Consider the following 115,343-nt stretch of genomic DNA (forward strand, 5'->3'; position numbering starts at 1 on the left):
TTCGCTATTGTAGTTTTCCAATAGTAACTAATAAGCTTTGCGTATTTAAAAGACTTTGTTGGCAAAGCTATTATTTCGTACTAGCATTTGTGAGTAGCTCAATTTATAGTTCATTTATTACTACCGTCTTTTACTTCTAACTTTTGTATTTAAGTTTAGGTTTATCAGGCATATAACAAGCAATTCAACGGGACTTTTACAGCTGGCTGTGCTCGTTCCTCGCAAATTTAGCCAGCAATAAAAGCCCATTAATTGGGCGTTGGCTATTTTAGTTTTATAACAAGGAGAAGTGTATGACCGAAGTAAAAAACACGTATCAACCAGTAACCGGTGAAGCATTGGATGCTCTCAATGCATATGTTTCATATACTAAAAATATGTTTGAAGAACAATATGACTTTGAACTTGGATATAACATCGAATCTATAGAGGTATTAGATAACTTTATTAATACTGTTCGTGATCAAGCGGATGATGATTCAAAAGATAAACTGGTAAGTCTTATTGGTACTTTTCTAGGAGAAGCACTCATATCAAACCTAGGTGGTAACTGGGCTTACTATCCTGAAGGGGATATGGGTATAAATTTAAAGGAAGGGGTAATGGCTTCCCCTCATGCTAAGGCAGAAAAGCACTTGTACAATGGTGACGGAGATTCAATTTTATTTTTTTATAAATTTATATCTAAGAAAATATCGGATGAATTATAATAAATAGCTAACAAGCCATTCAAGTAGGACTAAAACAGCAGGCTCTTCGCTTCGCTCGATTATAGCCTACTATTTTTAGCCTCTTAATGGGGCGTTATATGCACTCAAATAGTATGGTTGGTTTAGCTAAAAATGTTTTTATCAAAGGTGCTTTTGTAAACGCTGCTATGAGTTTCGCTATTGTCGTTTTTCACTAGTCACTAATAAGCTTTGTTGTTTTTATTACTGCGTAATGTAACAAAGCTATTATTTCGTTCTAGCATTTGTGGGTAGCTCAATTTATAGTGTGTTTATTACTACCGTCTTTTACTTCCGGCTTTTGTATTTTAGTTCAGGTTTATCAGGCATATAACAAGCAATTCAACGGGACTTTTACAGCTGGCTGTGCTCGTTCCTCGCAATTATAGCCAGCAATAAAAGCCCATTAATTGGGCGTTAGAGTTTCTTCATGTCATACGATAAAATCATCGTCAGTGAAAATGGCGAAGAGTTTCCATATTCAGAATCATTTGATGAGGACTCTTATTATTACGAAGTAAGTATCGTGCTTGATGATCGTGATGGTGAATTATTCATTTCAAAATGGGGTTCTCATATTGCATTTGACGACGACGGAAGTTGGTTGGATTTTAAAATCGCACCTAATGAATTTTTTCCAAATCAAAAAGAGTTAACTCACGAAAATATACTCTCTTACATGGAAACTTTGCTAGATAGAGAGTCTGAGGGTAAATTGTTATCCAAAGGTGACGTGGAAAATCACTACCAAAGATTTTTAAAATCAGAGCAATGAAACTCTAACAAGTCGTTTAAAAGGACAAAAAACAGTTGGCTTTTGCTCCTTCGTCGCTAATATTAGCCAACAATTTTTTGCCTCTTAACGAGGCGTTATATGCAATTCATGAAGTAGGGGGCTTTAGCTAAAAATTTGTTTGTTAACTCTTACTTTTTTATGTGCTATTACGAGTTTCGCTATTGTAGTTTTTCACTAGTCACTAATAAGCTTTGCCTTTTTAAAGAGACTTTTGTGGCAAAGCTATTATTTCGTTCTGGCATTTGTGGGTAGCTCAATTTATAGTGCGTTTATTACTACCGGTTTTTACTAGTTGCTTATGTATTTAAGTTCAGGTTTATCAGGCATATAACAAGCAATTCAACGGGACTTTTACAGCTGGCTGTGCTCGTTCCTCGCAATTTTAGCCAGCAATAAAAGCCCATTAATTGGGCGTTATATTTTTCTTGAGGTCGGCGTATGGAGTTTGATGGCGGAGTTGTAATCTCTGCTTTAATAAATATAGCGATTGCTATTTATTTACTGTTCTTGTTGTTTAGTTATCGATCTTATCTCTGGCATAAGACAGAAGCTGTAATCACTAAATCTGAATTAAAAGGAACTTATGATTCTGATGGAGACATGATGTACGGTCCTGAAATTGAGTATGAGTACTTCTATGATGGGAGGAAATATATTAACGATTATGTCGCTGTGGCGGTTGGGAGTAGTAATATAAAGTCGCAGGCAGAAGATATTTTAGGGGCGTACGGTAAAGGTTGGAAAGTCGACGTGTACGTTAACCCCAGAAAACCTTCTAAATCAATTTTAGCTCCAGGAATAAGAGTTCATCATTTATATTTGTTAGGCTTCTTAATTTTTGGATTTTATTTTTGGGTACCGGCGGGCTGGAATTTTTGGAGTTATGTATCATCTCAAAACTCAAATCTTTATGCAGAAGTAATGATCCCTATTGAATTAGATGCGCCTAAAATAGAAAAACTTAAAGTTGCAAACTCGATTAGAGCTAATTTATTAGGTAGTGATATAAAGGCAAAAATTCAGAAGGAATATAATTATATAACACCTATGGCAATGGATGAGGGGTTTCAGCTCACAGTTAAAGAGGATTTTTTTTCAAACAGTAAAAGTTCAAAGGCTGTACAGTTAGTATGTAGCTTCGAACATCCTAGTTCAAAAAACTATCCAAAAACAGTTACTAAAGCATGTCACATGCTAGTAGAGAAAGAGCTGAAAAAATATAACAAGTCACTCAAGCAGGACAAATAACAGTTGGTTTTTGCTCCTTCGTCGCTTATTTTAACCAACTATTATTTGCCTCTTAGTGAGGCGTTAGCCGTACAGGAGTTATCGTGAGAATCGTAGTACAAGGCCCAACGTTTTGGGAGCCAGTTGACGAAAATAAATTCTTTGAATGGATATACTCATTACCAGATTATCATAGCGTATCAGGCCAAGGTTTAGATTTGTTTATTGAGCTAAATGAACCTGTGAAACAGGACACAATTAATCAATTGTTTATTCTATTTAAACGCTGGGAATTAGATTTTAACTCTTTAATACCATTTAAAGCGGTTAATAAAAGTCATATTTCTTGGATAAATGATTTTTTAGAGTGAAGTACGGCTAACAAGTCATTTCAGCAGGACAAAAAACAGCTGGTTTTTGCTCGTGCCTCGCTAATTTTAACCAGCTATTTTATTGCCTCTGAATGAGGCGTTATATGCACTCAAATTGTATTGTTGGTTTAGCTAAAAATATTGTTATCAAACGTACTTTTGTAAACGTTGCTACGGGTTTCGCTATTATAGTTTTCCAATAGTCACTAATAAGCTTTGTTGTTTTTATTACTTCGTAATGTAACAAAGCTATTATTTCGTACTGGCATTTGTGGGTAGCTCAATTTATAGTGCGTTTATTACTACCATCTTTTACTAGTCGCTTGTGTATTTATGTTTAGGTTTGTCAGGCATATAACAAGCAATTCAACGGGACTTTTACAGCTGGCTGTGCTCGTTCCTCGCAATGTTAGCCAGCAATAAAAGCCCATTAATTGGGCGTTAGAACTACTTTGACATTCCCCTCCTACGTACATACAATGTACATATGATAAAATTCGAATGGAATGCAGCTAAAGCTGTAACAAATATCAAAAAACACGGTGTTTCTTTCGAAGAAGCTAAATCCGTATTTTTTGATGATTTTGCCGTACAATTCTTTGATCAAGAGAACTCCGATACGGAAGACCGATTTTTGATGCTTGGAATGAGCAATGAAACTAATTTATTACTTGTTTGTCACTGTGAACGTGACGATGGGAATACTATTAGAGTTATCTCTGCTCGAAAAGCAACGAAGAACGAAAGTAAAAATTACCAGCGAGGGCATTAATAATGAAAGATGAATATGATTTATCCGCAATGAAATCGCGTAAAAATCCTTACGCAAGTAAATTAAAAAAACCTGTAACTATGCGTCTTGGAGAAGATGTTATATCTTACTTTAAAGGCATGGCTGAGGAATCAGGTGTTCCTTACCAAAGCCTAATAAATTTATATCTTCGAGACTGTGTTGCGACACATAAAAAAATAGATATTAACTGGCATGCGTAGTCGTAGCTCTAACAAGTTGCTTAAACGGACACGTACAGTTTGCTCGCGCTTCGCGCATTATAGCAAATTGTACTTAGCCGCTTAGCAAGGCGTTAGTGAGCAAAAAAGTATTGAGAGTAAATTTAGCCTTTAGATTAAAATATGAATGAATTAGCTTCACTTATAAGAGAGATTAGAATTTTTTCTGCATGTTATGTGCGTTTCTCTACACAAATCACTGGAAGGTTTTCTTTTGGTGATATACCTGATGTTACGTTACATTCAAATGGTAATCGTATTTACTCAAATAAAAATGACTTATTATTTAGACGTAACACTGTTAAATTAAAATTAAAAATACTCAGACTTAAAAATTATCAATTTGAATTGTTAGGTGGGAACCAACTAGTTTTAGCTAAACAAAAACTATTTTCTGACACATGGACAATTCAATCTAGGAATAAAGATATAGGTACTTATGAGTTCAAGGTAAGTCTTTTCCCGTGGGAAGAAGTACATAAAATCTACTCAGACACCAATGATCAAAATATACAAGAAATACTATTGTTTGTGTTGTGCTATATGTATGAAATATCAAGAGACTGCACATAGGTGAAGTTGCTCACTAACAAGTTGCTTAAACGGACACAAACAGCTGGCTGTGCTTCGTTCCTCGCTATTATAGCCAGCCATTTTTAGCCGCTTAGCAAAGCGTTATATGCAATTCATGTAGTTGGGTGTTTTAGTTAAAATTGTTTTTACCAAAAGTACTTTTGTAAACGCTGCTACGGGTTTCGCTATTGTAGTTTTTCAATAGTCACTAATAAGCTTTGTTGTTTTTATTACTGCGTAATGTAACAAAGCTATTATTTCGTTCTGGTATTTGTGGGTAGCTCAATTTATAGTGCGTTTATTACTACCGTCTTTTACTTCTAACTTTTGTATTTAAGTTCAGTTTTATCAGGCATATAACAAGCAATTCAACGGGACTTTTACAGCTGGCTGTGCTCGTTCCTCGCAAATTATAGCCAGCAATAAAAGCCCATTAATTGGGCGTTATACGGTTCGAAAATTATGCATCATGCGTCGATAAAATCATCTTACAATGACTTATTAAAAGACTTAGCTGATATCAATTTAATTCAACAAGTTGCGAATGCTGCGTTTAAAAGAGAATTCGATATTCTTAATGAATTTGAAAAAAATAAATCACCTGATTCCGTTGTAGGTAATTATGCTTTTGGGTTTGACAATCCATTTTCAGGTAAAGTTGAAAAATATGAGTTTCGTAAAACCAGTATTTCTGACTTAAAAAGTTTAACTATGCAACAAAAAAACAATCAGTATTGTTGGTTGTTGGCGAATGCATTCGAAAAATTCGAAAGTTATGTAAATTATTCATATGAGGTGTTAACAACTAAAACAGCACCACGGAAATTAAATAAAGTATTAGCTTATTTTAGTGAAAATTATCCTCAGTTAAATGAAAGTGAAAAAAGAAATAAATTTAAGATTCACCTTAAAATCGCTGTTATATTAGTAGAGAAGCTAAGACATTCAATTGTTCATATGCAAGGCTGTATATTAGAACCTAATGCCTTTATTAATAAGGTTATCGAAGAGTCTGGCATCAATAATGATCGCCTTGAACACGAAGATTTTATTCAACAATTTATATTTAATGGAAAGGTCTATATCGTTGAACAACCGATAATTGATAACGATTTATTACCTCGTTACCATGACATATATCGGTATTTAGTTAGCTATCTACTAGCATATGCTTTTCTAATTAAAGAACACGCGGAATGTAATGTAAAAACCGTATAACAAGCAATTCAACGGGACTTTTACAGCTGGCTGTGCTCGTTCCTCGCAATTTTAGCCAGCAATAAAAGCCCATTAATTGGGCGTTATATGTATAGGGAAGTATGAATAACTTCAGAGTTTTTTTATCAACATCATTTTTTATAATGAGTTCATATTTTGTATTTGATCTTATATTTTATGGTTTTGATTGGTTGCTACTAATTGCTTCAATATTAGGCTATGTCTTAGCTCATTATATGTGGCCGCCTAAATTTGACGATGAAAGTCATTGGTACGATTTATTAGAGTATGTAGTTGATTTACCTTTTCGTATTCTAGTAACAAGCATCAGAGGGATAGGAAGTATTTTTAAAAACTCTGATTCAAGCTTTGATTTATAATACACATAACAAGAAAATCAACAGGACTAAAAACAGCTGGTTTTGCTCCTGCGTCGCTATTTTACCAGCTATTTTTAGCCCGTTATTTGGGCGTTATATGCACTCAAATAGTATGGTTTGTTTAGCTAAAAATGTTTTTATCAAAAATACTTTTGTACACGTTGCTTCGGTTTCGCTATTAAGGTTTTCCAATAGTCACTAATAAGCTTTGTTGTTTTTATTACTACGTAATGTAACAAAGCTATTATTTCGTACTGGCATTTGTGGGTAGCTCAATTTATAGTGCGTTTATTACTACCATCTTTTACTAGTCGCTTGTGTATTTATGTTTAGGTTTGTCAGGCATATAACAAGCAATTCAACGGGACTTTTACAGCTGGCTGTGCTCGTTCCTCGCAATTTTAGCCAGCAATAAAAGCCGATTAATTGGGCGTTATGCTGAATCAGGATATTCTCGCACTTGGATATATTACTTAAAGATATTATTAAGAACACTCCTATTGAAATGGATCTTCAACCTTCATTTCTCCTCAATTCAGGAAAGAGTTTATATTTTGCAATAAACCTTCAAGAACCTAGAACAAATGGTGGGAGAGGGATGTCTTGTTATATTTGCTCATTCGATTTAACACAACACTCCATATCGTGGGTTGTTGAGCTTAAAACTGAAGAACATTTCAATTCAATATTTACTTCGCCAGTCAGAATTAATAATACTTTGTATGCCAGCTCTTCGAATGAAATCCTTGCTATCAATAGCTCCAATGGCGAGATTTTATGGTCTAAAAAACCTAAATTTAAATACTCTTCAGGTGGAAGGTTATCGAGCGTATCAGAACGGCTTTTTTTAAGTAATGGAGGTGAGTTAATTGAGCTTGAAACATCATCAGGTAAAGTTAAACAAAGTATAAAACCGCGGGTTAAATGGTTTGATTCACCAGTTATATCTCATAAACGTAAGCTTTATGTGTCGACCAGTAATTCTAAAATATTGGAATTGGATTATGAAAGCTTAACTGTTCTTGGAGAGTTTAAATACAGTGGAGGCTGGGCTGTCGGAGCGACACCGCTGTTCCATAATGATAGGCTTGTTTGTGCTGGTTATGGGGGCAATATAACTATATTTGATATTGAATCTAGATTAGCCATTAAAAAGTTTAAAAAAAAGGCAGGACGAAAACCTAATCAACTACTAATTAATAATTACTTTATTATATTTGAATCCCTAGAAAATAATATTTTAACTTGTTTCGATCTATTAAAAGATAAGAAATGTTGGAAGCTTGAGTTAAAGGGAATCCAAAAAATTTGGAAAAAAGATGACGATACAATTTTTATCCTATATGAAAATGACTCTGGCTACATCGTTGATGTATTAAATATCCGTACAGGTAAATTAGAAACTACTATAGATAATTCACCTAAAGTCGATGAAACTCACTATGAGTTTGGGCTATGGGATGGTTCTGGTGGACTTTATACAGAGTCTAGGGAGCTATTTTTAAATTATAAACCTGGGATGATTAGTGTTCATTCAGCATAACAAGTCACTCAAGCAGGACAAATAACAGTTGGTTTTTGCTCCTTCGTCGCTTATTTTAACCAACTATTATTTGCCTCTTAGTGAGGCGTTAGGCAACAACAGGATAGTTCGCAGTATGGTCAGAATAATTGAGCCAAAAACAGAGCGACTTCAACTGCGCCAGTGGACTTCTAATGACTTAGAGCCATTTTTCGCAATGTCGTCAGATCCTCAAGTAATGAAGTTTTTCCCAAAGACTTTGAATCGAAATGAAAGCGATGCCATCGCCAAAAAATGTGAATCACTAATCGCACAAAACGGATGGGGTGTTTGGGCTGTAGAGCATATTGGCTCAAAAGAGTTCATAGGCATTGTGGGGCTATTTTCGTCTTCTTCAAAATTACCTTTCTCGCCATGTGTAGAAATTCTTTGGCGACTTGCGAGACCGCAATGGGGGCGAGGATACGCCACAGAAGCAGCGTTGGCAGCTCTTAAAGTTGGCTTTGAAGAGCTTGAGTTACAAGAAATTGTTTCTTTTGCTGTTCAGAATAACTATTCTTCGTTAGCAGTAATGGAGAGAATCAACATGTTAAACACTGGTGTTACATTCGAACATCCTGATGTCCCAGATGATAGTCGCTTTAAAGAGCACTGTTTGTTTAAAATTTTACGAGATAGTTGGGCGAAAAATGTTGCCTAACAAGTAATTGCAAAGGACTAAAAAAGCTGGCTATTGCTCGTGCCTCGCTATTTTAGCCAACAATTTTTAGCCTCTGAATGAGGCGTTATATGCACTCAAATAGTATGGTGGGTTTAGCTAAAAATATTGTGATCAAACGTATTTTTTAAGCGCTGCTACGGGTTTCGCTATTATAGTTTTCAATAGTCACTAATAAGCTTTGTTGTTTTTATTACTGCGTAATGTAACAAAGCTATTATTTCGTTCTGGCATTTGTGGGTAGCTCAATTTATAGTGCATTTATTACTACCGTCTTTTACTTTAAACTTCAGTCATTAAGTTTAAATTTATCAGGCATATAACAAGCAATTCAACGGGACTTTTACAGCTGGCTGTGCTCGTCCCTCGCAAATTTTAGCCAGCAATAAAAGCCCATTAATTGGGCGTTATATCCTAAGAGTATCTAATGAAGATTGCCGTATTATCAGACATTCATAGTAACGTTTTCGCCCTTGATGCTGTCATTAAGGATGTAAAAAGGCATTCCGTAGATTTAAAAGCAAATCTTGGTGATATTCTTTATGGCCCAGTTGCCCCTAAGGCTACTTTTGAACTTTTGATGGAACATGATTTTATTACAATTTCAGGTAATCAAGATCGTCAAATTTACGAATCTACGGAAGAAGAAATAGAATCAAACCCAACCATGCAATTTATTTTGGATGATTTAGGTTCTAAACCATTAGAGTGGATGAAATCACTACCTTTTGATAAGCAAGTTAATGAAGATGTATATTTTTGTCATGGCACACCAAAAAATGACTTGGTTTATTTATTGGAAGATGTGAGTAAAGGTTATGCTTTACTACGTTCAGATAACGTAATATTAGATTTACTTGCGGGTCAAAAATCTAAGCTAATATGCTGTGGTCACACACATACGCCTAGAGCTGTAAACTTGAGTAGTGGTCAACTTATTGTTAATCCTGGAAGTGTTGGTCTACAAGCATATACAGATGAAGAGCCTGTAGTACACTCTATGGAAAACTTTACGCATCACGCATCATATTCAATAGTTGAAAAGGTTGATTCTAAGTGGATCGTTCAAAACATCAAAGTTCCTTATGATTATCATCGTGCTGTAAATGAAAGTAAAAAAAGAAACCGTAGTGATTGGGTTCACTTTTTATCAACGGGAAGACGGATATAACAAGTTGCTTAAACGGACAAAAAACAGTTGGCTTTTGCTCGTTCCTCGCTATTTTAGCCAACAATTTTTAGCCGCTTAGCAAAGCGTTAGGCAACTATGGAGGGTTCAGTGTGCGTTTTACAACTCTATATGGAGAATTAATTACTGCAATTTTACGAATATTGACAGGACGATTGTTTTCCGAAGAACAAATAAAATCTATTACCTCTCATGCAACAGGCAAGTACCTTACAGAGTTTTTTCCTGATATAGGCGAAGAAGCTGAAGCAAGGGAAAGAGTTGATGAAGCAAAAGAACATATACTTGCTGCCAGCAGTATTATATCTAAAATGCAAAAAGACCTTGATTCTAAAACGGAAAATTTAGACGCGTTACTTGAAGAGATAGAACATAAAAAGTCACTGGCAGAAAGGTATCGTGAACTTGCAAATACAAACCAAGCTAAATTTAGCGCCATACGAGAAGAAATGGAAGATGCACTAAGGCAACAATTGGTGGAGCAATCAGAACAAGGTAAAGGAGTTCGTAGGTTTATATCATTTTTAATAGGTTTAGTAACTTTAATTGCAGGTGCAGCACTTGGAGCGTATTTTAAAGACATAGTTGCTTGGTTTAATACTCTGCAATTATTTGCCTAACAAGTTGCTTAAACGGACAAAAAACAGTTGGCTTTTGCTCGTTCCTCGCTTATTTTAGCCAACAATTTTTCGCCGCTTAGCAAGGCGTTATATGCACTCAAATAGTATGGTTGGTTTAGCTAAAAATATTGTTATCAATCTTACTTTTGTAAACGCTGCTACGAGTTTCGCTATTGTAGTTATTCAATAGTCACTAATAAGCTTTGTTGTTTTTATTACTACGTAATGTAACAAAGCTATTATTTCGTTCTGGCATTTGTGGGTAGCTCAATTTATAGTGCAGTTATTACTACCGTCTTTTACTTTAAACTTCAGTAATTAAGTTAAAGTTAATCAGGCATATAACAAGCAATTCAACGGGACTTTTACAGCTGGCTGCGCTCGTTCCTCGCAAATTATAGCCAGCGATAAAAGCCCATTAATTGGGCGTTATATGCAATTCATGTAGTATTGTTGGTTTAGCTAAAAATGTTGTTATCAAAGGTGCTTTTGTAAGCGCTGCTACGGGTTTCGCTATTGTAGTTTTTCAATAGCCACTAATAAGCTTTGCCTATTTAAAAGACTTTGTTGGCAAAGCTATTATTTCGTTCTGGCATTTGTGGGTAGCTCAATTTATAGTGCATTTATGACTACCGTCTTTTACTTCTGGCTTTTGTATTTAAGTTCAGGTTTATCAGGCATATAACAAGAAATTTAACGGGACTTTTACAGCTGGCTGTGCTCGTTCCTCGCAAATTATAGCCAGCAATAAAAGCCCATTAATTGGGCGTTATGTACAAATTGTGTAAATCTAACTATGGAGAGTAATATGGATATAAATTTAACAACGGGTTCGGTAGCTTTTTTATTTGGGATATTGAGTGCTAAATGGGCAATGGAATTAGGTTATTCACAATTCACCCAGATAATTATTTTCTGTTTAGGTTTAATAGCTGGACCGCTAGTATTATTTTTCTTATACATTCGTCTTTTATATCAGCGTAAAGAAAATAATCAATCAGGTACTAAGTTTTTTGGCCATCAAGAAAAAGAAGTTAATCAAAGCAGTAATTGTACATAACAAGTTGCTTAACAGGACAAAATACAGTTTGCTGTTGCTCGTGCCTCGCACATTTTAGCAAACTTTATTTTGCCCATTAGCAAAGCGTTAGCATTACATGGATGGTCTTGTGAAAATTTTAAATGTTTTATTATTCAGCATAGTTTCTTCTTTTGTTCATTCTCAAGAGCACTTATATCCAGAAACATCTATTTATGCACGAATGCAGGTAACACATAATTATCATTTATTTGTCACAAAAGCATTTGAAGCCGCATATGCTAACGATGTAATTTTAAAAGTAATTACGATTCCATCTTTTGATTCAGAGTCAGCCTTATTTATTAAAAAAATAGAAAATCAATATTCTCTAATACTTTTAGAAGCAGAAATACATTATTGGCAAATTTACAGTAACAATGTTCCTGTTAACCCGATAGAAAAGTGTAACATTTCAATCCCAAATCAATTAGCAATCCAATTAGAAAAAATTTGGGTATCCGAGTTATTAAAAACTAAGTATTCGTCGAATAACCGTTTAGGTATGGATGGTACTACTTATCACTTTTCTACCCCTAGAAAACATGATAATTCAATATTCTTGGCACCGATGGCAGGTAAAACATGGAGTCCTGATCAGGGCACGCGTATGGGCGAGTTAGTCAATTTAATACATGAGCTTAAACAAACGTGTATTGCCAATGGAAATACAAATAAAGTTAAACAAGTTGTCGATAAACTTGTGGTAAAGTAATGCTAACAAGCTGTTCAAGCGGGACAAATAACAGTTGGCTGGTTCCGCTCCGCTTCACATTTTAGCCAACTACAATTTGCCCCTTAACAGGGCGTTAGGCATCATGATTAAGTTCTGCTCATTTCTAATAATATTTTTATACTCGGCGCATAGCTTGGCATTAAGTATTGTTTGCTTACCTGTAAATACTGTAGAAGAAAAACTCCAGCGGTTAGATGAGCTATTTTCCAATGCCGATGTCGTTCTACTTCTTGGTAAACCTAAAGTCACTGATAGTTTTGCTACTAAGCACAAAGTATTAAAGGTTTGGAAAGGTGTGACTGGTGAATATGTCTACGTGAAAGGTGGTGTAAAATCGGGGGTGTTATTTGCAAAACGCTACGAAAAAAATGGGGCTTTAGTGTCAGGAAATTCATATTGTCATCATAATAAACTTTCAAATATTGATTTAATAAAACAAAATTATGGGAATGGGGATTTGCCAAACATTGAATATAGAGAGCAACAATATGGATGGAGCTACTTAAGCTGGCCTTTGATGTTTAGTTTTGTTTTCTTAATTATATTATGTATGCTTACTCAGGCTTTTGTAAATCACAAGCAAAAGGGCTAAGTGTATAAATGCCTAACAAGGCATTGCAGCAGGACTAAAAACAGCTGGCCGTTGCTCGTGCCTCGCTATTTTGGCCAACAATTTTTAGCCTCTGAATGAGGCGTTATATGCACTCAAATTGTATTGTTGGTTTAGCTAAAAATGTTGTTATCAAAAATACTTTTGTACACGTTGCTTCGGGTTTCGCTATTATAGTTTTTCACTAGTCACTAATAAGCTTTGCCTTTTTAAAGAGACTTTTGTGGCAAAGCTATTATTTCGCTCTGGCATTTGTGGGTAGCTCAATTTATAGTGCGTTTATTACTACCGTCTTTTACTTCTGGCTTTTGTATTTTAGTTCAGGTTTATCAGGCATATAACAAGCAATTCAACGGGACTTTTACAGCTGACTGTGCTCGTTCCTCGCAATGTTAGCCAGCAATAAAAGCCCATTAATTGGGCGTTATATACACTCAAATTGTATTGTTTGTTTAGCTAAAAATATTGTTATCAACCTTACTTTTGTAAACGCTGCTACGAGTTTCGCTATTATCGTTATTCAATAGTCACTAATAAGCTTTGCCTATTTAAAAGACTTTTGTGGCAAAGCTATTATTTCGTTCTGGCATTTGTGGGTAGCTCAATTTATAGTGCAGTTATGACTACCGTCTTTTACTTCTAACTTTTGTATTTAAGTTCTGATTTATCAGGCATATAACAAGCAATTCAACGGGACTTTTACAGCTGGCTGTGCTCGTTCCTCGCAAATTTTAGCCAGCAATAAAAGCCCATTAATTGGGCGTTATATGCAATTCTGAAGTAGGGTGCTTTAGCTAATAATTTAGTTGCTAACTTTTACTTTTGTAAGTGCTGCTACGAGTATCGCTATTGTAGTTTTCCAATAGTCACTAATAAGCTTTGTTGTTTTTATTACTACGTAATGTAACAAAGCTATTATTTCGTACTGGCATTTGTGGGTAGCTCAATTTATAGTGCGTTTATTACTACCGTCTTTTACTTCTAACTTTTGTATTTAAGTTCAGGTTTATCAGGCATATAACAAGCAATTCAACGGGACTTTTACAGCTGGCTGTGCTTGTTCCTCGCAATTATAGCCAGCAATAAAAGCCCATTAATTGGGCGTTAGGCGTTTATCGTTTGGTTCATTTTAATTTAATTAATAAAAGGAAGTCGTATGAATAAGGATGTAATTGTAAAATTTATTGAAAATGTTAAGTTGTTAATTCAAGAGAATGGAGAAAAAGAAGATGCTTTTTTAACAATTGAGATTGTGGAAAGTATTAATGATTTCATTAATAAAGACGACTTCTTTAATTCAAATATTATTGGAAAGTATTTAACGGAATACATATCTTCAATCATGAAAGTTAAAAGCCTAAAGTACGATGATGAAACCTTCGATGCAATATACTTTCTTTGGTCAGTTATAGATGCGTACTCTGATGAAGAGACTAGAGGTTTAGTAACATCATCGATTACAGATACTGATTCATTTTCTAACTTTAAAGTTTATATTCAAGGGATGAGGCATAATTCGTAAGCATATTTACATTATATTAATCACGCCTAACAAGCAATTTAACGGGACTTTTACAGCTGGCTGTGCTCGTCCCTCGCTATTTTAGCCAGCAATAAAAGCCCATTAATTGGGCGTTATAGGTACTACATGGTTCAGCACTGTTGTCAGAATATGGATGATTCATTAAAGTTTGAATGCACTGATCATGCTAATGAATTTGAGTGCCCTGATACTTTAATTACATATAACGCAAAATTTGACGAATATGGACTTATTATTCATGACGGTGGCAGTAGCTCTAAAGCCATTTATTTTTGTTCGTGGTGTGGTTCAAAGTTACCTGATTCAAAGCGAGACTTGTGGTTTAATACTTTAGAAAATTTAGGTTTTGACGAGCCGTCAGAGCAAAATATCCCAAAAGAATTTAAATCAGGCGCTTGGTACAAATACCTATAACAAGGCATTGCAGCAGGACTAAAAACAGCTGGCTATTGCTCGTGCCTCGCTTATTTTAGCCATCAATTTTTAGCCTCTGAATGAGGCGTTATATGCAATTAATGTAGTAGGGTGCTTTAGCTAATAATTTGGTTATTAACTTTTACTTTTGTAAGTTCTGCTACGGGTTTCGCTATTGTAGTTATTCAATAGTCACTAATAAGCTTTGTTGTTTTTATTACTTCGTAATGTAACAAAGCTATTATTTCGTTCTAGTATTTGTGGGTAGCTCAATTTATAGTGCGTTTATGACTACCGTCTTTTACTTTGAACTTCAGTAATTAAGTTCAATTTTATCAGGCATATAACAAGCAATTCAACGGGACTTTTACAGCTGGCTGTGCTCGTCCCTCGCAAATTATAGCCAGCAATAAAATGGGCGTTAGTTGCCCTTATAGCTCGAGTTAAATTAATCTTATGTATAAATATTTTACTATTCTTTCATTTGCTTTATTCACGGTTAATGCTTTTGCTGAAAGTGACTGTTTAAATAAATTGAAAGGGACTAACGTCAAAAGTATTGTTGATACTTGTTTTACCTTTGAAAAAGGTAAAAGGAATATGGCAATAATATTTGGAACAAATTTTAGTCATGAATTTGGTAGTATAAACAATCCTTCAATTGAAGCTATTTATTTAAAAAACATAGCAGATAAAGGAAACCCTCAAGCACAATTTGTATGGGGAAAATTTATATTAGGCCTTGCATACGATAAAATATCTGATTTAGACATTAAAAAGGAATCTCAAGATTGGGTAAACAAATCAGCGGCAAATGGTTACCCTTTAGCAATGTTCTCTATCGTTAACTCTTATGTAAATTCAATCACATTGAAAAGTGAAACTGAGAAGCAATATGCAATAGCTTTAGCAGAGTCATTAATTGATAACGGATTTCCAGAGGTAAAAGAGTTATTAAATAAAATTAAAGGCAGTATTAGTAAAGATGATTTCACCCTCACTCTTAATAAACTATATGAAGATCACGAAAAGTTGAAAGCGCAGCAAATCTTAGATTTAGCTAGTATTTATGTCAAAGGAAAGTATTCTTATTCTCGGTATAAATCTTTAAATTTAGGAAGAAAAAATTCCAAAGTAAGTAAAAATATTGAAAAAAGTATTTTATTATTAAAGTACTCAATTGAAGTATATAAGAGTCCTAAAGCAGGTTATCAATTAGGTAAAATTTTAGAAAAAACAAACTCTAGTGAGGCTGTAGAGTACTATTTATGGGCAGCAGAAAATGAACACTCAGAAGCTGCGGGTTGGATAGGCGAGTTTTATGCTTGTACAGGTGAAAAAGAAACCGGAATAAGCTGGTTACACAAAGCACAAGTATTAGGTTATGAGTATGCCGAAGACTCTTTAGGCGAAATAGAAGATCTAGGTGAACCAACAAATTGCCTTCCATTATGGAATAGCTGGGCTAAAGAATAGTTGAGGTTACTTGGCAGCTAACAAGCAATTCAACGGGACTTTTACAGCTGGCTGTGCTCGTCCCTCGCAAATTATAGCCAGCAATAAAAGCCCATTAATTGGGCGTTAGACTTTTAGGAGAAGTAATTGAGTAATTCAACATGGAATAATATAAGTAACGTTGCTGGATGGATTGGTGCTGTTGTTGCTTGTGTTGGTTTGTACTTCCAATTTTTTAATAAAAACCACGAAATGAGCTTATCTGTAACATCATTCGAAGTTGCTAAAGACGAGGTTATTTTAGGAGTGATTTATAAAAACTCTGGTGATTATCAAGAAGCCATTTTGAATGGCAACGTTACAATGGATAATTCAAATTCAAAAGGCGAGTTAGGTGGTGTAGGGTTTGGTTTTAATTTAGCAGACTGCTTTACCCCTATAGTTTTAGAGCCAAACGAAATCTCTCATAAGTATTATAAAATACCATTAAAAAGGTTAATTCTTGATAAGGATTATATTGTTGGAAATACCATCAGTAGTGTAGTTGGTGCTAGGTTCTATTTCTTGTTACCGGATAATCGAGTTGGTAGTGAAGGGTTTAATTTAGGTGAAGTTATACATAGAGTTAAAGAAGGTAATATTAAAAAATTTGAGGTTACAGAGAATAGTCATACATTTAACTTTGAATCCAAAGGTAATTTTGGATTAGGCAGCACGGGTTCTCATCCAGATCCTGAATATGATGTTAACCACTGTGACAAAAAAGTCTAACAAGTTACTCAAACGGACGCTAAACAGTTTGCTAGCGCTCGTTCCTCGCAATTTTAGCCAACTTATGTGGACTACCTCCTGTCAACAACAAAACTTAAAACAAAGAAATTAATGCATACTTATGTACGAGCTCTAAATGAGAAGCTATCTCAGGCTCTTTGATATTTACGCGAACTGGTTGTCAAATCTATAAAGCGAGCACTAGGCTCTTAGTTGGCTACTGACTAAACCAGTTGATTTTTATCTTCGTTAGTGCATTTTGTCGTTTGAACTCGTATTAAGCTGCGAGTAATTCAGCTTTGTATTCTGTACCTTGTGTTAACATCGCAAACGCTGTTCTTACTGTTTTATTTGCTAACGCTACTGCAGCACACTTTTTACCTCTACGTTCAACTAAGCCTTGGATCCAGGCATCTTTTTTTGTTTTAGCTTTTCGCTTCATTGCGTGCTGAACTGCTGCAGTTGCGCCACAGATTAGTTGACTTCTTAGCCGACTATTTTTGCAAAACTTCCCTATAGAGCCTAACTTAACTAAGCCGCCTGATGAATGCTGTATCGGCGTTAAGCCAATACAGGCCGAGGCGTCTTTTCCTTTACTGAAATACCCAATATCTAAACAGCCCAACGCAATATAAAGGTTAATTGCATTCATTGGACCAACACCTTCTAGCTTAGTGAGCTTTTTACATTCTGGGTGGGCAGAAACCGAACGTTCCATACAGTTATCATAATGCTTAATATCTTCAAACAGCCCTCTCAAGTGCTCTTTTGCTAAGAAAATAGCCCTGCGAAACTCTGTTGACAAGCAATTGCAGGCATCTTCTAACACACTTTCTATTGCTGAAATTATTCCTCCTCTACGGCTTGAAATTTTGATGTTTAATTCAAAAAGCAAAGCAATGAGTTGTTTTTGAGAGGCGTCGCGTTGTTTAACCGATAATTCTCTTAAGCGTTTAATGGACTGTAGTTGTTGTTGCTCAACCGTTTTTCCGCCAATATAAGTCACATCTGGCATGAAGGTGGTCTGAACAATAGCGAGGGCGTCGTTTTTATCTGTTTTTTGACTTTGTCTGACGACTGATACCAGTTTCGCTGAAACTAACCTGGCATCATGACCTGCTTCAATGGCTTTTTGTTTCCAGTAGTTAGACGTACTACAAGCTTCAAATATTATCGTAACGGGTTTATTGTTGATAAGCCAATAAAGGAATTCTTCCGGTGTCATTTCGATATTCGACTGCACTTTATTGTTTCTATAAATACAAACTTGAATAACTTTTTTTGCTAAATCAACGCCAACTCTAGTACGATACATATTAGGACTCTTTATAATATTTTGGTGTGGTAACTACAATATTACCTCACTCGTTAAGGGTGAGGGAGTCCAATTATCTATCATTTTGCCTCTTAGTGAGGCGTTATATGCCATCGAATCGGCGAGTATTCTGCATGAAAGTAAAAATTGACGATATTATTGACGCTGTAGATTTTGATAGTGATATGAGTGAATCATATTTAAACACAAAGACGGAACAAGTCTGTATGTTTACTGATGAGGAGCTCCGAGCAGCAGAAATAGACTTATCTGATTCTGCTGAGTGGTATCGTGAAGCTGTCGCTAGTGCCAAACATTATTTAGAAAATCAGGATGACTATTTGTCTTTGCCTGAAAAATACGATTTTAATGAGTACCGTATCATAGAGAAATTTATCGCTCGAGTGGTTATTCCTAAGCAGTCAGAAATGTTATCCCGTTCGATACATGGTAAAGGTGCATTCAGACGTTTTAAAACTGAGCTAGAAAAGCTTGGGTTGGTAGATGAATGGCATAAATATCGAGGTCAAAAGTTGCGAGAATTTGTTGAGTTTTGGTGCAAAGAAAATAAAATTGATTTTGAGTAGGTAAATTCTAACAAATCATTAAAGCAGGACAGGAAACAGCTGATTTTTGCTCGTGCCTCGCTAATTTTAGCCAGCAATAAAAGCCCATTAATTGGGCGTTAGCCGTATAGTTGTAACCTTGAAGTAATGTGATACTATTGTGATACATTATTTAAATGTTTATATAAGGTTTATTATGAGAGTTGAACTTGTAACAACACTTAAACGGCAAGCTACTAAAATTCTAGCTGAGCTACATACATCAAAAGAACCTGTACTAATAACTGAACATGGTCAACCATCTGCTTACTTAGTTGATGTGGAAGATTATGAGTTTATGCAACAGCGAATGGCTATCCTTGAAGGTGTTGCGCGCGGTGAGCAAGCAATTAAAAATGGTGAAACGTTCTCAAATCAAGAAGCAAAAGAGAAAATGAGTAAATGGCTGAAGTAATATGGACATCACCAGCCCTAGATGATTTAAACGAGATCGCTGAATACATTGCTTTAAGTAATCTTTCTGCTGCAAAGAAATTGACTCAGAAAATATTTGATAAAATCTCTAGATTAGAAAATCATCCGGAATCAGGTAAAAGACCACAGGAATTGGTGAACTTAAATTATCGTGAAGTCAATGTGAATCCTTGTCGTATTTTTTATAAAGTGGATAGAGACAAAGTTTATATTTTACATGTTATGCGGCAAGAACGAGATCTGCGTAGGTTTCTTTTACGGAGTTAAATACGGCTAACAAGTCATTGCAAAGGACCGCTAACAGTTTGCTCGGTTCCGCTTCGCTTCACATTTTAGCAAACAATTTTTAGCCTCTTATTGGGGCGTTAGTTTGTTTTCAAGCTAACGGGTAAATTTTGATATTTTATAAACACAATTTAAAAAGAACTTTAATGACAACAGTTACAAATGGGATAAGCGTATAACAGCCAAACGATACAACTCTATTGAGCATGGGAATATTAACAACGTAACATCTATAGTACTTCATAGAACTGCAGGTTCGAGTGCTACTTCATCTCTGAATGGTTATGTTGCGGGGCAAAAAACTGGAGCTCATTTTTTAATTGCTAATGATGGAACAATATCCCAAACAGCAAGTTTAGAAAAACTCTGTTGGCATGTTGGTATCTTATATTCTCGGTGTGTCGACGAAAAATCATGTGATCCTAAAGAATTAAAAACTGTTAATAGTTTGCTTCATCAAAAAGGATTTTCATTTTCAAAAAGAGTAAAAAATGCATCTAGACATGAGTTAGGAAAAGCTTATCCTCTTCGTTATCCTTCAAATAATGATTCATTAGGAATTGAGGTCGTAGGTCGCTTTAACAAAGCTACAAATATCTTTGAGCGACCAACAAATGAACAGTTTAAATCATTGAAGTTGTTAGTGGATATATTATTAAAGGAGTTCTCTTTAACCTTAAATAAAGATGTTTACGCACATGGTGTAATTGCTAGGAAAAAGAAAGCAGAAGGAATCCAGTTGCTTCAATATTTAAAAGTTGGGGTTGCTCCATGATAAAAAATATCATTTGTTTAGGCACTGCTTTTTTTATTACATCTTGTGCCTTTAATCATGAAAAAAAATTCAAATATTGACAACAAAAAAAGTTGTCGATATCACCAAACAGGGATCTAAGGTTTGTGATAACTTTATACTGACAGAAAGTGAAATTACTTTATATTTTCAAACTGCGGAGCAAGTCAGTAATGAAGAAGCTCACGGAGAGTCAATTATTATGCCTTGTAAATATTCAGGGGAATTGACAATGAATAAGGAGACCTATTCATATGAGGTATTTGCTGGGGGGGCTGGGTATATTTACGATGATAAAGGGTGGGTTCTAAAAAACTTCATTTGCAAAAATAATAATTGTTGTAGTAGCTTTTCAAACCTGTGCTGAAGCGTTTAGGTTGTAACAACAAACTAACAAGAAAATCAACAAGGACAAAAAACAGTTGGCTTTTGCTCCTTCGTCGCTAATTATAGCCAACAATTTTTTGCCCGTTAATTGGGGATTGGTATTTAACTGAGGTAATTTATTATGGGAATACTTTCTAACAAGATTGCTATCGTAACTGGTTCGTCACGAGGTATAGGTGAAGAAATAGCTAAGACACTTGCAAAAGCTGGTGCTAGTGTGGTGATTAATTACTCTGCAAGCAGAGATTCAGCTGAACGCGTGGTATCTGATATTACGGCATCGGGAGGTATAGCTATTGCTATAAAAGCTGATGTCAGCAAAGCTGAACAAGTTGCGTCGCTGTTCGACGCTGTTATTGGCCAATTCGGTAAAGTAGATATTCTTGTCAATAACGCAGGGACTATTCTGTACAAAACCATTGAAAATACAACGGATAATGATTTTGATCATATCTTATCTGTTAATATTAAAGGCACATTTAACACGCTCCGTGAAGCAGCTTCGCGTCTTGAAAATAACGGTCGAATCATTAATTTTTCAAGTTCAACAACAAGATTAATGCTTCCAACTTATGGCGCATACTGTGCGACAAAGGGAGCCGTAGAACAACTGACGAGAGTTTTTTCAAAAGAGGTGGGTTCAAGGGGAATTACAGTTAATGCAGTTTCTCCAGGGCCAACGAACACTGAACTTTTTACAGAAGGTAAGAGCCAAGAGGTTATAGATCGACTTGCAGGCATGGCTGCACTTGGCCGTATCGGTGAACCAATTGATATTGCGCGTATTGTACTTTTCCTTGTTAGTGATGAGGCATCTTGGGTTACGGGTCAGAATATCGGTGCAAACGGAGGATTCGCCTAAAAAATTGCTGCACACGGACACATACTGCTACGCTCCACTTTGCACAAAATGCTCTCCGCAGTTTGTGCCGTGAGCCAAGCGTTGGCTTCTCCCACAAAGGTATAGATAATGAGTAAACTGGAAAAGTTTTGGGATGGAGCATCTAAAAACTACGACAAGACTGAAGAACGATTTGAGTACATTCATAGTAAATCTAGAGAAAATGCCCAAAAATTCCTCAAAGGTAGCGATACCGTTCTCGATTACGGGTGTGGGACAGGAACTGCAACATGCCAATTTTCCTGTCAGGTCAAAAAGGTTTACGCTATTGATATATCATCGAAAATGATTGAAATAGCAAGGGGGAAAGCAGCGGTTGCGAAAGTTGAGAACGTAAACTTCGAGCAAGCTGATATTTTTGATAGCGAATTTGATAAAGGATCATATGATGTCATTCTAGCTTTTAATATGTTACATACCGTTTCTAGCCCACAGGATGTAGTACTGAGAATAAATGAATTGCTAAAGCCTGAAGGTTTGTTCATTTCTGTAACACCTTGCTTGCGTCAAAAGATGTCATTTTTAGTTAATCTTCAAATCCAGCTAGTGCGAGTCTTGTGTAAACTTGGACTCATTCCCATTCCTATAAGAAGAGTCATAAGCTCTGAGGTAGAAAACTTATTAGAGGCAGGCGGGTTTCAAGTGGTTGAATCTGAAGAGATATACAAAGACGCATCTAGCTATTTTGTTGTGGCTAAGAAGTTACAAAAAAAATAACAAGACTAAGTGGTGCACTTGGATGTGAATCGAGCTTGAATTAAGGGGGTTTATAGTATGAAATTGATTGTATCCACTCCACAATCACTGAAGTTCTAGATAATTTAGTATTTGCTAGTATGTGTTAGAAATATAAGGTATTTCAGAAGAACTAAAAATAGCAAGTTGTTGATTGAGTCTTATCTTAGTCAACCATTTTTAGTTTATTAATTAGGTGTCGATAAATCATTAAAGTAAGATAAAAAATGTTAATGGACCTTTATATAGTAGCGATTATCAATAATTATTTGGTTTGTTATATAGGTTGATGTAGTTGCGAGTTAATAGACGAATTTTAATGAAAGTAAAATATGAAACAGCTAGATTAATTATCAGATCGTTGAATATAGATGATGCTGATTTTATTCTTAGGTTGTTAAATGAAGAGTCTTTTATTCGCAACATAGCTGATAAGAATGTACGAACCAATGCTGACGCGATCAATTATCTTATTCATGGTCCTATGTTGAGTTATGAGGTAAATGGATTTGGTTTAAATTTAGTCGTGTTAAAATCTTCAGGAACTCCCATTGGGATGTGTGGTTTACTTAAGAGAGAAGAGCTGGAATATCCTGATTTAGGTTACGCACTTTTACCTGAGTTTTGTGGAAGAGGTTATGCAAGAGAAGCGGCTAGCTCTATTCTACAAGAAGAGGCTGTTTCATGTTGTTTAAATACTCTTTTGGCTATTACGTTTCCCGATAATTTAAGTTCGAATAAATTATTGAAAAAAATTGGCTTTACCTTAAAGGGAACTATGGAGCTTTACGGGTTACAAAATAATTTATATGAGTATAGAGCTTGAGTAAGATAACCATTTCATGAGTTACAGAATTTTTATTTCAATATTTAGCAATTTTTAGACTTTGATCGTTTAAGTAATGCAGCAACCCAAATGGATACAATTGACTGTATTTCGTTTTTTATTTTATATCAGACATTTCCTCTATTTAATTCATTATGTGTTTATATTAACCAAGCGTTTAAGATAAATATTTAGTGGTGCACCTCTTTATTTTTCTTGCCTTATTTTGTCTTTTTTTTAAGCGATATATTCATTTAACTTAATATTAATTATGTTATGTTATTTAAACTAGCTTTTATTTTAAGCGGCTTATTAAAATATGTATGATTCTGTTTTTTTGAAGTTAACCTACGTAACCTAGGCTAGTCGTGGGGAGTCATTATGTCTATGTACAATAAGTTTTGAGCGAGTTTAACTATTAATAAATAGAGGAGAAGTTTATGTTATTCGCCACAAACCGTACCCCTAAACAATCAGACAAGACTAAAAAGGGACGCAAAATCAGTTTTTCAATGCAGAATACCAGTGTTCGACAAGATATGTATTTTTGTCGAAGAAATGGTGTTGATGATTATACTGAAATTGGTAGCAAAGCATTTTTTCAAGCATTAAAATATTTAGGTAACAACACTCAAATTTTATTTTATATTCATGGTTTTAATAACATTGGTGAGTCAGATATATTTCCAAATGCTGCAGTTTTACAAGGGATGTTTGACGAATTAATGCCAGATCTTGTTCATGTTGTTCCTCTTATTTGGCCATGTGATGATGACTCTGTTGTGGCATTTATGGATGACTATTGGGACGACCAACGTGCTTCAAGATCGAGTGGCGATGCTTTTTCACGTATGTTTGGTATGTTTGATAACTGGCGTAAAGAAGAAGCTAAAAAAGTTGACCCTTGTACTCGCAGAATGAACGTATTAGCGCACTCTATGGGGAACCGTGTTTTAAGAAACGCAATAAGTAACTGGGTAACTTATGATATGGCAGGTAATATGCCACAGTTATTCCGTAATGTTTTTATGGTGGCTGCAGATGTTGTTAATCACACCTTAGAATATAAAGAAAAGGGCTGTTATATTCCTGATTCAGCAAGAAATGTAGTGGTGTATTATGCTAATGATGATCTGGCTATGCCGGCAAGTAAACTGGCAAACTTAAAGAATATGACTGCATCACGCCGGTTAGGTATGACGGGGCCAGAATCTATGTTGGAAGGGCGTTTAGCGCGTAATGTTTACGAAGTTGACTGTGATAATTTTAATAATAGCTGGGGTGATAAAAAAGGACATACTTATTTTTTAAGAAATAAAAGTGGAACCATTAGCCCCGTTATACATCATATGATTGCTGCAATTGACGGTGGTAGAGTTCAACCAGCAGATCGTCATCATGTACTTATAAAACCTGAATAGCCTGATTTATATCAATTTGCATTAAACAGGCTATTTTTATTTAATTGCCTGCTCTATCCATTTTTTGGGTTAGTATAAGAAAAGAGAAACTTAATGAATTTAATTAAACGCCCTGTAAACTCACATAATGCTTACCATGCACATATTTACTTTGAGCAAGAAACATTATCTTTCGCTACTGATTTATGTGAAAAAGCAGGTGAGTATTTTAATTTGAAAGTTGGCCGTATTCATCAGCAACCTGTTGGACCTCATCCTAAATGGAGTTGCCAAATATCATTTAGTAAAAAACATTTTGATGAATTTGTTGCTTGGCTTGAATTTAATCGTAAAGACTTAACCGTTTTTATCCATCCCTTGTCGGGTAACGATTTAGATGATCATACCCTCTATGCTTATTGGTTAGGGGATAGTGTTAAGCTAAATACATCAATGTTTGAAGGTTAAAAAACAAGCTTGTTACGTATTTGTTTTTTTTAAATGTTTATTTTCTTACTCACTTGATAATAAAATAGGTTGATAAAGTCTACTATGTTACGGTAAGGTTGTAATTGTCACGTCACTATAAAGGGTTACTCAATGAGTAATAAATACATTTCAGATGTAGTTTTCGATATTATTCATTCATACAGAAACGCAATGCGAACGGCTCTTAATGCTAATGAGTTAGGATTAAATTACATGCATATAAAGTGTTTAACTTTTATTAATAGTAATGAGGTTTGCACCGCAAATGATATTGTTACTTTTTTTGCTAGAGATAAAGCACAAATAGCGCGTTTAATAAAAGAAATGATTGATAAACAATGGTTAACCAAAACAGTAAACACTGAAGATAAAAGAAGTCAGCTCTTGTCTTTAACTAAAAAAGGTAAACAGATAGTCGCTTTTATTGTAGAAACACAGGCTAATGTACATAAACAAATGCAGAAAAATATTAGTTTAGAAGAATTAGAGAGTTTTCTAAAAATAGCTAATACTATGGCTAAAAACCTTACTGTGTTTAAACAATAATTAAGGTTAATTGTGTGCTCTTAAAGTGTTGAGGTTTAGGTGCCAAGTTTTAACTTGGCTTTATAAGAAATTAAATCAGTTATAGTTGAGTATAAAACCTTATTTGTATGGTTTTTATTCGTTGCTTTGGCGTTTTTTATACAACACGAATAAAAATACGCTTTTGATTTAAAAAACACTTTACAAAGCTAGCAAGTGCCTTTAATATTCGCTTCGCTTTAACGCTACCGCGTTATTTGCATTCAGGTGAGATGGCTGAGTGGTCGAAAGCACCGGTCTTGAAAACCGGCAAGGGTTTGTAGCCCTTCTAGAGTTCAAATCTCTATCTCACCGCCACATTCTAAAAAGCCGCTACTTGTAGCGGCTTTTTGCTATTTGGCGTTTAGTAAATCAAAAGGGGTTTGTAGCGCTAAACCTTTTTAGAGTTCAAATCTTTATCTCTCCGACACATTCTAAGAAACTGCTAGTTGTAGCGGCTTTTTGCTTGAAGTGGTCAAGTCATATTGGCCACGTATTTGTAGTTTAGCCAGTATCTTTTCTCTGACTCATTTGGACTTAAGCCAGCATTGTATCTATGTGGCCTAGTCTGATTGTAATAACCAATGATGTAATTGATTATTGCTTTTTTAGCTTCAGTAAAACTCTTAAAGCCTGTCGTTGGTATCCATTCTGTCTTTAAACTTCTAAAGAACCGCTCCATTGGGCTATTATCCCAACAATTTCCACGACGACTCATACTTTGTGTTATCTGGTATCGCCAAATTAATTGCCTGAATTTCATGCTGGAGTAATGCGAACCTTGATCTGAATGAAATATAACATTTTCTGGTTTGCCACGACTTTCATAGGCCATCGTTAACGCTTTCATGGTCAATAGGCTATCAGGTGAATAGGATAACGCCCATTTCGACCAAACAAGTCGAGGACAACTGCCAAGTATGCCCAGCGTGAGCCTGTCCAAATATAGGTGACATCACCACACCAGTAGCTATTGGGTTCGATCACATCAAATTGACGATTTAAAATATTCGGTATTTCAACATGCTCTTTATTCGCTTTTTTATAATTGTGCTGAGGTATTTGACAACTAACTAATTCAAGTTCAGTCATTAAATTACCCGCTCGATAACGGCTTAATGGGTAGCCTGCTGTTGTTAGCATATCTGCTAAGCTACGCGCACCAGCAGAACCGCCGCTCAACGCATGAAATCGCTTTATTTCAGCCCTAAGCTTTATTTGCTCAACGCTTAAGCTATTATCGCGAACAGCCCAGTATTTATAACTGCTACGATGCACACCAAACACGTCACATAGCAGGCTAATTCGGTATTTTCTTTTATGGCTCTGATTGAGTTTTTCGATTAATTCGAATTGTTCAGTGAGTCCGACATCAACAGAGCTGTAGCCTTTTTTAGAATTTCCTTTTCTAATTCAATACGTTCTATTCGTTTCTTTAATTCTCGAATCTCAATCTGCTCAGGTGTCATCGGGGTCGCTTTCGGTGATTTACCCTGGCGCTCTTCACGAAGCTGCTTGACCCACTTGCCGATGGTTGAATAACCAACATTCATCGCCTTAGCTGCTTCTTCGTGGGTATAGCCGTTATCAACAACAAGCTGTGCTGTTTCTAATCTAAATTCTGGACTGAAATTGGGTTTTCTTGGTTTAGTCATTGTGTCACCTAACGTTTAATGAGGTGCATGATAACACCTCTAAGTAGGTGGCCAAATTAACTATGCCACTTCAGCTATTTGGCGTTTAGTAAATCAAAAGGGGGTTGTAGCGCTAAACCTTTTTAGAGTTCAAATCTCTATCTCAGCGCTACATTCTAAAAAAACGATAATTAGTTAGTGATTTTTTATATTATTATATTCAACAGGAAGATATTGCCGCTCTGTAAAATACTAAATTGACTAGATACGTTATACTAGCTGAGTTTCAAAAAATCCTAAAATTTATATTGAACTCCGATGATTTACATAGCACAATATCCGCCATATTTTCGATGGTTTATAGAATAGACTCTATAAACTTAAACTTAGTAAAAGATAATACTTTATATGGATATAAACCAATCAGACTCATCGATTGCCGATGATAAAACTCTCGTCGCAGGGTTTAACTCAAAACAAAAATCAAATGAAATCAATCTAATAGGTAAATGCCTTAAAGACAGATACGTTATAGAGTCTCAGCTTGGTAGTGGCGGTATGAGTGATATATATCGTGCTAAAGACTTAAACCTTGAGTCTGCTGGAATTGATGAGCCTTATGTTGCTATTAAAGTTTTACTGCAGCAATTTTCTTCAATTTCAGAAGCTAAACAAGTACTAGTTAAAGAAGCTTATAAAACCCAGCAACTATCTCATCCAAATATTATTAGGGTTTATGATGTCGACTCTCATGATAATTTTCATTTCATTGTGATGGAGTGGCTAGATGGGGAAACACTAGAACAAGTTATTAAGCGCTCTAAGCCACTAGGTATTCCTTTTAAAGGAGCCTATAAGCTTATTGAGCAAATTGGTAATGCGTTAACTTATGCACATCATATGGGTATTATTCATACTGATTTAAAACCTTCTAATATTATGTTAACCAGAAAAGGGGACATCAAAGTTTTTGATTTTGGTGTGGCTCGAGCACTGCAATTAAATGTTGATAAATATGCTCTTCAAAATCATGAACAATCTTCTCCTTTAAGTGGCTATACACCTGCATATGCTAGCTATGAACAAATTCAAGGCCAATCACCTTGTGCGTCTGATGATGTTTATGCCTTTTCTTGTATAGTTTACGAATTGTTATCATGTAAGCATCCGTATCAAAGAATAACCGCAGATAAAGTTGATCTAAAACAGACTCCTTTAAATAAACCATCAAATTTAAATTGGTATTTATGGCCTGCACTAAAAAAAGGTTTAGCGCTCAAACAAGAACAACGTTGTGAAAATATTCAAGTTATATTAAATAAATTTTCTCAAAAATTATGGCCTAAATTAGCTATAGGTACTGCGGCTAGCTTAATTTTTATTGCTGGTGTGCAAACATATTTAGCTAAAAATACAACCATTGATCATTTAACTGCTGAGATACAGTTAAGCGATAAAAAAAATCAAGAACTACAAAATTTAGAAAAGCTATCTACGGTTGAGCTTTTAAGAACGTTAGATACCGTTGCCGAAAAGCATCAGTTGCTAAAGCATGGGCTACTAAGAGAACATCGTCAAAAGATACTTGATATTGTTGAAAAACGTATTGTTAATGTACCAAAAGGCCCTAATGGTATTTATAAAAACTATGATGAAATCGAACTTATAATTGACGATGCTTTGAATATATTCCCAGACTCTTTCCGTCTCCAACAATTATATAATCAAAGCCAAATGAGTCGCCAAGCAACAACAGATGCCTTGTCTGATCGTTTAAACTTGTTATTAACACAAGGGCGATATAGTGAGGAGGGTGATAATAATATAGAAAAAATCATCAATGATTTATTTTTTGTAGATTCTAATTATAAATTTCAACCGCAAGATGAAGCTTTCAAGTTATTCCAAAGTAATTTTGACTCGGCAATTAACATACATGATGCGAGTAAAATTAGTGAATTAATCAAAATAGGTGAGTTAGCTTTCAATCATTACGCCAATGCTAAATCATTGTTGATGTTAGGAAAGGAGATGGAGGCTTCAGTTAATTTACTTTCAGATTATAGGGAGAAAATTATTGCTGGAGAAAAAGCCCCATATCCATATGATGCAGCAGAAGTTTTTTATAGATCAACTTTTGAACAACTTACTAGCGAGTTGTTGTCTGTGAATGATTCTAAAGAATTAGAAAAACTTGATGAAAACGTAATGAGAGTTGCTACACAAGTACCTCAAAATTTTGATCCATTAGTGATTGTTACAAAGAAAATGGCGGCATCTTATTTAAATTTTGCTAACGAATCTATGGAGAAAAAACGCTTTAAAACAGCACAAAAGCTGATTAAGAGAGGTAATGAATTATATGCTATGGTCAATTAATACGATAATAGCCTAAAAGAAATCAGATGGTTATAGATATTTGCTTTCAAGTTAAGTAAATGACTTTAATTGATGTTTTTCAAAGGTTTTAAGTTTTTTGTTAATATGTAGGCTAATTGAGCCGATCACTGTTTTTTGTAAAGGTTGTTTAAAGTAAATGGAATTAATTTTTGAAATAGTAAGCTATCACCGTCTTTCACCAGATCAAATCTCTAAAAAATCAATCACAGATTCTATAACATTTGGACGCTCTGAAAATAACGACTGGTATTTACCCGATCCCGAAAAAGTTGTTTCAGGTATTCATGGAAGAGTTGAGCGAAAATCGAATGATTTTTTTATTTATGATGTATCTACCAATGGTTTGTATATTAATCGTTCGGTTGAAGCATTAGGGCAAGATAAACCACATAAACTGGTTGATGGTGATTTATTAACTTTTGGTGATTACGAAGTTTCTGTATCAATTATTCAAAATCAAAAACCAACCCTTGATGTAACTTCTTTTGAAGAACAACAAGCATCTCCTGAAGTTCAAGGTATTAATAGTGTAAAGCTGGCTGAAAGTGTATCTTCAACAACGCCAAACAATAAAGACTTTATGCCGCTGATCAATAATGATTTAAATGATCATTTTGATATACCACAAGCAATACCTGAAGAGTGGGACGTAGATTTTCTTAATGATAATAATGCAGTCGATTCATTTATAAATGATGATCAGGAAAATATTATTCCACCAAAAGAAATTATTCCAGAAAACCAAGTTATTCCCAACATGCATGAAGTGCAGCAAGCAGCAGATGTTCAGATAAAAACAAAATCAATAGGGAAAAATGCATTTATTGAAGGCTTAGGTATTTCAGCTGATATTTTACCTGAACCTGTTTCTGAGCAATTAATGTATGAAATGGGGCAATGTATGCAGTTAATGCTATCGGGTTTAATGGAGTCATTAAGAAACCGTTCTAATTTAAAAAATGAATTTAGAATTAACCAAACAACGTTTCAGCAACAAGAAAATAATCCATTAAAGTTTTCTGCAACAATAGATGATGCCTTTCAAAACCTCTTTATACGTAAAAGCTCGAGTTTCTTACCTGCAAATAAAGCAATAATAGAAGCATTTAATGATACTAAAAAACATGATATAGCGTTAACTGCAGGAACGTTAGGTGCAATTGAAGGAATATTAAGCCAACTTGAACCAACCGAAATTGAGAGTAGAGATTTTAAAGAATCTCTGCTTGATCAAGTACTACCAGGGCAAAAACAATTAAGATACTGGAAAATGTACAAAAGTTTACACAAGGACATGAGTAACGAAATTTCTAATCAGGGAAGTTCAGCTTTATCAGATGAGTTCGTTAGGGCATATGATAAAAAAATTAAATCTTTATAGTATTAATTAGGTTAACCAAATGATTTTAAAAAAAACATATTTAACAATATTTTTAATGGCGTGTTTAGCACTTATTACAGGTTGCGCAACTATCAATGCAATAGTACCTCCGTCTACAGATATAACGTTTAATACTTCGGTAGACATAAATCCTGATAATAACGGTCGAGCTTCTCCGGTTGTTGTTAAAGTATTTGAGCTTTCTTCACGTACTATTTTTGATACGCAAGATTTTTTTACTTTGTATGAATCACCTGAAGATATTCTCGGTCCTGACTTACTAAAAAAAGATGAGTTAGAATTACAACCAGAACAAATAAAAGAATACAAAATGGTACTTAACAAAAATACGCGTTACGTTGGTTTTGTTGTTGCCTATCGCAACATAGATAGTTCTAGATGGCGTGCAGTGGTAGAAGTTAAGCCTACGGGATATGGTAACGTAACAATGAATATTGAAAAGTTAGCTATTTACCCAAGTCATAAATAGTCAATTAATAAATCTAACAATAATTAGGGAAGTTATGAGTGATTTTAGCCCAGTAGCTTGGACTGAGGGGATGTTTTTACGTCCTCAGCACATGCAGCAACAAGAAAGATATTTGCAATTTCAGCATTCAAACATTAAAAATCGAATAGAACCGCTTGCTTGGGGGGTGTTCAATTTTGAAATTGATCACCGTTTACTTTCTTTAGGGCAATTTCGACTTGATAATATAGAGTGTGTTTTTCAAGATAATACGTTAGCAATATTACCTGAACAAAATCCATTACCTGATGCCATCACTTTACCAACATCAACAATAAACCAGTTGATTTATCTCGTTGTGCCAATTAATAAAAGTACAGGTTTAAATATTTCAGATCTTAGTGATAATCAAATCACACGATTTTTTTATAATGATCATAATATTATAGATACGAGTGTTGGCTCTGATGCGATGGAAGTTCTTCAGGTAGGAAAACTTCATTGCAAATTTAAATTACAACAAGAAGATCGTTCAGGTTACGTTTCTATTGCTATTGCTAAAGTCATTGAGGTATCAGATGAAGGTGTTGTTAAACTTGACAATAAATTTATCCCACCTTGTGTTTCAATTGAAAATATTAAGGGCTTATTAAATATCACCAAAGAAACCCAAGGTATGATCCAACAAAGAGCTGAGGCTATTGCTGCAAGGTTGACGCAGGCACAAGGAGCATCTAGTTCAATTTCTGATTTTTTAATGTTACAGCTTTTAAATAAGTATCAGCCTATTTTTGAACATTTAGGCAGTGTTGTCGGAGTTCATCCGGAGAAGTTGTATTTAAACTTATTAAGCTTAGCGGGTGAATTAGCGACGTTTAGCTCACAACATAAAAGACCTCCAAAGTTTCCCAAATATCAGCATGACAATTTAACTGAAATTTTTAGTAAAACAATGATCATTGTTAATCAAAGTCTCAGTAATGTGCTTGAACAAACAGCGGTAGAATTACCATTAGAAAAAAGTAAATATGGTATTCACTTTACCCCTATAAATGATAAGAGTTCTTTAGATAGTGCTGATTTTATTATTGCGGTTAAGGCATCACTTCCTTCGGATGAAATAAGAAAACGACTTCCTGCTCAAATTAAAATTGGTTCGGTTGAAAGTATTCGAGAGCTTGTAAATAGTCAGCTACCTGGTATTGGCATTATTGAGTTACCTGTTGCTCCAAGGCAAGTGCCTTATCACTCTGGATATCATTATTTTCAATTAGATAAAACGAATCATAATTGGTTTAAACTCAAAAATAGTGGTGGCATTGCATTACACTTATCAGGTAATTACCCCGAACTAAAAATAGAGCTTTGGGTAGTTAACGGCTGATAAATTAACAATTAGGGATGATAAAATGAGTGATAAAACAATTGTAAAACCACGTCCAGGGCGAGGGGCTGGTTTACAAAGTAATAACAAAAATAATGCTCAAAAGAGCGACGACGCTACAAGCTTACAAACATTAGCTCATGAAAGTAAAATGGATTATCGTAGCCATAATACAATTTTAGCGATGTCTGGAAATCCTATAGTTGATAGTGCAGGTACATTATTGTCTATATGCATAAAACTCAGAGGGTCTAAGCAAAATGATGATGCAGAGTCTTTAAAAGTACAGTGTGTAGATCTGATTAAGCACTATGAACAATTACTACGAGTCGCTAATATTCCTCCAGAAGATATTCAATCTGCCCGTTATTGTTTGTGTAGTTTTATTGATGAAATTGTTTTAAATACACCTTGGGGCGAACGCAGCGCTTGGGCTTCAAATAGTTTGCTCTCAACTTTTCATAATGAAACTTTTGGCGGCGAGTATTTCTTTACTTTACTTGAAAGTTCTTTGCAATACCCCTCAGAAAAACATCGATTATTAGAGCTAATGTACTTATGTATGACCCTTGGTTTTGTAGGAAAAATGAAGTTAGAAGAGCAAGGTGAACAAAAATTAGAAGATTTAAGAGATAAAACGTACCACTGTGTTCAAGGGTTTAAAGGTGAGTTAAACCGAGATTTATCTCCTGGATGGAGAGATAAAGTGGCGCAAGGGGTAAGTTTTCAACAGCCTTTCCCATTATGGGTGATCGGAGCTTTGTTTGGTGTAGTCATGTTGTTTATTTACATGGCTTTTAGTTACAGTATTAACAATTATTCTTCAAATGTTTATAAAGAGTTAGTTTCTTTGGTTCCTTGGCAGCCGAATGACAATAACATGACAGGTAGTGTCAATCGTGACGAAGCTTTAATGTTACAACAATTACTTCAAACAGAAATTAATCGTGACTTACTCGAAGTTGAACAACTTCCAGATCGAGTAAGGATCAGCATAGGTGCAGGAGTGTTATTTGCAAGTGGAAGTACACAGCCTCGCTCTGATTTTGAAGCTATTCTAGCTAAAATAGCTCGAACTCTTGAAGGAACTAAAGGAAAGATACTCATTACCGGCCATACCGATGATGAGCCCATATTTACTACCAAATATCCATCTAATTGGCATTTATCATTAGCGAGAGCTACCTCTATAGGAAATTTTCTTGCTAATAACGCTTCTTTAAGTGGTCGTTTATGGCCTGAAGGTAAAGGAGAGTCTGAGCCTAGATATAAAAATGATAGTGAAAAAAATCGCTCATTAAATCGTAGAATTGAAATAGATTTGTTGTTCTAGTTGTATACAAAGGAATTGTAAATGTCGTTTAAAAAAATTATAACAAAATTGAAATCTAAATTAGTCATTACTATTTTAGGCTTTATTTGTTTAGCTTTACTCATATGGTTTGGTGGACCTTTGCTAGCTATTGCTGGTTATGAACCATTAATTACAGTATCAGCAAGAATTATTTTTTTATTGCTAATTGTTATCGTGTGGGGAGCAATAAAATTTACACATAAAGTAAAAGATAAAAAACAAAATGAAGCCATGGTAAATAATTTAATTCATGGTGAAGAAGACATGAAGGAAAACACTTCAGATGAAGCTGTTAAAAGTGAAATAGGTGTATTGCACAAAAAAATGGTGCAAGCGCTTGATATATTAAAAAACACTAAGTTTTCTGAAAATAAAAATATTTATGAATTGCCTTGGTACATCATGATTGGTCCTCCAGGATCAGGTAAAACAACCGCTATTCATCATTCTGGTTTAGAGTACCCATTAAAAGAAAAAATGGGTATAGACATGATTGAGGGGGTTGGCGGTACTCGCCATTGTGATTGGTGGTTCACGAATAAGGCCGTTTTAATAGATACAGCTGGTCGATATACCACTCAAGACAGCCATACCCAGCGTGATTCTAGAGCTTGGCAAGGCTTTTTAGGGTTATTGAAAAAGTTTAGACCTCTTCGTCCAATTAATGGGGTGATCATTACTATGGGTATGGCAGAGCTTCTTAATCAAACTAAAACTGAGCGTAATTTACATGCAAGAGCTATAAAACAACGCCTTCAAGAGCTACAAAATCAACTTAATATGACGTTCCCTGTTTACGTATTATTTTCAAAATCTGATTTGATTGCTGGTTTTAATGAATTTTTTGATGATTTTACCAAAGAAGATTGTGAGCAAATATGGGGGGTAACTTTCCCCTTAGAAGCCTCTGAAGATGAAGCCAGTATTGTAAGTACTTTCAATAAAGAGTTTCATAATTTACTTACAAACCTTAACTCCCGAATTAATGTGCGCTTAAAAAACGAGAGAGACTTCGAACGACGTTCATCAATATATGAATTTCCAAAGCAATTAAGGTTACTGCAAAGTGCTGCTGATGATTTTTTAAAAGAAATATTTGCACCTAATGCTTATGAAGAAGCACCATTATTACGAGGCGTTTATTTAACAAGTGCCACTCAAGAGGGGACTCCTATCGATCGCCTTTCTTCTCAATTAGCTACAGGCGTTAAAGTTGAACAAAAAGCATCACATGTTAAACATCAAAGAAGTTATTTTATTAAACGCTTACTTGAAGACGTTATTTTTCCAGAGAAAAATTTAGCGTCTATTAATCGTCAGCATGATAAACAAAATCTACTTTTAAGACGAGCAACTATAGCAGTAGCTTCTGTAGTTACTGTGTTTTTTACTTATGCTTGGTGGTCAAGCTATCAATGGAATAGTGAGTTAGTTGACCGAACTAAAACGTCAATCGAAAACTATCAAGAAGTCACCTCTGGTGGGTTAAATGAACAATCCGAAATTATTACTTTAACTAAAGGGTTAACCACACTAAGAAACCTCCCTGTAGGGTATGCTAATGAAGATATTGTTGATGCTCATACTTTGGGCTTATATCAAGGAGATAAATTTAAGCAGCCTGCCAGTGAGGCATACAAAAGAGCTTTAGAAGCTTATCTTGTTCCATATTTAATTAAAGCTCTTAGTCAGGAAATGCAAGAGAATGCTTCCCATTTGAGTTATTTATATGAAACGCTTAAAACTTATTTAATGTTATTTCAGGCCGAATACTACAAAGAAGACGATATAAAAATATGGTTTTCGGCATACTTTGATCGAAACGTACCTGGAATTATTAATGCCGATATACGCGCACAATTAAATCAGCATTTATCAACTATGTTAGAAATAGGCACTAGAGGGCATGATTATAATGAAGAGCTAGTAACACAAGCTCGACAAAATTTAACTATGTTACCTTTAGTTGAAAGAGCATATCAAAGATTAAAAAGTGATTTTAGTGAAAGTAGTATTCCAGATTTTAAATTGATTGATATTTTGAGTTTAGATAGCTTACAAGCTTTTACTTTTCAAAGCGGCAGAACATTTAACGAAGGTATTCCTAGCTTGTACACTTTCAATGGTTTCCATGGAATTTTTAATATTGAAAAAAATAGAATAATAAAACGACTTATTGAAGACAGTTGGGTTTATGGTGATGATTTAAATACACTTGACGATAAAACAAAAGCTCAAATTACAACACAATTAGAACAAAAGTATATTAGAGATTATATTTTTTATTGGGAAGATCTCTTAAGTGATCTTACGATTAAACCCTTTAGTACTTTAGATGGCGCAACAGATATAACTCATGCATTAACAAGTCCTGACGCACCTATAAAGAGTATAATCCTAGCAGTCCAAAAAAATGTTCAGCTAACTAAGGTTCCATTATCTAAAAATGGTAAAGCGGCCAAAGAAATAGCTACAAGTGCATCTGATGTTCTATTTCAATCTAAGAAATCTCGAATTAGCCGTTTATTACCAAACGAACCTCTTGATGTGGATATTGACCTACCAGGTAAAGATGTTGAGTTGGCTTTTAGTGACTTACTAACGATTGATTTAAAATTACTTGAGGATATACAGGGTACAGTACGTTCGATAAATCGAAATTTAGACAAAGTGTCCTTAACAACTCAAACATCTAATTATATGAATCAAGGTTTAGAAAGCCAATTTTTATCATTAGGTAATAAATTACGTGAACAATTAACCAATGTACCTTTTCCTGTATTTAACTGGTTAGACAATATTGCGATACAAACTAAAGGTTTTGCTAGAACAAATCAAAATCAACGACTTAATGGTATTTGGGAATCTAATGTACTCGCTGAATATCGACGTGCTATTAGGGGTCGTTATCCATTTAGACGAAATTCTTCACAAGATGTACGAATTAAGGATTTTACACGTTTCTTTGGATATGGCGGGACTTTAGATAAGTTTTGGAAAACGTATCTAAGTGCTTACGTAGATACAAGTAAAAAGCCTTGGCATTTTTCAAAAGATATTGGTATTAACAACCAAATATTAAAAATGTATCAAGAGGCAGAGTTAATTAGAGAAGCTTTCTTTGAGTCAGATAAAAAAACACCAGTCATTGATTTCAGTCTTGAGCCTAATTATTTAGATAGAACCGTTAGTCAATTTATGCTTGAGATTGATGGACAACAACTTAACTACCGCCATGGACCAACCAGAAAAGAACAATTTACTTGGCCAGGTACAAGTGCAAATAGTGAAACGCGTATTGCTTTCACACCACCTAATGGTGGTCGATCTATTAATAAAAAATATACAGGTGAATGGTCATTATTTAAATTCTTTGATGAATTGAGTAAACAAAGACCAAAAACTAAGCAAGATGGTATTTTGAAAATAGCGTTAAGTGGTTATAAGGCTGATATTAAATTTGTCGCTAACAGTGTTAATAACCCTTTTTGGATGGTTAATTTGGAGCGTTTTTCATGTCCGACGACGCTATAGAATTAATTGGTTTTTGTGGGAAAATCCCCACAAAAGGTGATTTTGTACAAAGTAACTTTAATCGTGATTTTTTAAAACATTGGAATGAATGGTTACAAGCTGTTGTAGCAGTAAGTAAAGAACAACTTGAAACACAATGGCTAGATTGTTATTTAACGAGTCCTATTTGGCACTTTTCGCTCTCTTCTGGTGTTTGCTGTGAATCTGCTGTTATGGGAACTCTTATTCCGAGTGTAGATCAAGTGGGCAGACACTTTCCTTTTACACTGGCTATTGAACATACTGATCTTGCTATACAAGCTTGGTTTGAAAATGATTGGTCACAAAACACTGAAAATATGATCTTAGAAGTGTTAGAAGATAATTTTGAACTTGATGTTTGGTTTGATAAATTAGCTGGTCAAATACCGAGTTTAGAGATAACAAAAAGAACATTTATAAATAATGAAACTAGTGACAAAGTAAAAAAAGCTTGGGTTATTCAAGGATCTGTATCACCTGAAATAATTGATTTACTTCACCTACAATATTCACAGAATTACGGTGCTTATAGTCTATGGTGGACTTTAGGTTCAGAACTGGTTGAACCTTGTTTTATTGTAACTGATGGCTTACCACAAGTTAGTCAATTTGCTGCTATGTTGAACGGTCAATGGCAACAACATAGTTGGAATACTAGCGAGATTATTAAGGATTAATGATGTTTCAGTCGAGCGCACAAACACATAGAGGCACCGTCAGAAAAATAAATGAAGATGCTTTTTTAGAGTTACCATCACAAGGGATATGGGTTGTAGCTGATGGTATGGGAGGCCATGCAGCGGGTGATGTTGCAAGTCAACTCGTTATTGATACTATTCATAAAAAAGTTGAATTTTTATCCCACTCTGAAATAAATACTGACGTACTGGTTGATGCACTTAAAGACAGTAATACAATGTTACAACAAATGAGCAAAACCCAATTTTCGGGTAAAGTAGCGGGTAGTACTGTTGTTGTATTATGGATTAAAGACGACAAGTATCATTTGTTGTGGGTTGGAGATAGCAGAGGTTATTTACTAAGACAGAACCTCCTAAAACAAATTACAAAAGATCATAGCCAAGTAAACGATATGGTTGATGAAGGTGTTCTCGCTGCTGAAGATGCAGAAAAACATCCACTAGCAAACGTTATAACACGCGCTGTAGGTGTCGATATTGAACTTGATGTTGATATTAAAATAGATTATTTAGCAGAAGGAGATGTATTTCTTCTTTGTAGCGATGGACTAAACAAAGAAGTTAGTGATAAAGAAATTGAGCAAGCATTACAGCCCGGTAATATCATAGATGCTGGAATGGCATTGATGCATGCATCATTAGTTCGAAATGCACGTGATAATGTAACCTGTATTTTGGTTAAAAATAAGACAAGTAATGATGCTGTAGTACAGAATCATGACTTAGATTCAACAATCCCTTTGTTCACTTAAATTAAAAAAATTATTGCTATCAATAAAGGTATCGTTTAGTATTTCCCACGATATCGTTTGATATCTACGCAGGATTACTTTACAGCATATTTTTTATGCTTGTAGCTGTAAATTTTCAAGGAAGAAATAAGATTGAATTTTCTAAAATTCGAGATTAAAGATCTCATACAACCTATTTCAGATAGCGCGCCAACCGGTGAAGACCCTAGGCATGATGTCACTCCAAATTCCAATTATTATTTATTAAAAGAAATCCGTAATTCTGCTCGCGCTAAAGAACGTAAAGCCCTAATCGATGAAGAAGATTTACAGGCTATCGCTTCTGATTGGCGACCTATTCTAGAACAAGTCCCCCAAATTTTAAAAAATGATTGTAAAGACTTAGAGCTTGTTGCTTGGTTAATTGAAGCGTTATGTCGATTACATGGTTTTAAAGGTTTAACTTATGGCTTTAGTTTAGCTAGTGAGTTAATAGAGCAATATTGGGATGAACTTTATCCAACACCTGAACCAGATGATTTAGCAGAAAGATTAGCTCCTCTCATCGGATTAAATGGTATTGAGAGCGAAGGTTCATTAATTCAACCAATAAAATCAATAGCAATAACTGATGGAAAATCAGAAGGGCCTTTTTCAACGTGGCAATATGAACAAGCTGTAGACGTTGAGAGGTTAGATAAAGAAAAACAAATAAAAAAATTTGAATCGGGCTCTATCGCATTAGAAGATGTAGAGGTTTCAATTAAAGAGTCATCAGATAGTTTTTTTATTGAACTTAATAATGATATCAATAGCGCTATAGATGCATTCTCAATGCTTTCTGAATCTATGGATAAAGCTATGTTGGGTGATCCTCAGCCAACCAGCTACATAAGCCAATGTTTAAAAGTCTGTTCAAATTCACTCCAGCATATAGCTGCTGATATCTTAAAAAAATCTAACGCGAGTCAAATAAATAGCGACTCAGAGTCTACCGATGAGTTTACTAACCCTGATGAAAGTCATGGGCATTTTGAGTCAGGAATTAGTCAACAGATGAATTCAAGATCTCAAGCAATTGAACAGTTAGATAAAGTCGCAGAATTTTTTAGAAAAACCGAACCTCATTCTCCAATGTCTTATGCTATTGAACAAGTTGTTCGTTGGAGTGGTTTAAGCTTACCTGAATTACTCCAAGAGCTTATAACAGATGGAGATGCGAGGAATGGCTATTTCAAATTGTCAGGAATTAAAACTGAAGAATAAAAGCAGTGTTGTACTGCTCAAAACTAGTTATTGAAAGGAGATCGCATGGGTATACATGATAAGTTAAAAAGAGTCAGAAAACCTCGAGTTCACATCACATATGATGTTGAGACAGAGGGAGCTGTAGTAAAAAAAGAGTTACCCTTTGTAATAGGGATAACTGGTGATTTTTCTGGTCACAATAAAGCCAATCTTAAACCATTAAAAGACCGACGTTTTGTGCAAATTGACAGAGATAACTTTGACGATGTTCTAAATAGAATGAATCCTAAGTTAGATATTGCGGTTGAAAATACATTATCAAATGACGATACAGAGTTAAAAGTTGGATTAAACTTTAATTCGTTAAGTGATTTTGAGCCGGCTGCAATTGTTAATCAAGTTGAGCCGCTTAAAAAGTTAATGGAAACTAGAAATAAACTTCGCGATTTAATGACAAAAGTTGATCGCTCTGAAGATTTAGAAAATATTCTAGAAGATGTGTTAAGTAATACGGCTAGTTTAGATAAATTAGCAGGTGAACTAGACATTAAAGGAGCTGAATAATGAGCACGGAAAGTGAATTATTAGATCAACCTGCCGCGGAAGAAACAAGTCTTTCAATTTTAGATCAAGCGATAGGTGCAACAAAGCAAACTGAATCTTCAAGAGCTGAAGAATTAATTCGTTCATTAACTGAAGAAGCGTTAAAAGGCACGGTTCAATGGAACAAGAATTTAACAGTAACGTTTAATCAAGCTATTAAAGTTTTAGATGAAACTATTTCTGGCCAGCTTGCAGCTATCATGCACAATGATGAGTTTCAAAAGTTAGAAGGTAGTTGGAGAGGACTACATCATACAGTTCAAAACTCTGAAACTAATGCAACCTTAAAAATCAGAATGATGAACTTAAGTAAGAAAGAGCTTCATAAAGATTTAAGTAAAGCAGTTGAGTTTGATCAAAGCCAAATCTTTAAGAAAATTTACGAAGCTGAATTTGGTACACCAGGTGGTGAACCTTATGGTTGTGTTGTTGGGGATTATGAATTTTCAAATCATCCCGCTGATGTTGAAACGTTATCATTAATGTCGAATGTTGCTGCTGCTGGCTTTTGTCCATTCATTTCAGCTTCTGGTTCTTCATTATTTGGTTTTGATGATTGGACTGAACTTAGTAAGCCTAGAGATTTAGAAAAAGTATTTGAATCTTTAGAATACACTAAATGGCGCTCATTTAGAGAAAGTGATGATTCTAGATTTGTAACATTAACTATGCCTCGTGTTTTAGCGCGACTTCCATATGGTCAAGCAACAACTCCAGTTGAAGAGTTCAGCTATGAAGAACTTGAACTTGATGAAACAGGTACACGTTCAAAAACCACTTCACACGACAACTATTGTTGGATGAATGCTTCTTATATTATGGCGACAAATATGGGGCAAGCTTTCAGTAAATACGGTTTCTGTACTGCAATACGTGGTGCTGAAGGCGGTGGTAAAGTTGAAGGACTTCCAGCACATGTATTTACAAGCGATGATGGTGATCCAGATCTTATGTGCCCAACTGAGATTGGTATCACTGATCGAAGAGAAGCAGAGTTAAGCAAATTAGGTTTCTTACCTCTTTGTCACTATAAAAATACAGACTATGCCGTATTCTTTGGTTCTCAAACTTGTCAAAAAGCACCAATATTCTCTTCGCATGACGCTACTGCGAATGCAGCAATCTCTGCTCGTTTGCCTTATTTAATGGCGACCTCTCGTTTTGCTCATTACTTGAAAGTTATGGCTAGAGATAAAATAGGCAGCTTTATGGAAGCTGAAGATGTAGAAGCCTGGTTAAATCGTTGGATATTGTCTTTTGTAAATGCATCAGAAGGCGGTGGTCAAGAAATCAGAGCTAAATATCCTTTAGCAGATGCCAAAGTTGAAGTAAAAGAAATCCCAGGTCAGCCGGGTAGTTATAATGCAGTAGCATGGTTACGCCCATGGTTACAAATGGAAGAGTTAACAGCGTCTTTACGTTTAGTCGCTAAAATACCAAGCATTGGTTAACAGTAAAGATTACTGTTTAAAACCTATAGGGATGTTGTAATAAAATGACGCAGGAAACAATTTCATTTGTTCAAAGTGAAATATTTATGGAAGATATACAAGATCATTCAAGTGTATCTTCCATTCCTCGGAAGTTTAAAAATAAACACTTAATGGAGCGATTCCTTCGAGAATCTAACTCTATTAAGTCTTTATTGATCTGGTTAGAAAATGCAAATCATACCGTGGATTGTTTTGAAAGAGATAGTGTTCTAACTATCTTACGTAATGCAATTAATGAAATAGATAAACAATTAAAAAATCAAATAAACGTAATTATCCACCATACGGAGTTTCAAACACTTGAAGCAAGTTGGCGTGGGATGTTTTATTTAATAGAACAAAAAGAAAAAAACGATAAAAATCAGAAAGTAAAAATAAAAGTACTTGATTGCTGTTGGACTACATTATCTAAAGATATATCAAAGGCGATTGAGTTTGATCAAAGTGAGTTTTTTAAACTTATTTATAATAATGAATATGATATGTCGGGAGGAGAACCTTTTGGCGTACTTATTGGTGATTACTATATATCGCATCTTAATAAAGTCGGTAATCCCACCAACGATATAGACACTTTAAAAGGTATATCTCAAGCATCAGCATCAGCGTTTGCTCCTTTTATAACCTCTGTAGAGCCTTCTTTTTTCGGTGCTGATGAGTTTTCAGATCTCGCCTCTTCATTCGATTTTTCTCAAACGTTTAAACAAGCAGAATACATTCGATGGAATTCGCTTAGAGCGATGGAAGATTCAAGGTTCATAGGGTTAACCTTACCCAATATATTAATGAGATCTCCTTATAAAAATGACGGTAGCCGAAGCGAAAGTTTCAAATTTGTTGAGCAAATAAAAAATCCTAAAAAAGATCATTTATGGGGGAATGCTGCTTTTGCATTTGGTGGCGTTCTTCTTCGTTCATTTACTGAGTCAGGTTGGTTCGGTCAAATTCGTGGAATGCAACCAGGCAAGAAAACAAAAGGTTTAGTGTGTGATCTTCCCGTTTGTGAATATGAGACTGACTTATACCGAGGACGCAGTAAACCCTCTATTAATTTTTTAGTTGGGGATAAATCAGAAAAAGAATTGTCTGATAATGGTTTTATATCACTTTCAGCCGTACCAGGAAGCGAACACTTGGTTTTTTACAGTAATGCTTCAGCTCAAAAACCTCAGGAATATGATTCATTATCATCCTCAGTAAATGCAAAGCTATCCTCTATGTTGCAGTATATTTTATGTGTTTCTAGATTTGCTCATTACATCAAAGTATTAGGTAGAGAAAAAGTAGGATCATTTCACTCCGCAGAAAAGTGTGAAAGAGAGTTACAACAGTGGTTACATCAATACACAGCAGCATCAGATTCTGCTTCTGATGAAGTGAGAAGTAAATATCCACTGCAGAGTGCACAAGTGCAAGTAAAAGAAATGAGAGGTAAGCCAGGCCATTACTACTCAAGTATTCAATTACAACCGTATTTTCAGTTAGATCAAATGATCTCAAGTATTAAATTAGTAACAGAGCTAACACCCAGAAGTTAGCCAATAAAGGACGAATAATGAATAAAATTAAGGAAATGCTACAAGAAGGGCGATTAGCCGATGCTATTTCTTATCTTGAGGAACTATTAAGAGAAGACCCCCTTAATGTCGATTACAAAAGTACATTTATCGAATTATTATGTATTAATGGCGAGTTAGAGCGAGCAGATAAACAACTGAATAATATAGTCCAAAAGCATCCAGATTTTTTAATTGGAGCTTCAAACTTAAGACAGTTAATTCGTGCAGAACAAGCTCGACAAGACTTTATCGTCGGTAAAGCGATTCCTAATATATTTTCTGAATCTGACGCTCATATTGAGTCGTTCATGAAACTAAGACTAGAAATCACTCAAGGTGAAGAAAGAACTATTAGTGAAAGCGCCATAAGCCTTGAATCTGCTAGACCACAAGTAAAACTAGCGATTAATAACAAAGACACAACCGAAGTTAGAGACTTAGACGACAGTTTAGGTGGTTTTATTGAAATATTTGGAACCGATGGTAAGTTTTACGTAGCTCAGTTAAATGAAATTGAATATATGTACTTTCAACCCGTCACTTCATTATTAGAGCAAGTTTGGCGTAAAGTTGAACTTAGTATAAAAGATGGTCCTAGTGGTGAAGCTCATGTTCCTATGGTTTATGGAACAAGTAAAACTGATGCAGAAAAGCTAGGACGAGAAACTGATTGGCATGAAACGGCGCCAGATGTAATGACGGGTGTTGGACAGAAAATGTGGTTTGTTAATGAAGAAGCCTTACCTATGACAAGTATTCAAAAGCTTGAAACGGTAGCTTAAGCCGAATTAACTATGAATAGTAAACATCAGGCCATACAAGCATCAATATTGGATCGTTTAATAGACGATTCACCTGATGATTATGATGTGAAAGAATTACACAAAGGTCAAAGCTTAAAACAGTTAAGAGCCAGTGTGCGAAGAGATCTTGAAAATCTTCTCAATGCTAAGGTTCAATGGTTAACTTGGCCCGAAAATTATCAAGAATTAGATCATTCATTGTTGAATTATGGTCTTCATGATTTTTCAAGTATGAGGGTTTCTAGTCTTGAGGGTCGTCAATTACTTTGTGAAAAAGTTGCCCAAGTAATTAAAAGATTTGAACCCAGATTTATAGAAGTTGATGTTGAAATTGTAGATAAAGAACAACCTTTAGATCGAATAATGCGGTTACGAATAAATGCACTTTTATACGCAGACCCAGAACCAGAATATATTTCGTTTGATTCTGAAGTTGAGCCAGTGCACCTAGGAATGAAGGTTAATGAGGTTATTTCATGAATAATGATTTATTAAAATACTATAACCGTGAACTAGCTTTTATTCGTCATATGGGAGCTGAATTTTCAACAAATTATCCTAAACTAGCAGGACGACTTAGACTTAGTGATGAACAAGTTGAAGATCCTCATGTTTCGCGTTTAATTGAAGCTTTTTCACTACTTACTGCGCAAATTAGACAAAAACTTGATGATAGTTTTCCTGAGCTTACAGAAGCTTTATTAGGGCAACTTTATCCAGACTATCAAGCACCTATACCTTCAATGACTGTTATTAAAATGGTCACCGAAAATGTATCAACAACAGGTGTATTATTACCTAAAAAAACTAAAGTTGAAACTCAAGTTGAAGGCATGAAAACGTGCCATTTTAGAACATGTTACGATACAAAACTTTGGCCTCTTGATGTTATTGATGCTCGGTTTCAAAATGCTCCTTTTAATGCACCTGAACCCATATGGAATAGTAAGCCTAAATCCATCATTAAACTCAGCTTAAAGGGTGAGTTTGAAGATGTATCTATGTCAACTCTAGGATTAGATAAACTTCGTTTTTTCTTAAATGGACAGCAACATCAAACATTCCATTTATATGAATTACTATTTGAACAGGTTATTGGATTTTCGATAGTAAAAAAAGACGATTTTTCTACAGTTAAGTATTTCGAGAAAAGGCATATTAAAACCGTTGGTTTTGAAGATGATCAGCAAGTTGTTCCTTATAGTCAACGTACATTATCTGGTTACCGTTTACTTCTTGAAAACTTTATATTTCCTGAAAAATTTCTATTTTTTGATTTAGATGAACTTGATACAAAATGGCAAGGTATAGATGATCAGTTTGAAATATTCTTTTACCTAAAAGAAGGCTCTGAAGATCTTGAAAAACAAGTTAATGCGAATAATTTCCTTTTAGGCTGTACTCCTATTATTAACCTGTTTGAACAAGAGTTAGAGCCAGTTAGAGTCGAACCATCGCAATACGAATTTAAACTCAGTCCTCGATATTTAGATGCAGATGTCGCAGAAATAATTAGCATTAGTGACGTTACGGCTTTCGACCCCAAAGATAATGAAATATTAGTGACTCCGTTTTATGGCGAAACACATCCTAATTACTTAGATCAAAACCGCTTGTTTTGGAATATTAGAAGAGAAGCGTCAAGTTGGGCAGGAGGTTATGCTGAATTTGGTACTGAAATGTATCTATCTTTAGTGGATCACCAGTTTAAAGGTTTTACTGCCGATGATGATCATGGCTCATGGTTATTAAGTGTCAACGCCTTATGTAGTAATCGTAACTTACCTGCGCATTTACCTTTTGGTACAAATGAACCTAAGATGTTTATTCCAGACCGTGCCGACATTATCAAAAAGGTTAAGTGTTTATTAGCACCAACTCAACCTGTGCGTGCAGATTTAGGTGATTCGTCAAGATGGCAATTAGTTAGCCATTTATCACTTGACAGTTTTACAGGGAATAATGCGGTAAAAACATTGAAAGAAATGTTGAAACTGTATGATTTTAAAAACTCACCTGAAAATAAAACACTCATAGAAAGCATAAACGCAATAAAAGTAACGCCTGCTACGGCAAGAGTAAATCAAAATGGAATGATAGGTTTTAGCTGTGGTAATGATATTGAACTTACTTTTAGTAGTGAACATTATTCAGGTAGCGATGTATTCTTCTTCTGTACGATATTAGATCGAGTTTTTGCGCAATTTGCGGCAATTAATAGCTTTACACGTTTAAGTGTTCGTTTTAAAGATCAAAATAGTATTTATCATACTTGGCCAAGTAGGGCTGGCAAGGTGCCATTGATATGAGTATTCAGTCTTTATTAGACAATCCGTCTGAACATGATTTTTATCAAGCTGTTTTTGCACTACAAAAGCAACTAGCTCAGGGTAAAGCTCAGTTTAGAAAAGTTGGACATGATAGTTTACCTAAAAATGAATTGGTCAGATTTAAAGCTGAACAACATCTTGGTTTTCCTGGTCAACCTATAAAAGAAGTCAGCCAGAATGATACATCAAAAGATGCTATTTCAGTTGATATGTTAGTTTCTTTTATGGGACTCACCGGCTCAAGCGGTGTGCTACCGCAACACTATTCGGAGCTCGTGTTAGAAAGATTAAAATTAAAAGATACAGGCATGAAAGATTTTTATGATTTATTTAATCATCGACTAATTTCATTATTTTATCGAGCATGGGAAAAATATAGATTTTCTGTTAACTATCAAAATAATCAATCATATGCACCAGATTCTTTTTCTTTTGCTATTAGCAAATTATCTGGAAATCAGAATAATAATCTTTTATATGCGGGTATTTTTAATAAAAAAATTAGAAGTGTCGATGGGTTGATCAGTATTTTAAGTCACTTTACCCAAAGTGAAGTTTCAGTAAAACAATTTAAAGGTAAATGGCAAAAATTATCAGTTACAGAACAAACTCGTTTAGCTGCAAGAAAATTACCCGAAGGGCAGTTTGCAAGACTAGGTGTTGATGCAAGTATAGGAAGTAGGGTTTGGGATATAAATTCTGGTATTGAGATTTATATTAAACCTCAATCAGAAAACGCACTCAGTCATTATGCTAAAAGGTTAGAAATAGTAAAAGAAGTCAAGTCTTTGGTTAGTTCCTACTTAGGTCTTGGAATAAAATTCAAGTTATTTTTGGCAATTAAGCAAGGCGCTATGCCTATCGTTCAACTATCTAAAGGTGGAGTTCCTTTAGGAATGGGGGGAGGGTTAGTGTCAAGAAAAGAAAAATTTACTAACTCATATTCATTACCCTTATAAAAAACTCAAAGTAAATAACATTTATAAACAACAAATTATAGTTAGAAAAAAGAATAAATTGTAATAATTAAACTTAAATTAAAGGATTAAAAAATGTCAGCAATGACCTTAAATAAACTGGTAGAAAAATTAACGCCTGAATGTCGCCAAGCCTTAGAGAAAGGCGCGGCTATCTGTCATAGTCGTAGTCAGTTTACTGTAGAGATTGAGCACTGGATACTGGCATTAATTGAAAAAGAACTAGGAGATATGCTCCTAATTATGGCGAGCTTTTCAATTGATAAAGAAAAATTAATTGCCGAGTTACATCAAGGCTTAGAAAAGTTAAAAACCGGTCATAGTGCGGCCCCTAGTCTATCACCACATATCGTTACTTTATTACGTCAAACTTGGCTTAATACAAGTATTGAATTTAACGATACACAAATACGCTCGGCTTATATTCTATATACTTTATTGAATGATGAATCGCTTAGTGCTTTAGTTTCTCGCTCGGCAAAACAATTACTTAAAGTTGATGCAGCCCAATTACTCCATGCATGGCCTCAACTAGCCAGCCAGTCAAAAGAACAAATTACTGCCCAAACCAATACTCCACAAAATGTAACAAATACAAAAATGAGTAAAACACCTAGTTTAGACCAATTTACTCAAGATTTAACCGCACAAGCGGAACAAGGGAAAATAGATCCAATATTGGGCCGTGATAATGAAATTCGCCAAATGATTGATATTCTAACTAGGCGTAGACAAAATAATCCTATTTTAACTGGTGAGGCCGGAGTTGGAAAAACAGCTGTTGTTGAAGGTTTAGCACTTAAAATATCTCAGCAAGATGTGCCTCTAGCGTTGAAAAACGTACGAATTCATGTGTTAGATCTAGCTTTATTGCAAGCAGGTGCCGGTATGAAGGGTGAGTTTGAAAATAGACTTAAATCTCTTATTGCTGAAGTAAAAAATGCAGCACAACCTGTTATTTTATTTATTGATGAAGCACACACAATGATAGGTAGTGGCGGACAAGCGGGTCAAAATGATGCGGCTAACTTATTAAAACCAGCACTTGCTCGAGGAGAGTTACGTACTATTGCTGCTACAACATGGGCAGAATACAAGAAGTTTTTCGAAAAAGACGCGGCGCTCAGTCGTCGCTTTCAAGTTGTAAAAATAGAAGAACCCACAGAAGAACAAGCCGTAGTTATGATGCGTGGATTGTTACCTGTAATGGAAAGCCATCATAAAATCGTTATTTCTGATCAAGCACTTTGTTCAGCAGTTAGTTTATCTCATCGCTACATAACAGGCAGACAGCTACCAGACAAAGCGGTTAGTTTACTTGATACAGCTTGTGCAAGAGTTGCAATGAGTCAAGCTTCAACTCCTGGTAGTGTCGAAAACTTACAGCGTAAAGAACAGCAAATTGAGACTCAAATCAATTTGTTAAAACGTGAAGAGAAAACAGGCGCTAACCATAAGAAACAAATAAAAACACTAAAAGATGAGTTATTAAGGGTTCAACAAGAATTAGCACCATTAGCAGAACAATGGCAGAAAGAAATAGAGTTGGTTAAAAAGGTATCTAGCTTGGTTTCTGATTTGCAAGGTGATGATGTTGATGATCTTAAAAGTAAATTACAACAATTAAAAGATCTAAAATCTGAGTTAGAAAAAAACAAACAACCAATGGTTCACTGGCAAGTAGACGAACAGCTTGTTGCCGAAGTTATTTCTGATTGGACGGGGATCCCCGTTGGTAAAATGCAGAATGACGAAATTAAAATGGTTTTAAATTTAAAAGAAACCATGGAAAAACGTATTGTTGGGCAGTCTCATGCTTTAGACATAATAGCTAAAACAGTACAAACTTCTCGAGCGCAGCTCGGTGATGAAAAAAGACCTATTGGTGTATTTTTACTTGCAGGTCCTAGTGGCGTTGGTAAAACAGAAACAGCACTGACGCTTGCTGAACAGGTTTATGGTAGTGAAGAAAACGTTACTACTATTAATATGTCTGAGTTTAAAGAAGAACATAAAGTTTCATTACTATTAGGATCACCTCCTGGTTATGTTGGGTATGGTGAAGGTGGTGTTCTCACTGAAGCTGTTCGTCGTAAACCTTATAGCGTTATTTTATTAGATGAAATGGAAAAGGCTCATCCCGGAGTTCAAGATATTTTTTATCAAGTTTTTGATAAAGGTACTATTAAAGATGGTGAAGGGCGAGATATAGATTTTAAGAATACTATTATTATTATGACATCAAATGTTGGTACTGATACAACGATGGAGCTATTTGAAGATGAGCAAACAGCCCCTTCAATCTCAGGGTTACGCAAAGCATTACAAGATGATTTATTAACTTGTTTTAAACCAGCATTTTTAGGACGAATTAATGTTGTTCCATATATACCTCTAAGTAAAGAAACCCTTAATAACATTACTAAATTGCAATTAGCTAGGGTAAGCGTGCGTCTTGAAAATCACTATCAAGCTTCATTTAATTATAGTGAAGACGTTATACATAAAATCGTTTCTTTATGTAGTGATGCGGGATCAGGCGCTCGAAATATTCATAATATTTTACAAAACAGCATGCTACCTGATTTATCAGTAAAAATATTAAATAAAATGGCACTAGATAAAAAGCCAAATAAAGTTTCTGTTAATGTTAAAAATGAAGAATTTAATTATACGGTTTAGTTTTTCAGCGTCTTTTTATTAAGTAGAAAGGGCGCTTAACTATTTTAAAATCCGTTTATATTTTGTGTAAAACCTGAATGTTTTTTTCTAAAAGCATTCAGTTTATTTGAGTATTTATCAGTAAATAAGTACAGGTTTTTTAGTGCCTAAATTTACGGTGTGAATCAACATAAAGCACTGAATTAAAAGGCAAAAATAAATAAAAATAATCTTGTTATTACTGTTTATTTAGTTTACTATTTTGGCGTAAAAATGATGGTTATGTAGTATTTCTTAAATTAATTTTGTGATGAATTGATTTAAAAAATAAAACGGAAATTTCTTACTACGTAAGAACTCTTAAGTTTAAGGAAATAGTTTTTTTAAACTTAATTAAGCCTATCCACTAATGGATAAAACACTAGCAAAAGGAGCATTAATAATGCAAGCAAATACGTATTTGGACTATGAAGGAATTAAAGGCGAAACTACAGCAGAAGGATACAAGGATAAAATCACTGTATTATCTGTTGACTGGAATGTAAGCCGTGAACTTAGCTCTTTTACAGGTACTGCTCAAGATCGTGAAGCAAGTGCTACACGTCTTGGTGATGTAACTATCTCTAAACTTCAAGATAATGCGTCACCTGACCTATTTAAAGAAGCAACTATTGGTAAAGGTAAAAAAGCAATTTTCTACATCACTAAACAAGGTGATAAAATTGAAGAAATTATGAAAATTGAATTAACTGATGCCATGATTGCTAGCTATAGTGTTTCAATTCAGGGCGATCGTCCTGTTGAGCATATCACTATTAGCTATACAGAAATGATGATGACAGTTACTCCAACTGATGATAAAAACAACATTACTGCTCCACTTGTATACGGTTACAGTGGTGTTAAAGGTCAACAAATGTAATTTGTTTGTGATCTAGGACCTTAAGGGATTAGTCCCTTAAGGTTTTTTTATATATTCATCGAGGCATGGAATGCAAAAGGCGACTCAAAAAAACAATATTATTAGTATTGCGACTCCATTAGGTAAAGATACTTTATATTTAACACATCTTAGTGGTACTGAAGCTATTTCTCAGCTTTATTCTTTCACTGTTTCTATGTTTACCGTGGGTACTAAAATATCTTTAGATGCTTTAGTTGGAAAAAAAGTGTGTGTCTCATTAAGAAATGCAGAAAGTGGTGGTGCAATACGTTATTTTCATGGTGTTGTTAGTCATTTAGAGTCTGCAGGCATGAGAACAGCAGCATCAGATGAAGTAGAAAATTATATAGATTATCAGGCTGTAATTGTACCTACAGCTGCTTTCATGAAAAAAAGAAGTAACTGTCGAATATTCCAAAACTTATCTATTATCGATATTGTTGCAGACTTGTTCGGACAGCATGGCGTAGCATTTCAAGATAAAACAACAAAAACTTATCCCAAATATGAGTACTGCGTGCAGTACCAAGAATCTGATTTAGATTTTGTTGCAAGATTATTGCAACAAGAAGGTATTTTTTACTTTTTTGAACATAGTAGTTCAGCACATACACTTGTACTTGCCGATGATATTACTGCATATAAAAAATGTGCAGAGGCTAAAGTAAGATGTTTTTCTGGTCATTTAACTAAATCACATATTGCTCACTGGCAGGGTGGTTTATCAATGGTTAGTGGTGGCTACCAGCAAAAAGGTTATGACTTTGAGCAACCTACTTTATATCCTACAGGTAGTAAAACAGCAGCAAGTTTACCATCGCAAGGTAGTTTAGAAGTTTTTGATTATTTAGGTGAATCTGAATTTAATAAACGTGCCCAACCTTTTGCTATCAATCAGCTAGAAGCTATTCAAAAAGATATGCATAAATCTACAGGGCAAGGTGATTGTAGAAGTTTTTCTATTGGTAAGTTTTTCACTTTTGAAGATCATGAAGATAGTAGCTATAAAGGCAAAAGTTATGTTCTTACAGCAATTAGAACTTCAGCTAGCCAACCTAATCAATCAGGTGCAAATCAAAGTACAAGTAATGCTGTTTATAAAAATGACTTTGAATGTGTACCTAAAGACACGCCATACAGACCATCTGTAAAAATTAATAAACCTCTGATTAGCGGTGTACAAACAGCGGTTGTAACTGGTGATCCAGGTGATGAGCAACATATAGATAAATATGGGCGAGTAAAAGTACAGTTTCATTGGGATCGTGAAGGCGAATTTAATGGAAAAAGCTCTTGTTGGATTAGAGTTGCGCAAAATTGGGCAGGCAATAAATGGGGAGCTTTCTTTTTCCCTCGTGTAGGTCAAGAGGTTTTGGTTGAGTTTATCAATGGTGACCCTGACCAACCTATTATCAGTGGTGCAGTTTATAACGCAGATTTAATGCCTCCATATGCGCTTCCAGCTAAAAAAACACAAAGTGGCATTAAAACTCACAGTACTAAAAATGGCGGTGCTGATAACTTCAATGAAGTTCGTTTTGAAGATGATAAAGGTAAAGAATTATTATTCTTTCAAGCAGAAAAAGACCACGAATTAAATGTAAAAAATGATCAAAAAGATACTATCGGGAATGACCGATTAACAGAGATAGTTAACGATAATGCCCTTAAAATTGGTAACGACAATTTAACTGAGATCACTAACAATAATACGCTTAAAGTGGGCAATGACCGCAGTAGTAAAATTGATAATAACGATAAGTTAAAGGTTGGAAAAACTCTTAACATAGAAGCCGGTAATGAAATAATAATCAAAACGGGCGGCGCTTCAATAAAAATGAGTAGCGATGGTTCCATTAGTATTGAAGGTACTAATATAAAAATTAAAGGCACAGATGTTAAGGTTAATGGTACTAGCATTGCTTTAAAAGCTGCGCAAATTAAGCTTAATTAATATGTTTAATTATCATTATCCAAATGTAGGACGTTTAGATCGATTATGTAAAGGTCATTACGTGTTATGTCAATTTGGCTATCCTCATCTAATTTGTAAACCAGAGGATAAGCCAGATGACCCTTTACTTGCCCCATCACTAGCGCAATTTATTAGTTGTACTAGTTACGGAGAGCAGTTTTTACAAAATTTGCATCAATGGAAAAATGTGAACGATATTGTCAATAAAATATTTTGCTATTACGTAAATGATGACTACCAACAAGCAAATCAAAATGTAGCCGAAATTACTCATACATTAGCTCTTGCGTTAGAACAAGGGAAATTGATTGTAATTCCATTAGACAACGAAGAATAGAATAAACAATTAAGGATAATCAATGGGAATGCCCGCAGCAACTGTAACACACATGCATTTATGCCCTAAAGTAAACCCTGGTCCTGTTCCTCATGTAGGAGGTCCTATAATAATGGGCTCTCCAAATGTACTTATCGGTAGTTTACCTGCTGCAAGAAAAGGTGACAAACTTGTATGTGTGGGGCCACCCGATACGATTAATGCCGGTTCTAGCTCGGTTAAAATAAACGGTAAGCCAGCCGCTCGTTTCGGTGATGGAACTGCGCATGGTGGAAAAATAATTGTAGGTAATCCAACGGTATTAATTGGTTAATTACTTATATGTTAGAAAAAACTAATGCTGATTATCTAGAATATGAAAATACAACAGATAGTTGCCTTGAACATTTTAAAGTTCTCTTAACGCAACGTAGAAAAATGCTATCTACGTTTTATAGTTTTAAAACAAATGTAGATGAAAATACTAAGCAACTTCTGTTGTGTATGTCTTTACTGAGTAAAAAAAATCATACTGAAAACTGTTTGTTTACGGCGACAAGTGCCAGAGAACTTATTAATTTTATACAAAGCGATCATGGTTATAATCGTGATGATTTGGTGTGTGCGTTACAATTAAAATTATACCTAAATAAAGAACTTTATAAGCCTTTTTTCATCTCATTAATGTTGTGCCAAGATAAATGTGCACAGGATATTACCCCAGAATTGGCTTTGTTTTTATCGTTCAATTTACTTAAAAACATTGTAATTTCATTTTGTCCAAGTAAAAACGAAACACTTTATAATAAATGCTTATTAAGTTTGTTTTACCATCAACAACTAACCGTTTACCTTAGCACTCCACACTTTCCATCTAATAAATTGTCTCCATTAAATAGATTGTATGTGAATGTTTTAGCAAAGGAAAATGCTAATTGTTTCGATGTTGCAACTCAATTTGTCCAATTAAACTATACAGAAAGTCATCTTTTTGAAATTTTCATTATTTCGCTAGATGAAGCTGAAGTTACTCAAGTCATTAATAGAATGAATGCTGATGTTGATTTGACACCCTTAGTTATTAAAAGTATGTCGTATAGTGGATACCGTAAATTTATTCCTTATCTTTGCCACTTTTTACAGAAGCCAGAATATACCTTACTGGCCTTTAATGGTTTGAAACTCATGTTAGGCGATAACCTTGACCAACTTATCCCTTTGGAAATACAGCTTGAGAGTGATGAAAATCAACGAATAAAAAATTTGCCATATTATTCAGCAAAAATTATTAGTGCTTGGAAGAATAAAAACAATATTTTTCAACCTAGTCAGATGATAAACGGCATGAAAACCGATCTAGATACCATTCAAAATGTATTACAACATGGCAGCCAACAACATAGATATTTTTCAAATATTCATAATGTAATAAAAGAGGCTAAAAAACGGGTAAATCATTTTAATGCTTTATTTGATAGTGATAAGTTACTTTCATGATAGTGTCACTCGCAAATACTCAATTATTTATTGGTGCTAATGAGGATACAGAGCAGGCCCTTAATCTGTCTTTGTTACCAAGCGAAACCAAATTTTATAACCTTGCAAACGGTCAAAAGGTTATCGCGTCTTTTTGTTCTTTAAAAGAAACCCATAATAAGACAGAACGTTGTATTGAATTAATTAAACAAGTACTAACAAAACTACCCCAAAAAGAGCAAGACGAACTATCTGAAACCATTGTTTTTTTATTATTACCTGTGTTTGAGCAAACACAAAATGATGAGAAATCAGCAGGGTTTAATTGTTTTGTACAGGCGCTTAGTAAAGAATTCCCTCAATTATTTAATCATGAACTCAGTCAATGTTTTCCTTTTGGTAGTGCTGCATTTCTAATAGCATTAAAATCAGTAATAGCAGTTTTTAGTAACAAAAAAGCAAGTAAAATAGTATTGCTTGCCGTTGATAGTTTGTATGATAAAATGGGCGAGTTAGCTAGTGCTGATAAATTAAAATCAACCCAACAAACTGGTTGTATGGTGCCTTCTGAAGGTGCTGCTTTTTGTCAAATAATGCCTAGTGCTGAGGGGTTAAGTGTAGATCACAGCCTACAAGGTATTGTGCCAGAAAAACAAATTAAACAAGGCATAAATAATTTATTCGCTCAAGCTTCATCAAGTTTAGTAAAACAATCGAATAAAACAGAACAAAGTAATAAAAACGTAAAAATAACATCTTTATATTTACCGGGTAATGGTGACGAATCACAACAACCTTGGTTAGATGCCTATTTTTATTTAGCCGATAATGTTTCAATTGATACAAAAATTTATCAAAATACATTATTTACTGGTGAATTAGGCTGTGTTACAGGTCTTTATAACTTTTTACATATATATAATGGTTACCAAAACGAATGGTTAACCGGTATTAGCGGACATCTTGAAGTGTCGGAAGCACTTTATCAGGGATTTTCGCTATACTCATGGACAGGGACGGCTTAGTCAAATATGGATGTTAATCAATTCCAATTTCGTGGTAACAATCGTCACGTAATTATTCTCCCAAGAAGCAGCGCAGCTCCAGCTGGTTTTTTGCTTGCTCCAACTGAAAACAACTCACATGGTGCAGAGCTTGTTAAAGAAATATCACCTCATTTAGCTAAAGACGTTAATGCTTTAGGTTATGCCTTTGGTTTATTGTCTATGGTTGGTATTTCGGTAAGCCAAGCAGCAAGACCCGTAGCAAGTAAATTAGTTGAAGCGATAAATCAAAATAGGCTGAGTGTTTATACTGAAAAAGATAAAACCTCACTTTATTATTCAACTGAAACCGCAAGTCCTTCAGCGTCAAGTGCAACAGCAACGAGTAAAGCTAAAAAACCTAGTGTTACTCAAAGTAATCAAGGTAAAAAAACAGCTAATACAAGTGAAACTGGCTCAGCAAGTAACAATACTCCGAGTGAAGTGCCTATAGCGCAACAAGAGTGTCGTTCAGATCCTATTTCAATGTTAAGTGGGGAAGAAATACTTCCTTTAGTAGATTTTGAATTGAATGGTTTAATGCCTTTAGTTTGGCGACGTTTATATCGTTCTAGCAAGATCAAACAAAACACAGGCTTAGGGTTTGGTTGGCGACATAACTTTAGTATGCAACTGGTAGAAAAATATCAGGCTCCGCCTAAAGTTGGCCCTAAAAAACTAGGGAAATATTGGCTAGAACTAATTGATGAAGAAGGGCGAGTTCATATATTTGAGCAAGTAAAACCGGGACAAACAAGCTATCAAGTTTCATCGGGGTTAGCGCTAGTTCATCAAGTAGATGGATCACAAACTTTAATCAAAGGTGATGATAGTCATTGGACTTTTACCATTCCCCAAAAGCCAGTAACTCATCAAGCCGCTTCTAATAAAAAGAACAAAGAACAGCCAGAAAAACACTGGTTACTTGAAAGTATTAGTAATCAACAAGGGCAGTACATACAGTTAAGTTATGATGATAAACAACGTCTTAGTGAATTATCGGCAGGTCCTAAACGAGGCATAAAACTTCAATACAATATCGATAATAATATAGTTCGTATTGCGGCATTTATTATAAACGAACAAGGTAAAAAGCAGTTACTTGATAACTTGCTTACAAGCTATCAATATGACGACAATCAAGCGCTAATTGCCGCTACTAACAGTTCAGGTAATGTAGAAAGATATACTTATCATAAACAACTGGTTGATTTAAATTCAGAAGAGCCTAAAGAAAACTCTAAACCTCAGCCAGGATATTTATTAAAAAAACGTACACGCGCTTCTGGTTTTAGTCATCACTTTGAATGGCAAGGCACAGATGAAAACGCCCAATGTATAAAACAATGGGGCGATAACGATACTTACCAATACCGATTCAATTTTTTTAAAGACGAACGTGGTAACGTTAGTACAAGTACCGACAGTCACGGAAATACTGAAACCTTTGTACACAACGAACAAGGGCTTTTAACGGATTTCACTGACGCTAACGGTCATACATCACGCATGAAATACGATAGTGTAGGACGTAAAATAGCGTCTATCGATAACTTAGGTCATATCACCCAATTTCGTTATAATCAGCAAGGGCAACTTAGTTTAGTTATAGATGCTAATGGGGGAGAAACCCACTATAAATATAACGTTTTAGGTAAACGCATATTAACAATTAATCCGTTAGGGCAAGAAACTAAACGTAACTTTGATGGAACCGGACGGTTGATTTCAGAAGTTATGCCTGATGGAAGAAGCCGAAGCTATGAATACACGCTATCTGGATTAATACGTAAAAAAATCGATGTATCAGGTGTTGTTACTCAATATCATTGGAGCAACAGTGGTGAGCTTCTCGCACAGCAAGAAGGCGATAACTTAACGCGCTTTAGTTACAACCCTTTAGGGCAATTAATCGCATCTATCGACTCGCAAGGTTTAGTGACTCAGTTTACCCGTAACCGTCAAGGCAAAATTATAGAGCAGATACATTATAGCCAAGCAGAGCCGAACAAAAAACACACCCAACGTTTTCATTACGACATCGCAGGGCGACTCATCAGCCAACAGCTTGTTGAATTTACAAGCGAAGAGGCAACAGAGCAATTATCCGAACAAGTAGAGCAAACCACCTATCAATATGAAGGTTTAGCACAACCTAGCCAAAAAACCTTTAGTGATGGTAGTTGGTTAACATACCAATACGACAAAGAAAGAAACCTCTCCGCGATAGAGCGAAGTGACGGTGCGACTTATCAGCTTGAATACAGCGCAACTGAGCAACCCATAAAACTTATTGGTTTTGACGGGCGAGAACAAGTTTATACATACGATGCTAACGATAAGCTTATTTCTGTTGCGGATAACGGTGAACGGTTTATTCGCCTTAAACGCGATAGCTTAGGTCGTATTATCGAGCAAACCAGTGCTGGACGTAATATTGGCAATAGGTCAGTTAGCAATGCTGAGTTAAGCAATACCCATAACTTTTATCAATACGACAAGTTAAGCCGAATAACACGAGCTCATAATAGCGAACGCACTGTTACGAAGCAATATCATCAAAATGGTCAAATTAGCACAAGCCAGCAAGGCGCTTGGCAACTTGACTACACATACAATGATAAAGGCCAACGTCAATCAGTTAAATTACCTGATAACACTACATTGCACTATAGCTATACCGAGCAAGGGCAACTCAGTGGTATTACCTATCAACAAAGTGACCAAAATAACAAGAGCATACAGTCGTTAATGACTCGTCAGTACAATGCGGCGGGTTTAGTGATACAACAAACCTTAGGTAACGGTATTGAGCTCACACAACAATTTGATGTGTTTTCAAGACTTGCTGAACAAAAATGGCAATCAGAACAAAAAAACTTTAGTGAGTTACGTACTTATCAATACGAAAAAAAACATCAATTACTTAACGTTTGTAGTGTAAGTGGAAATACTGGAAATACTGATGAAAAGGCTACCAAGCTTCAGAAAAAAGCGTTTACTTATAACCGTATAAGCCAACTACTTAACACCACGATTACTTCAGAGCCAGTAGCACAAACACCTGACGCGCAAGCAACGACTAACCTTAGCCAAGAGCAATATCAATGGGATGCCTTTGGTAACCCTCTTAACGTAAAAGAAGATAATGTTGATAACCAAGCCACCGCTCAAGCAGTTAACGCAGAAAACGTTGTTAGACCTAATTTTTCAGCACAAGAACCTAAAGCCTATGCTAATAATGAAATAAAAGTAGAGAACGACAGACTACTTAGCTTTTTAGGGACCGATTATCGATATGATGGCAGTGGAAACCAACTGACGAGTTTAGCCAAAGGTGAACATCAGCAACGCAGCTTTAATGGACTCAATCAACTCAAAAGCATCAACATTAACGGGCAACTCACCCATTACGAATACGATGCACTTGGCAGACGCAGTGCTAAAATAACTGAGCAAGGTCGTATCGACTTTATTTGGGACGAAAATCAAGTAATAGGTGAACACTTCAAAGGACAGTTTACTTGGTACATATACCAACCAAACACCTTTGAGCCGATAGCGTTAATTAAAAATGTAAGTAGCGCTAAAAACAACGAGATTTATTACTACCACCTAGACCAACTAAGTACGCCACTGTGTTTAACCGATAGTGAAGCGCAGCAGGTATGGCGAAATGAAAGCGATGCTTTTGGTTATCAGCAAGAAGATCGCTTTGATCTACAAGTTACTGATAATCAATCAGATACGAAAGTTACAGTAAACTTAATTAGTAACCCGTTACGATTTCAAGGACAGTATTTTGATGAAGAATCAAAACTGCATTATAATCGCTTTCGTTATTATTGCCCTAAGCAACAACGCTTTATCCATCAAGACCCTATAGGGTTGGTGGGTGGTATCAACCATTATCAATATGCGCCAAATCCAGTGAATTGGGTGGATCCGTTTGGGTTATTGTGTAAAGAGGGGCAAGCTAAAGTTGCTAAGGCAATAAAAGACAATGGTAATATTCCTGCTGAGCTAGAAGCTAAATTAATAGCGATAACACAGTTAGAAGATTCAGGTTATACCGCAGATGAGATGATTGAAAGTATTGATGCAGGAACTGCTGAATCATTAATTAATTTAGGTTCTGTCTCTAAAGAGTTATCTGTAGATGAATTAATCGACTCTGAACTTGATAAAATTACCAGTTTAATTTTTAAAGAAGGAGATGAGTTCAAAAACCATGTATTGATGAACTATCATTTAGATCCAGATATGGATGTACTAACACGTGATGAGTTTCTGTCATTAGCGGTATATACTACAGATCTTTACAAACCCATTAATAATGGTCTTAGAGGCTATTCACCAGAAGATAAGGAAAAGTGGGGGGAAGTAGTTGCAGATGCAGACCAAGCATTAATTAAACTAGCGGAAAATCCTGAACTAAGGTTTGAAGGACAAGTAATTCGAGGTGATGATTTTAGTGATGAGCTATTAGAAGAACTGTTTCCTATTGGCGGTATACATTATGAAAAAGGCTTTAAAAGTTCATCAAGTAATTTAGATAAACCTTTTGATGGTAATACAAAAACAATAATAATTTCTAAGTCAGGTGTTAATATTGCAAATAATGTATCGGTTGTTCCGAGAGAAGAAGAAGTTTTATTTAAATCAAATAGTCGTTTTAGAGTCTTAGCACGTGAGAAAAACTCTGATGGCATTAATGAAATCATCCTTGAAGAAATATAGAGTTAATATGAGTAATGATAAAATTGTGCATCCTTTAATACTTCAAATGAGAAAAAGAGAATTACAAATCCCCAATGATTTGCGCTTTCCTTTTATGACAAATAAATTAAGTGGCTCTAGAGAGCCCCATAAAACTCAGTGGATGTCTTCATATTGTGTTTATCGCATTGCTATACCTCAACCAAGTGATGAACAATGCAAAGAATACTATCAACGCATACAAGTAGATTGTGATGATGACATTAATCGTTTTCGTGGTGCTTTATTAGGTTGTGCATTAGGGGATGCTCTAGGAACTACACTAGAATTTAAAGAACCCGGAACCTTTGAGCCAATCACTGAGATAGTTGGAGGCGGTCCATTTAACTTAAAAGTAGGAGAATGGACAGACGATACCAGTATGTTGTATTGCTTAGCGCATAGTTTAGTTCGTACAAAAGAATGCAATTTAAAAGACCAAATGGATTTATATTGCAAGTGGTGGAAAGATGGTGTGTTCAGTGTTAATGGGAAGTGTTTTGATATTGGAAATACGGTGATATCAGCATTAGAGCGTTACCAACAAACAGGCGACCCGATTGCTGGAGATACTGCACCTATGTCAGCGGGCAATGGTTCGTTAATGCGATTGGCACCTATACCAATTCGTTATTATGATAGCTTTCAAGATGCGGTTTATTTTGCAGGACAAAGTTCAATTACCACACATGGAGCTACAGAAGCGGTAGACGCTTGCCGATATTTCAGTGGGCTAATATGGGGAGCACTACACGGAGTTAAAAAGGAAGCGCTTTTAAATGGTATTTATAGCCCTATTGATGGATATTGGGATAAAGAGCCGTTATGTTCATCACTTGTTGAATTACTGACATCAGCCGCATATAAAACAAAAAGCGCTAAGGACATTAGAGCAAGTGGTTATGTTATGCACAGTTTAGAAGCTGTTTTATGGGCATTTTATCATAGTGATAGTTTTGAAGAAGGGGCTTTGTTAGCGGTTAATTTAGGTGAGGATGCTGACACCACGGGTGCTATTTATGGACAGTTAGCAGGTGCTCATTATGGAGAACGTGTCATTGATTATAATTGGGTTCGAAAGGTTAAAGAGTTTCATGTTTTTTATTTAAAAGCACAAGAGTTAAAAGAAGTGATTATATCTACTAGGAAATAGTCATCTAATAATATTTATTACTGCTTTTGAAAAAGACAATTCAATATAAAAATATTATAAATACAGAAAGTTAATATATTGCAATGTAGATAACGTTTGGTTTAATGTGTTCCTCTAGCTAAAACCAAACAATAATTGCTACTCTATTTTTCACGGAAGAAACAATATTATCAAGGGGTCAGCTAACTTGATTTTGTTGGTGCTTTGAGGTTTCGTTATTACCAACATATTAAAAACTCCAGCTAATGCACTAGCTGAACATTCCATGGCGCCAATGGATTTAATAAAAATATAAACTCACATCAAGTAAAAAATAAATGATTAAAAACCAATCTAAATTTTTCCTATTAGAATATTTAGATTAAAGAGCAGTCAATATTAAAAAAGGGATTTTATGCTTACTTTACAAATGGGAGCTAATGTTGGTTTAAATTCAGCCAATAAATCAGCTGATGTAAAACTGATAACCGCTTTGTTAAATACCTATGCGCGTAATGTATGCCCATTGTCTACTTTGAGTCACAAGGTAGATGGTGACTATATAGGTATGATCAATGACTTCCAAAAAAATGTGCTTAAAATGGCAAAGCCTGATGGCGTTGTTACAGCTAATGGTGGAACTTTTAGAAAGCTCGTTGATTTTTTAAAAAACTCTTATACAACAGTATCAATTACTAAACCTAGCTGTGGTGTTTTAACATGGGATGCAGAAGGAACTGAAGGAGGACGCTACCATAGCCGATGTTTTCATGTACCGTCTGAACGCTCAGGGCTAACCATTGGCAGGGGCTACGATATGCGAGAAAAAACAGCGAGCAAAATAAGTACCCACTTAATTCAGGCAGGAATTTCTTGTGAAGTTGCCAATGTTATATCGCTTGCTGCGGGAAAAATAGGGAAAAATGCTGAGCTATTTGTTATTGAAAATGATTTACTTGATTACGAAATTTCCGCTAAAGCGCAATTAAAGTTATTTGAAATTATATACAAAGAAATGGAAGCCGATGTAATAAAGATTTGTAATAAAAGTATTACCACTAAAACCTATGGAAAAACCGATTGGTCAACTTTACATGTAAAAATAAAGAATGTACTGATAGATCTTAGATTTAGAGGGGATTATCACCCAACGAGTCGTAAATTTTTACAAAAGCATGTTGCGGATAATGATCTTGCTTTATTTAAAGATGAAATAAAAAAAGAGGCAAATTGGGCTAATGTACCCGCTGCTAGAAGACAAGCTCGTACTAAATATATTAATTCATAGGTGAAAAATGAAACTACTTATTATTAGCATATATTGTCTTTTTATTTTCTTTTGTTCTGAATCTCAAAGCAGTGAAGAACAAAACTTTGTTAGTCTCAATGCGATAGAAATGAACGTTGAGAGAGTCAATGACAATCTATTTCGATGGATCAAGTTTCACCCTGAAAGTGAATATCCGTGCTTTCGTTTAGAGCTTTTAACAGCAGGTAGTAACGCTCTTATTAAAAGAAAAAACATCTGTGCTGTATATGATGATGCGTTAAAAATCACACATGATTTTAAAAAACTTAGCTTTTTAGATATATACAATTTAAAAATTGACGCTCAAACGTTTACATTTGAATTAGAACTATCGTTGCTTAGCCAGAATGTGGTTACGATGAATTGCTCAATTAACATTGAGAATACTGATTTTTCACCACTTGTATGTAAACGGTCTGAATAAATCACGCTGCTTTGCATTATGCAATTGAGCAAAGTGTCGATGGTAACTACTTATAAAGCTTAATGAAAAAGATATTGATTATTTACATTGTTTTATTGGGCTTTACTTATTCATGTATAGCTAAAAGCGCTATGCCTTTAACATTAAGAGGCTTGAAACAAACGATTGGAAATGTACATTATCTCGCCAAAGTGAAAATTACCAACATTGAAATTTTACATGAAGGTGATAGCTCAGAAAAACACGTTTACACTGCTGAAGTTCTTGCTACTTATAAAGGTGAAACGCATAAACACATACGCTATGAAATGTTTGTAGAGCATGAAGAAGATGTTTTGTTTAATTCTGCTCCTGTATTTGTAGCACTCTGTACAGATGACAAAGGCACTTATTATTGGCCTGGTACGGGGTCTGAGTTCAAATACTCATCAGCTATTGATTCATGGTTAACGGAAAATAAAACCAAACTTGAAAATACTGACTCTACCGCTGAGTGGTGCCAGTGATCATTTGATTTTTAATCAAAGGTTTAACTAACTATAAGTAAAGGAAATACAATGAATAAAATAAACACGGATGTAAACTATAAAACCATGGCAGGTAATGCTCGTTTGGTTATTATTGCAGAATCTAGCCATAACCCAGCATCTTACAAATATGAAGCCATACGTGCACTTAAACAGCTGAAATCGGCTGGATTTACACATTTCGCAATGGAAATGCTTCCTCAAAGAATAAAAGATAATATTGAATATTATCAACGCACAGGACAAGGCTTTGATATTATTAAACGGCATTTTGAAGAGCATTGGAATAGGAACAGTGCAGCAACTACTAGCTATGGTGAGTTAGTAAAAGCAGCTAATTCTCTAGGCATGAAAATAATCCCATTAGATATGTCGATTGAAATGATGGACCTCATTGAGAATCGTTGTGATTGGCAAGAAGCTGATAAAGGGCTTTGTGCCGACTCTCACATGCAAAGAAATTTAATGTGGGCAAATATCTTAAGTACCCATCTAAAATTGAACCAAAAACCTCGTATTGTTGCATTTATGCATAGGTACCATGCTTTTAGTGCAGGAAAAAAGCATGTTGGAATAGATACACTTATGCAAAATATAGGGATCAATAATATTAGCCTTGTTGAGTATGTTGGTGGGATTAGATGTTCTGATATGGGGATTTGTGAGGGACAATCGGATGAGAAAAAACCACTAAAAGACGTTTATTTTTACCGTAAGGGATCATTTATTACTTCAGCGCTTCCGTCTTTTACGGTTCATATACCTGAAAAAAGAGTATCTTCAGAAGGAGCCTTACTATGGTAAGAATATTTTTATTTTTTTTTATTGTAACCTCTTTTTTTATCAAGGCAGGAAATCCTAGGTGGGATGATTCAATTGATATTAATAATCCTGATTTAACCGTTAACGTTGTTGCACAACAGTGTCATAAAAGCTTAATTAATGCGCCTGATGAGCTCGAACAGTGGTGTAATAAAGCCATAAACATGGGGTATTGGAATGCGTTAGTCCCTCTCAGCTTACATTCTGGTAATGGATCACGGCTCGTTCAGGAGGCAACAAAGAGAGTTAATGCGAAAGAACCTAACGCATATGCTACGCTTGCTTGGCTTTATGAAACAGGCATGTTTGTCAAGCAGGACATTAATTATGCTATAGCGCTCCATGAAGAGTTTTTGGTATTAGATACAAAGTTGCTTGAATCACAGGTTACTTCTGCCCATGAAGAATTAGCTAAACTGTTTGCCGTCAAGAAAAACTGGCAAGCGGTTAGTCGACATGCGCAGTATGTTATTATTAATAGCAAGTTGGCTTTTAATAGAGAAAATGCAACTCGATTAATGAAAATGGCTCAAGAGGAATTAGCTCTAGAAAACAATAAATCCAATTCCATCAACTGATTTATAATGGAATTATTTTACTTACTATAAGTGAGTCATAATAAAAAAGCGTTTACTCTGTTGAAGTTCATGCTACCTATAAAGGCGAAACGCATAAACACATACGCTATGAAATGTTTGTAGAGCAGTTTAAACTTGGTGGGGGATTAATGTGATTAGAAATTATAAAAGAATAATATTCGTCCTATTTATTTTGTCTGCTAATTCATATGCAAAGGGTTTGTGGGCGGATCTCGACATCAATGACTCCAAGTTATCTGGAGACTCAATTATGAAGCAATGCCAAAAAAGCTTGCTATATGCACCCGACCAATTAGAGGCATGGTGTGAAAAAGCATATGAAATAGGGTATTGGCAAGCGCTTGAATATATAGGCTTGCATACTGGTGACGGTAGTCGGTATATATCTGAGCTAAATAGGCGTACTGAAAGTGGTGAACTGGATCCTATATTTGCTCTAGCATGGAATTATAGCTATGGCCGTTTTGTTTCAAGGGACTTAGAAAAATCTATAAGCCTTTTTAACCAATATTTAAATGATAATACTCAACAAGAAAAAACGAGATTATACCGTGTTCACAAAGAACTTTTATCAATATATGAAGAATTGGGTAATATTGAAAAATCGGCAGAACATAAAAAATACCTAGAAGGTCACGATGATATTAAGACTAAAAATCTTATTTTAAAAAAACAGTTAGCAGAAGCAGACGTAAATTTAAATATCAATGATTAAGTCTTATTTTTATGTTGTATCAACTGATATATTTATACAACAAAGCAGCGTTTTACTTATTAAAGAACACATTATTAAAAAAGGATTTTATTTATGCAACAAAACCACCGTTTAACACTTATCCAAATCATGGCTACAATCCACGAAACGCCTAGTATCATTCATGAACATTGGGAAACGGTTTCTCCGTTATTAGTTGAATTAATCGATACAGCGCCTGAAGGTCTTGAGGGAATGGCGGCCATGATATGCACTCATTTCAATAATGCCATCAAATTTAAAGACTTAAAAGTTGTTAAATTTGAACTTGAGTCTGGATTAATTAAATTAAACCGCTACTTTCAAAAGCTAAATGCGTTTAAACAAGAGTAACGCTTATTTTTGTTTTCTATATTTACAGGTTTGATTTCTACATAAATCCTGCTTAACCAATATATTCAGATATTACCGATAAAAAGATTGAATTATGTCACTCATCACCTTGTGTATATTACTGCTTTGTCTTCAGCCTTTTGTCATTTATAAAGTGATGTTCAGTACCAAAGAAAAGAGTCAAAGTGACTTAGAATTTGAGCTGTCATTTTTAGTAATAGCTCCGTGTTTTATTTACTTCTATCTTGATACCTTTTGGTATGCACTCTTATTATTGTGCAGTGTGAGCGCTTTAGGTGGATTATTAGCAAAACTATACGAGAAAAAAGCCCGATATAGCCTACCGTTAAAAGAGTTATATTACTTTCTCATTGTATGGTTTTGTATTTTTAGTATTGGTTATGGTGGCGTTTTGTTCTGGGACTATTTAACAAGTTTACGGGAAACACCAGCCGTGCCACATATCGCCGAAAGTGCTTTCAGTGACATACCTGAAGATATAACAATGCCGATAGAGGCCCGCTCGAAAACAACCTTGCTTGAAAACTTAGCTCCTTCACTTATTTATTTAGGTGCAATGGTTAGCGTATTGTTGGTTAAGTTATATGAAATACGTTCATCAAATGATAATGAATATTCAAGTAATCTTTTTTTTGTGTTATCTGTTTTTCCAGGCATTTTAGCTTTATTTAGTGAGTACTATATTTCGAGTTTAGTTTTTAATGTGTTCTGGTTTATTCGCGTTGGAACTATTATCACTGAATACGACAAAAAATCCGACCCCTCAGCGGGCTCAGCTTGGTTTATTTATGGATTTTTTCTAGTTGGAGGCGTTATGGCTAGCGTACTCTATAAATTAATTCTATGGTTGTTCAGTTTTTAAATGAATGGATAAATATAGTAATGGGAGACAAGCATGTGAAAACGCCTAAAGTATTAATACGTATAGGCTGCAACTTATTCACTATCTATCTAATAATTTCTTTATCACTATAGTCTTATTCTTTGAATTCAAAATGGTATAGCTTATGAAGCAGGTTAAGAAAAAAGTTTTAATAGCGATAGTTGCATTTGTTTTTTTATTTATACTTTTAATACCTGAACAGTTAATTATTCCTGTGGCTGGAGCCAATAAACTTGATTGGCATAAAGATACTTTTTGGTATGAACCTTGGGGGAAATCTGGCGTTCATAAAGGTATCGATATTTTTGCTGATAAAGGAGCTTCATTACTCTCTGCTAGCCATGGCATAGTTTTATACACAGGAAATTTAAGTTTAGGAGGTAAAGTTATTATTATTTTAGCGCCTAAATGGCGTATTCATTACTATGCGCATTTAGATAGTATAATAGCAAAACCTATGCAGCTTGTTAATTCAGGTGAGGCTATTGGCAGTGTTGGTGATACTGGAAATGCTAAGGGAAAGCCACCTCATTTACATTATTCTATCATTACGTTACTTCCGTATCTTTGGAAGATAGATGGAAGCAATCAAGGCTGGAAGAAAGCTTTTTATCTAGATCCTAATGATTTGCTTACTCAATAAAATTTTCACCAAGTTTATTAGGGTATAACTATGTTTATATTAAGAAAATTATTATATTTATTCTGTATTAATTTGGGCTGTGCGTCGGCTGAAACATTTGAACAGCTTCTTGTTGATGCGGCTATAGAAAGAACATCACATCAAGTGAGTTACGATGGTTCTTATTATTCTATTGATTATCCAAATGGCGACGTACCAAAAAACATAGGTGTTTGTACCGATGTTATTATTCGAACGTATAGAGCTATGAATATAGATTTACAGCAACTAGTTCATCAAGATATGAGTAATCACTTTCTCTCTTATCCATCAAAACGTATATGGGGTTTAAATAAAACAGACAAAAATATAGATCATCGTAGGGTGCCTAATTTACAAGTTTATTTTAGCCGTAATGGGCAATCATTACCTGTAACACTTAATAAAAACGATTATTTACCGGGTGATATTGTGACATGGATGCTAGCTAATAATTTACCACATATTGGTTTGGTGGTAGGTAATCATTCTATAGAAACGGGAAATCCGCTCATTGTTCATAATATAGGTTTAGGGCCTAAACAAGAAGATATGTTGTTTAAATATAAAATAACAGGTCACTATCGATACAAGCCTGAAAAATAATACAAGTAGACCTTAAATTTAAAAGCATGAAAGATTATTTATCTTCTATAATGTAGTGATAACCTACAGACCCATAGTATTTAAAATGGTAATATACGCCTTATCAATAATTATTTTCATCTCATAAGCAGTTATTGTTAAGAATTTAAATATTCAAGGAAATGCTGTTCTAAAAATAGTACAGCATGATCAATCGAAGAATAAGGACATTAGCATGACGGCTTCAATCTCTTCTATCCATCCTAAAAAAAAGCAATTAAATATTCAGCCCGAAATCGCCGAAGTTGCTTCTATTGATACACAATCTCGCATCAGTGAAATTAAACTAATAGCCCGAAATACTCATCAAAAAGTGATCGCTCAAGCAAAACATATTACTCGGGCGAGCGTTGGCGATTCTATTTTAGTTCAACATACCCTTCAAGGTTGGATTGTAATCGCACAGCTTTCTAAACCTAAAGATACTCCAGCAGCCCACATAACCGACAACAATGGTCATGTAAAAGTTAAAGGAGCTAAAAGTGTTACCTTATCAACAAAAATAGGCACGATTGAAGTACTGGAAGACGGTAAAGTTTTGTTAGATGAAACAGAGATCATTAACTAACCAAGTAACTTACAGTAGTTGATAATGACTTATCGGAAAACATTTATCGCTCTTTATTGAAAATAACAAATTCAGCTAACACAGCACTGCTATACTGTAGTGGCATAGTTATTTATTGTAAAAATTTACGTAGTAGACAATTTTTTTGAGTTAAACTCTATATAATCTGTACTATTACATTTTTCATAAGTAATTTTTTATTAACATGCTGGCACAATTGTTTATTTCATTTTGAGAGCGCTATGATCAATCAATTGCAACAAAAATATCAACTTTCTATATTGTTCTTACTTGGAGTTGTTGCTGTTATTGGTATTTTTCCATTTGTTTGTATTCGCTTTTATGAAGGTAATAATCCTGCAGCGTTTATTGATTTGATGTTAGTGATAGGTATTATTTCTTTAGTTTCCTATGCAAATTACTCAAAAAATATTCGGTCAGTAAGCATCGTTATTGCTCTATTTATTAATGGTGGTGCTGTCACTATTATTGTTACCAATGGCATTAATAGCTTTTTATGGATTTACCCTGTATTAGCCAGCACTTTTATTTTCATTAAGCCTCTTGAAGCTTTTTGTCTTAATCTTCTATCGTCAATGTCGTTGATCTTTTTATCTGATGTATTTACGACTATTTCTCTAGATTCTTATATTATAGCAACCTCAATGTTATCTATGAGTATCTATGTTTCAGCCAAACACAGCGAAAAACAATTTAGTTCGTTAGAAATGCTAAATTCTGTTGATACGTTAACAGGAGCTTTTAATCGTCGAGCGATGAATTTTGATTTGGAATCTGCTTTGTCTTTTTCAAATAGAAATGGGGCAAAACAATTATTAGTTATGTTAGACCTAGATTATTTCAAGAAAGTAAATGATAAATATGGGCATGCTGTAGGTGATCAGGTACTTAAAGAATTTGTTTCTATTATTCAATCAAATATACGTAAGTCTGACCGACTTTATCGTTTTGGGGGCGAGGAGTTTGTATTACTTATTCCTGAAGTGAATGGCAATCAAGATATTTTTATTAATAACTTAAGAAAAGCGATTAAAGCGCAATTAAAAACGCCCGATGGTAAAGAAATTACAGTATCTTTTGGTGCCGCTTTTTGGGTACCTAATACAACAGAAGATACATGGCTAAAGCGTGCCGATGAAGCACTTTATCAGGCTAAATCAAATGGTCGTAATTGTGTTGTATTTAATCACGAATAATTGATTTAACTGTTATCTAAAAATTTTTATTAAGTTCAACTAACGCCATACCTTGTTATAGTTTATCATCTTTAGCAAACGCAATTTAAGGATGCTATATTATGAAAAACGCTACATTTTCATCTTTTTTCACCACATCATTTATCCCGTTATTATTAACTATCGGATTATTATCAAGTTGTTCAGACAATGTCGGCAAGGTGAGCTTAGGTTTGTTTACAACAAAAGATGTTGTGATAGAAGCTAAACAAGATCCTATTATTACCGGTGTTACTTGCCATATAAGCCATGTTGAAGCGGATTTAGACTTTAGCGATCCGTCTGATATGTCTATTGCTTGTCGTCAAACAGGTGAAATTACCGAGGCACAGTTAAATAAGATAGATCGCTCTAAAAACGGCGAAATTGTTTTTAAGCAGTCAAAAAGTATTTTATTTAAAAGCCTTAAGGTACGTAGAATTTATGATGCTGAACACAAAACCTTAATTTACCTGTCTTATTCTACAAAGGAGTCTAGCGGTAGCCATCATCATTCACTTTCAACCGTAGCACTATTTAATACTCAAGGTTGGGATTGGGCTTTACAACAGGCGAAATCAGCTAACTAAACTTCTTCGCTTTTACGAGAATAAAATACATATATGATTTTAGATTTATTTAAAACAAAACCTATTATAGAAGACAGCGTACATAACTGGATTGCAGATACTTATGCGTGGGCAATAACTCATCTTAATGGTGATTTTTTAAAAAATGATAGCCAACTTATTCTACCTACAAATAAATTTTATCCCGGTAGGGTGTCTAGCGTTCATGAAATGGCGCAACAAGTGTTTAGCCAAACAGTTAAATACGCAGGTATGGAAAACTGGCCACTGGTGTTAGTAGAACCTCATAAAGCGTCTACTAATGAGATACCTAAATTGTCAACAAGTCGCTTATTACGTGGTATTTCAGCTAACATCTCTATTGCCAATGCAAACACTTATGATAATGGGGATTTGGTTGAGGTTAGTTATGGCGGTGAAAGTATTAGCCGTGAAAATATAGCTAATCAAAACCTAATCGAAATTAGCTATAACCCAGCACAGGTTAATCAACCACAAGACTTAGTGTCTTCATTTGCGCAAATATTGGCATCACTCCTTGTGTATCATTCGCCACAATTGCCACCAGGCGGCAAAGACTACATTCCACAATCTATTGATTTAGTTGCCTGTTTTATGGGGTTTGGCGTTATATTTTCTAATACCGCCTTTCAGTTTAAAGGTGGGTGTGGATCTTGTAATAATCGACAAGCTAATAGGCAATCAACATTAACTGAATTAGAAACGGTTTATTGTTTAGCTATGTTTTGCCAGTTAAAAGATATTAACAAAAGTGATGTTTTACCGCATTTAAAAGGACACTTGAAAAGCATTTTTAAAGGAGCTGTTAAGCAATTAAACAAACAAACTAGTGAATTAGAAGCTTCTGCTTTACTGTCGTTGATAAAATAATGAATAAAATTGAGTATTTTTACACGTTAAGGTCTACAGTTATAGAATATCCCCGTAACTATTCAAGATGCATGTTTCAGTGGGAAGGGGGATATAACCAATAAAAACAACAAAGGGCAAGTGGTATGGAATCATTACAAGTTCAACATTATATGAATCATTATCCTGTAACTTTTTCACCTGACATGGTTGTGCAAGAAGCTTCGTTAAGATTTTTGAAAACGAAACAAATTGGTGGTCCTGTTATTGATACTAATAATCAGTTAGTCGGTTTTTTATCTGAAAATGATGTGCTGTCTAAAATGTTAGATAGTATTTATCACAATAAACATTTTGCTTACGTGTCTGAAATGATGCGAAAAGACGTATTAACGGTTAAACCATACGACAGTATTATAGAGTTAGGTCAAACTATGCTGTTAAATAAGCCTAAGGTTTACCCCGTTGTAGACGATGACGGTAATTTACTTGGTACGATTTGCCGTAACGATGTTTTACGGGCTATTGATAAACATATACGTTCAGGTGAAACTGCTGATAAATTAAGCCATAAATCAACTGCTTAATTAATAAGTAAGACTTAAACAAATAAAATGAACTTACTGCCATTTTGGGCAGAAACTGATATTATAGTTGCAATGTAACTATGTATTAGAGCCTGTTGTGTCGTTAGAAGTAAGTTCAAATCCCATCCCCGAAATTCAATCACTTTTTAATTTATTACCTAAAACAAAAGGAGCTGATAGAGCACGTTTAAAAAACAGGTTACTTAATGCTAAAAAGCTAAACGATGGTGATAAAAAAAATAATGCCTTATTACAAGTGGCTAAATTAATTGAAAAATCTTTACTGAATAAACAGGCTAAAATAAACAAACTTCCTCAAGTTACCTATAACGAATCTTTACCCGTATCTCAAAACGTAGATCACATTTCAGAAACCATTAAAAACAATCAAGTTACCATCATTGCTGGTGAAACAGGTTCAGGTAAAACAACACAAATTCCCAAAATATGTTTAGCACTAGGTCGCGGTATCGACGGTATTATTGGTCATACACAGCCGAGACGTATTGCCGCACGAACAGTTGCAACACGTATTGCAGAAGAGCTAAATACAAAATTAGGTACATCGGTAGGTTATAAAGTTCGTTTTAACGACATGGTTGACGAACACAGTCATGTAAAGTTAATGACAGACGGTATTTTATTAGCTGAAATGCAAACAGATCGTTTATTGCGCCAATACGATACTTTAATTATTGATGAAGCTCATGAACGTAGTTTAAACATAGACTTTATTTTAGGGTATGTTAAACAAATACTACCGAAACGTCCTGATTTAAAAGTTATTATTACCTCGGCAACCATTGATCCTCAACGTTTTTCAAAACACTTTAACGACGCACCTATTATAGAAGTATCGGGCAGAACCTTTCCTGTTGATATTCTTTATCGCCCTTTAAACGAACCAAGTGCAAACGATGATGAAGGCAATACGCAACGAGACGATCTAGATGTTATATCAGGCATTTTAAATGCGGTAGATGAATTAAGTGATATAAGTAACGGCGACATTCTTATATTTTTAAACGGCGAACGTGAAATTAGAGACACAGCAAGTGCGTTAGAAAAAGCAAACTTACGCTTTACCAATATATTACCTTTGTATTCACGTTTAACGGTACAAGAACAAAACAAAATATTTCAACCTCATAGTGGTCGAAATATTGTTTTAGCGACAAACGTTGCTGAAACCAGCTTAACGGTTCCGGGTATTAAATATGTAATAGATCCAGGAACTGCACGGATTTCTCGTTATAGTTATCGCACAAAAGTACAGCGTTTACCGATTGAAGCTATTTCACAAGCCAGTGCTAATCAACGTTCTGGTCGTTGTGGCCGAGTATCTGCGGGTGTTTGTATTCGTTTATACTCAGAAGACGACTTTTTAGGTAGACCTGAATTTACTGATCCTGAAATTGTTAGAACAAACTTAGCTACGGTTATTTTACAAATGCTCGCGCTAGATTTAGGCAGCATTTCTGACTTTCCATTTGTACAACCACCTGATGGTCGAAATATTAATGATGGCGTAAAATTACTAGAAGAACTTGCTGCTATATCTTATCAAAGTAATGGTGGTAACAAGCAACAGTCTCAATCGAAAGTTGTTTTAACTAAAATAGGGCGCTTGCTTTCAAAGTTTTCTATTGATCCCCGATTATCAAAAATGATTTTAACGTCAATCGACTTAGGTTGTATTGAACAGATATTAATCATAGTAAGTGCGTTAAGTATTCAAGACCCACGTGAACGCCCACACGAAAAACAACAAGCGGCTGACGAAAAACATAACCGTTTTAAAGATCCACAATCTGACTTTATTAGCTTACTTAATTTATGGAATTATATAACCGATCAGCAAAAAGAATTAAGCAGTAATCAGTTCAGACGCATGTGCCAAAAAGACTTTATTGCATATATGCGTGTTAGAGAATGGCAAGATATTTTCTCACAATTAAAGTCGACGTTTAGAGACCTGAAAATTCAGGTAACGCGTATCGATTTTGAAGAAGAAAAAAATCAAGAAATCATCCATCAAGCCATACTGTCTGGGCTATTGAGTCATATTGGGCAATTAGATGAAAATCGAGAATATAAAGGAGCTCGTGGTAGCAAATTCTATATATTTCCGGGGTCTGGTGTTGCTAAAAAATCACCTAAATGGATCATGGGCGCAGAGCTTGTAGAAACCAGCCGCTTGTTTGCTCGTATGGTAGGTAAAATTGATGCGCAGTGGATTGAACCTTTAGCTGAACATTTAGTTAAAAAGAGTTATAGCGAACCTCATTGGGAGAAAAAACAAGGCGCTGTTATGGCATCTGAACAAGTATCACTTTACGGTTTAATATTGGTAGCAAATCGCAAAGTTAATTTTAATAAAATAGAACCTGATACCTGTAGAGAAATTTTTATTAGGGAAGCATTAGTTAATGGCGAATGTACCATTCAAGAAAACTTCTTTAAAGACAATAAAGCCCTTATTAATGAGATTGAAACGTTAGAGAAAAAAGCTCGACGTAAAGATTTTTTAATTGATGAGCAACAACTCGTTGATTTTTACTCATCAAAAATTCCCGAACATGTTAACTGCCAACGTAGTTTCTTATCATGGTGGAAAAAAGAAAAACATAAAAATGGCAAGCTACTGCATTTTACTAAAGCCTTTTTATTAAATGAAAGCTCTGAAGAGTTATCAAAAACGGAATACCCAGACACTTGGCAACAAGGCAATCTAACTTTACCGCTACAATACCATTTTACACCGGGCGATATTGACGATGGTATTAGCGTGATTATTCCTATAGGTATTCTTAATCAAGTTCATGAAGAAGGATTTGACTGGTTAATACCTGCACTTCGTTTTGACTTAGTTGTAGCGTTAATAAAGGGTTTACCTAAATCATTACGTAGAAACTTTGTACCGGCGCCTAATTACGCTGAAGCTTGTGTAACTGCTATGACAGATACCGACAAACCTTTAGTTGAAGTGCTTGAAAAACAGTTACTCAGAATGACTGGCGTTAGATTACCTGAAAACTCGTGGGACAGTATCGAGTTACCTGTTCACTTAACCATGAATTTTAAAGTGTTGAACGAAAGAGGAAAACTAGTTAAACAAGGCCGCGATCTCGATTTATTAAAAGCTGAACTACAAGGCAAAGTTAAAGCTTCTATCAAGCAAGTGGCAGATAAAGGAATTGAAAGAACCGATATTGAAACATGGGACTTTAAAGATCTACCTACAGGTTACGAGAAAAAAGTCGCTAATATCACGATAAAAGCCTTTCCTGCTTTAGTCGATAAAAACAAAAGTGTCGCTATTGAATTGTTTGAACAAGAAGAAATTGCTGAACAAGCCATGTTAAAAGGCGCCAGCCGATTAATTTTATTAAACATACCGTCGCCTATTAAATATCTGCAAGAAAAACTACCGAACAAAGCAAAGCTGGGTTTGTATTTTAATCCATTTGGTTCAATAACCGATTTATTGCAAGACTGTATTGTAGCAGCGTGCCAGCATTTATTGCTGACTCATGGCCCTTTACCACGTAGCGAAAAAGAATTTACCAAAGCGAAAGATTACATACGTGCAGAAATTGCTGATTGCGTACTAAACAGCGCCATAAAAGTAGAAAAAGCGTTAAGCACCGCACACGACATACGTAAAAAGCTAAAAGGTAATGTGAGTTTAAACATTATTCAATCACATGGTGATATTAAACAGCATTTAGAATCGCTTGTATTTAAAGGGTTTGTCACTGAATCTGGTCACGACAAGTTAGATGATATAAACCGATACTTACAAGCAATTATCAGGCGTTTAGAGAAACTGCCTATTGATCCAAACCAAGATCGTTTAAAAATGATCGAAATAGAAAAAGCCAACACTGCTTATCAAACCGTATTAAGTAAACAGAAGAAAGGGCAGCCTTTATCAAAAGAGCTGTCTGATGTTACTTGGATGCTTGAAGAGTTAAAAGTGTCGTTATACGCACAAAATCTTAAAACACCGTATCCTATATCAAGCAAACGCGTGTTGAATCATTTAAAAGCGTTTTCGTAACTGCGTTATTACAATCTTATTTTTTAGTCACACGCTCTAATGTAAAGCCAGCTATATTTAGCTGGCTTTTTCTCGTCTGCTTCTTTCAATTTTATTCCTTTACAAATTAACACTTTCTCAAATAACTATAACCGTTACCGATCAAGATGCGTGTTTCAGAGCGCTTCTTCTATGGGTCTAAAAACAATTTATGCTTCGTTATTAACTTTAGTCAGGTTCCTACATGGATGTAGACCTTAGATTTTGTTTGGAGCGTAAAACCCGTGCCTAAATTTTTTTAGTTCCAATGAAACCTACATATTGAATGGTTACGGGTATATACATTTATTACATATATACATTTTCTGTCTATTTGGTTAGTACGTGAAAATTATTCATGTGACATATATATTACACGGCGTTATAAAGTAGACTGATTAGTCAGGTTTTACATTATGTAATATATCAATAACACTAATGTAACAATTCAACGTCATTATTATATTCAATAAGGTGTTTGTATTAATGCCTATATTTTCTTTTAATTTAGTTATCATCTGGAGTGTTCAATGTTCAAGAAAAAGACGGTTAAAGTCGATTCATTAGTACCAAGATCAGCTCGATTTATGTATACCAAAAGCCAATTGGCTTTGTGTATATCCTCAGCTTTATTAATAAGTACATCTGCTTATGCAGAAGACTTATGGAGTGAAAACTTCAATGATTCTGAACTGAATAATAAAGGCGCAGTTAATTCAACAATTGATATGGCAAACGTAGATCGTTGGTCTATTGATGTCAGCAATGCTTCGTTAACGGCTTCTTCAGATTGGTTTAAAGTCACAAATGCTGTAATGGAAGCCAGAGATGTTGATGGTGTTGTGGAATGGATCTCTGAATCTATAGATATTTCAAATAAATCAGACATTAAATTATCTCTTTTAGCTGCAGAACAGGGCACTCATGAAGCAGATGATTTTTTTGATTTATTCTATTCAGTTGATGGTGGTGCATTTGTTCAAGTGCCAAATTGGCAAGGTTTAGGTAGTACTGAACACACTTTAATTGATGATTTTACATCAACAATAATTGAAGCAGACATTGCTGAAGGTTCAACTTTAGTGATTAAAGTTGCTATGCAAAACGGTGCAGGTTCTGAATATTTAAGACTTGATGACGTGCTTGTTACTGCTGGAGGTACTTCAGGTGATAATGGAGGTGACACTGGAGAAGGTGGAGAAACACCTGAAACAGATACCATTACAGAGGCATGTTTTAATTGTCCTGACTTAACTAAAATCGCCAATGCTGCTAACTTTAATGACAACGACTACTACGCACAAGTATTTGATGCCGTAAATTCTGCTCAAAGCCAATCAATAATTAAAGAAAGCATTAGCAATACTATTTCTGAAAATCATAAGCAATTAACTTACTCTGAAGTTTGGACTGCTTTAACACAAACCGATGAAGACCCTTTAAATAACAACAATGTTATTTTATTTTACCGAGGCCTTTCATTAGCCAAGTCTTCAAATGGTAGCGGTACTCAATCTAGCAATCAGGATAACTGGAACCGTGAACATGTTTGGGCTAAAAGTCATGGTTTTCCTAGCAGCAGTGCAAGTGCTTATACCGATATACATCATTTACGTCCTACTGATATTTCGGTTAACTCATCTCGCGGTAATTTAGATTTTGACTACAGTGATAGCCCATTAGCTGAATCTCCTGCGAATAGAGTCGATAGCGATTCGTTTGAACCACGTGATGCAGTAAAAGGTGATGTTGCCCGTATTATTTTTTATATGGATACACGTTATGAGGGCAATGATTCATCAACACCTGATTTAGAAGTTGTAAACCGTTTAACAAGCACCAGTGAAGCAAAACTAGGTAAGTTATGTGCACTGTTAAGCTGGAATGAAAACGATCCTGTAGATGAGTTTGAACAAAAACGTAATAACAGAATTTATGAATTTCAAGGAAACCGTAACCCATTTATTGATCACCCAGAGTGGATTTCACTAATTTATACACAAAGCTGCACGGGCCAACAACAAACAGAACCAACGCCAACAGATCCGGAAGTTACTGAACCTACTGATCCAGAACCAACAGACTCAACGACAGCACCAGGCGGAGCAGACTTGTTTATTTCTGAATATGTAGAAGGGAGTAGTTTTAATAAAGCAGTTGAAATATATAACCCAACATTAGCTACTATCGATTTAACAGGTTATGAATTTAAGCTTTATTCAAACGGTAGCTTAACACCCACAAGTACCTTAAGTTTATCAGGTCAATTATTATCGAATAACGTTTTGGTGTTAGGTAATAGCCAAGCCACGGGTGATATTGTTAGTAAAATTGATGTGTTTACTAGTGCTGCTAATTTTAATGGTGATGATTACATCGAATTAACCAAGGGTGATACGATCATTGACTCTGTAGGTTTTTACGGCGTTAAACAAAGTTGGGGTACTAATAAAACTCTGATAAGAAAAGTTTCAATTACCCAAGGCGATTCAAACAGAAATGATGCATTTGATGTTACAACTGAATGGGATGAAGAACCGAGTAATACCTTTAGTTTTTTAGGTGCTCATAATGCAACCGCGAGTGCACCAACAGATCCAGATACACCAACAGAGCCTACATTACCTATTGGTGCATGTAACGATACGGCTGATTACATTAATACTATTCAAGGTTTTGGCCCTGAATCTTTAGTGATAGGTGAAACAAAAACAATCGAAGGTGTTGTTACATCAACAGTAGCGTCTCTTAACGGTTACTTTGTACAAGAAGAACTAGCCGATCAAGACGCTTCTGTTGAAACCTCTGAAGGGATTTTTGTTTTGGACGAAAATTTATCAACTACGGTTGGTATGCCAACTATTGGTCATAAAGTAAGAGTACAAGGCGTTGTTGGAGAGTCATTTGCTAGAACTCAATTAACAGCTTCTACCACCTATGTTGATTGTGGTGTAGGAGAGGTTATTGCTCCACAAGATATCAGTTTACCTGTTGATAATTTATCTGATTGGGAAAACGTTGAAGGTATGCTTATTAATGTAACGCATAACCTACAAGTCACTGATTCTTTTAGTTTAACTCGGTTTGGTGAGTTATCTTTATCTAATGGTCGTTTACTTAAAGCAACCAATGTTTATGCGCCAAATAGTCCTCAAGCTATTGCATTAACAGAACAAAATAGCCGAAATACTATTTTGTTAGACGATAAAAACAATCAACAAAACCCTGAACTTGTACCATTTCCAGCCCCTAATCTAAGTTATATAAATACGGTTCGTTTAGGCGATTCAGTGAGTAACTTAACGGGTGTTATTGATTTTAGTTTTGGTAATTATCGAGTGTTACCGACTAACGAACCACAGTTTATATCAACAAACAGTCGTACTAACGAGCCACAATTTTCTAATGAAGGTTCGTTAAAAATTGCTAGCTTTAACGTATTAAATTACTTTAATGGAGATGGTTTAGGCGGTGGTTTTCCAACTGCACGAGGCGCACATACCGCTGAAGAGTTTTCTCGCCAAAGTGACAAAATCGTTTCTGCACTGGTTGCAATAAACGCTGATATTGTTGGCCTAATGGAAATTGAAAACGATGGTTACAACACGACTAGTGCTATTAGTGATTTAGTGAATAAACTAAACGTACAAATGGGTGCTGATACATATCGCTTTGTTAATCCTAATACCTCAACTTTAGGTTCAGATGCGATAACTGTGGGTTTAATTTATAAGCCAGCAAGTGTTGCGCTAGAAGGTAATGCAGTAACAACTACTCAAGTACCATTCGATTTTGGTAATCGCCAACCTTTAGTACAAACTTTTAAAGAAATAGCCACTAATGAAGGTATTACAATAGCGGTTAATCATTTTAAATCTAAAGGTAGCTGTGGAAGTGCATCAGGTAACAACGCCGATATAAATGACGGACAAGGTTGTTGGAATGGTTTACGTACACAAGCCGCTAATACTTTAACAGCATGGTTAGCCACATTACCTACTGGCACAACAGATACTGATGTATTAATTATGGGTGACTTGAACGCCTACGCTAAAGAAGATCCTATTACGGCAATTGAAACTAATGGTTATCAAAATTTAGTTGAAAAATCATTAGGTCATAACGCTTATTCTTATAGCTTTGGTGGTGAATTAGGTTATTTAGATCATGCACTTGCATCAACGTCATTAACGAGTCAAGTAGTTGAAACTACGGTTTGGCATATTAATGCTGATGAACCCGTATCTTTTGACTACAACACCGAGTTTAAATCAGCTAATCAATTAAACACTTATTATGGAAGCGACGCTTATAGAGCATCAGACCATGATCCCGTTGTTATTTCACTTAACTTAATATCTAGCTCAAGTTTATTAGGTGATTTTGATAAAGATGGAGATGTTGACCGCAACGACCTTACCGCATTTACGCTTTTAGTAAGGGGTAGCGAAACACTTGATATTAAAAATGACTTTAATAAAGACGGTGTTGTAAATACAGGCGACGTAAGAGCATTAATGTCACTTTGTACACGCAGTCGTTGTGCCGCTGAATAATAACAACCAACACATACGTCTCTTCCTTTATATAGGAAGAGACGTCAAACAAATTAAAATAAGTTTAGGAAAATAAAATGAAAAAATTAATCGCATTATGTGCATCACTGTTTATAACATTAAGCTCGCAAGCTACATTACTAACAATAGAGTTAGATAACACAAATTACCAAATGGGTGATGTTTTGCAGGCTAATATTGTAATCTCTGATATTGAACAAGACTTAGGCTTTACAAAATTATTAGCAACATTCGATTTTGACTTATTATTTGATAATTCATTACTTGCATACCAAACAACAACCTTTGGTAGTTTATTAGACGTAGACCCATTGTTCCCAAGTGATCAAATAGCAACAGATTCAGGACTTGGTTCGTTAAAACTCTCTGAATTGAGTTTAGCTTTTAGCAGCGATTTATTTGCAGCACAAGATGGTTTAGCAAGCTTCGTATTAGCCACAGTAAATTTTGATGTAAAAGCTAACGGAATGAATGTATTTAACTTAAGTAATATTGCATTAAGTGATGACTTGGGTGGTTCATTTAAGTCAGTATCATTTACACCAACAGAAGTTTTAATTGGTGATGTAACGTCAGTACCTGAAATGCCATCTTTAGCAATTTTTGCTTTGGGGTTGTTTGCACTTATTGCACGTATACGTAAAGCTTAAACGTTAGAGCTGATTGACTTCAGTATGTATATACCCGTATGCATATGTCAGAGTACTTGAGCGATATCAATTCAAAGTAACGCTTTGTAATAAGGGGCACTCTCTTATAAAAAGCATTATTGATGAAGTGATTTTGCTCAAACGTTTCTCTGAGGGGGCTAAAAACAATTTATGCTTCGTTATTAACTTTAGTTATGTTCTTACATGGATATAAGTAATAGCTTTTGTTTGGAACGTAAAATTTGCACCTAAATTGTTTTTAGTTCCCGCTGAAACCTGCATCTTAGATGGTAATAGCATTAAGAATGTATGGCTAATCTTCATAAAATCACTATAACGGCTTAAAAGAACAAACTCATATTACATATTACTTAAAAGATTCATTTAAAACCGACTTAACTTCTCTTGCTTATTTCTGCACTAAATACAAATCAATCAAAAAACATATCAATATATCCTCGTATTACTCTTGTTCGACTTGATTTAAAACCTATCAAGCATACCGAAAAATATTAATTCATAAAAAATAAAAATAATACGTCTCATATCCTGATTAAGGACGTATTGACCTATCCGAGCATATTAATATCTGTTTTAGGCCGTTTTAAATATGGAGATTAATTTATCTGATAGACGATAAAAAATGAATGCAACTAATGAATACAACTGAAAAAAACATTAATATTAAGGATAAAGAAACATGAAGATTAAACCCTCAATTATCTTACTTACCACATTGGTAGGTTTTAATTCGTATTACACTAATGCACTCGCCAATGATGTTAACGCTGAAGCCACGTCATCGGTAACAAACAGTACTGAAACTATCACCGCTAAATCCGACCTGATTATCGTCAAGTTCCGTGATGCCAGCTATATCAAAGTGTTAACGGCTTATCACAGGTCACAAACTCGTGGAGATTACATATCAGATGAGCAATATTCTCAAGCTCGAACTCTATTACAAACCCTGAGTAATACTTATGGTGCCGAGCTCAGTATTGCGCGTATTGCGCGCTTAGGGGCTGTGGTGCTTAAGCTTAATGAACAGGTAGAGCTGAACGCATTAAACCAGCGCTTAGACAGTACTCTTAACACTCTCAGCATCATTAATTATGCCGAAGCAGACCCGTATTTATCAGTTAAAGCATTGCAATCTGTTCAGGATCCTATCAGTGATCTTGCTGATGAATATAATTTAAATATGGTAAATGATAAATCACCATATCGTATCTTAACTTCTACTGAAACGACCCCTTATTGGACAACGGTTGAGCCGGGCCAAGAGGGAGTAGCTCAGCCACAAGTGGCATCTTGGGGATATCAACGAGTTCAGGCCGATCAATTGTCTGATGCGGCGGCGGATAACCTGACGGTATGTATTATTGATTCCGGTTACGATACCTCACATGAAGACTTACCCCATGACCGAGTAACAGGCACAGATTCAGAAATACTAGGGGCTTGGAACAATGATGAACAGGGGCATGGTACTCATATTGCTGGGATCATTGCCGCGTTGGATAACCAATATGGCACCAAAGGCGTGTTGCCCAATGGTAAAGTAAATTTACTTATAAAACGTGTGTTAGATAAAAATAAAGTTTTTGTAGCACCTTCCGACTACGCAGTGATGAGTTTACTCGCTGATAACGCCTACGATTGCGCTGAAGAAGGCGCAAATATTATCTCAATATCTATGGGAGGCCCATCAAGTACTTATACCCAATACGGTGAGGAGGTTTTTCAAGCGGTATACGACAATAATGTGCTTGTGGTCGCAGCCAACGGTAATGAAGGGCATGTAGCACCAACCGAGCAAAAAATCTATCCCGCATCCTTTTCTTCAATTATCGCTACAGGTTCAATCAATATCAATGATGAAATTAGCAGTTTTTCGAATCAATTAGCTGAAACTGAATTGGTCGCTCCTGGTGGTGGTATTTATTCCACCATGCCAGAGGGACTCGAATATAACAAATATTATAGATCGGAAATACGTATTAATGGTGAGGCTTATTTGAGAAGCTATGTGGGAAGATTCTTAAATAGTTTTGAGAATATTAATATAACCACAAAACTTACTTTTTGTGAAAGAGACTATTGCCTACCTAGTTATGAGGATGTCAAAGACAGTATCTGTATTTCCGTTGAGGCCAGCGGCTATTGTAGTCTTATGTACGATGCTGATGGTAAAATCATCTACGATGCTGATGGTAAAATTATCTTGCTGAATCCAGCACATACAGAGACATTAAGAGATTTTGAGTCTTTAGATATTTCTAATATAGCTAATGGTTCGTCTACTCTTTCTATGGAATACTTAGATAAACTCAAAGCATTAGTGGGACAAACTGTTACCTTTGAAAAAGAATTTAAAAAAAATGATGGTTATAGTTATGCAGACGGCACCTCAATGGCGACGCCCTATGTGGCAGGTGCAGCCGCGCTTGCATGGAGTAATAACCTAGAATGTACGGCCGCCGAAGTACGTACTGCCCTTAGTGAATCCGCAAAAGACTTAGGCACCAATGGCTGGGATCCCGTTTATGGGCATGGTCTGGTGCAAGCAAAAGACGCGTCCGATTATATGCGCACTCATTGTGCTGCTTATATAACTCCTTAAATTGTTATCTAGTTATCTTTTAATGCCCTAATAAAATATGTTGTAGCGAATAATGTTGTTGAACCTATGAGGGGGCTTCATATTGTTCGTTCATATTTAATAACAGGGATTAATTTAAATATGGTCTTTACGTCAGCGGGATAGAGTGTATAGGCCGTTTTAAATATGGAGATTAATTTATCTGATAGACGATAAAAAATGAATGCAACTAATGAATACAACTGTAAAACATTAATATTAAGGATAAAGAAACATGAAGATTAAACCCTCAATTATCTTACTTACCACATTGGTAGGTTTTAATTCGTATTACACTAATGCACTCGCCAATGATGTTAACGCTGAAGCCACGTCATCGGTAACAAACAGTACTGAAACTATCACCGCTAAATCCGACCTGATTATCGTCAAGTTCCGTGATGCCAGCTATATCAAAGTGTTAACGGCTTATCACAGGTCACAAACTCGTGGAGATTACATATCAGATGAGCAATATTCTCAAGCTCGAACTCTATTACAAACCCTGAGTAATACTTATGGTGCCGAGCTCAGTATTGCCCGTATTGCGCGCTTAGGGGCTGTGGTGCTTAAGCTTAATGAACAGGTAGAGCTGAACGCATTAAACCAGCGCTTAGACAGTACTCTTAACACTCTCAGCATCATTAATTATGCCGAGGCAGACCCGTATTTATCAGTTAATGCATTGCAATCGCTAGAGGATGGGTTTAATAATGCTGTTACCTCAGAAAGGATAGAGCGGGTAAATAGCAGTTCTTCGAGTCAAGTCTTCACTCCAACCAATAGTCCCTATTGGGCTGAGGTCGAACCGGTTCAAGAAGATTTAGCATTACCACAAGTGGCATCTTGGGGATATCAACGAGTTCAGGCCGATCAATTGTCTGATGCGGCGGCGGATAACCTGACGGTATGTATTATTGATTCCGGTTACGATACCTCACATGAAGACTTACCCCATGACCGAGTAACAGGGACAGATACAGAAGTTCTGGGGGCTTGGAACAATGATGAACAGGGGCATGGTACTCATATTGCTGGGATCATTGCCGCGTTGGATAACCAATATGGCACCAAAGGCGTGTTGCCCAATGGCAAAGTAAATTTACATATAAAACGTGTGTTAGATAAGAATAACAATTTTTTAGCTCCTTCCGGCTACTCAGCGATGAGTTTTCTCGCTGATAACGCCTACGATTGCGCTGAAGAAGGCGCAAATATCATCTCAATATCTATAAAAGGCCCATCAAATACTTATACCCAATACGGTGAGGAGGTTTTTCAAGCGGTATACGACAAAAATGTGCTTGTGGTCGCAGCCAACGGCAATCAAGGGCATGTAGCACCAACCGAGGAAAAAATCTATCCCGCATCCTTTTCTTCAATTATCGCTACAGGTTCAATCAATATCAATGATGAAATTAGCAGTTTTTCGAATCAATTAGCTGAAACTGAATTGGTTGCCCCTGGTGGTGGTATTTATTCCACCATGCCGATTGGGAAGGAATACTTTAAAAACTATGCTGCGGAGTTACGCATTAACGGTGAATTGTATCCTTATAGCATTACGAGTGGGTATTTGTTGGCACCTATTACAGCCAAGCTTTCTTATTGTGATAAGGAAAATCCTTGTCTTCCTGAACAGGTAAAAGACACGATATGTATTGCTCTTGTTAATTGGTATCATTGCAACGGCATTGGGTTAGATTCATTGTATACACTAATGTTGTCTGATTTTGAATCTGATACGTATACCAGTGGAACATCCAATTATCTGTCTACCCTTTCTGTCAGTTATCTAGATCAACTAAAAACGTTAGTGGGACAGACAGTCACGTTAGAAATAGAAACGAAAGGAACCGATGGTTATAGCTATGCAAATGGTACCTCCATGGCAACACCTTATGTGGCAGGGGCCGCTGCATTAGCGTGGAGTAATAACCTAAAATGTACTGCCGCCGAAGTGCGTGCAGCCCTGAGCGCATCAGCAAAAGACTTAGGTGTTGAGGGTTGGGACCCTGTTTATGGTCATGGTCTGGTACAAGCCAAAGACGCGTCTGATTACATGGCCGAGCACTGCGCGGCCTATAATACAGTTAATACAGTTATCACTTATCCAGCAGGGGATACTTATGTACGTGATGGATCTTATGGGGATACTAACTTTGGATTAGCAGAAAACTTAACCGTTAAATCCATTTATGATTCAACGGAATTTAAACGCAAAACCTTTGTTAAATTTGATAACTCCGCTTACGACGATCTCGTTATTCAAAATGCCACGTTAAGGTTCTATGTTTCAAGCGTCAATACCGATCCAACTCGAACGATTCATTTTTACGATACCACCGCAACATGGGATGAAATGTCTTTAACTTGGAACAATGCTCCGAGCACTAATGAGCTGGTTGGAACAGTGGAAGTATTGAATACAACAGGGCCCGATTACGAAGAAGATACAAGTGGTACTTGGTATGAACTGGATATCACAGACTACCTAAAAGAGCATAAAGACGAACCAGCTGTCGCATTTATACTACAAAATGAAAGTACATCGTCTTTAGGTAAAAGCAATTTTGACATAGCATCAAAAGAAAGTGCATATCCAATGGAGATTATTGTAAATAGAGCGAATTAAATTATTATTAATCAATAAGGATATTTATTAATTAATTTGGTAATTCAAAGCGTAGCGGTGCAGTCGATACTGACGGAATCAGTGTCGAAGGCGCGGAAAAAACATGTACAACAAGTGACTTAGACTATGGTTGGTCTGTTTTTGAACTAGACTTTAAAGAGCTGTAGTGAACAACTAATTTATTAGATCCTCCTATTTTACATTTAAGACTCTTGAGTTTGTAAACTAGGTGTTTGTTGTTCGAGTTATTTTTAATAATCAAAATAAAACGGAGTCGTCAGGCTCCGTTTTTCTTAACCATTCGTAGATTTTTTACACCTAGTTGCTTGAGTTATTTAGCATGCGCTTGCGAGTCTATAGGGCAATTAGAATGACAAATAGAGGTATTGTATGACAAAACTTAATCGTAGAAATTTTTTAAAAGGTGGGATTTGCTTAGGTGCCGTAGCAGGGGTATCTAGTGTTGTGGATGCGAGTCAAAGGCGCCCAAGATTTAAAAAACATAAACATACTAATAAAACAGCGGTTGTGATTGGCTCAGGGTTTGGTGGTTCTGTTGCTGCATTGCGCTTGTGTGAAGCGGGTATTCCTACTATTTTACTCGAACGAGGTAAAGACTGGACCTATTTTGGTGAAGATACCTTCCCAACAATAGCCGACAGTGCCGATGATGGGCGTACTACCTGGTTAGGAACACTAGACGCTTTTACCTTGCAAAAGAAAGTACCACTTTATACGGGTTTAATGGAGCGTATTTATGGCAACAATATAGGGGTGGTATGTGCAGCTGGACTAGGAGGAGGTTCGCTGGTTTACGGAGGGGTGTTATTACAACCAACACAAAGTGCTTTTGAACAGGTATTCCCTTACTTAGACTATAACCAAATGAATGAGGTTTATTACCCCAAAGTATTAGCTAAAATAAGTGGGGGAAGTATCCCAGATGATATTTTAAATACAAACAATTATCGAGCGATGAGCGCATTCAAACAAGACGCTGAGGCCGCGGGGCTGGATGTGTCGGCTACTGAGGTGGGGTTCGACTGGAATATTATTCGCAAAGAGATAAAAGGGAAGCGTAATGCTGCTGCTTCAGTTGGCGAATACATATATGGCTGTAACAGCAATGCCAAAAATACCCTCGATAAAAATTACCTGAAAGCCGCGATGCAAACAGGAAAACTGCAAATTTTAACATTACATAATGTTGTACAAATTAATCAAGCAGATGATGGTCAATATCATATACAGTGCGAGGTACTCACTACAGGCGGTGACGTTATTAAATTGCATGATATCAAAAGCCAATATTTATTTTTAGCAGCGGGCTCCATGAACACAACTAAGTTGTTATTAAATGCCAAACAAAGTGGTGATTTACCTGAACTAAATGAATATATTGGACAATATTGGGGAAATAATGGCGACGAGTTAACTATGACTGTTGCTGGTAGTAGCGATATAGGTTCGCTGCAAGGTGGACCAGCAGCTATGGCGGCACATGATAATAGCAATCCGATAAAACCAGTAACCTTTATGCACTCTCCAACTACGGGCTTTGGAGAGGTACAATTTCAGTTAGGTATGTCGGCCCCCGATAAGTTAGGTTCACTAAGTTATAATGCCAGCGAAGATCAGATATTTGTCAATTGGCCAACTGATGCCCTAACGCAATCTCACAGCGCTTATACTCATTCGTTACAAAATATTGCGGCGCAAAGTAATGCTGTAGTAGTACAAAACCCATCGCTCGCGTATACGTCGTGGCACGCTTGTGGTGGCGCTGTAATGGGTAAAGCCTGTAGTTACTTTGGAGAGGTAGATGGTTATCAAAACCTTTATGTAGTTGATAGCGCTCTATTACCTGGCTCGGCGGGTATGTCGAACCCCGCGCTTACCGTTGCAGCCAATGCTGAACGCATTATGGAAAAAATACTTCCTCGGTTGGTAGCAGAATGCCGTGGCAGACATAACCCCTAATCCTTCGATAAAATTGAACAAATGCCTGTTCCAAAAGTTTTGCTTTCGATAATAAAGAGAGCGTTCTAAAGGTACAGGCATGAGTAATAAAACAAAGCGATATTATTATGGTATAGCGCAAAACTCTCAAAGCGCTTTATCATTGAAACAATTAACGACCAATTAAAGCGTCCACATTAGCGCATCACTGCATCATTTAAGCACATTCAGTGTCACAATCTATCTATCTTTTTATATAAGCTATTGATAATAAATATTATTTAAGTTTTTTAAGTATTGGTCCAATACTTGGATGATCCTATTTATATATTATTTTTATAGCTATCGAGAAAGATATGAATTCTATAAAAAAGTTATCACAACAGAGTGATACTAAACAGAAATACAACATCTTATTAATTGAACATGAATTGTGTAAACGAAACAACCTAGTGAAAGTATTAGCAGGTACTCATTATGAAATTTGTTGTGTATTAAATAGCAGTAGTCTACTCAGTGACGGCCCTGATAACGTGTCGTTAATCAAAGAAGTTGAAAAACATAATCCTGACATTCTTGTAATTGATGTCGAATTCCCTAAAAAACGTATGCTTGAAAGTTTAAATTATATTTCTAAATATTCACCTAAACCTATTGTTATGTTTTCGGAGCAAGAGGGCACAGATCTCATTAATTTACTCATTAAATCTGGCGTTACTGCTTATGTAGCAGGAGAAACAGACTTTAGACGTATTAAGTCGATCCTTGATACTGCGATTGTTCGATTTGTTGAACATGAAACCTTAAAACAAGAACTTGCTTTAGCTAAAAATAAGTTATCGAGCCAACGTACTGTTGAACAGGCCAAGTTATTGTTGATGCAAAACAAAGACTATTCTGAGCGTGAGGCGTATCACAGCATGAGAAAAATGGCGATGGACAATGGCCAAAAGGTTGAAGACGTCGCTAAGAACATTTTGTCGTTGGCCGCTATTTTATAGCCATTGGTCGTGCACCAAATGTATAAAAATACGACCAAGATAGGTGCGAATCTATTTGAATAAATACTCTAACAACTTGCCTGGCTGTCGTAAGTTATTGTAAATCAATAAAAAGTAAGTTTTGGCGTAATACTTGTATTGATAAATATCAAAAAGTAACTGTTTAATATTGCAATAACGTAATATTAAACGCTAGGCGCTACTGTACAGATAAACTCTAAGAGTAGCGCTTAAACACATTAAACTAATGTTACTGCAACGGCGTAGTTATTTATTAGTTTGGCATTGTAGCCCATAGCGACTGAAATTTATTTTCACTGTCGTTATGGGCTTTTTTTATTTGGAGAAAAGTATGTTTGCTAAACCCTTAAAAAACTTTAATAAAACCATTTGTAGCGCAATTGTTGCGAGTACCTGTTTATTAACAAGTGTTATTACCACCTTGTCTGTTCAAGCTGCAGAATTAGGTTTTCCTGAAAAAGAAGAACTTAAATTTGGTTTTATTAAATTAACCGATATGGCACCAATTGCTATAGCTTATGAAAAAGGCTATTTCGAAGATGAAGGTTTATACGTAACGATTGAAGCACAAGCAAACTGGAAAGTTTTGTTAGACGGTGTAATTGATGGACGTTTAGACGGCGCACATATGTTAGCAGGGCAACCTATAGCCGCAACCATAGGTTACGGTACTAAAGCCGAGATTGTTACGCCATTTTCAATGGACTTAAATGGTAATGCGATCACAGTATCAAATGCTATTTGGGAACAAATGAAGCCACACATTCCTAAAATGGCAGATGGGCGTCCGGTGCATCCAATCAAAGCTGATGCATTAAAACCGGTTGTTCAAAGCTACATAGACAAAGGTAAGCCCTTTAAAATGGGTATGGTTTTCCCTGTTTCTACCCATAACTACGAACTACGTTATTGGTTAGCGGCTGGTGGAATACATCCGGGTTTTTATGCTCCACACAAAGGTGATACTGCAGGGAATATTGATGCGAAAGTACTTCTTTCTGTAACTCCACCACCACAAATGCCAGCCACAATGGAAGCCGGTACTATTCACGGTTACTGTGTGGGCGAACCTTGGAACCAACAAGCGGTATTTAAAGGTATTGGTGTTCCCGTTGTTACCGATTACGAAATTTGGAAAGACAACCCAGAAAAAGTATTTGGTTTATCTAAATCTTTCACTGAAAAATATCCAATTACCACTTTACGTTTAACACGTGCATTGATCAGAGCAGCTAAGTGGCTAGATGATAATGACAACGCTAATCGTCCTGAAGCCGTTAAAATTTTATCGCAATCAAACTATGTTGGAGCAGACTACAACGTTATTGCAAATTCAATGACCGGAACTTTTGAATACGAGAAAGGTGATAAACGCGCTGTACCAGACTTTAACGTATTTTTCCGTCATAACGCGACTTACCCTTATTACTCAGACGCTATTTGGTATTTAACGCAAATGCGTCGTTGGGGGCAAATTAGCGAGCACAAGCCAGACAGCTGGTACAAAGATGTAGCGAAAAAAGTTTATCGTCCTGATATTTATATTGCTGCAGCTAAATCGTTAATTGCTGACAAGTTAATTAAAGCCAGTGAATTTCCTGACTTTGAAAGTGAAACAGGCTTCCGTAATCCTCAAACACACTTTATTGATAATTTAGTTTACGACGGCACACAACCTAACGCTTATATCAATCAATTTAAAATTGGTTTGAAAGCTGACGATAAACTTTAACACTCACCGTTAAGTTTTGTTTGAGTCGTACTTTTAATTTAATCATGTGTTGCGTAGGCCATGTAAGTGGTCTGCGCAAAGGGGAGAAAAAATGACAACCTTAATAAGTAAATTAGTAGCTGGAACATCGAGTTTCAGTCAGTTTAAAACAAATTTCAGGCTTTTTAACCATTATGCAAAGCCTGTATTGTTACCTGTGATTGGTATGCTGATTTTTATGTTTTTATGGACAATAGCTGCCAGCAGTATTAATACATCACTCGGTAAGTTTCCAGGTCCAGCTGAGGTTGGTACTCAAATGGTCAACCTTTATCAAGAACATGTAGCAGAGCGTGATAAAGCGGATGCATTTTATCAAAGACAAGATGAACGTAATGCGAAAAGGGTGGCAAAAGATCCTACTTACGAACCTAAAATACGTGCGTATACAGGTAAAGAAACCTTTTTAGACCAAATTATTACCAGCTTAATTACGGTAATGAGTGGTTTTATACTTGCCGCCGTTTTTGCTATACCACTGGGTATCGCTATTGGATTAAGTAAAAATTTAAACACAGCCATTAATCCTATTATTCAAATTTTTAAACCCGTTTCACCTTTAGCTTGGTTGCCTCTCGTAACCATGGCAGTGAGTGCCTTGTATGTATCAGATGACCCATACTTTGCAAAATCATTCGTTAACTCATTAATTACTGTAACGCTTTGTTGTATTTGGCCAATGGTTATTAATACCTCTGTGGGTGTGATCAGCATAAACCAAGACTGGGATAACGTAAGTAAAGTATTACGTTTACCTAAATTAAAGCATATTCAAAAAATTGTAATTCCTGCCGCTATTCCTTCAATTTTTACCGGTATGAGAATGTCGTTAGGTGTGGCATGGATGGTATTAATTGCCGCTGAAATGTTAGCTCAAAACCCAGGTTTAGGTAAGTTTGTATGGGACGAATTTCAAAACGGTAGTTCAGACTCGTTAAGCCGCATTATGACTGCTGTAGTGGTAATAGGTTTTATTGGATTTTTATTAGACCGCACTATGCAAAAAATTCAATATCACGTGTCTTGGAATAAAGACAGCGCAAAACTGTAGCCCATAATTTATCAGCTTATATCCATAATATTTATCCGATTGTATTTACACATTCGAGTTAGGAAAAAATATGACAACGTTATTAAACATTAGCAAAATCGATATGGTTTTCCCAACCCCTAAAGGGGACTTTACTGCGCTACAAAATGTAGATTTACAAATTAAAAAGGGTGAGTTTATTTCATTAATCGGCCACTCTGGTTGTGGCAAATCAACAGTGCTTAATGTAGTTGCTGGTTTATACCAAGCCACTAAAGGTGGTGTTTTACTTAATAACAAAGAAGTAAGAGAGCCAGGGCCAGAACGTGCTGTTGTTTTTCAAAACCATTCTTTACTACCTTGGTTAACTTGTTACCAAAATGTTGAACTTGCTGTTAAAGAAGTCTTTAGAAATAAAATGTCGGCCAGCGAGATGAAAGATTGGATCAATCATAATATTCATTTAGTGCATATGGACCACGCCGCACATAAGTTACCTGATGAAATATCAGGTGGTATGAAACAACGAATTGGTATTGCAAGGGCACTGGCTATGCAACCCGAAGTACTCCTAATGGATGAACCCTTTGGTGCATTAGACGCCTTAACGCGTGCACATATGCAAGACTCTTTAATGGAAATTCAAGATGAGCTAAACAACACCGTTATTATGATCACTCATGATGTTGATGAAGCCGTATTACTATCAGACCGTATTGTAATGATGACTAATGGTCCTGCGGCAACTGTGGGCGAAATTCTTGATGTAAACCTACCTAGACCACGAGATCGTTTAGCTTTGGCTAAAGATCCTAATTACAACAATTTACGTTCATCGGTCCTCACTTTCTTATATGAAAAACAACGTAAAGTGGAAACGATTACAACATCAAAAAAAGCTGAATCTAAAAACGAAGAAGTCGCTTAAAAATTGATACCAATCAACAACTTTTAGAATAATAACTTTAATATAAACCTAATTATTAAATATAGGACCTTAAACATGAAACTAAGTAAAATAGCTGTACTTATGACTGCAACTTTAGCGTCAACATCGTTAACTGCTTTTGCTGCGAATGACTCAAAAACAGTATTAGATTTTAATCTACGTTATGAGTCTGTTGATCAAGACAACGCACTTAAAGATGCCAATGCATTAACTTTACGTACACGCCTAACGCACACAACAGCAAGCTATAATGGTTTTACCGGTGTAGTAGAATTTGAAGACTCGCGTGTTATAGCGGGTGTAGATGATTACAATAATACTAACGGGCTAAATGCTGGCGTTTATTCTGTGGTAGCAGATCCTGAAACAACTGAATTAGACCAAGCATTTATTCAATACAAAAAAGATAAGTTTACCGCTAAAGTCGGTCGTCAGGTTATTACATTAGACGGTCATCGTTTTGTTGGTCATGTTGGCTGGAGACAAGACAGACAAACGTTTGATGCGGCAACATTTATGTATCAAGCTTCTGATAAATTATCAGGTAGTTATTCATACATCAGTAAAAGAAACCGCATTTTTGCACAAGCGAAAGATTTAGATTCAAAAGATCATTTATTAAATGTGGCATATAAAACATCTATCGGTAAATTAGTGGGTTATGCTTATCTATTAGAAGTTGATAACAACACTGATAACGGTTTAGATACATTTGGTGTTAGCTTTACAGGTAAAAAAGACAACTTTTCATATGCAGCAGAACTCGCAACGCAATCTGACGATGCTACAGATGCTGATACAACCTATATTATGTTAGAAGGTGGCTATAACTTCGGTAAAGTTACCGCTAAATTAGGTTTTGAATCTTTAGGTAGTGATAAAGGCGTTGGTTTTTCTACTCCTTTAGCAACAGCACATAAGTTTAACGGCTGGGCCGATCAGTTCTTAGGTACACCGGATGTTGGGTTAGAAGATGTTTACGTTACGCTAGCCGCTAAAATATTAGGCGGCGGTTTAACTGTCACTTACCATGACTTTTCTGCCGATGAAGGTAGTGCTGATTTAGGTTCTGAAATTGATGCAGTTTACGCAAAAGGTTTTGCTAAAAACTATAAAGCAGGCGTTAAATTAGCTTCTTACTCTGCAGGTGATGCAGGTACAGGTATGGTTGATACAGATAAAATTTGGTTATTTGTGAGTGCTACATTCTAATATCCATTGGGTATAACACCTTTAAGTAAAAAGTACTAAAAGGTTAAATTATATAAAACGCACTTCGGTGCGTTTTATTTTTTTACACTTATCATGAGAATTTAAAGGTTAAATAAGTTACATTAATATTATAAATCATTATGCTAAGTTGAAATTTTATGGCTATTGTACGTATAAATGAATTTAAAAGTGCAGAAGGGCAAGCGGAAGCATTACTTGAGTTTTTGACCTCTATCAAACCTTATATTACAAATTCAGAAGGTTGTATTTCTTGTGAAATATTAACGCAACAAGATGATAAATCGACTTTTGTTATTATCGAAAAGTGGGAGTCTATCGAAAGTCATGTAAAATCTATTGCTGATTTTCCTAAAGACGATATGGCGAAAGCCATACCATTGTTTGGCGCTGCGCCAATAGGTCGATATTTTATGGATGTGTAATTTATACTAGGGTCTGTGGATTTTTGCTGATTATTTTGCAGCAGTTTATTAGCCTTTTATACAAGGCAGAGCTTAGGTTTCGTGGTTATTCTACTTTAATAAGTAACAACGTAGTAGAAATGACTAATAAACGCTGTTATATAGATTTGTTTAAATGCTTCTTGCACATTATTCAAGGAAATATACAGAGAGCAGTTATGCTACAGTTTTTGCGCCGCGATCAACAAGCATTTATTTCGAACGAAATTTAAACATAAAAGGTCAGCAGATCCTAATTCAAAGGGAATTTTTATGATTAACAAACTCATTAGCATTTTACTTTTTGGTATATGGTTTAAATTATATAACATTTTTTTCTATTCTTATTTTGATATACCCGTTGAGTTTGTAATAGGCGCGGGAATGAACTGGTTCAAAGTTTATTGGCTGTTCTTTTTTATAGCTATCACTCTATTAGCCTATAAAGGAATGAGTTTTTTTTATAAAATCAATAGCCGTAGAATAGAGCAAACAGAAAACCAATAATGTACTAACTACCATAGGCTTGCTGGAATGTTTTTACAGAAAAACCATTTAAAAATTGATCACCAATTTTCAAAACCGGTACACCTCTATATCCTATTTTAGAAAACTCTTTTTTACCTGCTGGCGTTTTAACATTACATAAACGATACGTAACTTTGTTTTTGTCTAAATATTGTTTAGCTGTATTGCAATGAGGACAGTTGGTCATTGTATAAAGTACAACGCGTTTCATAATAAACCTAAAATACTTATCTTTAAATTAGCGATTATATATCTATATCATCTCAAAATCAGGATTAATGACTAGAGCGTGTTGACCTTTGCGGTATATTTTTGAAACAGCTAGTTTAGTTATTATGCAAAGCTTCGTTTTTGATATGTCGTTATTCTACTTAAGAAAACGATAACACAGAAGAAATACCAATTTAGCAAAAAATATTTCATTGCGTATAGATATATTGGTTAATAAAACATTCAAAATAAGATGATAAATCTATCATTTATCCCAAATAATGCTAAGTTAAACAATCTTTATTTCAATAATAAATAGGACATTATAGCTTTAAGTTGTTTTTTCTAGTCATTAATGTGGATGTTTTTAGGTTATATATAACTAGAAGTTAGACCTTTGAGTTTATTGGCTTTATTTTTAATACTCATTATTATTTAATAGTAAGTATAATGTTTGATTTATTAGTGGCTTGTACTACTCTTAGCCTAGTACCTTCCTTATATTTATATAAATTATTACACGCTCGGTGATTTAATTATGGCGCTACTAAGAAGCAATATTGGATTAAAATTATTACGTTATGTTTTTGGAGGATACTTTGCTATAGCTTTAATACTTACATCAGGTCAATTAATCTCTGAGTATAGCCATGTAAAAGGTACTATTTTTGAAGAGTTATCAAATTTAGGAGAAACAATTGAAGACAGTTTGTCACAATCCATTTGGAACTTTAATATTGAACAACTCGAGTCAACCATTGAAGGTATTAACAAAGTTGGAATGGTTTCTGGCATTAAAGTTGTTGCACCAGATAAAAGTGTATTGGCAAGTACCGGTAATATAGGTAAAGACCATCAAGCAGAGCAGTCAACCTTTGAAGGTGAATACGGCAAAGGTAGTATACAAAAAATTATTTATTCTAAAGATGATACTGAGCATTCTTTATTCGAATATAAATTCCCTATCTATTTTACCAACGACAATAATACACAAAAAGACCTAATAGGTTACTGCTATATATATGCTGCTCATGCTTCTATTATTGATCGTGTTCAGTATGGTTTTACCCTTATCATTATAAACTCAGTGATCAAAACATTTGCACTGTGGCTAATTTTTCTATTTTTTACTAAACGGATCATAGTGGATCCTATTAACGTCCTTACCAAAGTTACACAAGATTTAGATTTAGACAAAACTGATTCAAAGCATAACTTTGATGATTTAAAGAAGATTGTTTATTCAAAAGACAATAATGAACTTAATTTATTAGCGAGTAGCTTTTTAAAGATGTGTAATACCGTTATTGAAAAGGTCAAGGTTATAGAAAACCATACCATTGAACTTACACAGTCTAAAGAAAGTGCAGAAAATGCTAGTCAAATAAAGTCAGATTTTCTTGCTATGATGAGTCATGAATTAAGAACCCCCATGAACGGTGTTATTGGTTCTTTAGATTTATTAGCCACCACGAAACAAACTGAAGACTCTCAAGACTTAATAGACACGGCCAAAACATCTGCAGAAAATCTCGTTTTTATTCTTAATGATATTTTAGATATCAATAAAATTGAAGCAGGAAAATTAGAATTAGAAGAGCGTGTTTTCTCGATATCAGAAGTTATAGATAATGTGATTAAGGTATTTATTCCTGTTGCCAGTAAACGAAATATAACCTTAAACGTATATGAAGATCCCAATACACCTATTTTTGTTAAAGGTGACGCCATGAGAGTACGCCAAATACTTTTTAACCTTATTGGGAATGCACTAAAGTTCACTTCATCAACACAAAAAAAACAAGGTAACGTTAGTCTTAAAACCAGTGTTATGAAAAGTCATGAAACTATGAGTAGCATTAGTTTTAAAGTTATAGATAACGGTATTGGTATTAGTGACGAAAACCAACAAAAACTTTTTATGCCCTTTATTCAAGCTGAAAAATCAACAACAAGAAAATATGGCGGCACAGGTTTGGGTCTTGCTATTTGTGGCAAGCTTACTGAAATGATGGGAGGACGAATAAAGCTTACAAGTGAAGAGGGCAAAGGTTCTTGTTTTAATGTAGAAATACCTTTCTGGAAGTCACAAGAAACACGCGCGATGCATATTGAGTCACTTCCTAATATTAAAGTAACGTTATTAAGTTGTGATGAAGCTTCAGATGTTCAATTAGATACTTTTAGTAACTATTTAAGAACAGAAGGGGCAGAGGTGCTATCGTATCAACTTTCTGATTTTTCGGTCGACCAGCCTGATTACGGTGTTCTTTATATTTTATTTAATGATAACGATGACAACCGAGAATTAACCTTATCTATTTTAAAAGAAAATGCGAATAAGAGCCGTGTGATCATCGCTGTTGATAAAGCAATACTCGATGAAACAAGAAAGTTATTTAAAAATGCCCGTGTTTGTTGCTCTCAACCTATTACAAGAGTTCAGTTTATTGATGCGATTAAAAATGCGTGGCAAAAACGATTCGAAATTAATCTTGATGATTTAGATTTAAGTGAATTGAAAGCAGACGATGATAAGTTAGCCCTTGACGACTTAGACTTTGATCTAGAAGACGTTGGAGCTCAAGAAAAAAGTAAAGAACAACAACAAGCTGATATATTGTTAGTAGAAGATAATCCATTGAATCAAAAGCTTATTGTTAGACAGTTGAATCAGCTGGGTTATCATTGTGATGTTGCAGATGATGGGCTTCAAGGAAGGATCATGTGGGAAGAAGGAGAATACCAACTTATTTTAACTGACTGTCATATGCCTAATATAGATGGCTACGAAATGACACGACAAATACGTGAAAAAGAAAAAGCAGAACAAAAAAAACCTATTCCTATTATTGCCGTTACTGGCGCAGCAATGAGTGGTGATGCGGAATATTGTTATGAAACCGGTATGAATGATTTTGTAAGTAAGCCTATCCAATTAGCTGATTTTAGAGCCACATTGAAAAAATGGTACGTTCATAAATAATACTATGTTAATCAACTTGGTATAAAATAATTTATATAGATGAATTTTTTAGGTTCAAAAAAACGCCAATTAAGGCGTTTTGAATTATGTACTTATTATTTAGGGTCTGTTGAGCTTTGCTCATTGTTGCAAGGAATTTACATAGAGTAACTATGCTACACGCCTTGCGACGCGATCAACAAGCCCTAATAACTTATGTTCTATTGCGTAGCGCTTTAATACGATCATCAAGCGGTGGATGGCTGGCAAATAAACTAATAAATTTAGATTTGTTATTTATACCAAAGGCCATCATTGAACCTTCAAGCTGACTTTCTTGACTCTGTTTTAGTTTTTCTAATGCACCAATCATTGCAGATGTACCTGCAAGTTGAGCACCACCGATATCCGCTCTAAATTCACGTTTTCTTGAAAACCAAGCAACAACAATACTAGCTAGAACGCCTAAAACCATTTCTAAAATAAAGACAACGGCAAAATAAGCAATTCCGCCTAAACCACCACCTTGGTTGTTATTACTGCGCGTTGCATTATCGATAATACCGGCGATTAAACGCGCTAAAAATATAACAAAAGTGTTCATTACACCTTGCACTAACGTCAACGTAACCATATCACCATTAGCTACATGGCTAATTTCATGACCGATCACCGCTTCAGCTTCGGCTTGGCTCATGTTTTCTAATAAGCCTGTACTTACAGCCACTAAGGCGTTATTTTTATTTGCCCCCGTTGCAAAAGCATTCATATCAGGTGATTGATAAAGCGCCACTTCTGGCATACCAATACCGGCTCGATCTGAATATTTTTTAACGGTTTCTAATAACCATTTTTCAGTATTATTTTGCGGTTGTTCAATAACATAAGCACCAACCGAGCGCTTAGCCATCCACTTAGACATCAATAAAGATATAAATGCACCACCAAAACCAAAAACAAAGGCTAGCATTAATAAGCCGCCTAAACCTTGTCGATCAATACCAAAAACAGACATTAATATACTTAGCGTAACGCTAAGCACTAACATAATTGCTAGGTTAGTTAGTAAAAATAATACAATGCGTTGCATTTTTAAACTCCAAAACAAAATAACTAAAGACATAATATGTCGTTTTTGTAAAAAAACAAGATACAGCTAAAAATATAATTTTTTAAAATGCTAACGTATAAAATTTAGACATAAAAAAACGCCAATTAAGGCGTTTTTGTTTTTATATAACCTATCGATTAGATAATAAAATAACCGTTAGTTATCAATTAAAATGCTGCGTTATTCGGTGTTCTTGGGAATGGAATAACGTCACGTACGTTTTGCATACCTGTGGCATAAACCACTAAACGTTCAAAACCTAAACCGAAACCAGAATGAGGTACAGTTCCGTAACGACGTAAATCGCGGTACCAACCGTAATCAGCAACGTCTAAGTTCATTTCTGCAAGTCTTGCATCTAAAACGTCTAAACGTTCTTCACGTTGACTACCACCAATAATTTCACCAATGCCTGGTGCTAAAATATCCATTGCGGCAACGGTTTTACCATCGTCGTTCAAACGCATGTAAAAAGATTTAATATCTTTAGGGTAGTTTTGTAAAACAACTGGACCACCAACATGTTCTTCTGCTAAGTAACGTTCGTGCTCAGAGTTTAGATCAACACCCCAAGTAACTTGGTTCTCAAACTTCTTACCACATTCTTGTAAGATCTTAATCGCGTCAGTGTAATCCATACGAACAAATTCGCTGTTCACTACTGAATTTAAACGATCGATAACGGTTTTATCTACACGTTGTTGGAAGAATGCCATATCGTCTGCACGTTCTTCTAATACCGCTTTAAATACATAACGTAGCATTTCTTCTGCTAAGTCAGCCGCGTCTGATAAATCAGCAAAAGCGATTTCTGGTTCAATCATCCAAAACTCAGCTAAATGGCGAGTTGTGTTTGAGTTTTCAGCACGGAACGTAGGACCAAACGTATACACTTTAGATAAAGCACATGCGTAGGTTTCAACGTTTAATTGGCCTGAAACTGTTAAAAATGTTTCTTTACCGAAAAAGTCTTGTTTGTAGTCAACTTCACCTTTGTCGTTACGTGGTAAGTTTTCCATGTCTAATGTACTTACACGGAACATTTCACCAGCGCCTTCACAGTCACTACCGGTAATAAGTGGTGTGCTTATCCAGAAGTAACCTTTACTGTGTAAAAAGCGATGCACTGCTTGTGCTAATGTATTACGAACACGAGTTACTGCACCACCAATGTTAGTACGCGCACGTAAATGTGCTTGTTCACGTAAAAATTCTATACTATGACGTTTTGCTGCCATAGGGTAAGTATCAGGGTCTTCAACAAATCCGTATACTTCAATAGCTGTAGCTTGAATTTCAAATGCTTGGCCTTGGCCAGGAGATTCAACTAAAATACCCGTTACTTTAACGGCACAACCTGTAGTTAATTTTAAAACATCAGATTGATAATTTTCTATGTCACTAGAAACAATAGCTTGAATAGCATCAAAGCATGAACCGTCATGAATGGCTAAAAATGAAATACCTGCTTTTGAATCGCGGCGTGTGCGGATCCAACCATGTACTGAAACTGTTTCATTAACAGGTGATTTTCCTGCTAAAACATCAGTAATTGATATGAGTGACATTAATCGACCTCTTTGTCTGTCAAAATTGCTCTAAAGTTAAGGTGTGATATGTTACCGTGCAGAATATGATTAACAAGTAAAAATTGTTAATACCTGATATAAAATTCAATATATATAGGTTGAGATGAGCTAAATACGAGTAAATATGGAAAACAAGCAAGAAAACAGAAGAAAATCACCAGACAAATGGGTGTTTATTGTCAGGATTTTAACCCTGCTAAGCTGGTCACTATTTATTATCGCATTATGTGTGTCTTATTATGCCGCCCCAGAAAAAGATTACGGTTTATTACGCTATCATGAAATTGAAGTAAGAACCTATTGGCTGGTTGAATTAACAGGCTATTTATACAAAGTGCTTTGGTTAAGCGCTTTGGTGAGTTTTTTAAGTTTGATTGTTCACAAGTTTAGATCAAGAAGACAATCAGACAGTAAAAATTTCAATTTGTTATTATTGATGGCGGTTTCAATTGCTTGGGCTATATACATATTAATAAATTTAAACCAATAACAAATGCTATGTTATTGGTTTTTAATTCAATCTTATTTATTATGATGAAAAACAGTCGTTTTCATTTAGTACCGTTGCTATAGCATCAATAATTGTTTGTAAGTTTTCATGGGTGGATATTAATGGCGGCATAATATAAATAAGTTTACCGAAAGGGCGTATCCATACACCTAATTCAACAAAGCGCTTTTGAATTACCGTCATATTTACCGGATACTTTGTTTCTACAACGCCTATTCCTCCTAACACACGCGTACCTTGTACACGGTTATTAGTATTTAAAGGGATAAGATGTTGTTTAAGATAACTTTCTATACGTGTAATACTTGCTTTCCAATCACTACTTTCTAATAAACCAATACTTGCATTAGCGACTGCACATGCCAGCGGATTTCCCATAAAAGTAGGGCCGTGCATAAAACAACCCGCCTCGCTATTGCTAATACCTTCAGCAATTTCGTTAGTACAAAGCGTTGCTGCTAGCGTGATATAACCACCCGTTAGGGTTTTACCTAAGCACATAATGTCAGGGGTAATATTTGCCCACTCACAAGCAAACAGTTTACCTGTTCGACCTAAACCTGTTGCTATTTCGTCAGCAATCAAAAGTACATTGTATTGATCACATAACCTTCTACAGGCTTTAAGGTATTCAGGATGATAAAAGCGCATACCACCAGTACCTTGCACTATAGGTTCTATTATAAAGGCAGCAATATCATCATGATGTTTTTTGAATAGCTCAGTTAATTCAGCGATATCTTGTTCGTTCCATTGCTCATCAATCATAATGGTTGGAGCAGGGGCAAAGTATTGTTTAGCTAATGCCTCGCTGTATATATGATGCATACCTGTTGTAGGATCAGATACAGCCATAGTGGCAAAGGTATCTCCGTGATAACCATTTTTTACCGTAAGCATTTTATTTTTAGTAGGTTTACCTTTTGAGCCCCAATATTGAATTGCCATTTTCATAGCAACCTCTACTGAAACAGATCCACTGTCAGACAAAAATACTTTATTTAATCCTTCAGGGGTAATACGCACAAGCTTTTTACATAACTCAACCGCAGGTTTATGGGTTAAACCGCCAAACATAACATGCGACATGTTTTTACTTTGTTCAATCAAAGCTTCATTAAGAACAGGGTGATTGTACCCATGTAGAACCGACCACCACGAAGACATACCATCAACCAACTGCTCACCTGAAGCTAAATTAATGTGTACCCCATTAGCCGAATCAACCATAAAGCTTGGGAGTGGGTTAGTCATTGACGTATAAGGATGCCAAATATGTTCGCGATCAAACGCTAAATCATCTGTATATAAATTAGACATATGTTAACTTAATTCTCATTGCTATGTTTACAAGTAAATTTTGATGGTAGACTACGCGTAAATAAATGTAGATGCAATATGCTCTATCGCGTCTATATCACCTCATTATTACTGTTTATTATTAACAAGAAAAAGGTAGCTTATGTCTGTACAGCTTAATTCGTTGAATATGTTAAAAGAGTCTGACCAAGTGGTTCGTCACGATTGGACCAAAGAAGAAGTACAGGCTTTATTTGATATGCCTTTTAATGACTTAATGTTTGAAGCTCAAACGGTTCACCGTAAAAACTTCAATGCAAACGAAGTACAAGTAAGTACTTTATTATCAATTAAAACAGGCGCTTGCCCAGAAGATTGTAAATATTGTTCGCAAAGTGCTCGCTACAAAACAGATATTGATAAAGAAAGATTAATGGCTGTTGAAAAAGTACTTGAAGCCGCTGGCAAAGCTAAACAACAAGGGTCAACCCGTTTTTGTATGGGGGCTGCATGGAGAAATCCAAAAGAACGTGACATGCCATTAGTAGTAGAAATGGTTAAAGGCGTTAAAGCGATGGGTTTAGAAACCTGTATGACGTTAGGCATGTTATCTGAACAGCAAGCAGACGAACTTCAAACCGCTGGATTAGATTACTACAACCATAATTTAGATACGTCTCCTGAGCACTACAACCAAATTATTACAACGCGTACTTATCAAGATCGCTTAGATACTTTAGGCAATGTGCGTAAAGCCGGTATGAAAGTATGTAGTGGCGGAATTGTGGGTTTAGGTGAAGATGCTAAAGACCGTATTTCATTACTTATTCAATTAGCTAACCTATCACCACAACCTGAAAGTGTGCCAATTAACATGTTAGTTAAAGTTGAAGGTACACCATTGGCAGACGTTGATGATTTAGACCATTTCGACTTTATTCGTTGTATAGCTGTTGCGCGTATTATTATGCCGAAAAGCCATGTGCGTTTATCTGCAGGTCGTTCAGAAATGAATGAACAAATGCAAGCTATGTGCTTCTTAGCTGGTGCTAACTCAATATTTTACGGTTGTAAGCTATTAACAGCAGATAACCCAGAAACCAATGCTGATGTTGCCTTGTTCAAAAAATTAGGTATAAACACCGAAACGATCGATAGCATTACTGAAGAAGAGCAAGTGTTAAAAGTGAAAACTGCGGTTGTTAATCAACAAAACAGCGACATATTTTATAACGCTGCTAATTAACTGAGTTGTATTTGTTTTGTCCTTCGATTTTATTCAGCAAAAATTAACGCAACAACGTGAACACGCTTTGTACCGAACAACAAAGTGTGTTGAATCGCAGACTGCACGAGAAGTTAAAATAGGTGGCAAAACTTATCTTAACTTTTCATCTAACGATTATTTAGGATTAAACAATCACGCTGAAATTAACAAGGCGATGCAAGAGGGTGCTGACAAATTTGGTACCTGTGCAAGTGCTTCTAGCTTAATTACTGGATATCACTATGCGCATCAATCCCTTGAAAACGATATATGTACATGGCTAAACAAACCAAAATGTTTATTATTTTCAAGTGGCTTTGCCGCGAATCAAGGTGTTTTAGATGCCTTAGGTGAGAAAAACACCAACTATTGGTTAGACAAGCTAAGCCACGCATCGTTAATTGATGGTGCTTTAGCTTCGAAAGGCCGAACTAAACGTTTTTTGCATAACGATATGCTACAACTTGATACATTGCTAAGCTCGTCATCTGATAAAGATAATATTATTGTTTCAGAAGGCGTTTTTAGTATGGACGGTGATCAAGCTAATTTACGTTCTATTAGCGAACTCGCTAACAAGCACAAAGCGTTAACCTATATAGATGACGCACATAGCATAGGTGTAAAAGGGCTTTTAGGTGAAGGGAGTTTAAGTCAAGCGCCTTTAGATATGGTAATGGCAACCTTTGGAAAAGCCATAGCAACCAGCGGTGCTTTTGTTGTTTGCAATGACGATATTTACGAATATTTAGTTAACTTTTCTAGACATTACATATATTCAACAGCAATGTCGCCCGCAATTGCTTGGGCAACAAAAGCCAGTATAAAACTGATCCAAAAAGAACATTGGCGTAGAGAAAAAATAACAGAACTCAGCCATTTATTGTCTGCAACATTAAACGACGATATTGAATTAATAAAAACTGAATCTTCTATACATGCCATTGTCTTAGGTTCAGCAAGTAAAACATTAAACACGAGTGAAAAACTGAAAGAAAATGGAATTTGGGTTACCGCAATTCGTCCTCCAACCGTTGCGAATAACACATCTAGGTTACGTGTTACTATAACTGCATCACATAATGCAAATGATATCAAATACTTAGTAAATAGTATAAACAAGGCGTATTCTTAATGGTTAATACCCATATTAGGGTCAACATTGCTCGTTCTTTTAGTTCAGCAACACATTCTTACGATATTTCTGCGCGTTTACAGCGTTATACTGGTAAACACCTAATGTCTAAATTACCTAACCGAACCGATTTGAATATCGTTGATTTAGGGTGTGGAACAGGTTTTTTTACCAATATACTTGCCAGTAAATATCAGCAAGTTATTGGTGTAGACCTCTCTAAAAAAATGCTCAATTTTGCCGAAGCTAGATCAACTCATGACATTCAATGGATTGAGGCTGATGCTTACAAACTTCCTTTTGATAATAATAGTATCGACGTTATTTATTCTAATTTGATGATCCAATGGTGTAACCCATTAAGTGATCTGTTAGTTGAAATAACACGCGTACTAAAACCTGGCGGTTTATTTATTTTTAGCACCTTGGTTGATGGCACTTTGCATGAACTAAAATCATCTTGGAAACAAGTAGACGACGACAAGCATGTTATTGATTTTAAAAAAGAAGAAACATTAATACAAACGTTTGAGGATTCACCTTTTAAATTATTAGAAAACGACGTTAAAGATATTGTTTTAGAATACGAAAACGTACTTCACCTAGCCCGTGAATTAAAAGGTCTTGGTGCTAATCATGTTCCTAATAAAAATAAAAAAGGGTTAGCAGGAAAAGATAAGTGGAAAAAAATGACTAAACGCTACCAAGACTTTCAAGAACCTAGCGGTGTTTATCCTGCCACTTACTCTGCATTTTCTGGTATTGCGGTTAAATTAAATGTCTAATCTTTTTATTACTGCTACAGACACAGATGCGGGTAAAACATTTGTTGCCACCGCTTTAGTTAAAGCGTTAACCAATATAGGTAAAACAGTTGCTGTTTATAAACCTATTTCAGCCGGTTGCGATATTATTGAGGGTGTATTGATAAATGAAGATGCTTTGTTGTTACAGCAAGTAGCTAATAGTGGGCAATCAATCACATCCATTAATCCTATTGCTTTTAAAGAGCCAATTGCTCCTCATATTGCGGCCCAAAAATCAGGCACAGGTATTACAGTCAATAATGTAGTAGAACATTATAAAAATGTAACCTCACTAAAAGCAGATATAACGATTACTGAAGGAGCGGGTGGTTGGCGATTACCTTTAGGTGATGGGCAGTTTTTATCTGATTTTGTTAAGCAATCTAACCAACAAGTTATTTTAGTAGTTAATATGAAGCTAGGTTGCTTAAACCATGCGGTATTAACGTATGAATCTATTTTAGCAGACGGCCTTGAATGTATTGGTTGGGTTGCTAACGCATTTGAAGGGATGAATTATTTAGAAGAAAACATAACTGAACTTTCTTCTTTATTAAAGGTTCCTATGCTTGCTCATTTAGGTAACGAAAAAACTATTGAAGATGCTGCTGAAAAATTTAACTTATCGGTATTATCAGTTTAGTTTTAATTTTGACCCGTAAATAACCTGCAACTTTATTTTATTGAAATAATAGCTAGTTTACCTTTCGTGCACTGTAAATAATCAAACAAATTTTCATTATTGTGTAATTCATTTATCAGAACATTATTTTTTATACAAACAAAAAATAATGTTTATACAACCACATCAATACTGTGCTTATATACAGCTCGGTGTATTTCTCGCTTTCTACAACAAAGCAGGAATTTTTCCTTCTTTCACACAGCTGCTAGTGTACTTAAAAAAGTTATATTGTTGATATTTCGATTAAAGTGACATAATCTAGGTTTTTAAAGTTGTTTGTAAATGTTTTGTGGAAAGCGGGAAATTTGCAAACTAATAAACTGTTATATGCACTCAAATAGTATGGTTGGTTTAGCTAAAAATGTTTTATCAAAGTTACTTTTGTTTGTGCTGCTACGGGTTTCGCTATTGTAGTTTTTCAATAGTCACTAATAAGCTTTGCCTATTTAAAAGACTTTTGTTGGCAAAGCTATTATTTCGTTCTAGTATTTGTGGGTAGCTCAATTTATAGTGTGTTTATGACTACCGTCTTTTACTTTGAATTTTTGTATTTATGTTTAGGTTTATCAGGCATATAACAAGCAATTCAACGGGACTTTTACAGCTGGCTGTGCTCGTTCCTCGCAATTATAGCCAGCAATAAAAGCCCATTAATTGGGCGTTATATGCACTCACATAGTATGGTTGGTTTAGCTAAAAATATTGTTATCAACCTTACTTTTGTAAACGCTGCTACGGGTTTCGCTATTGTAGTTTTCCAATAGTCACTAATAAGCTTTGTTGTTTTTATTACTGCGTAATGTAACAAAGCTATTATTTCGTTCTAGCATTTGTGGGTAGCTCAATTTATAGTGTGGCTATTACTACCGTCTTTTACTTCTAACTTTTGTATTTATGTTTAGGTTTATCAGGCATATAACAAGCAATTCAACGGGACTTTTACAGCTGGCTGTGCTCGTCCCTCGCAATTTTAGCCAGCAATAAAAGCCCATTAATTGGGCGTTATATGTAAAAGGAAGTATAGTGTCACCAAATGTTTTAGCTGACTTAATTATCAGCCTTGTTCTAATTTGTGTTGGTTTAGGGTTAATAGCTCACGGGAAAAAGCTTAAAAGTACTCCTCCTGCTAAATCTAATTTTGCTTCGCCTAATGTTTTTATCGTATTAGGTTCAATAATGTTAGTTACTCAGTTAATGGAATTGGTTAAAACGTATATGTAATTTACATATAACAAGCAATTGAACGGGACTTTTACAGCTGGCTGTGCTCGTTCCTCGCAATTATAGCCAGCAATAAAAGCCCATTAATTGGGCGTTATATGCAATTCATGAAGTAGGGTGCTTTAGCTAACAATTTGGTTATCAACTTTTACCTTTGTAAACGTTGCTATGAGTTTCGCTATTGTCGTTTTTCAATAGTCACTAATAAGCTTTGCCTTGTTAAAGAGACTTTTGTGGCAAAGCTATTATTTCGTTTTGGCAATTGTGGGTAGCTCAATTTATAGTTCATTTAAAACTACCGTCTTTTACTTTGAACTTCAGTAATTAAGTTAAAGTTTATCAGGCATATAACAAGCAATTCAACGGGACTTTTACAGCTGGCTGTGCTCGTCCCTCGCAAATTATAGCCAGCAATAAAAGCCCATTAATTGGGCGTTATATGCAATTCATGTAGTTGGGTGTTTTAGTTAAAATTGTTTTTACCAAAAGTACTTTTGTAAACGCTGCTACGGGTTTCGCTATTGTAGTTTTTCAATAGTCACTAATAAGCTTTGTTGTTTTTATTACTGCGTAATGTAACAAAGCTATTATTTCGTTCTGGTATTTGTGGGTAGCTCAATTTATAGTGCGTTTATTACTACCGTCTTTTACTTCTAACTTTTGTATTTAAGTTCAGTTTTATCAGGCATATAACAAGCAATTCAACGGGACTTTTACAGCTGGCTGTTTCGTTCCTCAACATTTTAGCCAGCAATAAAAGCCCATTAATTGGGCGTTATGTGCCATGGAGGTTTCATTGAAAGATTCAGATAATTCAGAAAGAACTTTAGCTGAAGTTGAAAAAACGTTTTATGAAACTCTGAGTAAAAATACTATTTTCTCATCTGTAAATAGATCTGCATCAGCACTTGAAAAGTTAGCTATTAATACTGAAGCTTTAACACAAGAAATAGCAAGCGCTAATGATTCATCTACAAAGTTAACTAAAAGTTTAAATCGTCTTACCTTAGCAGCCGTAATTATTGCTGCTTGTGCGCTAGCTTTAGAAGTTATCAAAATGTGCTTAGCTAAATAGCACATAACAAGCAAATAAACTGGGACACGTAACAGTTGGCTACCGTTCGTCCCTCACTATTTTAGCCAACATTACTTAGCCCGTTATTTGGGCGTTAGAGTGTTAATGGAGAACTATGGCAACTTGTAAAGCGTGTCATGAAGAAATACGTGATGATGCTACTGTGTGTAAACATTGTGGTCATAAAGAAAAGTTGGATGCCAATAGAGTCGGAATATACATTGGTGTTATTTTGTCTGTTATTTCCTTAGCTACAATTGCTTTTTCTACAGCGGTTAAATTATTTGAAAGTAAAAATGCAGATATTGTGGGTCAAGTCTTAAGTTTTGAAAACGATAAACTAGATTTATCACTTTCTAACAGGGGTAAAAGCTCTGCGGTTATTTGGGATTTGACAATTACCTACCCTGAGGCAGGTAGATGTAATCAAAAGGATTATGAAGTCACAACAAGGATGGAGCTCAAGAAATCAGTTATAGAGCCCAATAAAACTATAATCGTACCTTCAAAAACCAAGGATGAAAGTTCTCTTCATATAGCGGATATGTCTCCTGAAGCTAGGGCTGATGAAGAGTTTAAAGATTTACTTAAATCAATGAGTTTTTGTACTGCTAAAGTTATTTATTTAGATTTCGATAATGAATTCAAAAATAAAGAAATAGCTTTTACTTGTGCGCCATTAGCTGAGTGTATAGAACACTCTAACAAGTCGTTAAAGCAGGACAAATAACAGTTGGCTTTTGCTCCTGCGTCGCTTATTTTAGCCAACATATTATTTGCCTCTTAACGAGGCGTTATATGCACTCAAATTGTATTGTTGGTTTAGCTAAAAATATTGTTATCAAACGTACTTTTGTAAACGCTGCTACGAGTTTCGCTATTATAGTTTTTCAATGGCCACTAATAAGCTTTGCCTATTTAAAAGACTTTTGTTGGCAAAGCTATTATTTCGTTCTGGTATTTGTGGGTAGCTCAATTTATAGTGGATTTATTACTACCGTCTTTTACTTCTGACTTTTGTATTTTAGTTTAGATTTATCAGGCATATAACAAGCAATTCAACGGGACTTTTACAGCTGGCTGTGCTCGTTCCTCGCAATTTTAGCCAGCAATAAAAGCCCATTAATTGGGCGTTATATGCAATTCATGTAGTAGGGTGCTTTAGCTAATAATTTGGTTATCAACTTTTACCTTTGTAAACGCTGCTACGAGTTTCGCTATTTTAGTTATTCAATAGTCACTAATAAGCTTTGCCTATTTAAAAGACTTTGTTGGCAAAGCTATTATTTCGTTCTAGCTTTTGTGGGTAGCTCAATTTATAGTGCGTTTATTACTACCGTCTTTTACTTTGAACTTCAGTATTTATGTTCAGGTTTATCAGGCATATAACAAGCAATTCAACGGGACTTTTACAGCTGGCTGTGCTCGTCCCTCGCAAATTTTAGCCAGCAATAAAAGCCCATTAATTGGGCGTTATATGCACTCAAATAGTATGGTTTGTTTAGCTAAAAATGTTTTTATCAAAAATACTTTTGTACACGTTGCTTCGGTTTCGCTATTAAGGTTTTCCAATAGTCACTAATAAGCTTTGTTGTTTTTATTACTACGTAATGTAACAAAGCTATTATTTCGTACTGGCATTTGTGGGTAGCTCAATTTATAGTGCGTTTATTACTACCATCTTTTACTAGTCGCTTGTGTATTTATGTTTAGGTTTGTCAGGCATATAACAAGCAATTCAACGGGACTTTTACAGCTGGCTGTGCTCGTCCCTCGCAAATTTTAGCCAGCAATAAAAGCCCATTAATTGGGCGTTATATGCAATTCATGTAGTAGGGTGCTTTAGCTAATAATTCGGTTATTAACTTTTACTTTTGTAAACGTTGTTACGGGTTTCGCTATTTATAGTTTTCAAATAGCCACTAATAAGCTTTGCCTTGTTAAAGAGACTTTTGTGGCGAAGCTATTATTTTGTTCTGGCATTTGTGGGTAGCTCAATTTATAGTGTGATTATTACTACCGCCTTTTACTTCTAACTTTTGTATTTAAGTTCTGATTTATCAGGCATATAACAAGCAATTTAACGGGACTTTTACAGCTGGCTGTGCTCGTCCCTCGCAAATTTTAGCCAGCAATAAAAGCCCATTAATTGGGCGTTATGTGGCAAGGGGTATTAATTGATTTCTGGTGCAGTAGGAAAGATTGTCGGTCTAGTTTTAGCGCATAGCGTTTTGATTGGTAGTGAATTACAAGAAGGTGAGTTATTAGTCCCTGTTGTTACTTACCAACAAGGTGAAAACCGGTCAATTAAAACTTTTGAAGCTGACACACAAGAAGAAGCTGTTGTTCTTGGACAAGAGTTTTTAAACTCTTTATCAGATAAATCTGATAGCTGGGCTTATGTACAAGATGGCTTAATTACTCTTCCAAATGGTAATAAGCAAGACGTCTATTATATAAAAGCGTGGGCTAAAGGTATGTCAGAGCCAATGGAGTTATACCAAATGTATACAGCACAGCCTTTTACACTTATAGAAAATATTAAAGTGCTAAATTACGCTGATACAGGTTTATCAGCAGAAGATGCTGATTCATTTATCGCAGCGTTGGAACAAGGTATATATTCACATCCATCTGCTAGTAAGCAAGACCTAGAAAAGTGGTTCAAATAAGTAGCCACATAACAAGGGTTTTCAAGGCGGACAAATTACAGTTGGCTTTTTGTTCGTGCCTCACTTATTTTAGCCAACTGCAATTTGCCGCTTAAAACGGCGTTATATGCACTCAAATAGTATGGCTGGTTTAGCTAAAAATGTTGTGATCAATCTTACTTTTGTAAACGCTGCTACGAGTTTCGCTATTATAGTTGTTCACTAGTCACTAATAAGCTTTGTTGTTTTTATTACTTCGTAATGTAACAAAGCTATTATTTCGTACTGGCATTTGTAGGTAGCTCAATTTATAGTACGTTTATTACTACCGTCTTTTACTTTGAACGTCAGTAATTAAGTTAAAGTTTATCAGGCATATAACAAGCAATTCAACGGGACTTTTACAGCTGGCTGTGCTCGTCCCTCGCAATTTTAGCCAGCAATAAAAGCCCGTTAATTGGGCGTTATATGCAATTCATGAAGTAGGGTGCTTTAGCTAACAATTTGGTTATCAACTTTTACCTTTGTAAACGCTGCTACGAGTTTCGCTATTGTGTTTTTCACTAGTCACTAATAAGCTTTGTTGTTTTTATTACTACGTAATGTAACAAAGCTATTATTTCGTTCTAGCATTTGTGGGTAGCTCAATTTATAGTGTGCTTATTGCTACCGTCTTTTACTTCTGATTTTTGTATTTTAGTTCAGGTTTATCAGGCATATAACAAGCAATTCAACGGGACTTTTACAGCTGGCTGTGCTCGTCCCTCGCAATTATAGCCAGCGATAAAAGCCCATTAATTGGGCGTTATATGGTAACAAAAGAATTCATTTGCTAAGGGATCTGTGGAAAGAAGGAGTATTGCCGCTTTTCTACAGCATAAGCGTTGAGTTTATCCAAACAACAAATTCTATTTAAAATCCCTTGACGCGTGCTAAGCTTCTTTTTAATCCTTAATCTTAAGTAAAGTTGCGTAAGTAGTGTCTTTTACTTGAAGCAACTTTACTTAAGATTAAGGTTTGTCGCACAAGTTAAGGTGATTTTTTTATTTTATTTTGTGTTTGATTTTACGCTTATGGTTATGTTGGCTGGAGCGCTTAGTGTTTATCTGAGTTACCATCTAACAAGCAATTGAACTGGGACACGTACAGCTTGCCGTGCTCGTTCCTCGCTATTTTGGCAAGCTTTACTTTGCCCGTTAATATGGGCGTTATATGCACTCAAATAGTATTGTTTGTTTAGCTAAAAATATTGTTATCAAACGTACTTTTGTAAACGTTGCTACGGGTTTCGCTATTGTCGTTTATCAATAGTCACTAATAAGCTTTGCCTATTTAAAAGACTTTTGTTGGCAAAGCTATTATTTCGTTCTAGCATTTGTGGGTAGCTCAATTTATAGTGTGGCTATTACTACCGTCTTTTACTTCTGACTTATGTATTTTAGTTCAGGTTTATCAGGCATATAACAAGCAATTCAACGGGACTTTTACAGCTGGCTGTGCTCGTTCCTCGCAATGTTAGCCAGCAATAAAGCCCATTAATTGGGCGTTAGCCTTACAAGGATAGTCATGAGAAAAATTTTACCTTTTATATTATTGTTCATTTCTTTTAGTGGAATTGCTAGTGACGACTTTCATTGGAAATTAGCTAATGGTGATCAAGCGCCCGAAACTGAAAATCAAAAAAGTGTAAAAGGATTTGGTGGTTGGCTATTAGTAACGCCTGATAAAGATTGGGAAGAAAAATGGATGACTCCAAGCGAAAATGTGCCTTACTTTAACGAAGCCAAGGACGTAAAGTTGGGTCAAGAACTCACTATTCTTCCTTTCTTTGCTAACCCAAAGTTAGATAA

General features: G+C 35.4%; 99 protein-coding genes, 1 tRNA gene and 1 pseudogene (1 of these 101 running past the window's edge). 95 read left to right on the forward strand and 6 right to left on the reverse strand.

Translation table 11 applies throughout. The features are described 5' to 3' along the window. Positions 1–293 precede the first annotated feature (293 nt). The 20 genes from ACM9HF_RS02450 (at position 294) to ACM9HF_RS02545 (ending at position 16,960) form a co-directional block, all read left to right on the forward strand. A complete protein-coding gene (locus ACM9HF_RS02450) occupies positions 294–710 on the forward strand; it encodes a hypothetical protein (protein WP_473614132.1) in 417 nt (138 codons plus the stop codon). 448 nt (positions 711–1,158) lie between these two features. After that, the gene (locus ACM9HF_RS02455) at positions 1,159–1,503 is read left to right on the forward strand and encodes a hypothetical protein (protein ID WP_473614133.1); all 345 of its coding nucleotides are present in this window, start codon (positions 1,159–1,161) and stop codon (positions 1,501–1,503) included. Positions 1,504–1,962: 459 nt separating this feature from the next. After that, positions 1,963–2,772 (forward strand): DUF3592 domain-containing protein, encoded by an 810-nt coding sequence (locus ACM9HF_RS02460; protein WP_473614134.1) that lies wholly within the window; start codon positions 1,963–1,965, stop codon positions 2,770–2,772. 83 nt (positions 2,773–2,855) lie between these two features. Next, positions 2,856–3,122: a hypothetical protein gene (locus ACM9HF_RS02465; protein ID WP_473614135.1), complete on the forward strand. Its 267-nt coding sequence runs from the start codon at positions 2,856–2,858 to the stop codon at positions 3,120–3,122. A gap of 487 nt (positions 3,123–3,609) precedes the next feature. Next, positions 3,610–3,894 carry a BrnT family toxin gene (locus ACM9HF_RS02470; RefSeq protein ID WP_473614136.1) on the forward strand — a complete coding sequence of 95 codons (285 nt, stop codon included), beginning with the start codon at positions 3,610–3,612 and terminating at the stop codon, positions 3,892–3,894. 2 nt (positions 3,895–3,896) lie between these two features. Then, on the forward strand, positions 3,897–4,115 hold the full coding sequence (locus ACM9HF_RS02475; RefSeq protein ID WP_101342692.1) for a BrnA antitoxin family protein: 219 nt from the start codon (positions 3,897–3,899) through the stop codon (positions 4,113–4,115). Positions 4,116–4,256: 141 nt separating this feature from the next. Beyond that, positions 4,257–4,706 carry a hypothetical protein gene (locus tag ACM9HF_RS02480; protein ID WP_473614137.1) on the forward strand — a complete coding sequence of 150 codons (450 nt, stop codon included), beginning with the start codon at positions 4,257–4,259 and terminating at the stop codon, positions 4,704–4,706. Positions 4,707–5,168: 462 nt separating this feature from the next. Then, positions 5,169–5,924, forward strand: coding sequence for a hypothetical protein (locus tag ACM9HF_RS02485; RefSeq protein ID WP_473614138.1), 756 nt, complete (start codon positions 5,169–5,171; stop codon positions 5,922–5,924). 101 nt (positions 5,925–6,025) lie between these two features. Continuing rightward, a complete protein-coding gene (locus tag ACM9HF_RS02490; protein WP_473614139.1) occupies positions 6,026–6,304 on the forward strand; it encodes a hypothetical protein in 279 nt (92 codons plus the stop codon). 460 nt (positions 6,305–6,764) lie between these two features. Continuing rightward, the gene (locus ACM9HF_RS02495; protein WP_473614140.1) at positions 6,765–7,847 is read left to right on the forward strand and encodes an outer membrane protein assembly factor BamB family protein; all 1,083 of its coding nucleotides are present in this window, start codon (positions 6,765–6,767) and stop codon (positions 7,845–7,847) included. A 115-nt stretch (positions 7,848–7,962) separates the two neighbouring features. Next, on the forward strand, positions 7,963–8,526 hold the full coding sequence (locus ACM9HF_RS02500; protein ID WP_473614141.1) for a GNAT family N-acetyltransferase: 564 nt from the start codon (positions 7,963–7,965) through the stop codon (positions 8,524–8,526). Positions 8,527–8,971: 445 nt separating this feature from the next. Next, complete coding sequence (locus ACM9HF_RS02505) at positions 8,972–9,715, forward strand: metallophosphoesterase family protein (protein WP_473614142.1); 744 nt, start codon at positions 8,972–8,974, stop codon at positions 9,713–9,715. A 110-nt stretch (positions 9,716–9,825) separates the two neighbouring features. After that, positions 9,826–10,353, forward strand: a complete 528-nt coding sequence (locus tag ACM9HF_RS02510; protein WP_473614143.1) for a hypothetical protein — start codon at positions 9,826–9,828, stop codon at positions 10,351–10,353. Positions 10,354–11,161: 808 nt separating this feature from the next. Continuing rightward, positions 11,162–11,413 carry a hypothetical protein gene (locus ACM9HF_RS02515; RefSeq protein WP_473614144.1) on the forward strand — a complete coding sequence of 84 codons (252 nt, stop codon included), beginning with the start codon at positions 11,162–11,164 and terminating at the stop codon, positions 11,411–11,413. A gap of 109 nt (positions 11,414–11,522) precedes the next feature. After that, positions 11,523–12,146, forward strand: a complete 624-nt coding sequence (locus ACM9HF_RS02520) for a hypothetical protein (RefSeq protein ID WP_473614145.1) — start codon at positions 11,523–11,525, stop codon at positions 12,144–12,146. Between the two features lie 154 nt (positions 12,147–12,300). Next, complete coding sequence (locus ACM9HF_RS02525; protein ID WP_473614146.1) at positions 12,301–12,759, forward strand: hypothetical protein; 459 nt, start codon at positions 12,301–12,303, stop codon at positions 12,757–12,759. Positions 12,760–13,933: 1,174 nt separating this feature from the next. After that, complete coding sequence (locus ACM9HF_RS02530; RefSeq protein WP_473614147.1) at positions 13,934–14,299, forward strand: hypothetical protein; 366 nt, start codon at positions 13,934–13,936, stop codon at positions 14,297–14,299. A gap of 126 nt (positions 14,300–14,425) precedes the next feature. After that, the gene (locus ACM9HF_RS02535; RefSeq protein WP_473614148.1) at positions 14,426–14,734 is read left to right on the forward strand and encodes a DUF6980 family protein; all 309 of its coding nucleotides are present in this window, start codon (positions 14,426–14,428) and stop codon (positions 14,732–14,734) included. Between the two features lie 600 nt (positions 14,735–15,334). Further along, positions 15,335–16,210, forward strand: coding sequence for an SEL1-like repeat protein (locus tag ACM9HF_RS02540; protein ID WP_473614149.1), 876 nt, complete (start codon positions 15,335–15,337; stop codon positions 16,208–16,210). Positions 16,211–16,336: 126 nt separating this feature from the next. Continuing rightward, positions 16,337–16,960, forward strand: a complete 624-nt coding sequence (locus tag ACM9HF_RS02545) for a hypothetical protein (protein ID WP_473614150.1) — start codon at positions 16,337–16,339, stop codon at positions 16,958–16,960. Between the two features lie 277 nt (positions 16,961–17,237). On the opposite strand, the gene ACM9HF_RS02550 is transcribed toward ACM9HF_RS02545, so the two are convergent. Next, complete coding sequence (locus ACM9HF_RS02550) at positions 17,238–18,275, reverse strand: IS110 family RNA-guided transposase (protein WP_473614151.1); 1,038 nt, start codon at positions 18,273–18,275, stop codon at positions 17,238–17,240. Positions 18,276–18,409: 134 nt separating this feature from the next. On the opposite strand from ACM9HF_RS02550, the gene ACM9HF_RS02555 reads away from it, so the two are divergent. The 11 genes from ACM9HF_RS02555 (at position 18,410) to ACM9HF_RS02605 (ending at position 26,013) form a co-directional block, all read left to right on the forward strand. Beyond that, positions 18,410–18,862, forward strand: coding sequence for a UPF0158 family protein (locus tag ACM9HF_RS02555; RefSeq protein ID WP_473614152.1), 453 nt, complete (start codon positions 18,410–18,412; stop codon positions 18,860–18,862). 175 nt (positions 18,863–19,037) lie between these two features. Then, on the forward strand, positions 19,038–19,295 hold the full coding sequence (locus ACM9HF_RS02560; protein WP_473614153.1) for a type II toxin-antitoxin system Phd/YefM family antitoxin: 258 nt from the start codon (positions 19,038–19,040) through the stop codon (positions 19,293–19,295). Continuing rightward, positions 19,283–19,582 (forward strand): type II toxin-antitoxin system RelE/ParE family toxin, encoded by a 300-nt coding sequence (locus tag ACM9HF_RS02565; RefSeq protein WP_473614154.1) that lies wholly within the window; start codon positions 19,283–19,285, stop codon positions 19,580–19,582. The genes ACM9HF_RS02560 and ACM9HF_RS02565 overlap by 13 nt, the downstream gene beginning before the upstream one ends. A 250-nt stretch (positions 19,583–19,832) precedes the next feature. Continuing rightward, positions 19,833–20,375, forward strand: a complete 543-nt coding sequence (locus ACM9HF_RS02570; protein ID WP_473618248.1) for a peptidoglycan recognition protein family protein — start codon at positions 19,833–19,835, stop codon at positions 20,373–20,375. Positions 20,376–20,901: 526 nt separating this feature from the next. Continuing rightward, complete coding sequence (locus tag ACM9HF_RS02575; protein WP_473614155.1) at positions 20,902–21,642, forward strand: SDR family oxidoreductase; 741 nt, start codon at positions 20,902–20,904, stop codon at positions 21,640–21,642. Positions 21,643–21,750: 108 nt separating this feature from the next. After that, complete coding sequence (locus tag ACM9HF_RS02580; protein ID WP_473614156.1) at positions 21,751–22,398, forward strand: class I SAM-dependent methyltransferase; 648 nt, start codon at positions 21,751–21,753, stop codon at positions 22,396–22,398. A 337-nt stretch (positions 22,399–22,735) separates the two neighbouring features. Then, on the forward strand, positions 22,736–23,242 hold the full coding sequence (locus ACM9HF_RS02585; RefSeq protein ID WP_473614157.1) for a GNAT family N-acetyltransferase: 507 nt from the start codon (positions 22,736–22,738) through the stop codon (positions 23,240–23,242). Positions 23,243–23,682: 440 nt separating this feature from the next. Then, positions 23,683–24,663, forward strand: a complete 981-nt coding sequence (locus tag ACM9HF_RS02590) for an alpha/beta hydrolase (RefSeq protein ID WP_473614158.1) — start codon at positions 23,683–23,685, stop codon at positions 24,661–24,663. A 93-nt stretch (positions 24,664–24,756) separates the two neighbouring features. Continuing rightward, complete coding sequence (locus ACM9HF_RS02595) at positions 24,757–25,110, forward strand: DOPA 4,5-dioxygenase family protein (protein ID WP_473614159.1); 354 nt, start codon at positions 24,757–24,759, stop codon at positions 25,108–25,110. Positions 25,111–25,242: 132 nt separating this feature from the next. Beyond that, positions 25,243–25,677 (forward strand): MarR family winged helix-turn-helix transcriptional regulator, encoded by a 435-nt coding sequence (locus ACM9HF_RS02600; protein ID WP_473614160.1) that lies wholly within the window; start codon positions 25,243–25,245, stop codon positions 25,675–25,677. Positions 25,678–25,922: 245 nt separating this feature from the next. Further along, positions 25,923–26,013, forward strand: a tRNA-Ser gene (locus ACM9HF_RS02605). 157 nt (positions 26,014–26,170) lie between these two features. Here ACM9HF_RS02605 and ACM9HF_RS02610 read toward each other — a convergent pair. Next, positions 26,171–27,350, reverse strand: a pseudogene (locus ACM9HF_RS02610) (IS3 family transposase). A gap of 387 nt (positions 27,351–27,737) precedes the next feature. Between ACM9HF_RS02610 and ACM9HF_RS02615 the strand changes: the two are divergent. The 52 genes from ACM9HF_RS02615 to ACM9HF_RS02870 all read left to right on the forward strand — a co-directional run bounded on the left by ACM9HF_RS02615 (position 27,738) and on the right by ACM9HF_RS02870 (position 96,422). Continuing rightward, positions 27,738–29,708 carry a serine/threonine-protein kinase gene (locus ACM9HF_RS02615; RefSeq protein ID WP_473614161.1) on the forward strand — a complete coding sequence of 657 codons (1,971 nt, stop codon included), beginning with the start codon at positions 27,738–27,740 and terminating at the stop codon, positions 29,706–29,708. Positions 29,709–29,865: 157 nt separating this feature from the next. Continuing rightward, positions 29,866–31,110 carry a type VI secretion system-associated FHA domain protein TagH gene (gene tagH, locus ACM9HF_RS02620; protein ID WP_473614162.1) on the forward strand — a complete coding sequence of 415 codons (1,245 nt, stop codon included), beginning with the start codon at positions 29,866–29,868 and terminating at the stop codon, positions 31,108–31,110. Positions 31,111–31,129: 19 nt separating this feature from the next. After that, positions 31,130–31,600 (forward strand): type VI secretion system lipoprotein TssJ, encoded by a 471-nt coding sequence (gene tssJ, locus ACM9HF_RS02625; RefSeq protein ID WP_473614163.1) that lies wholly within the window; start codon positions 31,130–31,132, stop codon positions 31,598–31,600. 34 nt (positions 31,601–31,634) lie between these two features. Next, entirely contained in the window at positions 31,635–32,963 is a 1,329-nt protein-coding gene (tssK, locus tag ACM9HF_RS02630) for a type VI secretion system baseplate subunit TssK (RefSeq protein WP_473614164.1), read from the forward strand. A gap of 25 nt (positions 32,964–32,988) precedes the next feature. Next, positions 32,989–34,296 carry a type VI secretion system protein TssL, long form gene (gene tssL, locus ACM9HF_RS02635; protein WP_473614165.1) on the forward strand — a complete coding sequence of 436 codons (1,308 nt, stop codon included), beginning with the start codon at positions 32,989–32,991 and terminating at the stop codon, positions 34,294–34,296. A 21-nt stretch (positions 34,297–34,317) separates the two neighbouring features. Continuing rightward, on the forward strand, positions 34,318–37,851 hold the full coding sequence (tssM, locus tag ACM9HF_RS02640; protein ID WP_473614166.1) for a type VI secretion system membrane subunit TssM: 3,534 nt from the start codon (positions 34,318–34,320) through the stop codon (positions 37,849–37,851). Next, entirely contained in the window at positions 37,833–38,549 is a 717-nt protein-coding gene (gene tagF, locus ACM9HF_RS02645; RefSeq protein WP_473614167.1) for a type VI secretion system-associated protein TagF, read from the forward strand. The genes tssM and tagF overlap by 19 nt, the downstream gene beginning before the upstream one ends. Then, positions 38,549–39,325 carry a PP2C family protein-serine/threonine phosphatase gene (locus ACM9HF_RS02650; protein WP_473614168.1) on the forward strand — a complete coding sequence of 259 codons (777 nt, stop codon included), beginning with the start codon at positions 38,549–38,551 and terminating at the stop codon, positions 39,323–39,325. The genes tagF and ACM9HF_RS02650 overlap by 1 nt, the downstream gene beginning before the upstream one ends. 132 nt (positions 39,326–39,457) lie before the next feature. After that, positions 39,458–40,570, forward strand: a complete 1,113-nt coding sequence (gene tssA, locus ACM9HF_RS02655; protein WP_473614169.1) for a type VI secretion system protein TssA — start codon at positions 39,458–39,460, stop codon at positions 40,568–40,570. Positions 40,571–40,615: 45 nt separating this feature from the next. After that, the gene (gene tssB / locus ACM9HF_RS02660) at positions 40,616–41,116 is read left to right on the forward strand and encodes a type VI secretion system contractile sheath small subunit (protein WP_473614170.1); all 501 of its coding nucleotides are present in this window, start codon (positions 40,616–40,618) and stop codon (positions 41,114–41,116) included. After that, on the forward strand, positions 41,116–42,606 hold the full coding sequence (gene tssC, locus ACM9HF_RS02665) for a type VI secretion system contractile sheath large subunit (protein ID WP_473614171.1): 1,491 nt from the start codon (positions 41,116–41,118) through the stop codon (positions 42,604–42,606). Before tssB ends, tssC (ACM9HF_RS02665) begins: the two co-directional genes overlap by 1 nt. Positions 42,607–42,650: 44 nt before the next feature. Then, on the forward strand, positions 42,651–44,186 hold the full coding sequence (gene tssC, locus ACM9HF_RS02670) for a type VI secretion system contractile sheath large subunit (RefSeq protein ID WP_473614172.1): 1,536 nt from the start codon (positions 42,651–42,653) through the stop codon (positions 44,184–44,186). Positions 44,187–44,203: 17 nt separating this feature from the next. Continuing rightward, positions 44,204–44,989, forward strand: a complete 786-nt coding sequence (locus tag ACM9HF_RS02675; RefSeq protein WP_473614173.1) for a type VI secretion system accessory protein TagJ — start codon at positions 44,204–44,206, stop codon at positions 44,987–44,989. A 12-nt stretch (positions 44,990–45,001) separates the two neighbouring features. Continuing rightward, the gene (gene tssE / locus ACM9HF_RS02680) at positions 45,002–45,490 is read left to right on the forward strand and encodes a type VI secretion system baseplate subunit TssE (RefSeq protein ID WP_473614174.1); all 489 of its coding nucleotides are present in this window, start codon (positions 45,002–45,004) and stop codon (positions 45,488–45,490) included. Next, entirely contained in the window at positions 45,487–47,319 is a 1,833-nt protein-coding gene (gene tssF / locus ACM9HF_RS02685; protein WP_473614175.1) for a type VI secretion system baseplate subunit TssF, read from the forward strand. The genes tssE and tssF overlap by 4 nt, the downstream gene beginning before the upstream one ends. Continuing rightward, complete coding sequence (gene tssG / locus ACM9HF_RS02690; RefSeq protein WP_473614176.1) at positions 47,316–48,299, forward strand: type VI secretion system baseplate subunit TssG; 984 nt, start codon at positions 47,316–47,318, stop codon at positions 48,297–48,299. The genes tssF and tssG overlap by 4 nt, the downstream gene beginning before the upstream one ends. Positions 48,300–48,392: 93 nt before the next feature. Further along, positions 48,393–50,999, forward strand: a complete 2,607-nt coding sequence (gene tssH / locus ACM9HF_RS02695) for a type VI secretion system ATPase TssH (RefSeq protein ID WP_473614177.1) — start codon at positions 48,393–48,395, stop codon at positions 50,997–50,999. A gap of 421 nt (positions 51,000–51,420) precedes the next feature. After that, positions 51,421–51,900 (forward strand): Hcp family type VI secretion system effector, encoded by a 480-nt coding sequence (locus tag ACM9HF_RS02700; RefSeq protein ID WP_473614178.1) that lies wholly within the window; start codon positions 51,421–51,423, stop codon positions 51,898–51,900. A 70-nt stretch (positions 51,901–51,970) separates the two neighbouring features. Next, a complete protein-coding gene (locus tag ACM9HF_RS02705; protein ID WP_473614179.1) occupies positions 51,971–53,875 on the forward strand; it encodes a type VI secretion system Vgr family protein in 1,905 nt (634 codons plus the stop codon). A 1-nt stretch (position 53,876) separates the two neighbouring features. Then, positions 53,877–54,233: a hypothetical protein gene (locus ACM9HF_RS02710; protein WP_473614180.1), complete on the forward strand. Its 357-nt coding sequence runs from the start codon at positions 53,877–53,879 to the stop codon at positions 54,231–54,233. 22 nt (positions 54,234–54,255) lie between these two features. Continuing rightward, entirely contained in the window at positions 54,256–54,546 is a 291-nt protein-coding gene (locus ACM9HF_RS02715) for a PAAR domain-containing protein (protein ID WP_473614181.1), read from the forward strand. Between the two features lie 8 nt (positions 54,547–54,554). Beyond that, positions 54,555–55,709 (forward strand): hypothetical protein, encoded by a 1,155-nt coding sequence (locus ACM9HF_RS02720; protein WP_473614182.1) that lies wholly within the window; start codon positions 54,555–54,557, stop codon positions 55,707–55,709. Continuing rightward, positions 55,706–56,713 (forward strand): hypothetical protein, encoded by a 1,008-nt coding sequence (locus tag ACM9HF_RS02725; protein WP_473614183.1) that lies wholly within the window; start codon positions 55,706–55,708, stop codon positions 56,711–56,713. The genes ACM9HF_RS02720 and ACM9HF_RS02725 overlap by 4 nt, the downstream gene beginning before the upstream one ends. A 6-nt stretch (positions 56,714–56,719) precedes the next feature. Then, positions 56,720–61,471 carry an RHS repeat-associated core domain-containing protein gene (locus ACM9HF_RS02730; protein ID WP_473614184.1) on the forward strand — a complete coding sequence of 1,584 codons (4,752 nt, stop codon included), beginning with the start codon at positions 56,720–56,722 and terminating at the stop codon, positions 61,469–61,471. A gap of 7 nt (positions 61,472–61,478) precedes the next feature. Then, complete coding sequence (locus ACM9HF_RS02735) at positions 61,479–62,642, forward strand: ADP-ribosylglycohydrolase family protein (RefSeq protein WP_473614185.1); 1,164 nt, start codon at positions 61,479–61,481, stop codon at positions 62,640–62,642. A gap of 394 nt (positions 62,643–63,036) precedes the next feature. Continuing rightward, positions 63,037–63,909, forward strand: a complete 873-nt coding sequence (locus ACM9HF_RS02740) for a DUF8812 domain-containing protein (RefSeq protein WP_473614186.1) — start codon at positions 63,037–63,039, stop codon at positions 63,907–63,909. A 7-nt stretch (positions 63,910–63,916) separates the two neighbouring features. Then, on the forward strand, positions 63,917–64,354 hold the full coding sequence (locus ACM9HF_RS02745; protein WP_473614187.1) for a hypothetical protein: 438 nt from the start codon (positions 63,917–63,919) through the stop codon (positions 64,352–64,354). A 62-nt stretch (positions 64,355–64,416) separates the two neighbouring features. Next, on the forward strand, positions 64,417–64,860 hold the full coding sequence (locus ACM9HF_RS02750) for a hypothetical protein (protein ID WP_473614188.1): 444 nt from the start codon (positions 64,417–64,419) through the stop codon (positions 64,858–64,860). A 51-nt stretch (positions 64,861–64,911) separates the two neighbouring features. Next, entirely contained in the window at positions 64,912–65,685 is a 774-nt protein-coding gene (locus ACM9HF_RS02755) for a TraB/GumN family protein (RefSeq protein WP_473614189.1), read from the forward strand. Next, on the forward strand, positions 65,679–66,281 hold the full coding sequence (locus tag ACM9HF_RS02760; RefSeq protein ID WP_473614190.1) for a hypothetical protein: 603 nt from the start codon (positions 65,679–65,681) through the stop codon (positions 66,279–66,281). Before ACM9HF_RS02755 ends, ACM9HF_RS02760 begins: the two co-directional genes overlap by 7 nt. A 271-nt stretch (positions 66,282–66,552) precedes the next feature. Beyond that, positions 66,553–67,017, forward strand: coding sequence for a hypothetical protein (locus ACM9HF_RS02765; protein ID WP_473614191.1), 465 nt, complete (start codon positions 66,553–66,555; stop codon positions 67,015–67,017). 93 nt (positions 67,018–67,110) lie between these two features. Continuing rightward, positions 67,111–67,389 (forward strand): hypothetical protein, encoded by a 279-nt coding sequence (locus tag ACM9HF_RS02770; protein ID WP_473614192.1) that lies wholly within the window; start codon positions 67,111–67,113, stop codon positions 67,387–67,389. Between the two features lie 94 nt (positions 67,390–67,483). Beyond that, on the forward strand, positions 67,484–68,272 hold the full coding sequence (locus ACM9HF_RS02775; protein ID WP_473614193.1) for a hypothetical protein: 789 nt from the start codon (positions 67,484–67,486) through the stop codon (positions 68,270–68,272). A 145-nt stretch (positions 68,273–68,417) separates the two neighbouring features. Next, entirely contained in the window at positions 68,418–68,936 is a 519-nt protein-coding gene (locus tag ACM9HF_RS02780) for a M23 family metallopeptidase (protein ID WP_473614194.1), read from the forward strand. 30 nt (positions 68,937–68,966) lie between these two features. Continuing rightward, positions 68,967–69,560: a DUF1287 domain-containing protein gene (locus tag ACM9HF_RS02785; protein WP_473614195.1), complete on the forward strand. Its 594-nt coding sequence runs from the start codon at positions 68,967–68,969 to the stop codon at positions 69,558–69,560. A 214-nt stretch (positions 69,561–69,774) separates the two neighbouring features. Continuing rightward, a complete protein-coding gene (locus tag ACM9HF_RS02790) occupies positions 69,775–70,167 on the forward strand; it encodes a hypothetical protein (protein WP_473614196.1) in 393 nt (130 codons plus the stop codon). Between the two features lie 242 nt (positions 70,168–70,409). Further along, positions 70,410–71,384, forward strand: a complete 975-nt coding sequence (locus tag ACM9HF_RS02795) for a GGDEF domain-containing protein (RefSeq protein ID WP_473614197.1) — start codon at positions 70,410–70,412, stop codon at positions 71,382–71,384. Positions 71,385–71,485: 101 nt separating this feature from the next. Beyond that, entirely contained in the window at positions 71,486–71,992 is a 507-nt protein-coding gene (locus tag ACM9HF_RS02800; protein WP_473614198.1) for a CreA family protein, read from the forward strand. 33 nt (positions 71,993–72,025) lie between these two features. Next, a complete protein-coding gene (locus tag ACM9HF_RS02805; protein WP_473614199.1) occupies positions 72,026–72,883 on the forward strand; it encodes a hypothetical protein in 858 nt (285 codons plus the stop codon). Positions 72,884–73,008: 125 nt separating this feature from the next. Further along, a complete protein-coding gene (locus ACM9HF_RS02810; protein WP_473614200.1) occupies positions 73,009–73,449 on the forward strand; it encodes a CBS domain-containing protein in 441 nt (146 codons plus the stop codon). Positions 73,450–73,573: 124 nt separating this feature from the next. After that, complete coding sequence (gene hrpA / locus ACM9HF_RS02815) at positions 73,574–77,512, forward strand: ATP-dependent RNA helicase HrpA (protein WP_473618249.1); 3,939 nt, start codon at positions 73,574–73,576, stop codon at positions 77,510–77,512. A 548-nt stretch (positions 77,513–78,060) separates the two neighbouring features. Next, positions 78,061–82,086, forward strand: a complete 4,026-nt coding sequence (locus tag ACM9HF_RS02820) for an ExeM/NucH family extracellular endonuclease (RefSeq protein WP_473614201.1) — start codon at positions 78,061–78,063, stop codon at positions 82,084–82,086. 77 nt (positions 82,087–82,163) lie between these two features. After that, the gene (locus tag ACM9HF_RS02825) at positions 82,164–82,757 is read left to right on the forward strand and encodes a hypothetical protein (RefSeq protein ID WP_473614202.1); all 594 of its coding nucleotides are present in this window, start codon (positions 82,164–82,166) and stop codon (positions 82,755–82,757) included. 700 nt (positions 82,758–83,457) lie between these two features. Further along, positions 83,458–85,383 (forward strand): S8 family serine peptidase, encoded by a 1,926-nt coding sequence (locus tag ACM9HF_RS02830; RefSeq protein ID WP_473614203.1) that lies wholly within the window; start codon positions 83,458–83,460, stop codon positions 85,381–85,383. 253 nt (positions 85,384–85,636) lie between these two features. After that, positions 85,637–88,036: a S8 family serine peptidase gene (locus tag ACM9HF_RS02835; protein ID WP_473614204.1), complete on the forward strand. Its 2,400-nt coding sequence runs from the start codon at positions 85,637–85,639 to the stop codon at positions 88,034–88,036. A gap of 390 nt (positions 88,037–88,426) precedes the next feature. Then, on the forward strand, positions 88,427–90,016 hold the full coding sequence (locus ACM9HF_RS02840; RefSeq protein WP_473614205.1) for a GMC family oxidoreductase N-terminal domain-containing protein: 1,590 nt from the start codon (positions 88,427–88,429) through the stop codon (positions 90,014–90,016). 335 nt (positions 90,017–90,351) lie between these two features. Further along, positions 90,352–90,996: an ANTAR domain-containing response regulator gene (locus ACM9HF_RS02845; protein WP_473614206.1), complete on the forward strand. Its 645-nt coding sequence runs from the start codon at positions 90,352–90,354 to the stop codon at positions 90,994–90,996. A 352-nt stretch (positions 90,997–91,348) separates the two neighbouring features. Then, positions 91,349–92,749: a CmpA/NrtA family ABC transporter substrate-binding protein gene (locus tag ACM9HF_RS02850; RefSeq protein ID WP_473614207.1), complete on the forward strand. Its 1,401-nt coding sequence runs from the start codon at positions 91,349–91,351 to the stop codon at positions 92,747–92,749. A 91-nt stretch (positions 92,750–92,840) separates the two neighbouring features. Beyond that, positions 92,841–93,839 carry an ABC transporter permease gene (locus ACM9HF_RS02855; RefSeq protein WP_473614208.1) on the forward strand — a complete coding sequence of 333 codons (999 nt, stop codon included), beginning with the start codon at positions 92,841–92,843 and terminating at the stop codon, positions 93,837–93,839. A 70-nt stretch (positions 93,840–93,909) separates the two neighbouring features. Then, positions 93,910–94,746, forward strand: coding sequence for an ABC transporter ATP-binding protein (locus ACM9HF_RS02860; protein ID WP_473614209.1), 837 nt, complete (start codon positions 93,910–93,912; stop codon positions 94,744–94,746). 75 nt (positions 94,747–94,821) lie between these two features. Continuing rightward, complete coding sequence (locus tag ACM9HF_RS02865; RefSeq protein ID WP_473614210.1) at positions 94,822–95,979, forward strand: alginate export family protein; 1,158 nt, start codon at positions 94,822–94,824, stop codon at positions 95,977–95,979. Positions 95,980–96,137: 158 nt separating this feature from the next. Beyond that, a complete protein-coding gene (locus ACM9HF_RS02870) occupies positions 96,138–96,422 on the forward strand; it encodes a putative quinol monooxygenase (protein WP_473614211.1) in 285 nt (94 codons plus the stop codon). A 529-nt stretch (positions 96,423–96,951) separates the two neighbouring features. Here ACM9HF_RS02870 and ACM9HF_RS02875 read toward each other — a convergent pair. Then, a complete protein-coding gene (locus ACM9HF_RS02875) occupies positions 96,952–97,179 on the reverse strand; it encodes a glutaredoxin family protein (RefSeq protein ID WP_473614212.1) in 228 nt (75 codons plus the stop codon). A 537-nt stretch (positions 97,180–97,716) separates the two neighbouring features. Between ACM9HF_RS02875 and ACM9HF_RS02880 the strand changes: the two genes are divergently transcribed. Then, positions 97,717–100,164: an ATP-binding protein gene (locus ACM9HF_RS02880; protein WP_473614213.1), complete on the forward strand. Its 2,448-nt coding sequence runs from the start codon at positions 97,717–97,719 to the stop codon at positions 100,162–100,164. A 193-nt stretch (positions 100,165–100,357) separates the two neighbouring features. Here ACM9HF_RS02880 and htpX read toward each other — a convergent pair whose 3' ends face one another. Both htpX and asnS read right to left on the reverse strand, forming a co-directional pair. After that, a complete protein-coding gene (gene htpX / locus ACM9HF_RS02885; protein ID WP_473614214.1) occupies positions 100,358–101,233 on the reverse strand; it encodes a protease HtpX in 876 nt (291 codons plus the stop codon). A gap of 188 nt (positions 101,234–101,421) precedes the next feature. Next, positions 101,422–102,822, reverse strand: coding sequence for an asparagine--tRNA ligase (gene asnS, locus ACM9HF_RS02890; RefSeq protein ID WP_473614215.1), 1,401 nt, complete (start codon positions 102,820–102,822; stop codon positions 101,422–101,424). A 145-nt stretch (positions 102,823–102,967) separates the two neighbouring features. Here asnS and ACM9HF_RS02895 point away from each other — a divergent pair, with 145 nt between their 5' ends. Then, positions 102,968–103,333, forward strand: coding sequence for a hypothetical protein (locus tag ACM9HF_RS02895; protein ID WP_473614216.1), 366 nt, complete (start codon positions 102,968–102,970; stop codon positions 103,331–103,333). Positions 103,334–103,372: 39 nt separating this feature from the next. Here the strand turns inward: ACM9HF_RS02895 and bioA are convergent, their stop codons facing one another. Continuing rightward, on the reverse strand, positions 103,373–104,674 hold the full coding sequence (gene bioA / locus ACM9HF_RS02900; RefSeq protein WP_473614217.1) for an adenosylmethionine--8-amino-7-oxononanoate transaminase: 1,302 nt from the start codon (positions 104,672–104,674) through the stop codon (positions 103,373–103,375). 142 nt (positions 104,675–104,816) lie between these two features. On the opposite strand from bioA, the gene bioB reads away from it, so the two are divergent. The 10 genes from bioB to ACM9HF_RS02950 form a co-directional block, all read left to right on the forward strand. Next, entirely contained in the window at positions 104,817–105,899 is a 1,083-nt protein-coding gene (bioB, locus tag ACM9HF_RS02905; protein ID WP_473614218.1) for a biotin synthase BioB, read from the forward strand. A 16-nt stretch (positions 105,900–105,915) separates the two neighbouring features. Then, positions 105,916–107,055 carry an aminotransferase class I/II-fold pyridoxal phosphate-dependent enzyme gene (locus ACM9HF_RS02910; RefSeq protein WP_473614219.1) on the forward strand — a complete coding sequence of 380 codons (1,140 nt, stop codon included), beginning with the start codon at positions 105,916–105,918 and terminating at the stop codon, positions 107,053–107,055. Next, positions 107,055–107,840: a malonyl-ACP O-methyltransferase BioC gene (gene bioC, locus ACM9HF_RS02915; protein ID WP_473614220.1), complete on the forward strand. Its 786-nt coding sequence runs from the start codon at positions 107,055–107,057 to the stop codon at positions 107,838–107,840. Before ACM9HF_RS02910 ends, bioC begins: the two co-directional genes overlap by 1 nt. Beyond that, positions 107,833–108,504 carry a dethiobiotin synthase gene (bioD, locus tag ACM9HF_RS02920; protein WP_473614221.1) on the forward strand — a complete coding sequence of 224 codons (672 nt, stop codon included), beginning with the start codon at positions 107,833–107,835 and terminating at the stop codon, positions 108,502–108,504. Before bioC ends, bioD begins: the two co-directional genes overlap by 8 nt. Before the next feature lie 1,065 nt (positions 108,505–109,569). Then, positions 109,570–109,767 carry a hypothetical protein gene (locus ACM9HF_RS02925; RefSeq protein WP_473614222.1) on the forward strand — a complete coding sequence of 66 codons (198 nt, stop codon included), beginning with the start codon at positions 109,570–109,572 and terminating at the stop codon, positions 109,765–109,767. Between the two features lie 796 nt (positions 109,768–110,563). Then, positions 110,564–110,842 (forward strand): hypothetical protein, encoded by a 279-nt coding sequence (locus ACM9HF_RS02930; RefSeq protein WP_473614223.1) that lies wholly within the window; start codon positions 110,564–110,566, stop codon positions 110,840–110,842. Between the two features lie 115 nt (positions 110,843–110,957). Next, entirely contained in the window at positions 110,958–111,572 is a 615-nt protein-coding gene (locus tag ACM9HF_RS02935; RefSeq protein WP_473614224.1) for a hypothetical protein, read from the forward strand. Between the two features lie 68 nt (positions 111,573–111,640). Further along, positions 111,641–111,856: a hypothetical protein gene (locus ACM9HF_RS02940; RefSeq protein WP_473614225.1), complete on the forward strand. Its 216-nt coding sequence runs from the start codon at positions 111,641–111,643 to the stop codon at positions 111,854–111,856. A gap of 1,163 nt (positions 111,857–113,019) precedes the next feature. Continuing rightward, a complete protein-coding gene (locus ACM9HF_RS02945) occupies positions 113,020–113,514 on the forward strand; it encodes a hypothetical protein (protein ID WP_473614226.1) in 495 nt (164 codons plus the stop codon). A gap of 1,545 nt (positions 113,515–115,059) precedes the next feature. After that, a protein-coding gene (locus tag ACM9HF_RS02950; RefSeq protein WP_473614114.1) for a hypothetical protein crosses the window boundary here: on the forward strand, positions 115,060–115,343 show its 5' portion. 259 nt of this gene lie beyond the right edge of the window; 284 of the gene's 543 nt are visible here — the first part of the coding sequence; it begins with the start codon at positions 115,060–115,062; its stop codon lies beyond the right edge, outside the window.

The sequence above is a fragment of the Colwellia sp. RE-S-Sl-9 genome (genome assembly GCF_048296855.1).
In the GTDB taxonomy this organism is placed as follows: Bacteria; Pseudomonadota; Gammaproteobacteria; order Enterobacterales; family Alteromonadaceae; genus Pseudocolwellia.

What these genes read in the sequence shown, in the direction of transcription:
- ACM9HF_RS02735 (WP_473614185.1), top strand. Translation starts at nt 61,479, where the DNA reads ATGAGTAATGATAAAATTGTGCATCCTTTAATACTTCAAATGAGAAAA.
- ACM9HF_RS02745 (WP_473614187.1), top strand. Translation starts at nt 63,917, where the DNA reads ATGAAACTACTTATTATTAGCATATATTGTCTTTTTATTTTCTTTTGT.
- ACM9HF_RS02480 (WP_473614137.1), top strand. Translation starts at nt 4,257, where the DNA reads ATGAATGAATTAGCTTCACTTATAAGAGAGATTAGAATTTTTTCTGCA.
- tssM (WP_473614166.1), top strand. Translation starts at nt 34,318, where the DNA reads ATGTCGTTTAAAAAAATTATAACAAAATTGAAATCTAAATTAGTCATT.
- bioB (WP_473614218.1), top strand. Translation starts at nt 104,817, where the DNA reads ATGTCTGTACAGCTTAATTCGTTGAATATGTTAAAAGAGTCTGACCAA.
- ACM9HF_RS02875 (WP_473614212.1), bottom strand. Translation starts at nt 97,179, where the DNA reads ATGAAACGCGTTGTACTTTATACAATGACCAACTGTCCTCATTGCAAT.
- ACM9HF_RS02850 (WP_473614207.1), top strand. Translation starts at nt 91,349, where the DNA reads ATGTTTGCTAAACCCTTAAAAAACTTTAATAAAACCATTTGTAGCGCA.
- ACM9HF_RS02485 (WP_473614138.1), top strand. Translation starts at nt 5,169, where the DNA reads ATGCATCATGCGTCGATAAAATCATCTTACAATGACTTATTAAAAGAC.
- tssJ (WP_473614163.1), top strand. Translation starts at nt 31,130, where the DNA reads ATGATTTTAAAAAAAACATATTTAACAATATTTTTAATGGCGTGTTTA.
- ACM9HF_RS02860 (WP_473614209.1), top strand. Translation starts at nt 93,910, where the DNA reads ATGACAACGTTATTAAACATTAGCAAAATCGATATGGTTTTCCCAACC.
- ACM9HF_RS02760 (WP_473614190.1), top strand. Translation starts at nt 65,679, where the DNA reads ATGGTAAGAATATTTTTATTTTTTTTTATTGTAACCTCTTTTTTTATC.
- tssG (WP_473614176.1), top strand. Translation starts at nt 47,316, where the DNA reads ATGAGTATTCAGTCTTTATTAGACAATCCGTCTGAACATGATTTTTAT.
- ACM9HF_RS02865 (WP_473614210.1), top strand. Translation starts at nt 94,822, where the DNA reads ATGAAACTAAGTAAAATAGCTGTACTTATGACTGCAACTTTAGCGTCA.
- ACM9HF_RS02455 (WP_473614133.1), top strand. Translation starts at nt 1,159, where the DNA reads ATGTCATACGATAAAATCATCGTCAGTGAAAATGGCGAAGAGTTTCCA.
- ACM9HF_RS02615 (WP_473614161.1), top strand. Translation starts at nt 27,738, where the DNA reads ATGGATATAAACCAATCAGACTCATCGATTGCCGATGATAAAACTCTC.
- ACM9HF_RS02880 (WP_473614213.1), top strand. Translation starts at nt 97,717, where the DNA reads ATGGCGCTACTAAGAAGCAATATTGGATTAAAATTATTACGTTATGTT.
- ACM9HF_RS02785 (WP_473614195.1), top strand. Translation starts at nt 68,967, where the DNA reads ATGTTTATATTAAGAAAATTATTATATTTATTCTGTATTAATTTGGGC.
- tssL (WP_473614165.1), top strand. Translation starts at nt 32,989, where the DNA reads ATGAGTGATAAAACAATTGTAAAACCACGTCCAGGGCGAGGGGCTGGT.
- tssF (WP_473614175.1), top strand. Translation starts at nt 45,487, where the DNA reads ATGAATAATGATTTATTAAAATACTATAACCGTGAACTAGCTTTTATT.
- ACM9HF_RS02550 (WP_473614151.1), bottom strand. Translation starts at nt 18,275, where the DNA reads ATGTATCGTACTAGAGTTGGCGTTGATTTAGCAAAAAAAGTTATTCAA.
- ACM9HF_RS02535 (WP_473614148.1), top strand. Translation starts at nt 14,426, where the DNA reads ATGGTTCAGCACTGTTGTCAGAATATGGATGATTCATTAAAGTTTGAA.
- ACM9HF_RS02720 (WP_473614182.1), top strand. Translation starts at nt 54,555, where the DNA reads ATGTTAGAAAAAACTAATGCTGATTATCTAGAATATGAAAATACAACA.
- ACM9HF_RS02490 (WP_473614139.1), top strand. Translation starts at nt 6,026, where the DNA reads ATGAATAACTTCAGAGTTTTTTTATCAACATCATTTTTTATAATGAGT.
- ACM9HF_RS02755 (WP_473614189.1), top strand. Translation starts at nt 64,912, where the DNA reads ATGAATAAAATAAACACGGATGTAAACTATAAAACCATGGCAGGTAAT.
- htpX (WP_473614214.1), bottom strand. Translation starts at nt 101,233, where the DNA reads ATGCAACGCATTGTATTATTTTTACTAACTAACCTAGCAATTATGTTA.
- ACM9HF_RS02675 (WP_473614173.1), top strand. Translation starts at nt 44,204, where the DNA reads ATGAATAAAATTAAGGAAATGCTACAAGAAGGGCGATTAGCCGATGCT.
- ACM9HF_RS02450 (WP_473614132.1), top strand. Translation starts at nt 294, where the DNA reads ATGACCGAAGTAAAAAACACGTATCAACCAGTAACCGGTGAAGCATTG.
- ACM9HF_RS02500 (WP_473614141.1), top strand. Translation starts at nt 7,963, where the DNA reads ATGGTCAGAATAATTGAGCCAAAAACAGAGCGACTTCAACTGCGCCAG.
- ACM9HF_RS02805 (WP_473614199.1), top strand. Translation starts at nt 72,026, where the DNA reads ATGATTTTAGATTTATTTAAAACAAAACCTATTATAGAAGACAGCGTA.
- ACM9HF_RS02780 (WP_473614194.1), top strand. Translation starts at nt 68,418, where the DNA reads ATGAAGCAGGTTAAGAAAAAAGTTTTAATAGCGATAGTTGCATTTGTT.
- asnS (WP_473614215.1), bottom strand. Translation starts at nt 102,822, where the DNA reads ATGTCACTCATATCAATTACTGATGTTTTAGCAGGAAAATCACCTGTT.
- ACM9HF_RS02740 (WP_473614186.1), top strand. Translation starts at nt 63,037, where the DNA reads ATGCTTACTTTACAAATGGGAGCTAATGTTGGTTTAAATTCAGCCAAT.
- ACM9HF_RS02895 (WP_473614216.1), top strand. Translation starts at nt 102,968, where the DNA reads ATGGAAAACAAGCAAGAAAACAGAAGAAAATCACCAGACAAATGGGTG.
- ACM9HF_RS02855 (WP_473614208.1), top strand. Translation starts at nt 92,841, where the DNA reads ATGACAACCTTAATAAGTAAATTAGTAGCTGGAACATCGAGTTTCAGT.
- ACM9HF_RS02585 (WP_473614157.1), top strand. Translation starts at nt 22,736, where the DNA reads ATGAAAGTAAAATATGAAACAGCTAGATTAATTATCAGATCGTTGAAT.
- ACM9HF_RS02870 (WP_473614211.1), top strand. Translation starts at nt 96,138, where the DNA reads ATGGCTATTGTACGTATAAATGAATTTAAAAGTGCAGAAGGGCAAGCG.
- tagF (WP_473614167.1), top strand. Translation starts at nt 37,833, where the DNA reads ATGTCCGACGACGCTATAGAATTAATTGGTTTTTGTGGGAAAATCCCC.
- tssC (WP_473614171.1), top strand. Translation starts at nt 41,116, where the DNA reads ATGAGCACGGAAAGTGAATTATTAGATCAACCTGCCGCGGAAGAAACA.
- tssB (WP_473614170.1), top strand. Translation starts at nt 40,616, where the DNA reads ATGGGTATACATGATAAGTTAAAAAGAGTCAGAAAACCTCGAGTTCAC.
- ACM9HF_RS02800 (WP_473614198.1), top strand. Translation starts at nt 71,486, where the DNA reads ATGAAAAACGCTACATTTTCATCTTTTTTCACCACATCATTTATCCCG.
- ACM9HF_RS02470 (WP_473614136.1), top strand. Translation starts at nt 3,610, where the DNA reads ATGATAAAATTCGAATGGAATGCAGCTAAAGCTGTAACAAATATCAAA.
- tssH (WP_473614177.1), top strand. Translation starts at nt 48,393, where the DNA reads ATGTCAGCAATGACCTTAAATAAACTGGTAGAAAAATTAACGCCTGAA.
- ACM9HF_RS02810 (WP_473614200.1), top strand. Translation starts at nt 73,009, where the DNA reads ATGGAATCATTACAAGTTCAACATTATATGAATCATTATCCTGTAACT.
- ACM9HF_RS02725 (WP_473614183.1), top strand. Translation starts at nt 55,706, where the DNA reads ATGATAGTGTCACTCGCAAATACTCAATTATTTATTGGTGCTAATGAG.
- ACM9HF_RS02820 (WP_473614201.1), top strand. Translation starts at nt 78,061, where the DNA reads ATGTTCAAGAAAAAGACGGTTAAAGTCGATTCATTAGTACCAAGATCA.
- bioC (WP_473614220.1), top strand. Translation starts at nt 107,055, where the DNA reads ATGGTTAATACCCATATTAGGGTCAACATTGCTCGTTCTTTTAGTTCA.
- ACM9HF_RS02835 (WP_473614204.1), top strand. Translation starts at nt 85,637, where the DNA reads ATGAAGATTAAACCCTCAATTATCTTACTTACCACATTGGTAGGTTTT.
- ACM9HF_RS02795 (WP_473614197.1), top strand. Translation starts at nt 70,410, where the DNA reads ATGATCAATCAATTGCAACAAAAATATCAACTTTCTATATTGTTCTTA.
- ACM9HF_RS02775 (WP_473614193.1), top strand. Translation starts at nt 67,484, where the DNA reads ATGTCACTCATCACCTTGTGTATATTACTGCTTTGTCTTCAGCCTTTT.
- ACM9HF_RS02750 (WP_473614188.1), top strand. Translation starts at nt 64,417, where the DNA reads ATGAAAAAGATATTGATTATTTACATTGTTTTATTGGGCTTTACTTAT.
- ACM9HF_RS02940 (WP_473614225.1), top strand. Translation starts at nt 111,641, where the DNA reads ATGCACTCAAATTGTATTGTTGGTTTAGCTAAAAATATTGTTATCAAA.
- ACM9HF_RS02730 (WP_473614184.1), top strand. Translation starts at nt 56,720, where the DNA reads ATGGATGTTAATCAATTCCAATTTCGTGGTAACAATCGTCACGTAATT.
- ACM9HF_RS02825 (WP_473614202.1), top strand. Translation starts at nt 82,164, where the DNA reads ATGAAAAAATTAATCGCATTATGTGCATCACTGTTTATAACATTAAGC.
- ACM9HF_RS02830 (WP_473614203.1), top strand. Translation starts at nt 83,458, where the DNA reads ATGAAGATTAAACCCTCAATTATCTTACTTACCACATTGGTAGGTTTT.
- tssK (WP_473614164.1), top strand. Translation starts at nt 31,635, where the DNA reads ATGAGTGATTTTAGCCCAGTAGCTTGGACTGAGGGGATGTTTTTACGT.
- ACM9HF_RS02790 (WP_473614196.1), top strand. Translation starts at nt 69,775, where the DNA reads ATGACGGCTTCAATCTCTTCTATCCATCCTAAAAAAAAGCAATTAAAT.
- ACM9HF_RS02555 (WP_473614152.1), top strand. Translation starts at nt 18,410, where the DNA reads ATGAAAGTAAAAATTGACGATATTATTGACGCTGTAGATTTTGATAGT.
- ACM9HF_RS02840 (WP_473614205.1), top strand. Translation starts at nt 88,427, where the DNA reads ATGACAAAACTTAATCGTAGAAATTTTTTAAAAGGTGGGATTTGCTTA.
- ACM9HF_RS02715 (WP_473614181.1), top strand. Translation starts at nt 54,256, where the DNA reads ATGGGAATGCCCGCAGCAACTGTAACACACATGCATTTATGCCCTAAA.
- tssC (WP_473614172.1), top strand. Translation starts at nt 42,651, where the DNA reads ATGACGCAGGAAACAATTTCATTTGTTCAAAGTGAAATATTTATGGAA.
- ACM9HF_RS02565 (WP_473614154.1), top strand. Translation starts at nt 19,283, where the DNA reads ATGGCTGAAGTAATATGGACATCACCAGCCCTAGATGATTTAAACGAG.
- ACM9HF_RS02590 (WP_473614158.1), top strand. Translation starts at nt 23,683, where the DNA reads ATGTTATTCGCCACAAACCGTACCCCTAAACAATCAGACAAGACTAAA.
- ACM9HF_RS02505 (WP_473614142.1), top strand. Translation starts at nt 8,972, where the DNA reads ATGAAGATTGCCGTATTATCAGACATTCATAGTAACGTTTTCGCCCTT.
- tssE (WP_473614174.1), top strand. Translation starts at nt 45,002, where the DNA reads ATGAATAGTAAACATCAGGCCATACAAGCATCAATATTGGATCGTTTA.
- bioD (WP_473614221.1), top strand. Translation starts at nt 107,833, where the DNA reads ATGTCTAATCTTTTTATTACTGCTACAGACACAGATGCGGGTAAAACA.
- ACM9HF_RS02710 (WP_473614180.1), top strand. Translation starts at nt 53,877, where the DNA reads ATGTTTAATTATCATTATCCAAATGTAGGACGTTTAGATCGATTATGT.
- ACM9HF_RS02540 (WP_473614149.1), top strand. Translation starts at nt 15,335, where the DNA reads ATGGCAATAATATTTGGAACAAATTTTAGTCATGAATTTGGTAGTATA.
- ACM9HF_RS02705 (WP_473614179.1), top strand. Translation starts at nt 51,971, where the DNA reads ATGCAAAAGGCGACTCAAAAAAACAATATTATTAGTATTGCGACTCCA.
- tagH (WP_473614162.1), top strand. Translation starts at nt 29,866, where the DNA reads ATGGAATTAATTTTTGAAATAGTAAGCTATCACCGTCTTTCACCAGAT.
- bioA (WP_473614217.1), bottom strand. Translation starts at nt 104,674, where the DNA reads ATGTCTAATTTATATACAGATGATTTAGCGTTTGATCGCGAACATATT.
- ACM9HF_RS02650 (WP_473614168.1), top strand. Translation starts at nt 38,549, where the DNA reads ATGATGTTTCAGTCGAGCGCACAAACACATAGAGGCACCGTCAGAAAA.
- ACM9HF_RS02460 (WP_473614134.1), top strand. Translation starts at nt 1,963, where the DNA reads ATGGAGTTTGATGGCGGAGTTGTAATCTCTGCTTTAATAAATATAGCG.
- ACM9HF_RS02935 (WP_473614224.1), top strand. Translation starts at nt 110,958, where the DNA reads ATGGCAACTTGTAAAGCGTGTCATGAAGAAATACGTGATGATGCTACT.
- ACM9HF_RS02580 (WP_473614156.1), top strand. Translation starts at nt 21,751, where the DNA reads ATGAGTAAACTGGAAAAGTTTTGGGATGGAGCATCTAAAAACTACGAC.
- ACM9HF_RS02475 (WP_101342692.1), top strand. Translation starts at nt 3,897, where the DNA reads ATGAAAGATGAATATGATTTATCCGCAATGAAATCGCGTAAAAATCCT.
- ACM9HF_RS02845 (WP_473614206.1), top strand. Translation starts at nt 90,352, where the DNA reads ATGAATTCTATAAAAAAGTTATCACAACAGAGTGATACTAAACAGAAA.
- ACM9HF_RS02575 (WP_473614155.1), top strand. Translation starts at nt 20,902, where the DNA reads ATGGGAATACTTTCTAACAAGATTGCTATCGTAACTGGTTCGTCACGA.
- ACM9HF_RS02600 (WP_473614160.1), top strand. Translation starts at nt 25,243, where the DNA reads ATGAGTAATAAATACATTTCAGATGTAGTTTTCGATATTATTCATTCA.
- ACM9HF_RS02765 (WP_473614191.1), top strand. Translation starts at nt 66,553, where the DNA reads ATGAAGCAATGCCAAAAAAGCTTGCTATATGCACCCGACCAATTAGAG.
- ACM9HF_RS02515 (WP_473614144.1), top strand. Translation starts at nt 11,162, where the DNA reads ATGGATATAAATTTAACAACGGGTTCGGTAGCTTTTTTATTTGGGATA.
- ACM9HF_RS02700 (WP_473614178.1), top strand. Translation starts at nt 51,421, where the DNA reads ATGCAAGCAAATACGTATTTGGACTATGAAGGAATTAAAGGCGAAACT.
- ACM9HF_RS02560 (WP_473614153.1), top strand. Translation starts at nt 19,038, where the DNA reads ATGAGAGTTGAACTTGTAACAACACTTAAACGGCAAGCTACTAAAATT.
- ACM9HF_RS02595 (WP_473614159.1), top strand. Translation starts at nt 24,757, where the DNA reads ATGAATTTAATTAAACGCCCTGTAAACTCACATAATGCTTACCATGCA.
- ACM9HF_RS02770 (WP_473614192.1), top strand. Translation starts at nt 67,111, where the DNA reads ATGCAACAAAACCACCGTTTAACACTTATCCAAATCATGGCTACAATC.
- ACM9HF_RS02530 (WP_473614147.1), top strand. Translation starts at nt 13,934, where the DNA reads ATGAATAAGGATGTAATTGTAAAATTTATTGAAAATGTTAAGTTGTTA.